At 42.5% G+C, this 115,343-nt stretch carries 112 protein-coding genes, 2 tRNA genes and 1 pseudogene (2 of these 115 cut by a window edge); 70 read left to right on the forward strand and 45 right to left on the reverse strand.

The annotated features are described in order from the left end of the window. From MSHOH_RS20780 to fdhD, 3 genes are all read left to right on the forward strand, one after another. Positions 1-763, forward strand: the 3' portion of a protein-coding gene (locus tag MSHOH_RS20780) for a DUF7289 family protein (protein WP_048142587.1). 170 nt of this gene lie to the left of the window's left edge; only the last 763 of its 933 coding nucleotides appear in the window; its start codon lies beyond the left edge, outside the window; its stop codon occupies positions 761-763. 183 nt (positions 764-946) lie between these two features. After that, complete coding sequence (locus MSHOH_RS20785; RefSeq protein ID WP_052730955.1) at positions 947-2,500, forward strand: DUF7289 family protein; 1,554 nt, start codon at positions 947-949, stop codon at positions 2,498-2,500. Positions 2,501-2,601: 101 nt separating this feature from the next. Continuing rightward, positions 2,602-3,345 carry a formate dehydrogenase accessory sulfurtransferase FdhD gene (gene fdhD / locus MSHOH_RS20790; RefSeq protein ID WP_048142589.1) on the forward strand — a complete coding sequence of 248 codons (744 nt, stop codon included), beginning with the start codon at positions 2,602-2,604 and terminating at the stop codon, positions 3,343-3,345. Positions 3,346-3,383: 38 nt separating this feature from the next. Here fdhD and hisB read toward each other — a convergent pair whose 3' ends face one another. From hisB to hisG, 3 genes are all read right to left on the reverse strand, one after another. Then, a complete protein-coding gene (hisB, locus tag MSHOH_RS20795) occupies positions 3,384-3,959 on the reverse strand; it encodes an imidazoleglycerol-phosphate dehydratase HisB (protein WP_048142591.1) in 576 nt (191 codons plus the stop codon). A gap of 155 nt (positions 3,960-4,114) precedes the next feature. Further along, positions 4,115-4,852 carry a 1-(5-phosphoribosyl)-5-[(5-phosphoribosylamino)methylideneamino]imidazole-4-carboxamide isomerase gene (gene hisA, locus MSHOH_RS20800; RefSeq protein WP_048142593.1) on the reverse strand — a complete coding sequence of 246 codons (738 nt, stop codon included), beginning with the start codon at positions 4,850-4,852 and terminating at the stop codon, positions 4,115-4,117. Positions 4,853-4,954: 102 nt separating this feature from the next. Further along, positions 4,955-5,824, reverse strand: coding sequence for an ATP phosphoribosyltransferase (hisG, locus tag MSHOH_RS20805; RefSeq protein WP_048142594.1), 870 nt, complete (start codon positions 5,822-5,824; stop codon positions 4,955-4,957). A gap of 564 nt (positions 5,825-6,388) precedes the next feature. Here hisG and MSHOH_RS20810 point away from each other — a divergent pair. Beyond that, positions 6,389-7,585, forward strand: coding sequence for a methionine adenosyltransferase (locus MSHOH_RS20810; RefSeq protein WP_048142596.1), 1,197 nt, complete (start codon positions 6,389-6,391; stop codon positions 7,583-7,585). Between the two features lie 364 nt (positions 7,586-7,949). Here MSHOH_RS20810 and MSHOH_RS20815 read toward each other — a convergent pair whose 3' ends face one another. Then, complete coding sequence (locus MSHOH_RS20815; RefSeq protein ID WP_048142598.1) at positions 7,950-8,288, reverse strand: protease inhibitor I42 family protein; 339 nt, start codon at positions 8,286-8,288, stop codon at positions 7,950-7,952. A 262-nt stretch (positions 8,289-8,550) separates the two neighbouring features. Between MSHOH_RS20815 and MSHOH_RS20820 the strand changes: the two genes are divergently transcribed. The 8 genes from MSHOH_RS20820 (at position 8,551) to MSHOH_RS20855 (ending at position 14,813) form a co-directional block, all read left to right on the forward strand. Next, a tRNA-Tyr gene (locus MSHOH_RS20820) sits at positions 8,551-8,663 on the forward strand. Positions 8,664-8,773: 110 nt separating this feature from the next. Further along, positions 8,774-8,846: transfer RNA gene (locus MSHOH_RS20825), tRNA-Asp, on the forward strand. A 238-nt stretch (positions 8,847-9,084) separates the two neighbouring features. After that, positions 9,085-9,747, forward strand: a complete 663-nt coding sequence (locus MSHOH_RS20830; protein ID WP_048142600.1) for a hypothetical protein — start codon at positions 9,085-9,087, stop codon at positions 9,745-9,747. A 168-nt stretch (positions 9,748-9,915) separates the two neighbouring features. Beyond that, positions 9,916-11,097 carry a M24 family metallopeptidase gene (locus MSHOH_RS20835; protein ID WP_048142602.1) on the forward strand — a complete coding sequence of 394 codons (1,182 nt, stop codon included), beginning with the start codon at positions 9,916-9,918 and terminating at the stop codon, positions 11,095-11,097. 201 nt (positions 11,098-11,298) lie between these two features. After that, a complete protein-coding gene (gene map / locus MSHOH_RS20840; RefSeq protein ID WP_048142604.1) occupies positions 11,299-12,189 on the forward strand; it encodes a type II methionyl aminopeptidase in 891 nt (296 codons plus the stop codon). Positions 12,190-12,269: 80 nt separating this feature from the next. After that, complete coding sequence (locus MSHOH_RS20845) at positions 12,270-13,079, forward strand: hypothetical protein (protein WP_239451086.1); 810 nt, start codon at positions 12,270-12,272, stop codon at positions 13,077-13,079. Between the two features lie 41 nt (positions 13,080-13,120). Continuing rightward, complete coding sequence (locus tag MSHOH_RS20850) at positions 13,121-13,408, forward strand: YunC family protein (RefSeq protein WP_048142606.1); 288 nt, start codon at positions 13,121-13,123, stop codon at positions 13,406-13,408. A 358-nt stretch (positions 13,409-13,766) separates the two neighbouring features. Continuing rightward, entirely contained in the window at positions 13,767-14,813 is a 1,047-nt protein-coding gene (locus tag MSHOH_RS20855) for a TRM11 family SAM-dependent methyltransferase (protein WP_048142608.1), read from the forward strand. 112 nt (positions 14,814-14,925) lie between these two features. Here MSHOH_RS20855 and truA read toward each other — a convergent pair whose 3' ends face one another. Together truA and MSHOH_RS20865 are read right to left on the reverse strand one after the other, a co-directional pair. Then, entirely contained in the window at positions 14,926-15,735 is an 810-nt protein-coding gene (gene truA / locus MSHOH_RS20860) for a tRNA pseudouridine(38-40) synthase TruA (protein ID WP_048142610.1), read from the reverse strand. An 11-nt stretch (positions 15,736-15,746) separates the two neighbouring features. Further along, positions 15,747-16,703, reverse strand: coding sequence for an ArsR/SmtB family transcription factor (locus tag MSHOH_RS20865; RefSeq protein ID WP_048142612.1), 957 nt, complete (start codon positions 16,701-16,703; stop codon positions 15,747-15,749). Positions 16,704-16,902: 199 nt separating this feature from the next. On the opposite strand from MSHOH_RS20865, the gene MSHOH_RS20870 reads away from it, so the two are divergent. After that, positions 16,903-17,973 (forward strand): formate--phosphoribosylaminoimidazolecarboxamide ligase, encoded by a 1,071-nt coding sequence (locus tag MSHOH_RS20870; protein WP_048142614.1) that lies wholly within the window; start codon positions 16,903-16,905, stop codon positions 17,971-17,973. A gap of 7 nt (positions 17,974-17,980) precedes the next feature. On the opposite strand, the gene MSHOH_RS20875 is transcribed toward MSHOH_RS20870, so the two are convergent. Further along, the gene (locus MSHOH_RS20875; protein WP_082089446.1) at positions 17,981-18,973 is read right to left on the reverse strand and encodes a helix-turn-helix transcriptional regulator; all 993 of its coding nucleotides are present in this window, start codon (positions 18,971-18,973) and stop codon (positions 17,981-17,983) included. A 698-nt stretch (positions 18,974-19,671) separates the two neighbouring features. Here MSHOH_RS20875 and MSHOH_RS20885 point away from each other — a divergent pair. Then, positions 19,672-20,604 (forward strand): tetratricopeptide repeat protein, encoded by a 933-nt coding sequence (locus MSHOH_RS20885; RefSeq protein ID WP_048142617.1) that lies wholly within the window; start codon positions 19,672-19,674, stop codon positions 20,602-20,604. A gap of 14 nt (positions 20,605-20,618) precedes the next feature. Here the strand turns inward: MSHOH_RS20885 and MSHOH_RS20890 are convergent, their stop codons facing one another. Further along, positions 20,619-21,227, reverse strand: coding sequence for an NAD(P)H-dependent oxidoreductase (locus MSHOH_RS20890; RefSeq protein WP_048142619.1), 609 nt, complete (start codon positions 21,225-21,227; stop codon positions 20,619-20,621). 276 nt (positions 21,228-21,503) lie between these two features. On the opposite strand from MSHOH_RS20890, the gene MSHOH_RS20895 reads away from it, so the two are divergent. The 6 genes from MSHOH_RS20895 to MSHOH_RS20925 all read left to right on the forward strand — a co-directional run bounded on the left by MSHOH_RS20895 (position 21,504) and on the right by MSHOH_RS20925 (position 27,976). Continuing rightward, positions 21,504-22,847, forward strand: coding sequence for an ATP-binding protein (locus tag MSHOH_RS20895; protein ID WP_048142621.1), 1,344 nt, complete (start codon positions 21,504-21,506; stop codon positions 22,845-22,847). 230 nt (positions 22,848-23,077) lie between these two features. Further along, complete coding sequence (locus tag MSHOH_RS20900) at positions 23,078-23,566, forward strand: 3-isopropylmalate dehydratase small subunit (RefSeq protein ID WP_048142623.1); 489 nt, start codon at positions 23,078-23,080, stop codon at positions 23,564-23,566. Positions 23,567-23,661: 95 nt separating this feature from the next. Further along, complete coding sequence (locus MSHOH_RS20905; protein WP_048142624.1) at positions 23,662-24,789, forward strand: isocitrate/isopropylmalate dehydrogenase family protein; 1,128 nt, start codon at positions 23,662-23,664, stop codon at positions 24,787-24,789. A gap of 309 nt (positions 24,790-25,098) precedes the next feature. Beyond that, the gene (locus tag MSHOH_RS22420) at positions 25,099-26,163 is read left to right on the forward strand and encodes a GNAT family N-acetyltransferase (protein ID WP_052730956.1); all 1,065 of its coding nucleotides are present in this window, start codon (positions 25,099-25,101) and stop codon (positions 26,161-26,163) included. A gap of 196 nt (positions 26,164-26,359) precedes the next feature. After that, positions 26,360-26,677 carry a hypothetical protein gene (locus tag MSHOH_RS20915; RefSeq protein WP_048142626.1) on the forward strand — a complete coding sequence of 106 codons (318 nt, stop codon included), beginning with the start codon at positions 26,360-26,362 and terminating at the stop codon, positions 26,675-26,677. Positions 26,678-26,935: 258 nt separating this feature from the next. Continuing rightward, on the forward strand, positions 26,936-27,976 hold the full coding sequence (locus MSHOH_RS20925) for a class I SAM-dependent methyltransferase (protein WP_048142630.1): 1,041 nt from the start codon (positions 26,936-26,938) through the stop codon (positions 27,974-27,976). A gap of 128 nt (positions 27,977-28,104) precedes the next feature. Here MSHOH_RS20925 and alaS read toward each other — a convergent pair whose 3' ends face one another. Both alaS and MSHOH_RS20935 read right to left on the reverse strand, forming a co-directional pair. Next, a complete protein-coding gene (gene alaS, locus MSHOH_RS20930) occupies positions 28,105-30,885 on the reverse strand; it encodes an alanine--tRNA ligase (RefSeq protein ID WP_048142632.1) in 2,781 nt (926 codons plus the stop codon). A gap of 1,002 nt (positions 30,886-31,887) precedes the next feature. Continuing rightward, entirely contained in the window at positions 31,888-32,148 is a 261-nt protein-coding gene (locus MSHOH_RS20935; RefSeq protein ID WP_048142633.1) for a YhbY family RNA-binding protein, read from the reverse strand. Positions 32,149-32,534: 386 nt separating this feature from the next. Between MSHOH_RS20935 and MSHOH_RS20940 the strand changes: the two genes are divergently transcribed. The 4 genes from MSHOH_RS20940 to MSHOH_RS20950 all read left to right on the forward strand — a co-directional run bounded on the left by MSHOH_RS20940 (position 32,535) and on the right by MSHOH_RS20950 (position 36,180). Continuing rightward, positions 32,535-33,332: a helix-turn-helix transcriptional regulator gene (locus MSHOH_RS20940; RefSeq protein WP_048142635.1), complete on the forward strand. Its 798-nt coding sequence runs from the start codon at positions 32,535-32,537 to the stop codon at positions 33,330-33,332. Positions 33,333-33,602: 270 nt separating this feature from the next. Then, positions 33,603-35,747 (forward strand): ferrous iron transport protein B, encoded by a 2,145-nt coding sequence (gene feoB, locus MSHOH_RS20945; protein ID WP_048142636.1) that lies wholly within the window; start codon positions 33,603-33,605, stop codon positions 35,745-35,747. Next, positions 35,744-35,908 carry a hypothetical protein gene (locus MSHOH_RS24880; RefSeq protein ID WP_204245361.1) on the forward strand — a complete coding sequence of 55 codons (165 nt, stop codon included), beginning with the start codon at positions 35,744-35,746 and terminating at the stop codon, positions 35,906-35,908. Before feoB ends, MSHOH_RS24880 begins: the two co-directional genes overlap by 4 nt. Continuing rightward, on the forward strand, positions 35,905-36,180 hold the full coding sequence (locus MSHOH_RS20950; RefSeq protein WP_048142638.1) for a FeoA family protein: 276 nt from the start codon (positions 35,905-35,907) through the stop codon (positions 36,178-36,180). The genes MSHOH_RS24880 and MSHOH_RS20950 overlap by 4 nt, the downstream gene beginning before the upstream one ends. A 37-nt stretch (positions 36,181-36,217) precedes the next feature. Here the strand turns inward: MSHOH_RS20950 and MSHOH_RS20955 are convergent, their stop codons facing one another. The 5 genes from MSHOH_RS20955 to MSHOH_RS20975 all read right to left on the reverse strand — a co-directional run bounded on the left by MSHOH_RS20955 (position 36,218) and on the right by MSHOH_RS20975 (position 43,363). After that, the gene (locus MSHOH_RS20955; RefSeq protein WP_048142641.1) at positions 36,218-37,156 is read right to left on the reverse strand and encodes an SWIM zinc finger family protein; all 939 of its coding nucleotides are present in this window, start codon (positions 37,154-37,156) and stop codon (positions 36,218-36,220) included. Position 37,157: 1 nt separating this feature from the next. Further along, positions 37,158-40,394, reverse strand: coding sequence for a DEAD/DEAH box helicase (locus MSHOH_RS20960; RefSeq protein ID WP_048142643.1), 3,237 nt, complete (start codon positions 40,392-40,394; stop codon positions 37,158-37,160). Between the two features lie 384 nt (positions 40,395-40,778). Continuing rightward, complete coding sequence (locus tag MSHOH_RS20965) at positions 40,779-41,300, reverse strand: cob(I)yrinic acid a,c-diamide adenosyltransferase (protein ID WP_048142645.1); 522 nt, start codon at positions 41,298-41,300, stop codon at positions 40,779-40,781. Positions 41,301-41,907: 607 nt separating this feature from the next. Next, the gene (locus tag MSHOH_RS20970) at positions 41,908-42,447 is read right to left on the reverse strand and encodes a MogA/MoaB family molybdenum cofactor biosynthesis protein (protein ID WP_048142647.1); all 540 of its coding nucleotides are present in this window, start codon (positions 42,445-42,447) and stop codon (positions 41,908-41,910) included. Between the two features lie 142 nt (positions 42,448-42,589). Next, positions 42,590-43,363 (reverse strand): HFX_2341 family transcriptional regulator domain-containing protein, encoded by a 774-nt coding sequence (locus MSHOH_RS20975; RefSeq protein ID WP_048142649.1) that lies wholly within the window; start codon positions 43,361-43,363, stop codon positions 42,590-42,592. A 322-nt stretch (positions 43,364-43,685) separates the two neighbouring features. Here MSHOH_RS20975 and MSHOH_RS25790 point away from each other — a divergent pair, with 322 nt between their 5' ends. From MSHOH_RS25790 to MSHOH_RS21005, 8 genes are all read left to right on the forward strand, one after another. After that, positions 43,686-44,831 carry an MFS transporter gene (locus MSHOH_RS25790; RefSeq protein WP_275425541.1) on the forward strand — a complete coding sequence of 382 codons (1,146 nt, stop codon included), beginning with the start codon at positions 43,686-43,688 and terminating at the stop codon, positions 44,829-44,831. Then, positions 44,818-45,438, forward strand: coding sequence for an MFS transporter (locus MSHOH_RS25795; protein ID WP_275425542.1), 621 nt, complete (start codon positions 44,818-44,820; stop codon positions 45,436-45,438). The genes MSHOH_RS25790 and MSHOH_RS25795 overlap by 14 nt, the downstream gene beginning before the upstream one ends. A gap of 160 nt (positions 45,439-45,598) precedes the next feature. Continuing rightward, positions 45,599-46,720, forward strand: coding sequence for a DUF1786 domain-containing protein (locus MSHOH_RS20985; RefSeq protein WP_048142651.1), 1,122 nt, complete (start codon positions 45,599-45,601; stop codon positions 46,718-46,720). A 19-nt stretch (positions 46,721-46,739) separates the two neighbouring features. Further along, the gene (locus tag MSHOH_RS24140) at positions 46,740-46,910 is read left to right on the forward strand and encodes a hypothetical protein (protein WP_158024250.1); all 171 of its coding nucleotides are present in this window, start codon (positions 46,740-46,742) and stop codon (positions 46,908-46,910) included. Positions 46,911-47,139: 229 nt separating this feature from the next. Next, on the forward strand, positions 47,140-47,352 hold the full coding sequence (locus MSHOH_RS20990; RefSeq protein WP_048142652.1) for a hypothetical protein: 213 nt from the start codon (positions 47,140-47,142) through the stop codon (positions 47,350-47,352). Beyond that, positions 47,352-47,873, forward strand: coding sequence for a 50S ribosomal protein L16 (locus MSHOH_RS20995; protein ID WP_048142654.1), 522 nt, complete (start codon positions 47,352-47,354; stop codon positions 47,871-47,873). The genes MSHOH_RS20990 and MSHOH_RS20995 overlap by 1 nt, the downstream gene beginning before the upstream one ends. Before the next feature lie 34 nt (positions 47,874-47,907). Then, on the forward strand, positions 47,908-48,516 hold the full coding sequence (locus MSHOH_RS21000; protein WP_048142656.1) for a translation initiation factor IF-2 subunit beta: 609 nt from the start codon (positions 47,908-47,910) through the stop codon (positions 48,514-48,516). Between the two features lie 431 nt (positions 48,517-48,947). Next, on the forward strand, positions 48,948-50,162 hold the full coding sequence (locus MSHOH_RS21005; protein ID WP_048142658.1) for a radical SAM protein: 1,215 nt from the start codon (positions 48,948-48,950) through the stop codon (positions 50,160-50,162). A 73-nt stretch (positions 50,163-50,235) separates the two neighbouring features. Here the strand turns inward: MSHOH_RS21005 and hepT are convergent, their stop codons facing one another. The 3 genes from hepT to MSHOH_RS21020 all read right to left on the reverse strand — a co-directional run bounded on the left by hepT (position 50,236) and on the right by MSHOH_RS21020 (position 52,133). Continuing rightward, positions 50,236-50,658, reverse strand: a complete 423-nt coding sequence (gene hepT / locus MSHOH_RS21010; protein ID WP_048142660.1) for a type VII toxin-antitoxin system HepT family RNase toxin — start codon at positions 50,656-50,658, stop codon at positions 50,236-50,238. Position 50,659: 1 nt separating this feature from the next. After that, positions 50,660-51,064: a type VII toxin-antitoxin system MntA family adenylyltransferase antitoxin gene (mntA, locus tag MSHOH_RS21015; protein WP_048142661.1), complete on the reverse strand. Its 405-nt coding sequence runs from the start codon at positions 51,062-51,064 to the stop codon at positions 50,660-50,662. A gap of 151 nt (positions 51,065-51,215) precedes the next feature. After that, positions 51,216-52,133 (reverse strand): IS481 family transposase, encoded by a 918-nt coding sequence (locus MSHOH_RS21020; RefSeq protein ID WP_082089262.1) that lies wholly within the window; start codon positions 52,131-52,133, stop codon positions 51,216-51,218. Positions 52,134-52,457: 324 nt separating this feature from the next. Here MSHOH_RS21020 and MSHOH_RS21025 point away from each other — a divergent pair, with 324 nt between their 5' ends. Further along, positions 52,458-53,771 (forward strand): tryptophan--tRNA ligase, encoded by a 1,314-nt coding sequence (locus tag MSHOH_RS21025; protein WP_204245362.1) that lies wholly within the window; start codon positions 52,458-52,460, stop codon positions 53,769-53,771. A gap of 166 nt (positions 53,772-53,937) precedes the next feature. Continuing rightward, positions 53,938-55,416: a phenylalanine--tRNA ligase subunit alpha gene (gene pheS / locus MSHOH_RS21030; protein WP_048142665.1), complete on the forward strand. Its 1,479-nt coding sequence runs from the start codon at positions 53,938-53,940 to the stop codon at positions 55,414-55,416. A 150-nt stretch (positions 55,417-55,566) separates the two neighbouring features. Here the strand turns inward: pheS and MSHOH_RS21035 are convergent, their stop codons facing one another. Next, positions 55,567-56,436 carry a class I SAM-dependent methyltransferase gene (locus MSHOH_RS21035; RefSeq protein ID WP_048142667.1) on the reverse strand — a complete coding sequence of 290 codons (870 nt, stop codon included), beginning with the start codon at positions 56,434-56,436 and terminating at the stop codon, positions 55,567-55,569. 591 nt (positions 56,437-57,027) lie between these two features. Between MSHOH_RS21035 and MSHOH_RS21040 the strand changes: the two genes are divergently transcribed. The 3 genes from MSHOH_RS21040 (at position 57,028) to MSHOH_RS21050 (ending at position 59,230) form a co-directional block, all read left to right on the forward strand. Next, entirely contained in the window at positions 57,028-58,326 is a 1,299-nt protein-coding gene (locus MSHOH_RS21040; RefSeq protein ID WP_048142668.1) for an MFS transporter, read from the forward strand. A 208-nt stretch (positions 58,327-58,534) separates the two neighbouring features. After that, positions 58,535-58,846: a hypothetical protein gene (locus tag MSHOH_RS21045; RefSeq protein WP_048142670.1), complete on the forward strand. Its 312-nt coding sequence runs from the start codon at positions 58,535-58,537 to the stop codon at positions 58,844-58,846. A 165-nt stretch (positions 58,847-59,011) separates the two neighbouring features. Then, entirely contained in the window at positions 59,012-59,230 is a 219-nt protein-coding gene (locus MSHOH_RS21050; RefSeq protein ID WP_048142672.1) for a PLDc N-terminal domain-containing protein, read from the forward strand. Between the two features lie 187 nt (positions 59,231-59,417). Here MSHOH_RS21050 and MSHOH_RS21055 read toward each other — a convergent pair whose 3' ends face one another. Both MSHOH_RS21055 and MSHOH_RS21060 read right to left on the reverse strand, forming a co-directional pair. Continuing rightward, a complete protein-coding gene (locus tag MSHOH_RS21055) occupies positions 59,418-60,065 on the reverse strand; it encodes a c-type cytochrome (RefSeq protein WP_239451088.1) in 648 nt (215 codons plus the stop codon). Between the two features lie 248 nt (positions 60,066-60,313). Next, positions 60,314-62,476 carry a heavy metal translocating P-type ATPase gene (locus MSHOH_RS21060; RefSeq protein WP_082089521.1) on the reverse strand — a complete coding sequence of 721 codons (2,163 nt, stop codon included), beginning with the start codon at positions 62,474-62,476 and terminating at the stop codon, positions 60,314-60,316. A gap of 345 nt (positions 62,477-62,821) precedes the next feature. On the opposite strand from MSHOH_RS21060, the gene MSHOH_RS21065 reads away from it, so the two are divergent. The 4 genes from MSHOH_RS21065 (at position 62,822) to MSHOH_RS24450 (ending at position 64,387) form a co-directional block, all read left to right on the forward strand. Beyond that, the gene (locus tag MSHOH_RS21065; protein ID WP_048142673.1) at positions 62,822-63,370 is read left to right on the forward strand and encodes a hypothetical protein; all 549 of its coding nucleotides are present in this window, start codon (positions 62,822-62,824) and stop codon (positions 63,368-63,370) included. 245 nt (positions 63,371-63,615) lie between these two features. Beyond that, positions 63,616-63,954 carry a cysteine hydrolase family protein gene (locus tag MSHOH_RS24885; RefSeq protein WP_204245363.1) on the forward strand — a complete coding sequence of 113 codons (339 nt, stop codon included), beginning with the start codon at positions 63,616-63,618 and terminating at the stop codon, positions 63,952-63,954. Further along, positions 63,921-64,172: an isochorismatase family protein gene (locus MSHOH_RS24890; protein WP_204245364.1), complete on the forward strand. Its 252-nt coding sequence runs from the start codon at positions 63,921-63,923 to the stop codon at positions 64,170-64,172. The genes MSHOH_RS24885 and MSHOH_RS24890 overlap by 34 nt, the downstream gene beginning before the upstream one ends. 47 nt (positions 64,173-64,219) lie before the next feature. Continuing rightward, positions 64,220-64,387 carry a hypothetical protein gene (locus tag MSHOH_RS24450; RefSeq protein WP_162197672.1) on the forward strand — a complete coding sequence of 56 codons (168 nt, stop codon included), beginning with the start codon at positions 64,220-64,222 and terminating at the stop codon, positions 64,385-64,387. Positions 64,388-64,403: 16 nt separating this feature from the next. Here the strand turns inward: MSHOH_RS24450 and MSHOH_RS23290 are convergent, their stop codons facing one another. Both MSHOH_RS23290 and MSHOH_RS21080 read right to left on the reverse strand, forming a co-directional pair. Continuing rightward, positions 64,404-64,640 (reverse strand): hypothetical protein, encoded by a 237-nt coding sequence (locus MSHOH_RS23290; protein WP_082089448.1) that lies wholly within the window; start codon positions 64,638-64,640, stop codon positions 64,404-64,406. A gap of 382 nt (positions 64,641-65,022) precedes the next feature. Next, the gene (locus MSHOH_RS21080) at positions 65,023-65,250 is read right to left on the reverse strand and encodes a YgaP family membrane protein (protein WP_048142676.1); all 228 of its coding nucleotides are present in this window, start codon (positions 65,248-65,250) and stop codon (positions 65,023-65,025) included. 204 nt (positions 65,251-65,454) lie between these two features. Between MSHOH_RS21080 and MSHOH_RS21085 the strand changes: the two genes are divergently transcribed. After that, positions 65,455-66,729: a YcaO-related McrA-glycine thioamidation protein gene (locus tag MSHOH_RS21085; protein WP_048142678.1), complete on the forward strand. Its 1,275-nt coding sequence runs from the start codon at positions 65,455-65,457 to the stop codon at positions 66,727-66,729. Between the two features lie 36 nt (positions 66,730-66,765). Next, positions 66,766-67,431 (forward strand): TfuA-related McrA-glycine thioamidation protein, encoded by a 666-nt coding sequence (locus MSHOH_RS21090; protein WP_239451090.1) that lies wholly within the window; start codon positions 66,766-66,768, stop codon positions 67,429-67,431. A gap of 111 nt (positions 67,432-67,542) precedes the next feature. On the opposite strand, the gene MSHOH_RS21095 is transcribed toward MSHOH_RS21090, so the two are convergent. Both MSHOH_RS21095 and MSHOH_RS21100 read right to left on the reverse strand, forming a co-directional pair. Beyond that, a complete protein-coding gene (locus MSHOH_RS21095) occupies positions 67,543-67,800 on the reverse strand; it encodes a hypothetical protein (protein WP_048142682.1) in 258 nt (85 codons plus the stop codon). Continuing rightward, the gene (locus tag MSHOH_RS21100; protein WP_048142683.1) at positions 67,797-68,720 is read right to left on the reverse strand and encodes a DUF7490 domain-containing protein; all 924 of its coding nucleotides are present in this window, start codon (positions 68,718-68,720) and stop codon (positions 67,797-67,799) included. The genes MSHOH_RS21095 and MSHOH_RS21100 overlap by 4 nt, the downstream gene beginning before the upstream one ends. Before the next feature lie 379 nt (positions 68,721-69,099). Between MSHOH_RS21100 and MSHOH_RS21105 the strand changes: the two genes are divergently transcribed. Beyond that, positions 69,100-69,324: a hypothetical protein gene (locus MSHOH_RS21105; RefSeq protein WP_048142685.1), complete on the forward strand. Its 225-nt coding sequence runs from the start codon at positions 69,100-69,102 to the stop codon at positions 69,322-69,324. Positions 69,325-69,389: 65 nt separating this feature from the next. Here the strand turns inward: MSHOH_RS21105 and MSHOH_RS21110 are convergent, their stop codons facing one another. Next, complete coding sequence (locus MSHOH_RS21110) at positions 69,390-69,611, reverse strand: DUF5320 domain-containing protein (protein WP_048142687.1); 222 nt, start codon at positions 69,609-69,611, stop codon at positions 69,390-69,392. Between the two features lie 130 nt (positions 69,612-69,741). On the opposite strand from MSHOH_RS21110, the gene MSHOH_RS21115 reads away from it, so the two are divergent. Then, positions 69,742-70,482 (forward strand): prenyltransferase/squalene oxidase repeat-containing protein, encoded by a 741-nt coding sequence (locus tag MSHOH_RS21115; RefSeq protein ID WP_048142690.1) that lies wholly within the window; start codon positions 69,742-69,744, stop codon positions 70,480-70,482. Between the two features lie 288 nt (positions 70,483-70,770). On the opposite strand, the gene MSHOH_RS21120 is transcribed toward MSHOH_RS21115, so the two are convergent. Then, positions 70,771-70,998: a hypothetical protein gene (locus MSHOH_RS21120; RefSeq protein ID WP_048142692.1), complete on the reverse strand. Its 228-nt coding sequence runs from the start codon at positions 70,996-70,998 to the stop codon at positions 70,771-70,773. A 78-nt stretch (positions 70,999-71,076) separates the two neighbouring features. On the opposite strand from MSHOH_RS21120, the gene pylS reads away from it, so the two are divergent. The 4 genes from pylS to pylD all read left to right on the forward strand — a co-directional run bounded on the left by pylS (position 71,077) and on the right by pylD (position 75,558). Further along, positions 71,077-72,348: a pyrrolysine--tRNA(Pyl) ligase gene (gene pylS / locus MSHOH_RS21125; protein WP_048142694.1), complete on the forward strand. Its 1,272-nt coding sequence runs from the start codon at positions 71,077-71,079 to the stop codon at positions 72,346-72,348. Positions 72,349-72,573: 225 nt separating this feature from the next. Then, the gene (gene pylB, locus MSHOH_RS21130) at positions 72,574-73,626 is read left to right on the forward strand and encodes a methylornithine synthase PylB (RefSeq protein ID WP_048142696.1); all 1,053 of its coding nucleotides are present in this window, start codon (positions 72,574-72,576) and stop codon (positions 73,624-73,626) included. After that, positions 73,604-74,719 (forward strand): 3-methylornithine--L-lysine ligase PylC, encoded by a 1,116-nt coding sequence (gene pylC, locus MSHOH_RS21135; protein ID WP_048142698.1) that lies wholly within the window; start codon positions 73,604-73,606, stop codon positions 74,717-74,719. Before pylB ends, pylC begins: the two co-directional genes overlap by 23 nt. Before the next feature lie 47 nt (positions 74,720-74,766). Further along, positions 74,767-75,558 carry a 3-methylornithyl-N6-L-lysine dehydrogenase PylD gene (gene pylD, locus MSHOH_RS21140; RefSeq protein ID WP_048142700.1) on the forward strand — a complete coding sequence of 264 codons (792 nt, stop codon included), beginning with the start codon at positions 74,767-74,769 and terminating at the stop codon, positions 75,556-75,558. Between the two features lie 155 nt (positions 75,559-75,713). Here the strand turns inward: pylD and MSHOH_RS21145 are convergent, their stop codons facing one another. From MSHOH_RS21145 to MSHOH_RS21160, 4 genes are all read right to left on the reverse strand, one after another. Further along, complete coding sequence (locus MSHOH_RS21145; protein ID WP_048142702.1) at positions 75,714-76,223, reverse strand: inorganic diphosphatase; 510 nt, start codon at positions 76,221-76,223, stop codon at positions 75,714-75,716. Between the two features lie 265 nt (positions 76,224-76,488). Then, positions 76,489-78,111 carry a methylamine methyltransferase corrinoid protein reductive activase gene (locus MSHOH_RS21150; RefSeq protein WP_048142704.1) on the reverse strand — a complete coding sequence of 541 codons (1,623 nt, stop codon included), beginning with the start codon at positions 78,109-78,111 and terminating at the stop codon, positions 76,489-76,491. 199 nt (positions 78,112-78,310) lie between these two features. After that, complete coding sequence (locus MSHOH_RS21155) at positions 78,311-79,012, reverse strand: class I SAM-dependent methyltransferase (protein WP_048142706.1); 702 nt, start codon at positions 79,010-79,012, stop codon at positions 78,311-78,313. A gap of 154 nt (positions 79,013-79,166) precedes the next feature. Next, positions 79,167-79,403, reverse strand: coding sequence for an NAD(P)H-dependent oxidoreductase (locus tag MSHOH_RS21160; protein ID WP_082089449.1), 237 nt, complete (start codon positions 79,401-79,403; stop codon positions 79,167-79,169). 427 nt (positions 79,404-79,830) lie between these two features. Here MSHOH_RS21160 and mtbA point away from each other — a divergent pair, with 427 nt between their 5' ends. The 11 genes and pseudogenes from mtbA (at position 79,831) to MSHOH_RS22425 (ending at position 91,037) form a co-directional block, all read left to right on the forward strand. After that, on the forward strand, positions 79,831-80,850 hold the full coding sequence (mtbA, locus tag MSHOH_RS21165; RefSeq protein WP_048142710.1) for a methylcobamide:CoM methyltransferase MtbA: 1,020 nt from the start codon (positions 79,831-79,833) through the stop codon (positions 80,848-80,850). Positions 80,851-81,775: 925 nt separating this feature from the next. Then, a complete protein-coding gene (locus tag MSHOH_RS21170; protein ID WP_048142712.1) occupies positions 81,776-82,432 on the forward strand; it encodes a methyltransferase cognate corrinoid protein in 657 nt (218 codons plus the stop codon). 19 nt (positions 82,433-82,451) lie between these two features. Continuing rightward, positions 82,452-83,828 (forward strand): annotated as a pseudogene (locus MSHOH_RS24145) (monomethylamine:corrinoid methyltransferase). A 295-nt stretch (positions 83,829-84,123) separates the two neighbouring features. Beyond that, the gene (locus tag MSHOH_RS21185; RefSeq protein ID WP_048142718.1) at positions 84,124-85,530 is read left to right on the forward strand and encodes an APC family permease; all 1,407 of its coding nucleotides are present in this window, start codon (positions 84,124-84,126) and stop codon (positions 85,528-85,530) included. Continuing rightward, positions 85,517-85,786 carry a hypothetical protein gene (locus tag MSHOH_RS21190; protein ID WP_048142720.1) on the forward strand — a complete coding sequence of 90 codons (270 nt, stop codon included), beginning with the start codon at positions 85,517-85,519 and terminating at the stop codon, positions 85,784-85,786. The genes MSHOH_RS21185 and MSHOH_RS21190 overlap by 14 nt, the downstream gene beginning before the upstream one ends. A 13-nt stretch (positions 85,787-85,799) precedes the next feature. Next, complete coding sequence (locus tag MSHOH_RS21195) at positions 85,800-86,036, forward strand: efflux RND transporter permease subunit (RefSeq protein ID WP_048142722.1); 237 nt, start codon at positions 85,800-85,802, stop codon at positions 86,034-86,036. Between the two features lie 57 nt (positions 86,037-86,093). Further along, positions 86,094-86,339 carry a hypothetical protein gene (locus tag MSHOH_RS21200; RefSeq protein ID WP_048142724.1) on the forward strand — a complete coding sequence of 82 codons (246 nt, stop codon included), beginning with the start codon at positions 86,094-86,096 and terminating at the stop codon, positions 86,337-86,339. A 966-nt stretch (positions 86,340-87,305) separates the two neighbouring features. Then, complete coding sequence (locus MSHOH_RS21205) at positions 87,306-87,491, forward strand: hypothetical protein (protein ID WP_048142725.1); 186 nt, start codon at positions 87,306-87,308, stop codon at positions 87,489-87,491. A gap of 361 nt (positions 87,492-87,852) precedes the next feature. Beyond that, positions 87,853-88,206 (forward strand): hypothetical protein, encoded by a 354-nt coding sequence (locus tag MSHOH_RS25445; protein ID WP_239451094.1) that lies wholly within the window; start codon positions 87,853-87,855, stop codon positions 88,204-88,206. A 44-nt stretch (positions 88,207-88,250) separates the two neighbouring features. Continuing rightward, a complete protein-coding gene (locus tag MSHOH_RS25450) occupies positions 88,251-88,745 on the forward strand; it encodes a hypothetical protein (RefSeq protein ID WP_239451096.1) in 495 nt (164 codons plus the stop codon). A gap of 378 nt (positions 88,746-89,123) precedes the next feature. After that, complete coding sequence (locus MSHOH_RS22425; RefSeq protein ID WP_162197673.1) at positions 89,124-91,037, forward strand: S8 family serine peptidase; 1,914 nt, start codon at positions 89,124-89,126, stop codon at positions 91,035-91,037. A gap of 230 nt (positions 91,038-91,267) precedes the next feature. On the opposite strand, the gene MSHOH_RS21220 is transcribed toward MSHOH_RS22425, so the two are convergent. The 3 genes from MSHOH_RS21220 to MSHOH_RS21230 all read right to left on the reverse strand — a co-directional run bounded on the left by MSHOH_RS21220 (position 91,268) and on the right by MSHOH_RS21230 (position 94,974). Then, a complete protein-coding gene (locus tag MSHOH_RS21220) occupies positions 91,268-92,290 on the reverse strand; it encodes an AAA family ATPase (RefSeq protein WP_048142727.1) in 1,023 nt (340 codons plus the stop codon). Positions 92,291-92,356: 66 nt separating this feature from the next. Next, the gene (locus MSHOH_RS21225) at positions 92,357-94,072 is read right to left on the reverse strand and encodes a preprotein translocase subunit SecD (protein ID WP_048142729.1); all 1,716 of its coding nucleotides are present in this window, start codon (positions 94,070-94,072) and stop codon (positions 92,357-92,359) included. Beyond that, positions 94,069-94,974, reverse strand: coding sequence for a protein translocase subunit SecF (locus tag MSHOH_RS21230; protein ID WP_048142730.1), 906 nt, complete (start codon positions 94,972-94,974; stop codon positions 94,069-94,071). The genes MSHOH_RS21225 and MSHOH_RS21230 overlap by 4 nt, the downstream gene beginning before the upstream one ends. A gap of 415 nt (positions 94,975-95,389) precedes the next feature. Here MSHOH_RS21230 and MSHOH_RS21235 point away from each other — a divergent pair, with 415 nt between their 5' ends. Next, positions 95,390-95,842: a deoxycytidylate deaminase gene (locus tag MSHOH_RS21235; protein WP_048142732.1), complete on the forward strand. Its 453-nt coding sequence runs from the start codon at positions 95,390-95,392 to the stop codon at positions 95,840-95,842. 137 nt (positions 95,843-95,979) lie between these two features. Here the strand turns inward: MSHOH_RS21235 and MSHOH_RS21240 are convergent, their stop codons facing one another. Beyond that, a complete protein-coding gene (locus tag MSHOH_RS21240; RefSeq protein ID WP_048142735.1) occupies positions 95,980-97,041 on the reverse strand; it encodes a transposase in 1,062 nt (353 codons plus the stop codon). Between the two features lie 146 nt (positions 97,042-97,187). Between MSHOH_RS21240 and MSHOH_RS21245 the strand changes: the two genes are divergently transcribed. Continuing rightward, the gene (locus tag MSHOH_RS21245; RefSeq protein ID WP_048142737.1) at positions 97,188-97,511 is read left to right on the forward strand and encodes a cupin domain-containing protein; all 324 of its coding nucleotides are present in this window, start codon (positions 97,188-97,190) and stop codon (positions 97,509-97,511) included. A gap of 90 nt (positions 97,512-97,601) precedes the next feature. Here the strand turns inward: MSHOH_RS21245 and MSHOH_RS21250 are convergent, their stop codons facing one another. Then, entirely contained in the window at positions 97,602-98,366 is a 765-nt protein-coding gene (locus tag MSHOH_RS21250; RefSeq protein WP_048142739.1) for a coenzyme F420-0:L-glutamate ligase, read from the reverse strand. A gap of 535 nt (positions 98,367-98,901) precedes the next feature. Here MSHOH_RS21250 and MSHOH_RS21260 point away from each other — a divergent pair. Continuing rightward, positions 98,902-99,315 (forward strand): hypothetical protein, encoded by a 414-nt coding sequence (locus tag MSHOH_RS21260; RefSeq protein ID WP_048143759.1) that lies wholly within the window; start codon positions 98,902-98,904, stop codon positions 99,313-99,315. Between the two features lie 264 nt (positions 99,316-99,579). Here MSHOH_RS21260 and MSHOH_RS21265 read toward each other — a convergent pair whose 3' ends face one another. Both MSHOH_RS21265 and MSHOH_RS21270 read right to left on the reverse strand, forming a co-directional pair. Then, complete coding sequence (locus MSHOH_RS21265) at positions 99,580-100,041, reverse strand: Hsp20/alpha crystallin family protein (protein WP_048142743.1); 462 nt, start codon at positions 100,039-100,041, stop codon at positions 99,580-99,582. A gap of 297 nt (positions 100,042-100,338) precedes the next feature. Continuing rightward, on the reverse strand, positions 100,339-101,532 hold the full coding sequence (locus MSHOH_RS21270) for a cofactor-independent phosphoglycerate mutase (protein ID WP_048143761.1): 1,194 nt from the start codon (positions 101,530-101,532) through the stop codon (positions 100,339-100,341). Between the two features lie 481 nt (positions 101,533-102,013). Between MSHOH_RS21270 and MSHOH_RS21275 the strand changes: the two genes are divergently transcribed. After that, entirely contained in the window at positions 102,014-103,432 is a 1,419-nt protein-coding gene (locus tag MSHOH_RS21275) for an aspartate kinase (protein ID WP_048142745.1), read from the forward strand. 22 nt (positions 103,433-103,454) lie between these two features. Next, on the forward strand, positions 103,455-104,456 hold the full coding sequence (gene purM / locus MSHOH_RS21280) for a phosphoribosylformylglycinamidine cyclo-ligase (protein WP_048143763.1): 1,002 nt from the start codon (positions 103,455-103,457) through the stop codon (positions 104,454-104,456). 142 nt (positions 104,457-104,598) lie between these two features. Here purM and MSHOH_RS21285 read toward each other — a convergent pair whose 3' ends face one another. Beyond that, positions 104,599-104,973 (reverse strand): DUF1894 domain-containing protein, encoded by a 375-nt coding sequence (locus tag MSHOH_RS21285; RefSeq protein WP_048142746.1) that lies wholly within the window; start codon positions 104,971-104,973, stop codon positions 104,599-104,601. Beyond that, the gene (locus MSHOH_RS21290; RefSeq protein WP_048142748.1) at positions 104,970-105,428 is read right to left on the reverse strand and encodes a DUF1890 domain-containing protein; all 459 of its coding nucleotides are present in this window, start codon (positions 105,426-105,428) and stop codon (positions 104,970-104,972) included. The genes MSHOH_RS21285 and MSHOH_RS21290 overlap by 4 nt, the downstream gene beginning before the upstream one ends. Before the next feature lie 392 nt (positions 105,429-105,820). Here MSHOH_RS21290 and MSHOH_RS21295 point away from each other — a divergent pair, with 392 nt between their 5' ends. Together MSHOH_RS21295 and MSHOH_RS21300 are read left to right on the forward strand one after the other, a co-directional pair. After that, positions 105,821-107,209 (forward strand): phytoene desaturase family protein, encoded by a 1,389-nt coding sequence (locus MSHOH_RS21295; RefSeq protein ID WP_048142750.1) that lies wholly within the window; start codon positions 105,821-105,823, stop codon positions 107,207-107,209. A gap of 269 nt (positions 107,210-107,478) precedes the next feature. Continuing rightward, entirely contained in the window at positions 107,479-107,781 is a 303-nt protein-coding gene (locus tag MSHOH_RS21300; RefSeq protein ID WP_048143764.1) for a DUF1894 domain-containing protein, read from the forward strand. Between the two features lie 34 nt (positions 107,782-107,815). On the opposite strand, the gene MSHOH_RS21305 is transcribed toward MSHOH_RS21300, so the two are convergent. The 5 genes from MSHOH_RS21305 to MSHOH_RS21320 all read right to left on the reverse strand — a co-directional run bounded on the left by MSHOH_RS21305 (position 107,816) and on the right by MSHOH_RS21320 (position 112,196). Then, complete coding sequence (locus tag MSHOH_RS21305; RefSeq protein WP_048142752.1) at positions 107,816-108,385, reverse strand: hypothetical protein; 570 nt, start codon at positions 108,383-108,385, stop codon at positions 107,816-107,818. Between the two features lie 51 nt (positions 108,386-108,436). Then, entirely contained in the window at positions 108,437-109,570 is a 1,134-nt protein-coding gene (locus MSHOH_RS21310) for a hypothetical protein (protein WP_048142754.1), read from the reverse strand. 349 nt (positions 109,571-109,919) lie between these two features. Beyond that, on the reverse strand, positions 109,920-110,543 hold the full coding sequence (locus MSHOH_RS25455) for a hypothetical protein (protein ID WP_239451097.1): 624 nt from the start codon (positions 110,541-110,543) through the stop codon (positions 109,920-109,922). A 15-nt stretch (positions 110,544-110,558) separates the two neighbouring features. Next, a complete protein-coding gene (locus MSHOH_RS25460; RefSeq protein ID WP_239451099.1) occupies positions 110,559-110,969 on the reverse strand; it encodes a hypothetical protein in 411 nt (136 codons plus the stop codon). 120 nt (positions 110,970-111,089) lie between these two features. Beyond that, entirely contained in the window at positions 111,090-112,196 is a 1,107-nt protein-coding gene (locus tag MSHOH_RS21320; protein ID WP_048143766.1) for a hypothetical protein, read from the reverse strand. 295 nt (positions 112,197-112,491) lie between these two features. Here MSHOH_RS21320 and MSHOH_RS21325 point away from each other — a divergent pair, with 295 nt between their 5' ends. From MSHOH_RS21325 to MSHOH_RS21335, 3 genes are all read left to right on the forward strand, one after another. Beyond that, positions 112,492-112,974: a PUA domain-containing protein gene (locus tag MSHOH_RS21325; RefSeq protein ID WP_048142755.1), complete on the forward strand. Its 483-nt coding sequence runs from the start codon at positions 112,492-112,494 to the stop codon at positions 112,972-112,974. A gap of 412 nt (positions 112,975-113,386) precedes the next feature. After that, entirely contained in the window at positions 113,387-114,505 is a 1,119-nt protein-coding gene (locus tag MSHOH_RS21330) for a hypothetical protein (protein WP_048142758.1), read from the forward strand. Between the two features lie 457 nt (positions 114,506-114,962). Beyond that, on the forward strand, positions 114,963-115,343 hold the 5' end (the start) of the coding sequence (locus tag MSHOH_RS21335) for an acetylornithine transaminase (protein ID WP_048142760.1). The gene runs 807 nt beyond the window's last position; only the first 381 of its 1,188 coding nucleotides appear in the window; it begins with the start codon at positions 114,963-114,965; its stop codon lies off the right edge, out of view.

A 115,343-nucleotide genomic window follows, 5' to 3' on the forward strand; every position in this document is an offset into this window, starting at 1 on the left:
CTCCCATGTGGCCGATGTATGGGAGGATGTGACAAAACTCAAATCGAAAATAGACAGGACTACAATACTCCTGATGTCAGACCAGAACTCCACAACCTCAAATATTACTATAATAATGCCCCTTCGTACCGGAAGCATGGAAATGCCTCTTACCGGTTCCTCAAGATTCAGCGGAATAGTTTCCGTAAACGCAGATGCGTGCAACATGACAATAGTAACTCCGGTAAATGGTAGTGAGAGGGTTATAAACTGCGGCACCATTTCCTACACCTCTAATAATAATTATTATGTGAACCAGATCTTCAAGTATGAAAACGGAGCTTTGATTCTTGCGCAAAAAGAACAATCGGTCATGAAACTTTATCCAATGATCCGCGTCTCCGAAGTTTCGGATAAAAACTACAGTTTTTCAATCAATGCAATCGAAATACGAGGTTTTGCAGACTCCCTTTCATCAAACTCGGACTGTTCCGTTCGCCTTAGAGACTGTTCATTTAGCTCTTTCTATGACAGTGAAGACCACGAAAACATGAGTTCTTTTGCTTTAAAAATAAACACTACCCATCCGGAAGCCTGGGAGGCCTATTTTAACGAAACGATGAAAGGAGCCGGACTGGAGAAAGATAAAGATTACACCCTTGATATTGTAGAAAATGATTACCTGTACCTTTCATTTCCGGAAAACGGAAGTGACAGCAGCCTGGACAGACTTTACGTTGGCAAAACCACAGCTAATGCAGAGCTGATTAATGGTTTGATCTGAACTTTGTAACTACTGTTGCTCATAGATAACAGACTAAATCGAACTGGAATAAAATAAGCCAAATTAAGCCGCCTTCAGTATAAGGACTAAAAAGTAGACATTAAAAGGTAGGAAATTAAAAAACGGAAATTCAAGGATTTATATTTGAAAAATATTAAATAAAAAATTATGTGATGTCTAGCTATGAAGACCAGAAAGAACGGAAGCAGGGAAAAGGCAAGAAAAAGCCTCTTTAACTCGGAATCTGCAGGAGCTACCGTAGTTGCGGCAGTTTTGCTGCTGAGCATCATATTTACTGTACTTGCAGTTGTCAGGATTGAGTATGTCCCGACGTGGAAAACTGATGCAGAACAATCACACATGAGTAAGGTTCAGAAAGATATGGCTGAACTCAAATCAACAGCAGATATGGTATCTCTCTTTACGTCTTCGGACTCAAATGCATCAGCATATGGATTCCCTGTAACTGTTTCGTTCAGTATGGGAGGAGGAGAAATTCCGATTCTGGAACCTTCAAAATCAAGCGGGACACTTTCAGTAAACACGGAACGCTATAGAATGACCATAACTCCCGAAAGGTCTGCGATCCTAGCTTCCCCTCAAGTCCTGGACTGCGGAGGTGTTACCTATTATTCGAATAATAGGGAGTACATGGACCAGGTCTTCAGGTATGAAAACGGAGCCCTTATCCTTTCTCAAAAAGACAGATCATTGATGAGGCAGTCTCCTTCATTCAATATAAAACAGACAAATGGGACTAACTATACCGTCTCAATCCACGCAATCAAAATGACAGGAGACCCTGATAGTGTTTCTTCAAACACTGATGCTTCTTTGAGGCTGACAGGGCTTTATACCGAACCTGTCTATGACAGCAATGACTCAGGAGGAATTGATTCTTTTACCTGCACAATACTCACGGGATATCCAGATGCCTGGGTATCCTACCTCAACGAAACCGCAAAAAATGCAGGCCTTGAATATGAAACGGATTATACGATAGATAAAGTAAGCTCGGATACTGTATATGTTTCTTTCCTGGATAACGGCAGTAAAAACCTTGAAAGGCTCTATGTCAGCAAATCTGTTATTCTGGCAGAACTGGGAGCTGGTGGTGTTCTGGACAATGGAGAAGTCAGCAATTCTGAGTCCGATGAAGGGACCAATGATTCCGAGTCCGACGAAGATGAGGATGAATCCGGGAGCGAACTAATTCATGGAAACCGGACTATATTAAACAAAAATGGAATTGGAGGGGTTATTCCCTCAGGAACTTACATTCAATTTAAAAATACAAAAAATAACAATTGCTGGGTTAAAATTGACGGTTTCAAAAAGGAACTTAGCAAGAATGATATTGTAAAGCTTGTAATAGATGGGGACCAGATGTCTGGAACTGCAGATATGAGCGGAAAGCAAATTACAAACTTCAATTTTAATGTTAAGATGTACATTAATGGTGAGTATGTGGATCAAGGGAAAGTTACGGGAATGCAGGTAAAAGATTATTCAGACTATGAATCAAATTTAACTTACAGGCTTCAATCGTACTTATCCGGTACCCAATTACAGGTTGACGGAAATAACTTGATTAGCTGGTGGCCACATAATAACTCAGCAATAAATCTTTACAACATAGGACCATCACCTACCAATAACGAGTTCCTAAGAATTAATTTTGATTCAGGAAGCACATACTTTGACTGCAGCGCAGATTATGAGATAATTAACAACTAAAAAGAAAGGGCAAAATTACATTTGCTTTCTAGGTGTACTAAAAATGAAAAACGATCAATGAGATAATAAGTAAGAAGGACGTATCGAATTTCAGAAAAAAGATGCCTGAAAAATACACAATCCCTTACCCTGCCAGAAGAGTCCATTCCGACGGCAGGGCTGAAAACACCGAAGTGTTGCTTGCAAAAGAATGCCCTGTTAAACTTTTTCTTGACGGCAAACCGTTTACAACTCTTTTTGCCTCCCCGCTTGAACTGAAAGAACTTGCAGTAGGCCATCTGATTACGGAAGGAGTTCTCAGTTTCACTGAGATTGCCGGAGTTGAGGTTGAAGGTAACGAGGTCCATATCCTGACAAAAAAGGAAAAGAGCTCCGTTCAATATGAACTCCCCAGGGAAGCAGCCAGAGAAGCTGGAAAACAAATATTTGTGAACTCAGACACTGTTTTTGACCCGGAAGCCCTTTTTGCAGGCAATGGGTATCTTGAGTCCGATACATACAAACTTACCAGAGGTACTCACCTCGCCGCACTTATAGACCGAGAAGGAAAGCTTGCAGTCCAGATTGTTGACGTAGGCAGACATAATGCCGTGGACAAAGTAGTAAGCACTGCTCTTCTCAGAGGGCTTGACCTCTCACAGCATTACATGCTTTCCACAGGCAGGCAGCCTGCCTACATGGTCACAAAAGCAGCTCGTGCAGGAATTCCTCTCGTTGCTACCAAAGCCATGCCATTTGACTCCGGAGTCGAAGCTGCAAAAAAAATGAATATTTGCCTTGTTGGGCAGCTAAGGCAGGAATCAATGTTAGTATTTGCAAATGAGTGGCGGGTCAATACAACATAATAAAAGATAAAAAAGAATCGAAGCATTGTTCAGCTCTATTAGAGAGTACCTTTCGTGCTTTTTACTTCCTTGCCTTCAATTTTTACAGCCCTTTTCATCGCGTAAGCAAAAGCCTTGAAAAGAGCCTCGATTTTATGGTGATCGTTATCCCCGTAGACACTCGCGTGTATGGTAATTTTCGCATTTGAGGCAAGGGTCTCGAAGAAGTGTTTCACAAGCTGGGTACTGAACTGCCCTACCTGGGGAGCAACAAAATCAGCTTTCAGAACCAGATAGCTGCGCCCGCCGACATCCAGGGCAACTTCGGCAAGAGCCTCATCCATTGGAATTCTGGCTTCCCCGAAACGGGCGATTCCTGACATATCTCCAAGGGCTTCGGCAAGAGCCTTTCCAAGGACTATTCCCGTATCCTCAATGAGGTGATGCTCGTCCACATAAAGGTCGCCTTCGGCACGAACTTTAAGGTCAAACTCGGCGTGCCTTGCAAAAGAAGTAAGCATATGATCAAAAAACCCGATCCCTGTACTGACATCCGCAATGCCCTTACCGTCAAGGTTAATCTCAAGCTGAATGTCGGTTTCCTTTGTCTTACGGGAAATTATACTTGTTCTCATACAGCATCACATTCTCTTTAAAATAATTAAATACTTTGGGTTTTGCTGCTTATTGTTCTTTGTGTTCGGTCTGCCTGGGAAAAATCAGGGAAGAGGGCTGAGTAATCGAGCAGCTTAGAAGTAAAAATAAGCTTCCCAATCAGATAACAACCAGATCAGTCTCCAAGGGCGGCTTTAATTGCCTCTTCAAGAGTGAACCTGCCTGTGTAAAGGGCACTGCCTACCACAACGCCTGAAGCTCCGGTTTTTTTCAGAATTATTATATCTGCCAGTGAGCTTACTCCCCCGGATGCGATTACAGGAATGCTGACAGACTCCACAAGCTCCTTTGTCGGAACAGGGTTTACTCCCTGCATTAAGCCTTCGGTGTCGATGTTCGTAAAGAGAAGGCTGCCGGCTCCAAGATCTTCAAACTTTCTGCCCATTTCGACAGGAGTTTGTGCGCACTCTTCGGTCCAGCCTTTAATTGAGATTTTTCCATTCTTTGCATCCAGCGCAACGTTTACACGTGGGCTTCCAAAGGTCCTGGAAAGCTGTTTTACCATTTCAGGGTTCTGGAGGGCAGCAGTTCCGAGAATTACCCTTGAAACCCCGAGCTCAAGAAGGGAGGCTGCATCTTCAAAGCTCCTTACACCTCCTCCAACCTGAATACTCACACCTTTCTCCCTGCAGGTTCTGACGATCTTTTCAATAATCGGGGCGTTTTTTCTTTCCCCTTCGATTGCTCCGTCAAGATCCACCAGATGAAGGGTTTTTGCCCCTTTACTTACCCAGTCAAGGGCAACTGCGAGAGGATCATCAAGAGATACGATCTCGCTGCCAGGCACTCCCTGTACCAGCTGGACACATTTTCCTCCTCTCATATCCACTGCAGGAATTACTTCAAAAACCATAAAAAGTTACATCTCCGGCATATATCTGTGAAAGCTATCTGTATGGAAGCGTCTTTCCGCTTTGGCATTTTTATGTCCTTATTTTGATATCTCTATCCCACTTCAGGGCATTATTCTTTCTATGGGAACAACAAGGACGTCCCGTGCACCGACGTTCCTGAGTTTGTTTACTATGCTAAAGATCAGGTCCGCGTCCACGACAGCGTGAACGGCAAGGAATGATTCTTCAGAATGCCTGCTGGACTCGACCTTCATGACTGTTGGACCTGACATTCCTGGCAGGACCTCTTTTACTGCTTGAAGGGAAGCTTCGGGAACGTTCATCATGAGATAGCGTTTTTTCTTTGCGTTAAGCACGCTTTCGAGTGCAGTTTTTATATCCAGGATTTTTTCCTTTTCCCTGAGGCTTTTTTTGTTAGCGATCAGATGGACAGTAGAAGAAAAGACTGTATCGATAGCTTTCAGGTGGTTTATCATGAGAGTTGTCCCTGAGCTTGAGATGTCTACAATGGCGTCTGCAATTCCCACATGAGGAGTCATCTCGCAGGCCCCGCTGACTTTTATAACTTCAACTTTAATTCCAAGGTTTTTGAAGTACTGGCGTGTGATCTCCGGAAATTCGGTTGCCACTTTTTTACCTTCAAGGTCCTGTGCTTTCTCGAACCCCGAGTCTTCCGGAACAGCCAGGACAAGGCTCGCTCTCCCGAATTTAAGGTCCAGAAGGGCTTCAACATCTGCCCCTCTTTCCGTAATCAGGTCCATTCCTGTAATGCCAACGTCCGCAGCTCCGTCCTGCACATACTCAGGGATATCAGCAGCCCTGGCAAAGAGAACATGAATATCAGGGTCCGTAGTTTTTGCGAATAGTATTCGGCTTTCGGCTCCTCCGCTAATGGGGAGTCCGGCATCTTTAAAAATAGACATTGTGGGTTCGTGAAGGCGCCCTTTGTTGGGTATTGCAATGCGAATCATCTGCTCTGTCCTCTAATTCCTCTAATAAGTGATCTGATGATATTCCTCTAATAAGCGATCTGATGATATAATTGACCTGACTGATCTAATAAGTGATCGAACTAATCTAATAAATGATCTTCCGGGAAGCTTACACCGGGTATGTTAATTCTGTATAAAACATTTATCCAAAATACACTTGTATAATATAGACTTCACGGTAAGGATAAGTGTAAACCTTTTTTCCTGAAACCCTGTTGATAAGGAGAATTCCATCCACAGCGAAATAATTTTTTACATAGAGGAATAGATGGATTTTTGATACTGAAATTGAAAACAGTCTTTTAAAAATGCAATATTACCCTCAGTAATGAATATGAGAAACATTATATAGCCGTAGTAATTTAATAGAAAAAGACTATTGAATCATATAAATAATATTATTAATGTTGTAATAACATAAAGAATTAATTTGAAACCTTGAGAAAAGAGGCTGATTACGGCAACAGACTAAAGATTAATAAAGCGGTAATATTAACATCTAGCAATAAAAGTACCAATAATTTTGAAAAAAAGAGGATCCAAATGGCCCGAAACATAAAAGTGGAAGAGCTCTTGCAGACCCCGATCGAAAAGCAACAGATAGAGCTTGTTGAACGTAAGGGGATAGGGCACCCTGACAGCATATCGGACGGACTTGCCGAAGCCGTCAGCCGAGCGCTATGCAGGGAATACATAACCAAATGTGGAGCTGTACTCCATCACAACACTGATGAAACCCAGATAGTAGCCGGAAGGTCCAGCCCGAAATTCGGGGGGGGAGAGGTACTGCAGCCCATATACATGCTTCTGGTAGGCAGAGCCACAAAAGAGTTCGATGGAGTCGAGCTTGCCACAGAATCCGTAGCCCTCCAGGCTGCCCGGAATTATCTGAGAAAGACTATGGTGAATATGGATCTCGAAAGAGACGTGATCATGGACTGCAAACTCGGAACAGGGTCTTCAGACCTGAGAGATGTCTTCAAAAGAGATAGAGTCCCTGTTGCAAACGACACTTCTTTCGGAGTTGGACATGCCCCATTTTCCGAACTTGAAAATATCGTATACAATACAGAGAGGCAGCTCCTTACTGACCTGAAGTCCCGCATGCCTGCAATAGGAGAAGATATGAAAGTTATGGGGCTGAGGGACGGAGAAGACATTACCCTCACCATATGCAGCGGCATGATAGGCAGATACATTGACGACCTGGACAGCTACATAAACATGACCCAGGAAATGAAGACCTACGTGGAAGAGCTTGCAACTCGATATACAGAACGAGATGTAAATGTCTATATTAACACAGGCGATAACCTGAAAACGAGCTGTGTCTTCCTTACAGTCACCGGAACTTCAGCTGAAATGGGTGATGACGGTTCGGTAGGGCGCGGAAACCGCTGCAACGGGTTAATCACACCTAACAGGCCTATGAGTATGGAGGCAACCAGCGGAAAGAACCCGATTAACCATATAGGAAAGATCTATAACCTCCTCTCGACACAGATGGCCAGGGATATAGTAAAACAGGTTCCGGACGTACAGGATGTCTATATCAGACTTCTCTCCCAGATAGGAAAGCCCATTGACCAGCCACTTGTGGCAAGCGCTCAGATCATTCCAAAAGAAGGCACTTCCTTTGCAAATGTAAAATCGGAAACTGAAGTAGTAATCGATGACTGGCTCTCCAATGTGACAAAGATTACGGAAATGGTCATCAGAGGAGAACTGAACACCTTCTAATAATATCAGAATCTGAGACTATAATATGAGACTGGAAATATCGAGAGGAACCTCAAGGTTCTTTTCATATCTTTTTTGTTACGTCTGCTTTTTATCATACCTGCCTTAACAGCCAGTATTAACAGTGCAGGATCAAAAAAATGATTTTTAAAACGGGATTCCTATTCAAAAATGATATTTTTTACTTTTCGATATCTGTTGAGTCCATTGCAGCTCAGGTACTCAATACTCTTTGTTTTGTCAATATTTCTTGGCTGACAAGCCCATTTAAGGCATGAAAATTATATCTTCGTCTATTTGAGTATGTTTTTTTAATTATTCAAGGAAAACTAAAAAAGAAAAATTATATATTATGGGAAATTTTTCAGATGACCTTGACAGTTAGTTTGAACTTCTCCTCGCCTCCAAAACGGATAATATCATAAGTACCTTCAATCTCCCAGGTGCCTGGTTTTATAGCCTCATACTCCCATTCATGAACTCCTGGAACAGTTTTCGTATCCGGGACATCCGGAATAAATTCTTCCCGAAGCAGTTTGATCCCTTCCTCAACCTGCATTTCCCATACAGTTTCGGCAACAGGCTCATCCTTGCTATACAGGTGCTCTCCGGGCTGATCCCTGAGTTTTATTACAAAAGTGTCTCCAAGGTTAATGCTGACCGTATCAAAATTGTTGGCGTTGGTAAAAATCTGGGCGACCATGTTCCCTACCCCTTCGGTATTAAGAGATATGTTGTGTTGTAAAGTATATCTAAAATACTTGTAAGATCGGTCCGTTTTCTCACTGTAATTATGCATTATGTTCTCTGTAATATACAAAAGTATTTTTGATAAATATAAAAAAGGTTATAGATGTTAACCATTATTACTTGCTTCCAGCGAAAAACATAAATACCATCACCATATATGGAGATGGTGCACTGAAGCAGTGTAGCCCTGTGCAGCACTGGATCAGTATCATTGTCCCGCCTTAACTCAGTGGTAGAGTGCGCGGCTGTAGTTCGGCTCGTGCGGGTTTCTCCCGTACATCTCTGCGCAGGCACCGCGATGTCCCCGGTTCGAGTCTGGGAGGCGGGACCTGAACTTTCACCAGAATCGAAATCAGTCAACGGGAACATTTATATACCGGAAAGACATTTAAGGTTTGCTCGCAACGCGGGCAAAACAGCAGCTAAAAAGACCGAAGTGTCCGGATAGTGTAGAGGCCTATCATGGAGCCCTGTCGAGGCTCCGACTCGGGTTCGAATCCCGGTCCGGGCGCTTCTTTTTTTTGAATTTGACAACTTTCCCAAATTAATTGCACACTTTATATCTGACCTGTTTTTTACAAAGAACTCTTTAATTCAGAATTTTCTATTTGAGTTCAGCCCTTTTAAGTCGAGTCCCATATCCTGAATCCTAACTGAATTCTGAAACCTTTCCATAAAAAACATTTACTCATAGAAAACAAGTAAAAAAGGAAGAATAGAGGAATAAAGCTGGATCAGGAGATCATAAAATGGGAACCAAGCCCTATAATCTGGATTGCTCCGGGAAAAGATCCGAAAGAGTCAGCATCCTCGGCAAAGAGATAAAAAGTACCAGAGAAAAAATGGAGAAGGAAACCCGTACATTTATTGAAGCTACCAAAAATTTCTCTCTTGAGTGGATTCAAAGGGAAATGAGTTCAAATATGTCTCAGCTGAGAAGTGAAGACTATTCTGAGAATGTTGAGATTGGCAAAGATGGATCGAAAAAACTATCGCGTCTTGAGGACTTACCCCTCCACATACAGGATATTGTCGAAGATAATCTTAACAGGGATGATTACTGGATACACAGAAACGGATTGTTCCAGGCAGACATTTCCCATGACTATGTTGAGTTTAAAAAAGAAAAAACACGGAAGGATCTGACGTCAAGCATTCGAATGATCCTTGGCTGTGCTGCAGAAATTTTCACAGACCTGAAAGATGAAAACCACGAAGTTGGAAAAGACAGAGTGTGGGTAAAAGAGAGAGGAAGACGAAAATACATATGCGTTCTCAGGTTTTCAGACGAGATGACAGCTTCCCTTGACCGATATTTCACAATGCTTGAGGAACTTTTCGTTCTTGAGTATGAAATAAAAAAGGTAGAAAAAGAAGTCAGAGACGGGGAAAAAAATCATGAAGAAATCTGAAAAAGAGACCTGAAGAAACCTGAATGCCAGCTAAAGGATGCTTAATAAGGTAAAACCCGAATTGAATTTGTTGTCAGCACCAGAATTGTGTTCCGCATTGGACCCGCTACAGGCCTGCCTGCAAAGTGACGATAACAACTTTATCTACAAACGCCAGAATTACCCTGCATGAAAGAGACAGACTTCAGCATAAAAAAAAACCTCGAAGAAGCAAAAGCAGATGCTTACCTGATGACAGGGAATATTCATAATGCCGATATTTACTATGTAACCCGCTTCCTTGCATCGGACGAATTTGTTTACCTGCAAACAGGAGCCGGGAAAGAAATCCTTTTTATTTCGGAAATGGAGCGCGGAAGAGCTGAAATAGAATCAAGAGTTTCAAACATAAAAACTACCCAGGAATTTGGCTACCGCGAGAAAATCAAAGAGAAAAAAGATACAACTATTGCTTATGCAGCCTGCATATCCGAGCTGCTTCTCGGAGAAAAGGTAAAAAGGATTGCAGTTCCCTACGATTTTCCTGTCTTTTATTCAAACTATCTTACAGAAGCAGGTTTCATCATTGTGCCCATAAAGAGCCCTTTCAGGAAAATGAGGAGCGTGAAGAGGCAGGAAGAAATTGAAGCCATAAAGTATGCCCAGATGGCAGGAGAAAAGGCAATGGAGGCAGCTATTGCCCTGATAGCAGGATCAGAAGAAAAAGAAGGCATGCTCCATTTTGAAGGAGAATTACTTACCGGGGCTAAAGTGAATTCAATCATTGACCATACCCTGCTCGATTTCGGATGCGAAGCCGAAGAAACTATCGTCTCCTGCGGAGAAGATACCGCAAATCCCCATGGGACTACGGATGGGCCACTCAGGGCAAACGCTCCAATTATAATTGATATCTTCCCGAGAAGCAAAAAGAAGCGCTATTTTGCTGATATGACTCGCACAGTGCTCAGGGGTGAAGCTTCGGAGAAACTGAAAGCAATGTACGAAACCGTGTTTGAAGCCCAGGAAAAAGCACTGAGTATGGTCAAGCCCGGAGTGCAGGCATCTGTGATACATAATGTAGTCTGCAACCTGTTTGAAGAACGGGGCTATCACACTTATAGAAGTGGGTCAAAAGCCGGATTTACACACTCCACAGGACATGGAGTGGGACTTGACATCCATGAGCTTCCCGGAGTAGGAGAAAGCAATTTTCTCCTTGAAGCAGGAAATGTGATAACTATCGAGCCAGGATTGTATTACCCTGGAATTGGAGGAATTCGGCTCGAAGATATGGTGCTGGTTACTGAAAAAGGATGCGAAAATCTTACACGACTGGAAAAGAAATTTGTATTAAAATCTTTCTTATAATTAAGTAACAGATTATTACCATAATTTACTTTAAGTGCCCGGAAATGCATTAAAAACTCAGTGAAGGGCAGGAAAAGGTATTATATTCTTTATTCATGAATAGAAACTCATAACTAGAGTTACTGGCAAAATATAGCTCAATAAAGCTTAAAAACAGGTAAATAAGGAAAATTTATCGCGAATTATCAAGGTGGGGTTAATATAACCGACAATATATGCAACAGAGAAGATATCCTCGAAAAGTATAGGGAAGCAGGCAGAATCCTGAAAATTGTAAGGGCTGAAGCTGCAGACATGATAAGATTTGGAAACAGCCTGCTTGAAGTTGCCGAATTTGTTGAAAAGAAAACCATAGAACTGGGGGGCAGGCCCGCCTTTCCGTGCAATATCTCAAGAAATGAAGAAGCTGCACATGCAACTCCGAAAGCAGGGGACAAAGATGTCTTCGGTAAAGATATGGTGAAGCTGGACCTCGGAGTCCATGTTGACGGGTACATAGCAGACTCGGCAGTGACTGTGGATCTCTCAGGTAATTCCGATATTCTGAAGGCATCCGAAGATGCCCTTGCAGCAGCTATCGACCTTATGAAGCCTGGAGTAAGCACAGGGGAGATAGGAGCTGCAATAGAAGAGAGTATTCGCAACTACGGTTTAAGCCCTATTACTAACCTTTCAGGCCACGGACTTTCTCAGTATGAAGCTCATGACGACCCCTCAGTGCCCAATAAACGCATAGAAGGAGGAGTTATACTTAGGAAAGGAGATGTGCTTGCAATCGAACCTTTTGCAACAAATGGGACAGGACTTGTACACGACGGAAGTTGGGCAGAGATATACAGCATTATAAGGAAAAAACCTGTCCGCATGCCAGCTGTCAGAAATGTCCTCAAGCAGGCAGAAGAGTACAGGGAACTTCCCTTTGCAAAGCGCTGGCTCAACTCAGATAAGCTTGACTTTTCATTACTCCAACTGGAAAAAGCCGGAATCCTCCACTCTTATCCCGTACTTATTGAAAGTGCCGGAGGGCTTGTGTCCCAGGCAGAACACACAGTAATAATAACCAGGGACGGATGTGAAGTCACAACTAAGTAAGTTATGGAAAAAAGGAAGTAATGGAAAAAGGTCATGGAAAAACAGAAAAATGAATAAACTGAAAGACAAATAAAAAAGAGTTGACAGTTTTGAAAATGCATCACCTCCTCTTAACCAGTCTTTTACTGGTTACTCTCCTTACTCCTGCCCTTCTCGCAGAACCCTGTGCTGCAGCCTTTATTCCAGGAAATAATGTCACACTGGAAAGAGATGGGATGACATGGAATTACGACGAGAAAATAACGGATAATGAAGCTGTTTTTTTCAGGAGCCTCATAGACGGAGAAACAGGCAATAACAACGGTTTCGTTAATGCCTGGGAAATTCTGAAAATGGAAATTCTTTTAAGAGATAAAATGGAGAAAACCATAGAAGAAGAATCCGATGTAAAGCTTAACTCAACTTCAGATACTGTAGAGTTAAAAGACATTGAATTCTGGATCTCTGCAGAAGCCCTTGGAAGGACTGAAAAAAGATCATCGATTACAAACCGCGCCAGTGTAATGTATGGTTTTAAAGAAGAAGCAGGTCCCGGAACAACAATATGGTTAATGGGTACTCCGGACTCGAGCGTTACAATCACTCTTCCCAAGGGTTTTGATGCAGAACTGACTGAAGGGCTTGAGAACAAAAGTATTGAGTTTGAGAATAAACGTACACTACTGAGAGGTAATTTCAGCTCTGAAAAAAATATTACTATAAAGTTTTCGGAAAATGAAAGCTTTAAAGCCGAACTGCAGGATAAGAAAATAAACATGAATAAAAGCGCAGAAAATAAGAGCTTAACAGGAGAAAACAAAACCCTGAATGCCGGAATTAACACAGAAGCCAGGCAGCCTACTAAATTTTTCAAAAATATTCTTAACGAAATTAACCGGAGTCTGATCTGAGCCCAAAAAGTTAATCTTCTTTGAAGCTTATTCAGAAAAACATGCTCATCGAACAGATTCCACTTGAAAACGGATGCGCTCTTGGTCTCCGATTTGAGATGCAGAAGTACCCTCTGCTGGTTATAAGGGCAGAGAAGGGTTTTCTGATGTGTGGCTACCTCAATGTCAGTGCCGCAGAAACCCTTGGGGATGTAGCAGTAAAAGTAAAAGGCGTACAGAGTTTCGGAGATATGCTCAAAGCCACTGTTGTCGAAGTAACAAAGTTTGCCAGGGAACTTGGAGTTGAAACCGGGATGACAGGTAGGGAAGCACTGGAAAAAATGTTCTGAAGGACAGAACTGTTTCACAGGCATCTTTGCGGTCTCTTACATGCTTCCACCAATTACACCGACCTATCACATATATCACAATTGATCTCTTACAGACTCCTTCTTGTTCAGGCAACTCTTTTCCTTACATGTAATCCTGCCTTTACTAACATGCAGCCCGTTTCTGATCTCAATATCCTGCCCAACGCTCTCTTAGCCAGTAAGTTTAGAACATGAATAAAAAATAGGCTTGGTATACTTTTAAATGTATAATACTTAGTATCTTTACTCCTTACCCCAGGAAGTTGTTTTGAATCGCATCAGGACATTTCGAATTTACTGAAGAAATTTCGAACTAAATAAATCATTTCGGATTATCATGTTATACGCTTTTGAATTATCTGGAGAACACGAAGAACTGCCAGCTGCCGAAGTTCTTGCCTGCCTCAAAATCGAGGAACTTGATTTCCGCCCCCATGTCAGGGTTGACCAGTGCCTTGTAGTGGACATAGCAGGCAAAGAAGAGGATATTGAAAGAACTCTTACAGGCGTTGTAACCGAAAGGCTGGCAATGACTCATCATATATTGAAAGTAGTCGGAATTGCTGAAAGCAGGCCTGAAACCGTCCTGAAGCTTGCGGAAGCCTTTGAACCTGCAGGATATATAAAAGAGGGAGAAAGTTTTGTTGTCAGGGCAAAGAGGATCAAACATCATGTTGATTTCCCATGCGAGTATCTGGAGCAGAAGATCGGAGGCTGCATCTACAGGAAAGGCTTCAGAGCAAACCTGAAAAGTCCTGATGTGGAATTTCGGCTAATCCTGAGTGAAAAAGCAGTACTTGGCACTCTCTTATCTTCGGTTGACAGGAGTGCATACGAAGTCAGGACTCCCCAGAACAAGCCTTTTTTCCACCCTGGGGTACTTATGCCGAGGGTTGCCCGTGCCCTTACAAACTTATCCGGAATAAAGCCCGGAGAGCTTTTTCTGGACCCTTTCTGCGGCACTGCAGGCATACTCGTAGAAGCAGGGCTCGTGGGTGCAAGGGTTATCGGAATCGATGCTCAGGAAAAACTTGTCCTCGGGGCTCACATGAACCTTGAAGCCTATAAACTGGACTACATCCTGATGGAAGGAGATGCCTGCAGGATTCCTCTAAAGGATTCTACAATCGATGCGGTGGTCACTGATCCTCCCTACGGCAGATCGGCAGCAATCCTTGCCGGATCCTTAGAAGAGCTCTATTCGGGTGCTCTTTCAGAGATCCAGCGTGTACTGAAACCCGGAGGAATTGCGGTGGTTGTCTCGGATAAGGCAGCATTTGAGTACGGGGAAAAAGCCGGGCTTAAGGTTCTTGAGATCTATGTCCAGAGAGTGCACAGGAGCCTCACAAGGATAATAACAATTTTCCAGAAGGATAAAAACTAGAATTGCCGGGAAAAAAGGGTAAAAGCGAAAAAAAGAGCCAGTAACCGGATTAAAGTAAAGAAATAGATAAAAAGTAGATAAAACAGAAAAAGAACGGGGAAATAAAAGATATTCACTCAGTGGAAATTAATTCCCCGAGCACTTCAGCCATAACCCTGTGTCTGAGAATACGTTTGTAGTTCTGGTCGCTTGCCCTTCGTATTGAGTAGTCGTCTTCAATCCATTCTATATTATCTCCATAGTTTACTCCCATAAGGGTTAACCCGTAAGCGGGAGCCGGTTCAATTCCTTCTTCATAAATCTCTGGATTTAACATCTGGATAAGCCAGTCAGTATCACGCACTCCTTTTCCGATCATTGAGAGAGCGGTTACTATTTTCCTTACCATATTCCAGAGAAAACTGTTGCCAACAACGTCAATCTTTGTAATTTCTCCGTCTACGCGGACATTAATTCTCTCCAGAGTACGAAACGTACTTTTTTCTCCGTTTGATCTGGAAAAGTTTTCGAAATCATGGGTTCCGAGCAACAGTTTTGAAGCTTCCCTCATCTTTGAAATGTCGTAATCTTCGCCACTCATTACGTAGCGGTAGTGTCTGGAAATTGCACTTCTCCTGGCATCAAAATCGAAGGGAACTTCTGCATGAGCCCATGTCCATACAGTTGGAGGGAGTTCGGAGTTAACGATTCTGGGAATTGCCATGTTCGGTTTGTCCGTATCAAAAGCAATAATCTGTCCAAGGGCATGAACCCCTGCATCAGTCCTGCCCGCACAGGTATAGTTAGCAGACTTGGGGCTTTCTATAATCCTGAGGTTCCGAAGAGCTTTGAAGATTTCTTTCTCCACTGTTTCGACATTCGGCTGAATCTGGGACCCATGAAACTCGGTGCCTATGTATGCAAGTTTTAAAGCGACTCTCATACAATCCCTGATTACTTGGTTTTTTTCTTATAATAGACTTCTCTTACAATTATCAAAAATATTACAAAGATGCAACCAAAAAGGAACCAGACCCCAGGATGAAGGGAAAGTGTGTCATAAATCCCATGTAACCCTCCCAAGTGTGTAAGTCCCTCGGGAGGAACTGTGGGCAGTCCCTGGCCCGAATCCAGCTCTTCAGGAACAGAAATTTCAGCACTCTCCGCATCCAGGGTAGTAGTTTCCGTTCCTGAAGACAGATTTTCTGCCCCTGCTCTGTCCATTGCCTGCTCTCCGGCAAAAGCCTCAGGGCTCTCGGTCATTACCTCCTCTTCCGGGACTTCCTGCTTGTCAAAAGTAGAGTCAGGACTTCCTGCTTTAGGACTCGGACTCCCATCTTCAACATTCTCCATAATTGTTGCTGCTGGATAAGTCTCATTTGCCGGTCCCGTAACCCCCATCCGCAAAGGAGCAGTGGCATCAATAATACTTTTTGCCCTCAGATAGGCTGAGAGGTACTCTATTCCTGCAGCTGCAAAGACTGCTGCACCTATTACTCCGATATATTTTTGCAGCAGACTTATAATTGAGAGTTTATCTATCGGGTTTCTGGAGGGAACAAGGACAATCAGCTTTTCGACTGATTCATAAATCTTAACTTGACGCCCTTTCTGACTCCATTTTATCTGCTTGACCTTGATAAGGTCGGATTCAACCAGAGAATCAAGATTGTATTTCACCGTGGTAAGGGGGAGATTCAGCTCTTCTGCAATGTTCGTTGCAGACATGCTTTTCTTCCCAAGGAGTTCAAGGATCTTTAATGAGGTTTCGTTGGAAAGAATCTGGGTAATTTTTCTTGAGTCTCCGTTTACAGGGAGAACAAGTACTCTGTTATCCTGCTCCCCGAGTCCAGGCCCCTGGGGAGGTTCGCCGGTTTCAGATAAACCGTCTTGATCTTCAAACCCGTTCATGCTTATTTCCTTAGTTAAAAACCTTTTTATCAGTATTTTTTGATTGTACTCTATATTGTATTTTGCACCGATCTCAATATAAAGTTTTATTTTTTGCTCGTTATTATAGATCCACTACTATATTTATATATAGAATCCTGCCCTTAAGCTTAAATATAGCATTGTGTATTCTAATCTAAATTTTCCGCTGGTAGCAATCATGATCACAAAACAGCAGGTTCTTGAATTTCTGAAAAATTACGATTTAGATAACATTACTATTGCAACAGTATGTTCTCATTCAAGCCTTCAAATCTTTGACGGAGCGCGAAAAGAAGGCTTCAGAACTCTGGGGATCTGCGTTGGCAAGCCACCCAAGTTCTATGAGGCATTTCCCAAAGCAAAACCTGATGAATATCTCATTGTCGACAGTTATGCAGACATAATGAACAAAGTTGAGGAGCTTAGAAAGAAGAATGTAATTATTATTCCGCACGGTTCATTTGTTGCGTATCTGGGTACAGAGAATTTCGCAGAAATGGCTGTACCTACCTTCGGGAACCGGGCTGTACTGGAATGGGAATCGGATAGGGATAAAGAGCGGGAATGGCTGCTCGGTGCAGGCATTCACATGCCCGGAAAAATCGATGATCCACGTGATATTAATGGACCTGTAATGGTCAAGTACAACGGAGCAAAAGGAGGAAAAGGCTTCTTCGTTGCAAAAACCTATGAAGAATTCGACGAACTCGTAGACCGCACCCAGAAGTACACAATTCAGGAATTCATTACCGGAACCCGCTACTATCTGCACTACTTCTACTCCCCGATCCGGAACGAAGGGTACACCTTAAGCGAAGGCAGCCTTGAACTCCTGAGTATGGACCGCAGGGTGGAATCCAATGCCGATGAGATCTTCAGACTTGGTTCCCCGAGAGAACTCATAGAAGCAGGAATCCGCCCGACGTATGTGGTTACAGGAAACGTGCCCCTCGTTGCAAGGGAATCACTCCTGCCTCTGATCTTCTCTCTTGGAGAAAGAGTGGTTGAAGAATCCCTTGGCCTTTTCGGCGGGATGATAGGAGCTTTCTGCCTTGAAACTGTGTTTACCGATGAGCTTGAAATTAAGGTATTCGAGATTTCTGCCCGGATTGTTGCAGGAACGAACCTTTACATCTCAGGTTCTCCTTATGCAGATCTTATCCAGGAAGATCTCTCAACCGGAAGGAGAATAGCCCAGGAAATTAAAGAGGCAGCCAGGACAAAACAGCTGGATAAAATAATATCCTGAGGTTTTGTTAAGTATTCTGAAACTGCTGAAGATCCTCAGCAGCTTTCAGGGAATTAAATTTCATTGGAATTTTAGATTTGACTCTCAGGGTGAAGCGGCTTCCTGAGATCTGATTTTCCCCTGCTTTTCTCATAACAGAGGGCTTTTCGTAAACCAGGACTTTTTCCACATTGGGATCTTTTTCAGAGATAAAATAATTAGTTTTTTCTTCAGATATTTTTTCAGAAATTCCTCTGTAGTACATAAAAAGTTCTTTACCCCATTCGATCGCCTTGATCTCTGAATTTATTAGAAGATTCTGGTCAAGTTTTCCTTTTTTATTGAGAAGCAATAGTGCCATAAACCTCTCGGTTACCGTAAGCGAGACTACGGAAGAAGTGCCGTCATAGATATGGAGATTCGAGTTCTTCGGCAATAATAAATATTCGGCTTCTCCAGGTTGGGGACTGAAAATTCGTTCAAAAAAATTTTGTGTAAAAATAAAAGTAGAAGTTGTCTTTTTCTTCAAAAAATCCTGATCAAATCCTGAGAAGCAGGGCTGAAAAAACGAAGAAAAATACATAATTTCCGTGGACTTCTTGAGAGAATTTATAAATTCTTCAGGTGGCTCAAACATTCTGTTAAGCTGGGGTTCAATCACTTTGCATCGAGCTAGCATATCAAGCTTCAAAAGCAAAAAAGAAGGAATCCCTGTAAGATCTCTCTGTACCCAGTAATCAAGATTATCTTCAAAAATCTCGAGAGTTCCCAAAAGAGGAACCATCTTTTCAGTGACAATCAATCCAACTGTAGAAAGCCTGTAATTTTTACCTTCCTGCTTAACCAGTCCCTTTTCGGTCAATCTTTTTATCTGAGGAAGAACCGCAGTACAGGAAGAGCCCAGAAACCCTGTGATTTCTTCAATATTCTTTGACCCGTCCTTGAGGAAAAGCAAAATCTTTCTTCTATTATCTGACCTGAAAAGCAAATCTATCAGCGTATCTTTATGAAGAGAATCCACATCTACCCACCACCATACTCTAACAAATCATAAGCTGTAACAGATATACAGCTATCACATACACCTATACAGCTTCGCATACACCTCAGATTGATCCATACCCAAGGCAGTAAACTTTATCCTGATCTTTTGCCCAAACAGGGCATAGTTGCCTCTATCATGAACCACGACTATGAACCACAACTCCCCTTAAACAATAGTTTGCCAGGTGTAATACTTTTCCTGTCTATTTGCCTGACAGAAAGACCTGATACAAATTGTTAGCAAATTAACAGTCATGTAGACTCAGGTATAGATTCTGCAGAGCTTATTTTTATCCCATAAATAAATAAACATTTCTATTCAGAGAAAATGTATAAAGGATTTTTCTTCATTTGTGAACATTTTATAAAGAAGATAGACATCAGAAAGAAACATATAACTAAGGGAATAAAGAAATATGACCTTAATTTGATAACATCATTAATTGATACTGAATGTATTGCTTTTTTTTGCCTGACTAAACTTCACTTGACAGGGCATGTAAATTTACGAAAAATTATTGAAAAACAAGATTAGAAAATTTTTGAGAAATGCAAGGAATAAAGAAAGAAGCAACAGAAACTATCTATCAGATTCAAAAACATTTTAAAGAATTAGATATTTATACACGATAAATAGTCCTTGATTAAGAAATACATGTTTTTGGTGTTCATAAAATGGGTTTATTTGATTCGTTTAAAAACAAAGTAAAATGTTCTCAGAATTCTCCCAAATTAAACTACTCGATAAATGATAATTTTATATCAATAGGTGATTTTACAGGGAAATATCATCAGTCACCAAACAGCAAATTCATACTGGCATGGAACAGTCTAAGTGAAAATGGGAAATATATTTTATTAGAACGTGGGAAGGTAAAACTTCAAGTTAAAATGAAACACCTTGATAATGGGATGGTTTCAAAATTGGGAGTGTTTATAATCAGCGATTTGACCTCTAAGGGCATGTATGGAGTATTCAATATAATAAATGCAGATGGAGAAACTCTGATCAGGCAAAGATGCAGGGCAAATTTAGGCTCAACAGGCATTTCAGATGATGGAAGCTTTGCTGTCTGTCAGGCACTGGAAAGCACAAGTAAGTCGGATAGCTGTAAGCTGTTTTTCTTTGATATAAAGAATAAAAAATTGTTATGGAAAAAGACTCCTGAGACGATCGGATCCGAGCTAAACTGGGCAAAAAGCTACCGTTTTGACACTAAAAAGAAAATCCTGTACCTGATACATGATAAAAACAAAGTTTACCGTTATACTTTTGAAGGGACTTTCATTGATTCCGGATTATACAGACTTCACTGCATCGATACAGGAAATGATGTCGAATTTCTTGAAGCCATAAAAGAATTAAAAGAAGAATTATCTTCAAATCCCAACCCTAAAAAATATGATGTATTTATAGATCCCCTAAATAAAAGACTAAAAAGATATTCTGACAAAGATACAAAATCAAAAATTCACAGAGCTTTAGGCGAAATCTTCCAATTACAGGGAAATGATACAGAAGCAATAAAACATTTTGAAACCGCATTAAAGCTTAACCCCAGGATTGGGGTTAAAAGGGCACTCGATAACTTAAAGAAAACAGATTAAAAATAAAATAATATTCAAACAACTGAAAAATTACGAGGGAAATACATATCTACTGTATTTTCCACCTCTTTTAACCATTTCTGGCGTTCCTCAAGTTTACTGGTAATTATCACTCCAAACATTCTCCTGTAAAAGGTTTCTACTCCGCAAAAGTCGAAAATACATTTTTTCCAGAGTACCTCAAGAGGATCACCAAAGACCTGCAGTTCCCTTTCTTCAGGTGTATCTCCTGTATTGAAAACCAGGGCTGTTTTTGCATTTAATAATCCTACTGGTACTCCTTCACCGCTGTCCCCTTCTTTAAATTCATATGCCACTCCCGGACGTAAAATTCTATCCACCCATCCTTTTAAAATCGCAGGTGGCTGACCCCACCAGTTGGGATGAACTATAACAATCCCTTCTGCTTTACTAATCTCATTACAGTGTTCTTCTATCACTCTTTCTAAAGAGGCGCCCTTACGAATTTCCTGACCTGTAGTTACTGGATCAAAGTTTTCTTTATATAGGTCGTGGAAAATTACATCGTGCCTATTATTCAACAGGGTTTCTACAACCGTGTTTGCAATCGCATGATTAAAACTGTCTTTATCTGGATGCCCGAGAATTACTGATATTTTCATCAATTCTTACCTCTCTTACTCTTATATGTCCAGTTTCTTCCGAAAAATACTTTACTAAATGGATCTTTTGATCTTCATTTCATATGAAGTTTTTAAACTCCGTCTAGATTTCAGTTAAAGTAAATCAGTTAAAGTAAATTCGGAACTGGTTGAGGTCTAATGAAATTAAATATTGGGAGAAATGATGCTAAAACCTGAGAAATTTAAATTTAGAGAATTTATTAAATTGGAACTGAATAAATTATTTTAAGTATTTTTCAGTCAAATACATTCAAAATGTCTGAAAGAGAGAATAAAGATTTCAGACCCGCTTTTGGGAGAAAATTCAACGTGACATTGCGCGTGCTCGGGAACGAAGAAAATGCTGGAGAAGGTCTTCTGTTTCTCGGAAACTACATGGCACTTGACCATTCGAGGGGGGCTGCTGTTTATCTTGATGCCCTGAAACCTCATGCCATTTTGATTTGCGGAAAAAGAGGATACGGAAAGTCCTATACAATGGGCTGTATACTGGAAGAGCTTGCTTTTCTTCCTGAACCCATTAAAGGGAATCTTGGGTCCCTTATCATTGATACCATGGGGATTTTCTGGACAATGAGGAATCCGAACATATCCGAAGCAGTAAGACTCAAAAACTGGGAACTAACCCCTTCAGGACTCGGAATTGAGGTTTTTGTTCCGGCAGGAAAGGTTGACGCTTATGAAAAGCGAAACATAGGGGTAAAGCCATTTTCCATTTCAATCAGGGAGCTCTCAGGTAGCCAGTGGTGTAGAACCCTCAGGATTGAAGAGGTTTCTCCTCTTGGAATTTTGCTTGTAAGGACTATAGAATCTCTTCGGGAGAAAGGTGATCCATATTCTTTTGAAGATGTTATCAATGAGATATTCCTGGACTCCCGTTCGGATTCAGCATCTAAAGGGGCTGCGGAAAACTATTTCAGGGCTGTCAAGTCCTGGGGGCTTTTCTCTAAAGAAGGGACATCTATATCCGAACTGATAACAGGGGGCAGGACAACAGTTCTTGATGTGAGCACCCTTGAAAACGAAAATGTCTGCGCCGCAGCAGTATCGATTCTTGCAGGCAGGCTTTATGAGGAGCGGCTTGAGGCAAGAAGAATTTATGAAAAGAAACAGATGGGGGAAAAACTGGAAGATAAAGAGTTTCCTCTTGTCTGGCTTTTCATAGATGAGGCTCATATCTTCTTACCTGCAGGGAGAGAAAGTCTCGCTTCGGAGGTGCTTATTAACCGCTGCCTCAGACAGGGCAGGCAGCCAGGGCTCTCCCTTGTACTGGCAACCCAGAGGCCTGCAAGCCTTCACCCTGACGTTGTCTCGCAGAGCGACCTTCTTATCTGCCACCGCCTTACTTCAAGTGATGATATCCTTGCCCTTGAGACCTCAAGACCTCTTTATATGCAGGAAAACCTCAGGGCATATCTGAAGAAAATGGGTAGTGAAAGAGGAGCTGCATTGATAGTGGACGATCATTCCGAATCTGTCCATATGGTGCGCATCCGTCCAAGGAGAAGCTGGCACGGAGGAGGAGAGCCAAACGCCCTCGGACCATGCAAAGAAGGAAGAGAAGAAACAAAAACTCAAGTTCCGGAGCAATTTACATAAGATAAAGCAGTTCCTCAAAGCAGAGCGTCTGTTAATCAGATTTACGGGAAAATAAGTACAAAACAGAAAGGATTGTTAACCATTTGTTAACCATTTTTAGAACCTGTCAGAAAATAATTTAAATATTACCTGTGATACTTCAACCCTGTAAGTTTAGCTGAGTTACAGGCTGTGAATATTATATCAACAATATTAACAGCATTTAATTACAGCAAATTACTGGTGATTTCATGAAAGGAAGAGCCTGGAAATTCGGAGATGACGTGGATACGGATGCGGTAATTCCCGGAAGGTACCTGATCTTCAATACCCCGGGAGAGCTGGCCAAGTACACATTTGAAGGCGTACGCCCTGATTTTGCAAAAAATGTTCATGAAAACGACATCGTAGTTGCAGGAAGCAACTTCGGCTGCGGATCCTCGCGTGAACATGCCCCTCTTGCCCTTAAAGGGTCAAAGGTATCCTGCGTGATAGCAAAGTCTTTCGCGAGGATCTTTTTCAGAAATGCAATAAACATCGGAGTTCCTGTCCTCGAATGCCCGGATACGGACAGAATCGATGACGGAGATGAGCTTGAGGTTGACCTTTCAACAGGGGTCATTCAGAATATAACAAAAGGAGAGACTTACCAGGCAACCCCACTCCCGGATTTCGTCCGCGAAATCGTGGATGAGGGAGGACTTATAGAGTATGCCCGGAAACTGGTCTCTGAGCGCTGAGAAACAGGAAGTCTGTCCTGAGACAGTCCTGGTCCACGTTTGACATCTCACACTAAAAAGGCAGTTTTGCCTGTAAATTAAAAAGGAGTATAAAGATGACGCAGTATAAGGTTCCGGTCCTCCCAGGAGATGGGATAGGACCAGAAATCATCGCCGAAGGCAGAAAAGTGATCGATGCCGCAGGCGAAAGATTCGGTTTTGATGTAGAATGGATTGAATACCCGCATGGAGCAGACCACTACCTGGAAACGGGCGAGCTGATCTCGGAAGAGACCTTAAAGGAATTATCCGGCTACCCTGCCATTTACCTTGGCTCCATCGGAGACCCGAGGATTGCCCCTGGCGTCCTTGAAAAGGGAATCTTATTAACTGCGCGCTTTTACTTTGACCAGTACGTCAACCTGCGCCCGATAAAGCTCCTTGAGGGCGTCTGGACCCCGATAAAAGACAAGACCTCAAAAGATATCGATTTTGTCGTGGTCAGGGAAAACACTGAGGATTTCTATGTAGGAATCGGCGGCAGGGCAAAAAAAGGAGAGAGCAAGGACCTCCTTGAAGTTAAAAGGACACTCTATTCCGCAAAATTCGGCCTTGACATCGAGACCGACAGCGAAGAAATAGGATACCAGATCGGTCTTATCTCCAAAGAAGGCACAAAGAGAGTTATCGAATATGCTTTTGACCTTGCCGAAAAGAGGAAAAAACACATCTCGTCTGTTGACAAGGCAAATGTCCTTTCCGATATCTACGGCTTCTGGAGAGAAGAGTTCAACGCTGTTGCCGCAGCCCACCCGGACGTTACCACTGACTTTAACTTCGTTGACGCCATCACAATGTGGTTTGTGAAAAACCCTGAGTGGTTCGATGTGGTCGTGACCCCGAACATGTTCGGAGACATCATCACCGACCTCGGAGCCATGATCCAGGGCGGCCTCGGCCTTGCCCCCGGCGGAAACATCAACCCGAACGGGACAAGCATGTTCGAACCAATCCACGGTTCAGCCCCTAAATACAAGGGTCAGAACAAAGTCAATCCAATTGCCACAATCTGGGCAGGCGCAATGCTCATAGAGCAGCTCGGAGAAAAGGAAGCCGCAGACACAATAGTCAATGCAATTCAGAAAAACATCCTGGACGGCAAAATAAAGACCTACGACATGGGCGGCAAGAACACCACCTCAGATGTCGGAGACGACATTGCAAGGATAATAAAGGGAGAATAATTCAAACCTCCCTCCATTACATTTTTTTCTGATTAAATTAAAATTTCAAGGATAATTTAGAGTAAAGTTCTGAATTTTCGGGCTTATTTTGTAAGAATTCTTTTTTAAAGGGCTATTGAGAGACTATTCTCTCCAATCCTTTCTCCCGCTCCTGAGCCCGAATTAGCCCTTACACTTTACCGGATGTAAAATTTATTATATTTTTGCTAAAAGTTAAATATGCATAATTTGCATATTTAATCGAAATGATAATAAATAAGAGTAATTAGAGAGATGGAATAAGGTGAATAGGTAAGGGGAAGTTTGACTATGGTTTCAATCAGACCTTTTAATGAGGGCGATAACCAAAGAATGCTTGAAATAGAAAGGCTCTGTCCGCAAGGCGATGAAAAATGTGCAATGGGTGTGGATAAAAAGGATATTATTGCTCGTTATGGGATGTATGATAGCTGGAATGTGCTTGTGGCAGAAGAGGATGGAAAAATTGCTGGATGGACTGGTTTGACTGTGAAAATCGCTCCTGAAAAAAAAGAAAAGTATGCATACTTTACCGAAATAATGGTTCATCCAGACTTTCGGAGATCAGGAGTTGCCACAAAGCTTGTGAAAGAAGCAGAAAAAAAGGCCAGGGAAATGGGAGCAGATTATGCTTATTGTTACATTTATGATTCAAACAAAGCCTCTCAGTTCTTATTTGAAAAGATGGGATACTTCAAGATGAGGAGTATCAAATTTCCAGCAGTGTCAACGTATAAGAAACTGGACATACCTCCAGAATATTCGATAAAACTTGTTGATAAAAAAGAGATTGGGGATGCGGCAGGTCTTATTAATGAGTATAACTCAGGGTATATACATTTCATTCCATTTACCGACCAAATTTTTGAATCGCATTTGGAATTCATTCCTGGATATGGACCGGAAAACTTCTGGGAGGTCAGAGACAAAGAAAATAAAATCGCAGCCTGTGCCGGTTTATGGGATAGCTCAGAACTGGCTCATTTATACTATGCCAGAGAGCCGACAGCAATGAAAGTGATGAAATTAGTTTTTGGAGCTTTGAGCCATATCACGAAAGTACCGAAGTTTCCAGCCGAAGGGGAGCATTTCAGAATACTTTATGTTGTGGATTATGCATTTGACGGGAGACAACCCGATGCTATGCTTGCGCTTCTCAAGCATTTGAATAATATCTCAATTGACAGGAGACAGGATTTTCTGATGGCTGTGACAGATCCTGAAGACGATCTTCTTGCAGTAGTGAAAAAGCTAAAACCACAGATCGAAACCTGGCATGTGTTTGCCAAATCTTTTGAAGGGGGTCTGCCGACTTTCAGTCCATTTTATGTAGACATTAGAGATATGATTCCCTGAAAGATAAAGAATGATGAACAAGAATTGCCAAAAAAGAGCTATTAACTCTCACTTATAGTTTTATATTATTCGCGAACAAAAACTGTCAAATATGGATCAAAGATCCAGAAAAAACAGATATATGAAGTAGAATATATAATATCGTGGCAATATTTACATCGACTGGTTTATTTTTCAGTCATCCGGGGGAGTAAGTATGGATAAGAAAGAAGATCAAAGAATGATTGGGGTCTGCCCAAACTGCGGAAAACCTTTCAGGATAGAATCAGAAGGCGGCGGAGAGGAGTGGCGTTACTGTGCAGAAGTCTGCGTAAATCCTGCAGCAGTACCAACCGGAGCGAGACTTATGGCGGACCAGGCTACATTACGCTTTGTGGATGGTAATATGAACGAATACACACGAGAGGATTATATCAAAACTCATGGTATTGATCCCCTGCCTATCTGGAAAGCGATCGAAAAATGGCGTGAGGAACAGATGGAAAAATGGAAAACGGAAGCCAGTACTTGCTAATTCTGAGCGATTTTACTCTTTTTAATTTTTATTTTCTATCTCTTCTATTTCTAATCTCTTCTATTTCTAATCTCTTCTATTTCTAATCTCTTCTATCTTTATTATGTCCAGGATCAATTGAAACAGAATAAAAAAATCAAGGATTTTGAATTCGCGAACAATCTCAACTAAATAAGGTTTGGATACCGGAAAGTTATACAACTCTCCTTTTTCAGTTGCCTTTAAATCCCATAAAATTCCTACTAATCCCTGATCGACGTGGCAAGGAGAAAACAATTTGAAAAACCCCTGCACGGGGATAAGGAAAGCGTGCGCTTTGCAACCCCTGAGCCCATTGCCCGCTACAGGGCACAGCGCCTGAGAGCCAGGACTCTTGCTGATATCAGCTGCGGGATAGGGGGACAAACCGTCTTTTTTGCGCAGCAGTGCGAGTTCGTATATGCAGTGGAAATCGACCCGAAGAAAATCGAATATGCAAAACAGAACTGCGCAATGTACGGGCTTGACAATGTGAAATTCATCTGCGGGGATGCTCTTGACCCGAAAGTTATCGAACAGATCCCGTCAGCAGATGTGGTTTTTTCAGACCCTTTCCGTCCTGCCGAAGAAGATAAGAGACAGGTCTCAAGTCTTGAGCCGGGGATTCCGAATGTGCTTTCAGCCTATGGAGAAAAAACAAAGAATTTTGCCTTCGAAGCCCCACCCCAGATGCCTCCGGAAAGAATTCCTTTTGACTGCGAAAAAGAGTATATTTCCCTTGACGGACAGCTCAACCGCCTGACACTTTACTTCGGGGGGTTAAAACAGTATGACCGGCTCGCCGTAGCATTGCCTGCCGGTGAAGGGCTTGTTTCAAAGGATGGATGGCTCCCGCAAGTAAGGGAAACGGAAAAAATGAAACTCTTTGTCTATGAACCCGAACCATCTGTTGTTGCAGCAGAATTGCTGCCCGAACTTGTTGAATCCATGATGCAGATGGCAGGACCTATTATGGGAGCTTTCGAACTTTTCAGAGTTGACAAAAAGAGACTATTATTAACCTCAGAAGCCCTGATAAAACAATCAATGATTAAAAATCATTACCTTGTCCTGAAGATATGCCCGTTTGAGCCCCGTGCGATCAACAAATTTCTGAAAGACAGAAACATTGGAAGTGTTATACTTCGGGCAGGCGTAAAGCCTGAGGATTACTGGGAAGTTCGAAACGAAGTGGAAAAAGGACTTGAAGGAAAAAAGACAGTACACCTTTTTGTAAAAGATGGTGTTGCAATCCTTTGTGAAGTGCTTTTTAAAATCTGAAAAAAAAAGATACGGACCGGGATTTAAACCCGGTATACGTTTTTTGATTTTCGGCTCAATATGTTTAATTGAGCCCTCTTGATTGATCTACTGCTCGCTTGATGATGGGCTTGGCGGGGGTTAGATTCTCAAGCCTCTTTGCAGGCTGCCGTTTTCACGAGCTCAAGCCCTCTGGCGAGAGCATCCTGAATCCTTGTGGGATCAGTTCCGCCGCCCATTGCAAGGGCAGGCTTTCCGCCTCCACCTCCACCGACGATCTTTGACATCTCGCGGACAAGGTTACCGGCGTTAATTCCACATTTTATGGCTTTTTCTCCGACAGATGCTACAATCTTTACTCCTTCAAAGTCGCTTGCAAGAAGGGTGATCACATTCTCGTTTTTCAATAGTTCAGTAGCTATCTTCTGGAGTTCGAGGGAATCGGCCCCTGAGACCTGTTCGGCAACAATCCTGAGACCTGCGACATCAGAAGCGTCTCCGAGCATCCTGTACACTCTGGAGCGAGCAAGTTCTTCCTTGAGCCTTTCGTTTTCTTTCTTGAGGTCTTTCCATTCCCCGAAGAAACGGTCCACACTTCCTGGAAGGTGTTCCGGAGGCACACTCAGGGTCTTTGCGGAATCAACCAGGAGAGATTCGATTTTTTGCATGGCGCGTACGGCTGCATCTCCGGCTGCAAATTCGATCCTCTCTACACCGTCCTGAATCCTCTCAGTCTTCAAGATTTTGATAGGCCCGATGATGCCTGTGCTCAGGCAGTGAGTTCCGGCGCAGGCTTCTACATCATCTCCTACCTTTACAATTCTGATCTTCTCTCCTGGAGGCACTCCACCCTGATAGAGCCCAAAGCCGTATATCTGCTCAGCTTCAGTTCTGGGCATCCATTCCGTAACCACACGTTTATTTTCCATAACCGTGCGGTTTGCCAGAAGCTCAATCTGTCTTATTTCCTGAGGTGAGATGTGTTTGTAATGGGACAGGTCAAGCCTTGAGTGATCCTCGAATTTCTGGGCACCAGCCTGCCAGATATGTTTTCCGAGGACCTTTCTGGCGGCATCATTTACGATATGGGTTGCTGTGTGGTGCCTTGCAAGGGACATCCTGCGTTTCTCATCTACCTTACCGGTAATAATCTCGCCTTTAGTTATTCCAAGCTCCTTGCCCGGATTGTCAATTGTGTGTACGATTACACCCTCATAGACCTGGACATCCACTACCCTATACACAGTATCGTCGGCAATGATGACTCCGATATCTGCAGGCTGACCTCCGCCTTCAGCATAGAAGAAGGTGTTGTCCAACACGATATGGTTGTCAAATACATCAAGGACGACTGCCTCAAATTCCAGACGGGTAGGCTCGTCATAGAAGCGGCGCTTGGTCTTTGGCAGGTGCTTGAGCTTTTCTGCAAAAGGAATTACCTCTTCTTCCTTTTCTTCAGCCTTGTTGTGTAGCTCGCCAATAATCGAATAGAAATTGTCAGGGAACTCTACATCTACCCCTATTTCGGCTGCAACTTCTTTTGCCATCTCGGGAGGGATTCCGTGTGAGTCGTAAAGTTCTGTTAACTGGGAAAGAGGAATTTTTTCTCCGGTCTTCTTGAAGTGGGATGCCGATTTCTGAATGATCCTGCGGCCCCTTTCCATAGTAATGTTGAACTTTTCCTCTTCGGATTCCAGAATGTCCTGAATGACAGGGAAATTTTCCCTGAACTCCGGGTATTCGGGCATGTTCTTTATGTGCATGTCCACGATTTCGGAGAGCGGAATCCTGATATCAAGATCTTTCATCATACGCAGCGTCCTTCTAAGGACAAGGCGTGCCAGATATCCTGCTTTAACGTTGGAGGGAATAATTCCGTCTCCGAGCATGAAAGTAAGGCAGCGGGTATGGTCAGTGATCGAATAAACTTTTTCTACGGGCTCCATAATAGCCGAGAGTTTGTCCACTGTCATCCCTATGCTTGAGGCAACCTTTTTCCTGAGTTCCATAAGGTTTGCCTTTTCACTGACATCCATAAACCCTGCAAGCCTGGCATTTTGCGCCAGAATGTTTGCATATTCGGAGTTGTCCAGTTCGTGTTCAAGCCCTGCAAGTCCCATGAGCTCATTTACTATACCCGGGAAAAGAGCATCATAAATTGTAGGAGAACCCTTGGAAGCCCAGACAAAACGCTCAAGACCGTATCCGGTGTCCACGATATAGTTGTCCATCTTCGAGTAGGTCTCACCTTTAATCAGGATGTCTCCTTTTTTGTCAGTCTTCAGATCCATGAAGACAAGGGTCGCAAGTTCGAGCCCGTGCACAATAACCTCCACGCAGGGTCCGGCATTGCCTCCACCTGCCCAGGGCTCTTCTTTGTAGGTTACAGCAAAGGGGTTTACCTTGAGAGAGGTTAAAAGCTCGTCACAAAGTTCCAGAGTGTGTTCTTTCCAGTAAATCTCATTGTCCCTTTTGTTGAAAGCGTGATGCGCCATCATCTCAAAGTTTGTCAGGTGGCGTCCGCTTCTGCCCACTGAGTCGAGGTCATTTAACCTGATGCAGGGCTGGGAAATCGTCAGGGGGTTTGCAGGAGGAGGTACCTGTCCTGAAGTTACAAAGGGCTGGAAGTCTGCAATTGAAGCTATGGTGAGGTAAATGTCGTCTCTCCAGCGAGCGACCACAGGATAGCGGTCAATTCTTTTATGCCCTCTTGCTTCAAAGAAGGAAAGGTAATATTCGCGCATCTCTGAGATATCGAATTCCCTGGAAAAGACAGGGTTTCCTATGAAGGAATAAGGATCGCAGGGCGCATCTCCGCACGTATTTCTTTCAGGGTCACGTGTCCAGAAGAATTTGCCGCACTTCTGGCACTGCTTCCGGACGAAACCGTTGTTTTTGAAAAAATCAAGTTGATACTCATCTTCAAGCATAATAATCTCTCCGGATGGTGGGTGCAATCTGCCCCGTTGTATCTTAAAATAAAAGGAAAGCAGAAGTATCCCAGCGCAACCGTTTCAGGGGGTTTCAGGCATTTTAGTGATATATGATGATCTTAATCGAGTTTATCCGTTATTTTTAAGTACAGCGGTATGGAAATCAACCTCAAGTAATGAGATCATCCTGTGGATTTGTTATGAATAAACCTTTACAGCTATTGTTTTCCAATATAAGTAACTTACATAATACTGATGAAATATATAATATTACAATAATGTATATTTAAAGGGGCTCACACTTACGAACCTTAACTATTAGAGGCACTTCTACAGAAAAACTTTGTTCTTCATCATAAAAGACAGGAGTGTACTGGCTCTAGGGGCAGATTTCTCGCCTGTAAAGCAACAGAAAACTAACATCTAAAGGAGAAGGTTAAAGGAAGCATGGTTTGCTACGTGAACTACCCCTCCCTGAAATCCTCGCCTTGTGGCTCGGTTTCGAGGGATGAGCTTCCTACGAGTACATTCTATCATCAGCTTTGACTCTAAGAGTCGCAATTCTTCAAGAAGCCTGTTTGTCGTAGATTTCCGATATTATTACCGAAAGCTCGTCCACAGAGCGTTTTGTGATAGAAACGATTTCCCTTGATCATACTAGAATAACAACACTCTACTTTACTTTTTATATTACCACTTGGGCGGAATGTACGATAACATCAATATGTTCTTAGTCAAGTCTCATATATCATCATTCAAACTTTTACGTATAAGCTTCCTTATACAACCTTATAGTCTGAGTTTAGAAAACAAAACCCAACAATGTTATACAAATTTGAAAGTATAAGTAATTAATCGGAATCAACAATGATAGAATGCTTTTGAAGTTGTGCAGTATATTAATTACGGTGCGAGGCTCCGCTTTTCAATCAAGACAGTGCTAGCTAAGCATTATTATTTACAGTACTGTTACTTAAGTACATCCGCTCCCAGGAACGATTACCTGTACAGAACAACCGTCCTGCCGCGTACGTCAATAAGTGTTGATCTTGTTGCTTCGGCAAGCTCATCTGCGATAGTTTTCAGGTCCTTTCCTTCTTCTGCGCTTTTGAGTACTTTGACCTTTACAAGCCTGTTAGCCTTTATCTGCTTGTTCAGTTCTTCGATCAAAGTATCTGTGACCCCATTCTTTCCGATATTAAGAATAGGACTTATTTTGTTTGCATCGGATTTCAGCTGGTATAATTTTTCTTTCTCCATTGCCCTTCCTCAAATCGCTAATGATTAAACTCGCCTGCTCATTATAAAAAGCTCACATCATCAATGTGATGAGAAACGCCAACATCGATGAAATAATTCCTTCTACCTTGAAGCCAGTTTACCCTTGAATATGATTCCACCCATTCTCACCAGCACCTATATCAAAGTTTCCCGGTAAACCCGATTTCAGGTTACAGCCTTTTTTCGGTTTCTTTATCAGTTACTTTTTTACACTTATCTCGCGGACTTTTTGCTTTGATAGCCCAGAACATTACAGGAATTTCAAATAATTTCGACATCTTTATTATAGATTTGATATTCATTACGCCATAGAGAACCAAAACGGAAAATAAAACCTCTCTTCTACTTCCGGGCGGCGACAGTAAATGAATCCTAACCTGCTTGATTTAATCCTGTTTTCAGAGAAAAGAAAGGCTTTTCTCCTGCTCCTGAAGGAGGGACCGAAGAATACCCAGGAGATTCTTGACAGACTTCAGGTTCCGAGAACCGCTCTTCTTCCCCAGATAAAAAAGCTGAAAGAACAGAACCTCGTAATACATGAAGATGGAATCTATCGCCTCAGCCTGGTAGGAGAGATTATTATAGAGAAAATGCAACCCCTTCTTGATACCCTTGAGGTTTTTGAGAAGAACGAGGAGTTCTGGGCAGACAGAAAACTCTCACCCATTCCCTTGCATCTTATGAAAAGGATCAGCGAACTTGGGGACTACCGCCTGATAGAACCGGACCTGAGCCATACGTTTGACCTTAACCCGGAATTTGTGAAGCATACTTCTAACTCAAATAATATCCTCATGTTTTTCTCCTATTTTCACCCTCAGTTCCCTTCTTTCTTCCTGAATCTTGCCAGAAAAGGTACTGAGATTTCTCTTGTTCAGAGTGAATCTGTGTATTTACGATTTTTAGAGGATTTCAGAAAAGAAGGAGAAGAGTATCTCAAAATGGAGAATGCAAGCCTTTTTATTCTGGACAAAAAAGAAGTGGAGATCCCGGCAGTTGTCGTGTCTTCTGATAAAATAATGCTTCTCGGTCTGTTTAATGAAAGCGGAAGGTTTGACCGCCAGTATATAATTAGCTTTGAACCCGGTGCAATTGAATGGGGAAAAGATCTGTTCGAGTACTTCAGAGACATGAGCAGAGAGATAAAACTTAAAGGAAAGTAAGGATTTAATAAGGCTGTGAGAAAAGCTGTGAGAAAGGACTTCAAATTAAAGGCTATTTTTGATACACCTGCTGTTTTTGATACTCATGAGTTTGAATTTTTCAAACAAATTCCTTTTAAATAAGACTCTTCAGATGAGATCTTTTTAAAAAATCCCGTTTTTACAGAGCTTTTAAAAAATCCTGAAGTACTTCATTAACTTTAAATATTAGGTAGCCCTAAACATGGCCAAAATAGAAATTTAGGGGCACCTAAAAAAGAGAGTAGAAATATGAAACTGCCACTTATCTGTCCTGAAAAGGAGTGCTGCCGTGGTAAAAGTGAATGCACGCCAGGGAAGGGGCTTCCCAAAATCGTACTCGTAGGGAGCCCTAACGTGGGGAAAAGCAGCCTTTTCAATTCACTTTCCGGAAGTTATACCGTAGTCTCCAACTATCCGGGAACCTCAGTAGAAATTAGCCGGGGAAAAGGCAGGATAGGAGAAAGAGAATACGAAATTATTGACACCCCCGGAATGTATTCCCTTCTCCCTGTAAGTGAAGAAGAGAGAGTCTCACAGTGCCTGCTCTTTGACGAAAAAACCTTTGTCTGCCTGCATGTGGTAGACGCAAAAAATCTCAGGCGCATGCTCTCTTTCACACTCCAGCTTCTCGAAGCCGAACTTCCCCTAATCCTTGTCCTGAATATGATGGACGAAGCTGAGGAAAGGGGAGTAGAAATTGATATACAGGGACTTAGCAGAGCCCTTGGGATCCCTGTGGTAGGTACGGTTTCAAGTGAAGGAAAAGGAATTGAGGAACTTAAAACTTCAATTATGGAATTCACTCACAAAAAAGAAGAGAGAATTTCTCATGAAATTGATTACGGACAGACAGTAGAGCCTTACATCTCGGAAATGGAAAGCCTGCTGGAAACTGCAGAGGAAACTGGGATATCAAAAAGAGCTCTTGCCCTCCTGCTGCTTCAGGGAGACAGGACAGCACTTAATGTTATAAGCAGTCCTGAAGAGACATACAGGGATGAAAGTGAGAAAGGTCAAAGCGAGAAAAGTAAAAGTGGAAAAAATGACTTTGAGAAATTTCAGAGACTTGCAGAAATAGCTTCGGAAAAGGCTGGAATTCCTCTGCCCTACCTGTTCACCCTCAAGAGACAGGAGCTTGTAAACGAAATTGTAGAACAGATAATGGAAATACAGGATAAGGAAAAAGAGATTAAGGAACAGAAGACCGGGCAAAAAGCAAAAACCGAAAAGAGAAAAAAGGCCAGGAAAAAAGTCCTACTCGCAGAAAATATCGACAGCGTACTAACCCACCCTTTGCTCGGCATTCCGGTGCTCTTACTTGTCCTGTACTTCGGACTCTACCGCTTCGTAGGCGTTTTTGCTGCAGGCACTCTTGTTGACTTTCTGGAAAACACAGTGTTTGGAGAGCATATAAACCCGTTCGTGACCGAGTGGTTTACATCCCTTGTACCCTATCCTGCGCTGCAGGACCTCTTTGTAGGAGAATACGGTATATTTACGCAGGCAGTAACCTATGCAATTGCACTTATCCTGCCGATAGTGGGAGCTTTCTTCCTTGTGTTCTCAATTATCGAAGATACTGGATATCTTCCGAGATTGGGCCTGCTCCTGGACAGCATGTTCAAAAAAATAGGGCTCAGCGGAAGGGCAGTAATTCCAATGGTGCTCGGCTTTGGCTGTTCCACTATGGCTACTATGGTCACACGGACCCTTGAAACTAAAAGAGAAAGGCTTATTTCAACCGTTTTGCTGGCTCTTGCAATTCCGTGCTCGGCACAGCTTGGTATCATCCTTTCCATCCTTTCCGAAAATCCTGACGGACTGCTTATCTGGGCAGGCGTTGTAGGGCTTGAGTTCATATTCATAGGATATCTGGCTGCCAGACTTCTGCCTGGAGAAGCTCCGACTTTCATACTTGAAATGCCTCCGCTCAGAATTCCGCAGCTTTCAAACATAGCCGTTAAGACCTATTCAAGGATGCACTGGTATTTCCTTGAAGTCCTGCCCCTCTTTGTGCTGGCAAGCGTGTTGATCTGGATAGGCAGGCTGACGGGCCTCTTTGCCCTTGCCCTGAAAGTTATGGAATACCCTACTGTCTGGATAGGACTGCCTTCCGATGCTGCCGACATTTTCCTCTTCGGCTTTTTCAGGAGGGACTTCGGGGCAGCAGGTCTTTACGGAATGCATGATGCAGGACTGCTGACAGGTGTTCAGCTTGTGGTTGCGGCAGTTACCCTGACCCTCTTTATGCCCTGCATTGCCCAGTTCATGATGACAGTAAAGGAAAGAGGGTTCAAAATGGCGCTTGCAATCTCAGGCTTCATTTTCCCCTCTGCCTTCCTTGCAGGCTTTATTGTAAACACCCTGCTGACAGCTCTGGGGGTGAAACTATGAACTGCCCCCTGTGCGGAAGCAAGTTCGAAAAAGCAAACGAATCGAAATGTACCGGCTGCGGGAGACTGCACAACTGCAACAGGCAGTGCTGCCCAAACTGCGGCTATGAACTTGTAAAAGAAGCAAAAGTAGTACAGTTTATAAGGAGTCTCTTTAAATGATATCAAAAAATCCACATCTAAATTCAAATCTTTCTCTGAATACCACCCTGAATACTACTACCCTTTCTTCAATGGAACCCAGGAAGAAAGGAAAAATCTCCCATCTCGAAACAAAAAACACCGGGATTTTGAAGAAACTGATAGCAATGGGCATCCTCCCCGGTATGCCTGTTACTCTGCTCAGGCGTTCCCCATCATATCTCTTTGAGGTAGATCAGACCCGTTACGCGGTGGACAGGGAGATTGCAAACCATATCTATGTTATCTACTGATTTGCCTCCAAAAAAGTCGAAAAATATGCGAAAACATTCATTTACGTTCTCCAAGAAAAACCATCATCCCTGCAGGTGAAACTTTTTTGTAGATTTCCTCCAGCATGTCAAGCAAGTCCTCTTCACTACGCCAGAAGGGAAATTTTCCAAGCCTTTTTGGAAGGGCGGCTGGAACCTGAGGGATGTGAGCCCCAAGGGAAGGGCTTTTTTCTTCTTCAGGGTTTTCAGGGAGCCTGCCCCAGAAAGTTTCCGGGTCAAAGGGTAGAGGCTCAGGAGAAACAGAAGAGATTTCAGCTTCAAGTGCAGTCCCTGTTTTATCTTCAGGCCTTTCTGTAAGGACTCCGGCTTCTGCTACCTGATCCGCAGTTTCCGGAACAAAGCCTTTTCCGAGAATGGACATAAAATCATCCATGTCCACCCCCCTTAGCTTAAAGATAAGGAAAGGGTCCCTGTCAAATTCTTCCCCGAGCAGGTAGTAAACGGCTGCAATGTGCTTACAGGGGTTTGACCAGTCAGGGCATGAGCAGTCGGTTTCAAGGTCATCGAGAGTTTCAGGAAAAAGAGAGAGTCCTGTTTCCCTGAATACAGAGTCGATATCTTCCGGCATCTCACCTGCGAGGAGCTTTGCCGCAAAAATCGGTCTCAGGGCAAGTTTTTCTGCCAGGAGTTCCCATTCGGAACTTGTCAGTGTCCGGACTTTGATCGTTACCGAATAAGGCGTGGGATCTGAGCCCTGGACTTTAGCTCTTACAAGCCCGGCCTCTATTTTAATGGAAGTTACCTGGCCTTTGCGGGCATAGCTTTTTCCGCGGCTTAACCTGGCTCCTATGTTAAAGCTTTCAAGGGTTTCTATCCAGCATTTTGCCCACCAGCTCCGGGCAAAGCCCCCACGTTTGGATTTTGCCTTGATGCCTCCTTTGACCTCAATTGGTTTTGTAGGCTCATAATTACCATATCCATCCCAGTAAGCTGCCATTTTATTCACCTACCGCTTCTTCTCGAAGAGCTAGAATATCCTTCAATTCATCATTGGAAAGTTCTGTCAGCCAATCTTCGCCTGTTCCGACGACGTTCTCTGCGACCTGAACTTTGCGCTCGATAATCTCATCGATTTTTTCTTCCAGTGTGCCGGCACAGATGAACTTATGCACCTCAACGTTCTTTGTCTGGCCTATACGGAATGCCCTGTCCGTGGCCTGATTTTCAACAGCCGGGTTCCACCAACGGTCAAAGTGAAAAACGTGGTTGGCCTCTGTAAGGTTAAGCCCCGTGCCTCCTGCTTTGAGGGAGAGGACAAAGATAGGGAGGTATTCTTTTCCCTCCTGGAAACGCTCAAGCATCCTGTCCCTCTGCTTTTTGGGGACCCCGCCGTGCAGGAAAAGGACTTCACAGCCAAAGCTTGCCTGCAGGTGTTCTTTTAGCATTTTTCCCATCTCCGCAAACTGGGTGAAAACAAGGGCTTTTTCCCCGTTTGCTAGGACTACGTCCAGCATTTCCGTAAGCCTTGCGAGTTTTCCTGACCTGCCCGGGATAGCGGAGTTATCCTTCAAAAACTGTGCCGGGTGGTTGCAGACCTGCTTGAGCCTGGAAAGAGCAGATAGGATTATACCTTTTCTCTGGATGCCTTCTTCAGCTCCTTCCATTGCCTCTTCGATATCTTCGAGGACCGCAGCATAGAGGGAGGCCTGTTCTTTTGTCAGCGTGCAATAGGTCTTCATCTCCATTTTTTCCGGCAGGTCGGAGATAATCGAAGTATCGGTCTTCAAACGGCGCAGGATGAAGGGACCTGTAATTTCTTTTAGCCTCCTTGCAGCTTCCTGATCTCTTTCAGCCTGAATGGGAATGAAGAAATTCTGCTTGAAACCTGCCTGGCTGCCGAGGAAGCCCGGGTTTAAAAACTCCATGATGGACCAGAGGTCTCCCACGTTATTTTCAACCGGAGTCCCTGTAAGGGCTATGCGATAATCGGCTTCCAGAGCCCTTGCTGCCTTTGCCTGTTTAGTTTCCGGGTTTTTTATATTCTGGGCTTCGTCGAGTACAACGCCGGTCCAGGGAACCCCCTTTAAAAACTTAACATCGCGCTGTAAAAGTCCATAGCTTGAGATAACAATAGCATGATTCATGGCTTCTTTTTTGAATTCTTCTTCTTTTTTCCGGCTGGTTCCGTGGTGGACCATTACCGAAAGTTCAGGCGTGAAGCGGGAAGCCTCTTTTTTCCAGTTGTTGATGACAGAGGTCGGACAGACCAGAAGGACCGGTTTTGGGGCTTTACGTTCATCAACCTTTTCTTCAACCTGTTCTTTAGCCGGTTTTTCAACCTGCTCTTTAGCCTGTTCCAGATCATGCTGGATAAGAGCAAGCGTCTGGACAGTTTTACCAAGCCCCATGTCATCTGCAAGGCAGGCTCCTATGCCCCACTGTCTCAGGAAAGCCAGCCAGGAATAACCTCTGAACTGGTAGGGCCGAAGTGTTCCGGAAAATCCGTTGGGGGCCGGAAGTTCTTCAAATCCGGTTTTGTCCTTCAAACGGCTGATTAATGCTCCAATCCAGCCGGTTGCATTGAGCCCTTCAACGTCCACACCATCGGCTTTTTCGGAAGTTCCCACCGCCATTTTTAGAACTTCGCGCAGGCTTGCTTCCCCGTTGGGATTTTTCTTCCAGAACTCAAGGGCAGCCCTGATTTCCGCATCGTTTACCTCGACCCACTGCCCGCGGAATTTCACAAGCGGAGCTTTGAGCTTTGCAAGAGCCTGCAGTTCTCTGACTGTAAGTGCCCTATCTCCAAGGGCAATTTGCCAGTCAAAGCCGACGATTTCATCGAGTGTAAGCCCGCTTCCGGCCTGTAACTTTTTGCCCTTAACCTTAGCCTGGGCTTTTAAGTGTGTTTTTGTACCTTTACGGGTCCACCAGCCCGGGAGAAGTATTCCGAAACCCACCTGGCTTAAGTTCACTGCACTTTCGGTCAGGAAGCGGTAAGCCTCTTTCGCATCAAGGGAATATCCGGACGGATTGGGAGCTTCAAGGCTGGAAGCAATTCCTGCACTTATGCCGGCAGCCTGTCCGAGGGAAGATAACATAAATTGGCGAATGTTTTTTACATCGTATTTTTTCAAAGGGCTGCCCTTTTTGGGCTTCCAGGCCTCTTTTACAGGGATCAGAAGGCTCGGGTCTTCGTAGGACTGAAGCAGGTAGCGGACGTACCAGAGTCCTTCGGGAACTTCTATATCAGCTATCCCTTCCCTGCCTTTTTTAGTATCTCCTATCCCACTTTCATTTTCTTCTGTTTCTTCTGTTTCTTCTTCCTCAGCCGGTTCTTCCAGCCGGAAACAGAACCTGAAAGGTGAAGTAGTAAGGATAGTAAGGGGACGCTGCCATTCACGGGTCCGGGCCGCAAGCTGCAGGAGTTCTTTTTCATCCCCATAGATCAGCCCGTCAGGGCTTTTAAGAGCAGAAATCCAGGCATCATGGACGCTATCAAAGGATTTCCTTTTGCGCGTTTCTTTTGCAAGCTCTTTTTCCCCTATCTCGGACCGGACTATCCAGTCAAGAGAATCTTCAACAAACTGCCTTGCCGCTAAAGCCGCAGGCATTTCCGGCGGCATGGAATAAGTTTCAGGAGCAAGAGCCCTTGCAGCAGGAGGCATTTGCTTTGCAAGTTTTGCCAGCTCTCCTGCATCTTCTCCGGAAAATACTGGCTCCCAGAAAGCCCTGTATTCCCCTTCCTCGACCCTGACGCCAGGAAGATATTTCTGTCCTGCTACCAGCGAACCTGCAAATTTCAGGGCATCTGCCCACCAGAGAAGGTCATTTCCCGAGATTATGCCGGGAGCAAGAACTCGTTTACCCATACAGGCGCACAGGAGAACAATAGCTTCTTCAGCTTCCAGAGGATATGCATGGATAGTCCAGGGAGCAAGTGCCGGTTCTGCTTTCGAATATGGAATTTCAGCAACGAGAGGGCTGGAAGGGACCGGATTCCCGCCTGTTGTCGGGATCCAGACGTTAATTTTCTCCGCCTCTTTCCGGCCAGCACTGCCCAGCAGCAGCTCAAGAGCAGAAGACAGGTTTTCAACGCCGGAATCATAAGGGTAAGGTTTTGAAATCGGGTTTTTAGGTTTTCTCCCGCGCCGAACAACCGGAGTTTCAATTTCAGCCGGGCTTTCACCCCATAAGAAGAACTGTTTTCCGATTCTTCCTGCATGAAGAATTATCATATATTTGTATAAAGAAGGAAGATATATTAAAAATGATATGGGGAAAGCCGTTTCAAAGCTTTGATTCTATGATTCTATAATTGATATTCAGGAAAAGGTCGTCCACTGTTACATAGTTGATATTTCCATGATTATAGGATTACGCGGTTGAACTGAAAATCGATAACATTAAACCTTTAACCGTCTAACTCGCAAGTTTGACCACAATGTCTATCAGATTTTATTTTGTCCTTCAAGTACGTAAGTCCTACTAAAGTAAAAGTTGAATTCTTCGAAGCATTAGCTCCTAACAGTAAATTTTTTTTGTACAGCCGTTCTCCCCTATCATCCTTGAATATACACATGCAGGAAACGTATATTTTGGGAAGTAAACATATTTTTGGATTAATATTCAACCCCTTCCCTTGCCGGGACGTTTTTCTCGAAGGGGTGCTTTATAAGCTTCATCTCCGTTACCAGATCTGCCCTTTTTATCAGTTCTCCAGGAGCCCTCCTCCCTGTCAGGACGACTGTGGTTTCTTCTGGGATCTCCTCCAGAAGCTTGAGGATGTCTTCGGTTTTCACAATGCCAAAGTGGGCTGCAAGATTTATTTCGTCCAGTATCAGAAGTCTGGGCTTCCTTTTTAGGGCTTTCTTTGCAAATTCGAGGCCCTTTTCCGCCAGTTCATAATCCAGAGGCATGGGATTCCTGAAGTCTATGAACTGCTCCCTTCCAAACTGGTGGATCTTGTATTCCGGCGCTAGCCTGTCCTTTATTTTGTACTCCCCTATGTACTTCCTGCCTTTCAGGAACTGAATAATTATTACACTGTACCCGTGACCTACAGCCCTGAGAGCCAGTCCAAAGGCGTTTGTGGTCTTTCCTTCTCCTTCCCCCGTGTAAAGATAAACCATGCCTTTAGCCAATTTAACCCCTCAGAAGGTGTACTTCTTCCCCAGAAAAAGAGCAGTTTGCAGGAAATGTTATTTTTGTATTAGTGCCTTCATAATCCACAAAAAATTAGTTTTTCTCCATAAAAGGGCTTTTGGTCGTCAAGTGTTACGTAATTGATATTGCCATGATTTAATATTCGGTATGACAAATGCTTGCGTTTTTGTGCAAGGAACGCAAGTCAGTTCCAGTTGCACTGGGATTTGGAACAAAAAGGACCTGGAAACTACTTTACGAGCATTTGGGAATAATATCAACCAGATAATAGAGGACGACCAAAAATTTCCGGCTTATTATTGATGGGTCTCTTTTGTTTGATTAATCTCGCAGGACTCCATTTATCGGATTAGAGAGTACAATAAAGCACTCCCACTTTATCAAAGGGCACTGGAAATAGTTAAAGAAAAGTTAGGGCAAAATCATCCCAATTCAGTAGCAATAAAAAACAATTATAATAGGCTTCTTTCAAAGATGAGTGAAAACAAAAAGAAGTGATTTTTTGGAATCTCACGATAATACTGAGATTACCTCTTCTTCAAGCTCATTTATCTCATGAGAAGCCTATCTCCAAACATATCAGAATTATTCCTTCACATGCCTTACAATGTGCCCGGCTTCAGGCATGATAATCTCAGAAAGCGCCAGCTTCACCGCGTTTGGTGACCCCGGCAGGCAGAATACAGCCTTTCCTTTCATTACGCCTGCTGAAGCCCTGGTAAGGATCACTGACGTCCCAATTTCTTCAAGGCTTTTGTATCTGAAAAGTTCCCCGAAACCAGGGATTTCCTTTTCAAAAAGAGGAACTACAGACTCGATAGTCAGGTCTTTTGGGGCAAGCCCAGTGCCTCCACTTGTTATGACGATATCCGCAGAACTATCAAGCGCGGCAGAAATGGCATCCAGAAGTGAATTTTTTTCGTCAGGCACAAGTCTGTAGAAAGAAACATTGTTGCCTGCAGCCTCAAGAAGTTCTTTCATAGCTTTTCCCGAAAGATCTTCCGCTTCTTCAGGAGAAACTGAGTCCCCATACTTTTCGTATCTTGAGGTCGAAATTGTAATTAAAGCGAAAGAAAAAGATTTTTTAGCTTCTTTTTTGTGAGTTTCTGGTGTAGATTCTTTCATGAAAATCACCTAAATTGGTTTTTATACATTCTTCAAGTCTTTAATCTTAAATCTTAGAATGTTTTTCAGTTAGCTTCGAACTCCTATAATTACTCCCCCGGAGACTGCATAGAATCTTGATTATTTGTCTTGCAGCAAGTACTCAGGCATGACCTATCAGGCATGCAGCATATTTTCCCTTATCCGTTATGACAATAACATTATTTCTACCCCTTTTTTCAATGAGTATGTACCCGTTTCGTTTTAACTCATTAAGCAAGCCTCTATTTATTCTTACCAGCATATTACTGGACGTCCTTTGTTTTCCATCCAAACTCTCGTTAAGATCTTCAAAACCCTGAAGCTTACCCTCTTTGATCATATTAATGATATCATTGGTTGTCATTTTCCCTTTCTTATAAAGTTCAGTGAGGAATATGCTTTTTGCTCCGGTAGGGATGTCAATAGTAAAATTGGTTAAAATGAAATACTTCAGCTCATTAACGATGGACAAACCATGTTCTAACAACTCTTCTTCATTTTTTGAATATCCCCCATCCGCATATACGTAGTATACTTTAACATCATGATGCATAGCTGCAAAAGTCGATGAGACAGCGGTCAATTTCCCCGACGCACTCATATTGACATAAATGAGGTTATTCTCTTTTTTCTCCTGAACTATTATGTCACTTATAGTCGATAAAAGAGGAAGCGGATCAGAGAGGTCACTTTCCACAGTAATAACCTCTATGTTCTTCTGTTCAAGGCGCTTTTTTACTTCCTGTAAAAAGTACCAGCTTCCTTTTGAACTGAACTCTTTTCTTATGTATTTGGTATGCAAGAGGTAGACTTTATTAGCCCTCATTTTGTCAAACGGCTTGACAGCCATATCGATTTCAGAGGCAAGGGGTATAATATGTACGATCTCTTCCATAATATCACCATATTAACGTTATTAACAATATTAACGTTATTAACGATATTTACGTAGAAGTTATTAAATTATTCTTGATGGATAAGAGTTGAGGTAGGAGAGAAAAAACGCATGAATAACTATACGTTCAGCCTCTGCCGGCTAAATGGAGCAGTTGCAGGACATACAATATCCCAATCATGAATTGTTGTTGTCACCCAGATAACCATGGATTAAAAATAGCTATCCTTGCCACCGCAGATCCTGCCAGTTCACTGGCCGGCAGTAAAAACGAGGTAATAATTTGAGTAAAAATAGTAATGTAACAGATAAAAAAAATATAATGATAAAAGGAAAGGGCATTGCATACAAGTGGATTGCACTGTTCAATATCACACTATCATCGCTGATGGGCACGATTAACGGCAGTATAATTCTGATTTCATTGCCCGCCATATTTAATGGAATCAAGATCAACCCTATGTCTCCAGATGCGTTCCAGTACCTTCTATGGATCCTTATGGGCTATGGTCTGGTCACTGCGACAATACTCCTCAGTATAGGAAGACTGGCTGACATGTACGGTCGAGTTAAGCTTTTCAGGCTGGGCTTTTTGATCTTTACCATTGGCTCGGTCCTGCTTTACCTGACCCCGGACACAGGCAATACCGGCGCACTGGAGCTAATTATCTTCAGGTTCATTCAAGCAGTCGGCGGCGCCTTTACAATGGCAAACGGTGCCGCAATAATTACTGATGTATTTCCTGCCGGTGAACGTGGAAAGGCTCTCGGCATCAATATGGTTGCACTTATGTCCGGCCAGTTTATCGGTCTGCTGCTGGGAGGAATACTGGCAACTTATAACTGGCGTTATGTATTCCTGGTCAACATTCCCTTTGCTCTCCTGGGAACGGTATTGTCCTACAGGGAGATGAAAGAAGTTTCTTTCAGGGCTCCAAAGACAAGTATCGATATTGTAGGGAACTTATTCTTTATTGGAGGGCTTACCTCGCTGCTTATCGGCGTAACCTATGGCCTGATGCCTTACGAACACAACGGCATTACAGATGCAATGGGCTGGAACAATCCTCTTGTGATCACAACAATTGGGATCGGCATGCTGCTCTTGATTGCTTTCCCGTTTGTAGAGAGCAGGGTAAAGAATCCCATGTTCAGACTGGAATTCTTTAAGATCCGGGCTTTTACCTATGCAAATCTTGCCAGTTTTACGGCAGCTATTGCACGCGGTGGTGTCATGTTCATGCTCATCCTGCTGCTGCAAGGTATCTGGCTCCCGCTTCATGGTTACAGCTTTGAAGATACGCCTTTCTGGGCAGGTATCTATATGCTTCCCATGACCCTCGGGTTCATTATCATGGGGCCTATTTCAGGGATACTTTCCGACAAATACGGTCCAAGATGGATAGCAACTGCGGGCATGGATTCTTGTTGCTCTTGTCTTTCTCGGACTCGCAATGCTTCCCTATAATTTCGATTACTGGGAGCTTGGCGTCCTTATTTTCCTGATGGGCATAGGCAGCGGTATGTTCAGCTCACCGAACACTTCCTCGATAATGAACTCGGTACCTCCGCAGGACCGGGGTGTTGCGTCAGGAATGATGTCTACGTTAATGAACTCAGCATCAACGCTAAGCATGGCAGTATTCTTCACCATCGTGATCGTGGGAATTCAGGAAGCATTTCCGGGTGCAATCCTGGCCTCTTTCGCCAGCTTTGGATCGATTACCCCAGATGTGCAGCAGCTTGTGGATTATCTGATCAGCATGTCGCCGACAAACGCTCTGTTCTCCGCCTTCCTGGGCTATAACCCTATGGATTCAATTCTGAGCTCAATGAATCCTGGAATCGTAAATGCAATACCGCAACAGATCGTTACCACGCTGACAGGCAATTACTGGTTCCCGCAGACACTTCAGGAAGCATTCATGCCTGCTCTTCGACTCTCGTTTATAATCGGGGCTGTACTTTCAGGTATAGCTGCGATACTTTCAGCAATGAGAGGACAGCGATATATTTACGAGGCTCATATCTCGACCAGCGATGTTGGTAAAGGCGAAGTTACACGAGGAGATTAAAGGACGCGGATCTGTTATTCATAGTTTAAGAAAAATAAGCTTGAGATGACTGATCAGCAGTAAAGAAAAACTCGGTTATCTCCCATTTTTTCGATATAATTCCTGCTTACCTCTCTCTGCCTGCCCATATTTTAATAACTTATGAGCTCAATGCTCGGTTATGCACATAATTGCGGCGGACATAGGAACAGGTACGCAGGACATCCTGCTTTTTGATTCGGAAAAAGAGGTTGAAAACAGCCTGATAATGGTCATGCCTGCTCCCACGCAGGTCACTGCGGAAAGAGTGCGGAGAGTAACAAAGGCAAGAAAAGCGCTTGTGCTTACAGGAAACATAATGGGAGGGGGACCTTCGGCATGGGCTGTCCGTTCGCACCTGAAAGCAGGACTTCCTGTGTATGCCACTGAAAAAGCCGCTCTGACTATTCATGACAACCTTGAGAGAGTGAAATCTTTTGGGGTAAGGATTGTTACGGAGGAGGAGGCAAAGAGACTTGCAGATTCGGGAGATGTCTTGGAAATTGTCATGCAGGATTTTGACCCCTATGCAGCTTCATGCGCATTTTCAAACTTTGAGGTCAGAATGCCTGAAAACTATGCAGTGGCAGTGCAGGATCATGGAAATGCTCCGGATAAAAGCAACAGGGTCTACAGGTTTGAACTTTTAAAGGAACTTATCGAGAAAGGAGGAAAACTCGAAGACTTTGTGTACCTGCCTGAAGAAATTCCCCAGGCATTTACCCGCATGAAAGCCCAGGCAGATTCGCTTCTTAAAGCCACTACAGCCCTTAATACTCGGGCAGTTTTCATGGATACAGGACCTGCGGCCGTATTTGGGGCTTTAACCGACCCAGCGGCAGTCCAGCCTTCCATTGTAGTAAATATAGGAAACGGGCACACACTTGGGGCGCTTGTGAATGAAAACAGGATCACGGCTGTTTTCGAGCATCACAGTTCCAGTATGAGCCCGGAAAAGCTTCAGGACTATATTATCAGGCTTGCCGACGGGACACTTGGTTTTGACGAAATCTTTGCAGACGGAGGACACGGGGCGTATATAAAGGAAGCTTCCGGCTTTGAACGGGTACGCTCGATAATGGTTACAGGTCCGAAAAGGGAGATGCTTGAAAAGCTCTCAGAGCCGGAACTCAGGCAGGAAATTTCAGAAAAGCTGCACTTTGCCGCTCCCTTCGGAAGTATGATGCTTTCAGGTTGCTTCGGGCTTCTTGCAGGATTCTTTGAGAAATACCCGGAAACATCAATAAAACTTATAAACCACTAAGTAGTAGGGAGTAAGTCACGTGACAGCTCCCACGAATAAATTCGCAGGCATCTATGGTATTTCAACCAATGCTATACTGCCCTGGAGCAACTATTTATTCGTGTCTCGCTTCCATCGTTTCAAGTCCATCGTTTCAAGTTTTACCTTTGAGACTACTTCAAAGAATCCTATACCTGGAGTTTCAGAGTAAAGTTAAGCAGCTTCTGTAGTGTTTACAGCTCCCAGAACAAAACTTAACAATAAAGTATAGATTTGCAAGTAGAAAGACGTTATCTGTAATCATATTTAGGAGAGGTGACGGCTGTATCCCACCATTAAAATGACGGGGATTAGCCTTAGAAGTTCCTAAGCCCGGGATATATAAAATTTAAGGGGATGCAGAATTTCAGGCATGAAATTCGCTATCGGAAAACCAGGTAATGCAGAAGTTTCCTGCCAGAGCCCGCATGGGCAGGTTTACAGATAAATGTAAATACAGGCAGGTATCTCTATATGCACATATCTCCATACTCAACGATTTGCTAAACAGTTTTTATGAACTTGAAGCAAACGCTTATAAATGGATTATAAGTGGAAAAAGCTTCCACTCAAATATTTATCAAAATCATCACTTTTCAGGAGAATCAAATTAATGGTACGAAAGCCAGGAAGTATGTATAGAAACGTGAGGCAGCGCTCATTTACCAGAAGAAAATATATGGGCGGTGTTCCCGGAAGCCAGGTTATTCACTATGATATGGGAGACAAAGCAAACACAACTTTCCCTGTAAAGATTTCTCTGGTTGCAGAAGAGAAATGCCAGATCAGGCACACAGCTCTTGAAGCAGCCCGTATCACAGCAAACAGGCACCTTGTTGCAGACACAGGAAAGATGGGCTTTTACATGAAGCTCCGTGTTTACCCCCACGAAGTACTCAGGGAAAACAAGCAGGCAACAGGCGCTGGTGCTGACCGTGTGTCCAGTGGGATGCGCAGGGCTTTTGGAAAGAACGTCGGTACCGCAGCAAGGGTAGACTCAATGCAGAAGATCTTCACAGTAGCCGTTGAGAAGCAGAACTTCCAGGCTGCAAAGAAAGCTCTCTGGCACGCAGGACAGAAACTGCCCACACCTGTCAGAATCGTTGTCGATCAAGGCGCAGAACTGGTACAGTAACCGGTCTGAATTTAAACAAAAGGAAGTATAGAAGATGTACGATTACGAAGAGCTTTTGGACCGTGCAATGGCAAAGATGCCGGACACAGAGACTACTGACGCTCGATTCGTAATCCCTGAACCCAAACTCTTTTCCGAAGGCAAAACCACAATTCTTGACAACTTCGGAAGTATTGCAGACACCCTCAACCGGGACCCTGACCACCTGATGAAATATCTCACCAGGGAACTGGGGACTGCAGGGAAGATAGAAGGCACACGTGCAGTCTTCCAGGGCAGGTTTACACGAGCTCAGATTGCAGACAACATTCAGGCATATGTTGACGAATACGTTATGTGTTCGGAATGTGAACGCCCGGATACCCAGCTTGTCAGGGTGGACAGGGTGCTTCTCCTGAAATGTTCTGCATGCGGAGCGCACAGACCTGTCAAAAAGAGAAAGGTAAGCAATGTAGCTGTCAGGGAAGCCATCGAAGAGGGCGGAACCTACGAACTCCGGATAGATGCCGTTGGGTCCAAAGGTGACGGGATAGCAAAAATAGACAAGTATACGGTCTTCGTGCCCGGAGCCGCAAAAGGCGATGTTGTCAAAGTAAAGATAAAGAAAATCAGCGGAAACCTCGCCTTCTCGGAAAGGGCTTGAGGTTAAGCTTTTTATTTTAAAGAAGCAGTCCAGGCCGACTACTAATTTTTTCAGTTTTCGTGCCCGGACAGCTAAAGTTCTCATTTTCAAAATTGATACCATTTTCATAATTCATATTCTCAATAATGTTCTCAAAGTGGGATTTTCAGAATTGATATTTTCAAATTCATGTTTTCACACTTAACATAAGATTTTGCATTCAGTGTTTATATTCGAGTACCGCCTGTTTTCAAAAAATCAGTGCTTCTCATAAGCTATTTGAACTGTGTTTCCGGAGTAATACATCGTTGTATAACTTTCGGAAAGAGCAGGTGCAGTTTAAATAAGTTGTTACCAGATATTTGAACCAGAGTCGGTTTTAAATATTTGTCAGTTAAATCAGGAACCTGTAAGAAAAGTTACCCGGTAAGAAAAATTACCTGTGAGGAAAAATGAATTCTGAAAAAAAGAATGTGCCGGACTTTCCTGCAAAAGATAGGAACATAGAAATCTTCTCCATGCCAGGGCTGTCTGTGAACCTTCAGCGGTATGAAGGGAAAAACCTGAAACTTACAGCAAAGGGAGCCCTGAAACCTGCCTGCAGCCCAATCCTGAAAAAGATAAATTCACGCCTGCAGGAAGAAAAACCAGCTCTTGTACAGGAGGACAGGGTTATTCCCTCGGCCTGGCTACCCCCAATCCCGAGCCCTGCATTTAAACGCCTTATTTTTGCAGAAGTTCAGATAGCTCTGGGAAAATACATTCCTGAAACCGTTTCCATTGAGATCACCCGCCAGAATAGTTCAAGATATCCACCGGGTACAGTTGCTGATGAACTGGATACAGATACAATTAAAAGAACAATAGACGAAGCCCTGGAACTTGGCACATTAATTATCAGCTTTACCGAGAATGACCCTCTGCTGCGTGAAGAAATCTTTGAACTTATTGAGTATGTGGACAAAAAGCGCGCTATCGTAAACTGTTCCACCTGGGGTACGGACTTTTCAAAAGAAACTGCCCTCCGTTTGAAAGAAGCAGGACTTCATTCACTCATGGTCGGCGTTTATTCTACCGACCCCAAGAAACATGATGCGGTCCGAAAATCGGAAGGGTCGTACGAGCGGGCAATCTCAACCATAAAACTGGCTCTTGAAGCAGGACTCCTTGTAGTAATGACAACTCATGCCTCCCCCTCAAACATGAAAGAACTTCCTGCTCTCTATGCACTTGCATCGGAACTCGGGGTACATGAGTTTTCTGTCTGGGAATCAATGCCAAAAAGAAGGGGCGAACCTGTGATTACTGACAGAGACCGAAGGACAATCCTTGAGATGTATCACCGGATTAACTCTGCCCCGGAAGGCCCTCGCATGTTCTCAAACACCTATTTCGAAGGACAGATGATGGGTGCAATGGCAGGCAGGCGCTGGATGCATGTGACCGTAGACGGAGATGTAAAACCAAGCCCTTACCCTCCATTCAGGTTCGGGAACGTAAAAGAAGTACCCTTAAAAGAAATCTGGCAGAGAATCAGGAGTTATCCGTATTTCCAGAGGCAGAAGAACTTGAGTCCCATGCATGATCCTGAGTTTATGGACTTCGTTGATAAAATTCCTGAAGAAGCAAAACTGCCCTATCCTTTTGAAGAGATTTGTGAGAAATAACCTCAGATAGTTTGCTGTTTGAGTTTTCATTTGAAAGCTTGTCTCGGGTATTTTTGTGCGTCTTAATCCGAATTCATTCAGCGGATGAATCCTGATCTAATAGGCCCTTAACTTCCTGCAAAAAGGATTGGAGAGTCTTAAGATCGTTTTGCAGGACACCATATACCTGATCAAGATCTAGCTGCCAGTATATATGAACCAGGACATTTCGGAATCCTGCCAGATCCGAGAGCTCTTCAGCAAGTTCCTCAGGAATTAGCCCTGCCTGGCCCAGTATTTCAAATGTCTCTCTATAAGTTGTGGGCTTTCCAAGGCCTTCTTTAGCTATTAAGCTGGTAGCTATATCTATAGCTGCCTGAATACTTACCAGCATGGCATGGAGAATCATATTCCTTTTGTCCCTATCTTTTTTCAGGTCTTCCAGAGATATGTTCTGATACCTTTGCCAGTCTTTCTGAGATTCGTCAAGCTCTCTGAGGTGGGCCAGTATTCTCATTTTAGACCCTCGCCAGGAACTCCTTATCTATAAAATCATACATATACTTCAGATCCAGGTAAGTTGAGATCACCTCAGATTCGTAATCTATCCTCCTGGACTCGTCTCTGGAGAAGATAACCTGTCCTTTTTTGATAACCTCGAACTGAAGTTCCATAGGGGAATTGTTTAGTATTTTTATGTCAAACTCAAGTCTGGGACTTATCTGTCGCTCCAGTTTACCTGCTACTCTCAGAGAGAACTTGAGACTTTCATAAGGATCCAGGCTTTCGGACAGGAGCAAAGCTATATCTATATCGTTGAAATCCTTTCTCTCAAGAAATGAACCGAAGATATAAGCTGTATCCACTTCTTTCAATCCTGCTAAAATCTTGCTTACATCTGCTAAAAATGTGCTCTTATCCATCTCACTACAATTGAGCTTTTGAATATATATTTCTGAGGGTTAGAGTCAGGTACTGAAAAAAAGCACAGTTATTAACAGAAAAAAGTGGACTACCCTCTGTTTTATCCTGAAATAATTTCGCTTTGAAACTTTTTTCCTTTTGTCCATATTTTCACAGCCCAAACAATCTCGTTCCTATTCTGAATTTTGCCTCAATTGGGAGTCTGTTCCAGAATGCATCTTGTGGTGATTCTAATTGTTCAAGTTTCAAAGCTCCATGAGGTCTCTGGTTATACAATTGAACGAATTCCTCGAACGATTGAAACTCTCCTCTAAACCTCTGATATGTATCGAACCATTTCTCTATTTTTCCGTTTGTTTGAGGATGTCTGACCCTTGCAAGTATTGGTTTAATCCCAAGTTCTCTAATTCTCGTTTTAAATTCACTTTCCCATGAACCATCCTCATTAATCCTGTGCGCTCCGAATTCACTTCCATGATCCATGATGAGCTCCCTTAAAGGGCATATATCCCAGTACTCTCTGACAAGTTCATCGATCACTTTAATGGTGTTTTCCGTGTTGCAATGAGCATACTCTCCTCCTGCAATTACCATTCTTGATGAATCATCAAGAATGGCACAGACTTGCAACCCTAATAGAGGGTTTTCATGCCAATCGATATGTGCAGCAGACATACTATGTTCACGTTCGTATCTACACCATTTTCTTCTCTGTTTCTTTTTTCGGTTTTCCTTGGCAAGGTTCATACTGAGTAGATAGTTATGGATTCTGTTATGAGATATTTTACGATTATACTTGCCTTCTATGAGAATTTCAAGATAACAGGCTCCAAACTTATAATCTGAGTAAGTTTGGTCAATTATCTCCTTATCGTCGGAGGATAACTGTTTACGTGGCCTTCCAAGATTATTACCAACTTGAGGAAGCTGATCAATGTCAACGTATTCTTTATATATCTGCTGAACTCGACGAGCTGAGATCCCCTGGATCTCAGCTATCGTCGAGGTAGATTCTCCTTTCAACTTTTGAGCAATGATCCAACGTATCTTTTTCCCGTTAAGTTTCACGATAGATAAGGGATTGCAACCAACATAGTTAGCGCGAAATAATTTCGGGATAAAACAAAGTGGACTACCCTCTAAAACCTTTATATACTGCAGTTAGACTTTTGAGAGTGAAGTTTCTTCCAGGTGACCATAAGAAAGGAAATATAAGGTAATATTTATTTCTGGAACTGAATGCCAGAAGATAAACATTTACATATGAGCAGGTATTTTTAAAGAGCAATTTAGCCGGAACAAAGTTTACACCTTATTTACATTACTCTTATTTATGTAGTAAGAAAAAGCTGCCTGCGTGCTTTCCGGAAAAGGCAGCCCATGAGGGACTTTATGACTAATAAACTTGACCCGTGGAGTTCAAGCGATATTACTGACTATTCCAAGTTATTCGAAGAATTCGGGATTTCTCCTTTTGAAAACGTACTTCCTGAAATTCCGTCCCCGCATAAGTACATGCGGAGAAAAATAGTCTTCGGACACCGTGATTATGAACAGATTGCAGAGGCCATGCGGACAGGTGCCCCTTTTTCAGTTATGGACGGTTTTATGCCTTCAGGAAAGGTCCACCTGGGACACAAAATGGTAATGGACCAGATAGTCTGGCACCAGGAAATGGGAGCTTCAGCCTTTGTCGGGATTGCAGACAGGGAAGCTTTTTCGGTGCGCGGCTTTTCCTGGCAGAAGTGCAGGGAAATAGGGGTAGAAGAATACATATTAAGCCTGATCGCCCTCGGTTTCAAACCTGAAGGCCTTATTTACTTCCAGTCAGGCTGCGGAAGTGTTAAAGACCTTGCATTCGAACTGGGAGTCAGAGTCAATTTCTCGGAATTAAGCGCAATTTACGGCTTTTCAGGAGAAACAAGCCTCTCCCATATGATCAGTGTAGCAACCCAGGCTGCAGATATCCTCCAGCCCCAGCTAGAAGAATTCGGGGGACCAAAACCGGTTGTGGTCCCTGTAGGCCCTGACCAGGACCCTCATCTCCGCCTTACAAGGGGGCTTGCAGGCAAAATGAACATGTTCAGGGTTGAGGAGAGGGAGGACGCAAAAACAGGCAGGAAATACCTGAGCATCAGGGGAAAAACCGCACAGAAAGAAGCTCTTCAGGAGCTTAAGAAACGCATTCCCGGGAAAGTAAAACTCTACGAAGAGCACATTGACGTGCTTGAATATCCCGATCTTACAGGGCTTGAAAAGATTGTAAGGGAAGTAGCAGTCGAGTTCGGTGGCTACGCTTTCATTCCTCCTGCATCCACTTACCACCGCTTCATGAGCGGGCTGCAGGGCGGGAAGATGTCGAGCAGCATCCCCGAAAGCCAGATTGCCCTGACGGACGACCCCAAAGAAGGGGCAAAAAAAGTAAAAAGGGCAAAGACCGGAGGCTGTGTAACCCTCGAAGAGCAGAAAAAGCTTGGAGGAAAGCCTGAAGAGTGCTCTGTCTTTGAACTGATGCTTTTCCACCTGCTTGACAGTGATGAAGAACTGCTGGAGATCAGACAGGAGTGTGTTTCCGGGACAAGGATGTGCGGTTCATGCAAACAGCTTGCAGCCGAGAAAATGCAGGAGTTCCTTAAAGATCATCAGGAAAAGAGGGAACTTGCAAGGGAACGGCTCGACGAGTACAGAATTGTCTACAAAAACTAAACCACTCAGGCTAAACTATTCAGACTAAATTATTCAAAATAAATCATTCAAATTAAATTATTTAAAACAAATTATTGACAGATTTATTAAATTTTCATAAACGGTCAAAACCCTATACATGATCAAATTCTTAATCGTTTCAGGAAGATCAGGACGTGGTCACAGTATGAGTACTCAGGATAACCTCACAATTAATGAGAAAAAGGTCTTGCTCGCCCTTGAGGAGCTAGGGTCGGCAACCCCCGATAAACTGGAAGAGAAAGCAGGACTGCAGGTAGATGCGGCAATGCAGGCAGCCTTCATGCTCCAGGAAAAAGAACTTGCCTCTGTTTCCGAAAAAGTGCTTGAACGCTACTCTCTTACGAAGGAAGGAGAAGAATATACGAAAACCGGACTTCCGGAGCGTCAGATAATTGATGCTCTGAAAGCCCCTACTTCCCTTGAAGAATTGAGGAGCCGTTTCTCCCCTCAAACCGTAGGAATTGCAACTGGATGGCTCGTAAAAAAGGGATGGGCAAAGGTTGAAAACGGAGTAATGGTACCTTCTGGAGAGGCTCCTGCAGGCAAAGATGAAGAGGTCCTTGCGGCTTTTGCAGAAAAAGCAAAAACTCTCGAGGAACTTGAAACCGATGAAGGAATTATAAAAGATCTTCTCAAGCGCAAACTTGTCTTAAAGCACGAAGAGAAGTTCAGGACTGTTTCAATAACAGATGCAGGAAGTTCCCTTGCTGCCGAAGGCATTGTCCTTGAAGAAGAAATTGCTCAGCTCACGCCGGACATGCTGAAAAGCGGAGCCTGGAAAGGGAAAAAATTCAGACCCTACAGGCTTGATATCACTCCGAAGCCTCTTTACGGAACCAAGATCCACCCCTACAGGCGCCTGATTGAACAGATGCGCCAGATCTTCCTGGAAATGGGCTTTACAGAGATCAAAGGCGGTATAATCCAGAGTTCTTTCTGGAACTTTGACTCTCTCTTCCAGCCTCAGGACCATCCTGCCAGAGACATGCAGGATACTTTCCACCTTGGCAGCACCTGCGAGCTTCCGGAAGAGTACTCTGATAAAGTAGCAGCAATGCACGAACGCGGAGGGGATATCGACTCCTGCGGCTGGGGCGGAATCTGGGACAAAGAACTTGCCGGACGCAATGTGCTCAGAACCCATACTACTTCAGTTACCATAAAGTACCTCGCAGACCACCCCGAACCGCCTGTGAAAGCCTTCTGCATTGACAGGGCTTACCGCAGGGAAACAATCGACCCTACCCACACCCCTGAATTCGAGCAGCTTGAAGGTGTGGTTATGGACAAGGATATGTCTTTTGCAGATCTTCTCGGCCTCCTTGCAGAGTTCTACCACAGAATGGGTTTCGAAGAAGTCCGCTTCCGCCCTGGATATTTCCCATATACCGAACCGAGTGTAGAACCCGAGGTTTATGTGGACGGCCTTGGCTGGGTTGAACTCGGAGGCGCAGGCGTCTTCAGAAAAGAAGTCACGGAGCCTTTCGGGATAAAAGAACCCGTTCTTGCCTGGGGGCTCGGGGTAAGCCGGCTCGCCATGCTGAAACTGGGGCTTAAAGACCTGAGGCTTCTCTACCAGTCCGATATTGATTGGCTCAGAAAGAGCGAGATTTGCAGGATCTGAAGAGTTAAAGTGAAAAATAAGGATCTTAAATTAGGTGACTTATGGGCTGTAAAAACTGCCTGTTTCAGCCCGCAGGCAATTTCTTTTTTCGCATTTTGATCTTCCGTTACCAGGCTGTTGAGATTTTGATGCTCAATTATGAGCAGTCGATTATGCTTTCTCCGCGTAGACTATCCGTTCAATTGGCGTAGAGGCAAGCTCCCTACCGGTCAGCCTGACATATCGCTCTGCAAGCTCTTCGTAACCGACATGCTCGACTACCTGCCAGCCGTACTCCCTGAGAAAATTCGGCCATGCTTCCGGGTCCATTCCGAAAAGCCAGATCTTATCCTCTATCACGTACTTTTTATAGCCTTTTTCCCAGCCGTACATGATCCGGCCATCGAGAAAGTCCTTGCGAATATATGTGAAAACCAGGCGGCTACCACGCTCCGCCTTAGCCAGAAAATCAAAGGTTGCCCTGATACCGGTTTCAGTCAGATACTGTGTGACCGCTTCCCAGATGAAAAACGTCTGCCTGTCTGCAGAGTAGCCGTATGATGCCAGAACAACGTCCAGCTCTTCACGATCGAAGTCTATCGGCACAAGCCTGACATGGGATGGAACCTCTCCGAATAACTTATACAGCCGGTTTTTCTTGGACAGGATGTTTTCAGGTTGATCAACCTCCCATACCGGCATGTCAGATAGAGCTGGCAGCCTGTATATCCGGGTGTCAAATCCCGCACCAAGATTCACGACAGCGTTAACCTGCTTAACCGACTCGATCAATTTCTCGTCTATGTACCGTTTTCTGCACATCATTCCGCCCCAGATTCCGGGAGTGTCTTTCTCGGCAGCTCGGACCATCCAGGCCCTGACCGAATTAAACCGCATCAGCCACACAAAAGCTCTCATGCTGAACGGTAGTATCCGAAAGGCCAGATCATCTTCAATGATGCGCTGATTTTCGGGAAAATGTTGTTCAATAGCAACCAGTACTGTTGGACCAATTCCTGTTTTAGCTGCTTCCTTTGTCATATTGTCCCTCTATTCATTTAGTGCGGCCTGTACATTTAATTTTGTTATCATACGGTTTTCATAGGAAAATAAACGTTAAGTAGCTCCCGAGCCTTATTTTTGGCATAAAAATTTGAAGCAGAGAAAGTGGAGTATGGGCAGAACATCAGTTATGAGCGCAAAAAATATGGGAAAATTACTAAAAAGGACTGGTACAGGACAGCTCTCGTGCTCTTTATATTTATTATAGTAATAGTTCTCTCCTCTATGGTTTTGCTCCCTTCGAAACTTCAACTCTGGAAAACTTTCTGAGTCCTAACGACGTAGATAAAAAGTACCTTAAATTCCCGAAGTGCGGGGAGCGAGATTGGGCCGGGATACTCAGAATTGAGAAATGAACTGCTCCAGGGAGTAAAAGTATTATCTGCATATCTCTGAAAAGATCTGTGTTTATCTAAAAAGCAGCCATTATTCGATTAGCCTGAAACTTGTTAGAGAAAGGGAGAGAGAAAGATTCCTGAAGATGCAAAGAAAAAGGCTTCCGGAAACAAACCGGAAAATATAGAAACAGGTCAGGGAGGTAGCAGTCAGGAAAATCGTCCTGACCCTCCTATAATAGAGAGCATTTCCCTTCTTCCTCTCCTTACTGTCAATTTCATAGGTACGCTCGGGTTCAGCATCGTTCTCCCTTTCCTTGTGTTTCTCGTGAACCGGCTCGGAGGCAACGCTTTCATTTACGGACTTGCAAGCTCGATGTATCCTGCTTTCCAGCTCATAGGCGCGCCTATTCTCGGCAGATGGTCTGACATTTACGGGCGTAAAAGGGTCCTGCTCTTGAGCCAGGTCGGAACTCTGATTTCGTGGATTATTTTCCTTGGAGCTCTTTTCCTTCCGGTCTCTACCTTGTTTGAAGTCGATTCCGAAGTACTGGGAGCTTTTGCCTTCACCCTGCCCCTTGCAGTTCTTTTCTTTGCCCGGGCTTTTGACGGGCTGACCGGGGGAAATGTGTCCGTAGCCAATGCCTACCTGGCAGATATTACAGAAGAAAAAGACAGAAACCAGAACTTCGGAAAAATGTCGATTTCTTCAAACTTCGGGTTCATAGTAGGCCCTGCCCTTGCAGGGATTTTAAGCGTAACAGAATACGGAGAAGCAGCTCCTGTCCTGGGAGCAGTAGTAATTTCACTTATAGGGACTGCAATTATCGTATTTTATATCCCCGAAAGCAAAGAGTGCTCTCTTGAAGGACCTGCCAGTGCTGAGGGCATGAGAAAAGTGTTTGGTTACGAGCTAAATGAATGCAGAACTATAAAAGAGAAAACAGACAAGCCTTCGTTCAGGGATGTTTTAAAATTTCCGCATATTCCTTATATGCTTGGCCTTTACTTCCTTATCTTTCTGGGTTTCAACATTTTCTATACATCGTTTCCATTGCATGCAATTGCAGCTCTTGACTGGAGTATCGTAGAAATGGGAGTCTACTTTACTGTCCTGAGCGGTCTTCTAATAGTTGTACAGGGTTCTATACTTCCAAGACTTTCAAGAAGATATTCGGATGCCTCACTTATTATGTTCGGAAGCCTGATGCTTGGCACAAATTTTCTGCTGCTCATTCCCGGAGACCTCTTTCTTACCTACCTTGCAACAGGCTTCTTCGCACTTGGGGACGGGCTTATGTGGCCTTCCTTCCTCTCTCTTTTATCAAAAGTTGCCGGGAAAAACTACCAGGGCACTGTACAGGGGTTTGCCAGCAGCTTCGGAGGGCTTGCAAGTATAACCGGGCTGATTCTGGGTGGGCTTTTATATGAAATACTTGCGGGAAGAGCCTTTTTGCTTGCAGGCATGGTAATTTATACCGTGTTTTTACTTAATTTCAGGCTCAGACGGTTTGAGGAAGAGCTAAAATATTGAGCCAGATACCTTGCCTTATTCCCGGGATCAACTATTAATAAACTTTACTGCCATTGATTTTCAGGCATCCGATTAATAACTAGGCCTTAAAGTTCAGAAATACCCTTGATTTGCATAAACTAATTGTTTTCTCAATAAAATAATCTGATATCAAAGAAAAAAAGAATGGACTTTTTATAGAAGTTACGTAAAAGCCAGAGAAAAAAGAGTGGAAAATTTGAAGGAAGAGAGCGTAGAAAAAGGGGACACAGATAGAGCTTTATTGGAGAACATTTCTAGAAATCCGAACTCCGTACAGGACTGTTATGTGAGCTATGATTTTCAGGAAAATGGAAACACGCAAGAAAATGTTGACAGAAAGTTATATGAAAATGTGTCAACTGAAAACCCTATTTCTCTTGAGTTTCCGAGAAAAAAAGATTCCAAGTACAAACTTGAAGTAAAGATAGAGAACAAAGATGAAGCCGTACTGCACAAAAGTGGAGTAGAAATTCATACCAGATCAGAGAAGACTAAGTAAGGGAAGCAAAAACCATACTGTTTAAGTAAATCGGGCATTATATTGAAAATAGGTCAGGTCTAAACGAGAACTCCAAATGTTGCTCAAAATAGAGAAAATATCAGAGTAAAGAAAAATAGAGCTGAAAAAAATCTGACTAATAAAAACTTTATAGGAAACAGTAAAATGTTTGGCAATTCCCTTATTCTTCTGATATTCGGATTTATTTTTTTTCTTTCTTTCATCCTCTGGGCGTGGACCCTTATCGACTGCCTGCGAAAAGAAACTGATAAAGGAAATACACGCCTTACCTGGGTTATAATTATTGTTTTTACATACATTGTAGGAGCTTTTCTTTACTATCTTATAAGGCAGCCTAAAAGAATCAAAGAACTCGGCAGGTAATTCAGAAAGAATTCATGAAATTCTAAAAAATAATTAAGGAAATTCCTGAAAGAACTCAGATATTGCTGAAAGGACTCAAATAATTCCTGAAAACCATTTTTAAACTCTTGAGGAGCTACATTTGAAGGATAGAGTATCAAAAATTGAAAAAGGTGAGAAATCTCCCCTTTAAATCTTTTTAAAACCCTCAAAGCGTTTTGAGATATTCGACAGTATCATTCACGTCTTCATCAGTCATCTTCCACCTGGGCATGGTCAGATCAAGAGGCTCGCCTGCAGGATCTATGCCTTCACGAATTGCTCTTTTGATAGTCTCTTCCGTGTATGGAGGATGCTCTTCTTCAGTGTGGTTTTCGGAAACAAGGCTTTCATACCTGATATCCGTAGGAATCTCAGAACTCATCATTACCGGATAGCCTCCTCTACCATCAGTCCGATGGCAGTCAACGCAGCTCCCTCCATGAACATACAGCCATCGAGGGCCGTACTCAATTTCAATAAGCTTACCGCTTTCGTTAAACCCAGTATAATAAATTAGCTCCCCGTTTGATTCAAAATCACTTATGTTATAGGAAGGAGAGATATTTCCAGGATACATTCCTCTACCGGGATACATTCCTCTACCGGGATACATTCCTCTACCGGGATACACTCCACTACCAGGATATGAGGTCCTGTTTTCCGAATCGACATCAGACTGTCCATAGAAGCCATCCCCGGTGCGGAAAGCTCCCCACATGGCTCCGAACATAAAAATAAGGACAGCTATTCCTGCAATTAATAAAAACAGCAAGATAATCAGGAACGGACTTCTTTTGCTTCCCCCATCTGCCATACTTTAACCCCCTTCAATCAGACCTGATTCAATCAGCAGACTTGGTCCTGTAAAAGTCAACGTAGTCAACATACTGACCCATATCAGCCAGCATATCTTATCCCACAGCCAAAAAATCAGGCTTTTTTATCAATTTTATTTTCTTCTTTTTCCCCTTCTATGCTTTGATATGAATCTGGCTGCTGCAGAAACCAGCGCTACCAGAGCCAGAATCTTTTTCAGACTACGAAATATTCCGAACACTTAAATCACCCCATCTTTAAAGCTCTTGCATTTATGGCTACAATTACGGTACTAAGACTCATGAGAACTGCACCTATGGCAGGGCTCAGTAAAATGCCGTATCCATAAAGTACTCCTGCTGCAAGTGGAATTGCAAACACATTATACCCTGTTGCCCATAGCAGGTTCTGGTACATCTTGGAGTAAGTCTTTCTAGAAAGTTCAATAATATACAGCACGTCTCTCGGGTCGTTTTTAACCAGTACGATATCTGCAGTTTCGATTGCAACATCCGTGCCTGCCCCGATAGCTATTCCCACATCGGCCTGGGCAAGGGCAGGAGCGTCATTGACTCCGTCTCCGACCATTCCGGTAACGTACTGCTTCTGGACTTCCATAACCTTTGCTGCCTTTTCGTGCGGAAGGACTTCTGCAAAGTAGTCATCAAGCTCCAGTTCCCGGGATACCCAGGCAGCAACATAGCGGTTATCTCCCGTAAGCATCAGGCATTTTATACCCATTCCTTTGAGTTTTGAAATTGCTTCTCTTGATTCCTTTCTGACAATATCGGCAAGGGCAAGGGCTCCAATTACTCTATCCTCTTCAAGCAGAAATACAACGGTCTTTCCCTGCGCCTTGATTTCTTCAATTTTCTCGTTTTCAGTTTTCTTATCTTTAAGGTTGATTCCGGCTTCTTCAAGGTAACCCGGACTCACTACAAGGAATTTTTTTCCTTCTATTATCCCTTCTATCCCTTTTCCAGGAATGGAACTGAACTTTTCTACCTGGACTGACTCTATCCCTTTTTCTTTCGCACTTTCCAGAATCCCTTTTGCAATCGGGTGTTCCGAACTGGCTTCAAGGGAAGCTGCAAGACTGAGAATTTTCTCGTAGTCCTCCTTCCCTGAAATAGAAACCACATCAGTTACACCAAACCTGCCTTCGGTTAAGGTACCTGTTTTATCAAAGATGACAGCTTCAAGACTGCGGGCTTTTTCAAACGCCTGCCTGTCCCGGATAAGGAGTCCAGATTTTGCTGCCATGGATGTTGAAACTGCAACCACTAGAGGAATAGCAAGCCCGAGGGCATGCGGGCAGGCGATAACCATTACAGTAACTGCTCTCTCAAGGGCAAAGACAAGCTCCTGCCCGAAAAGAGTCCAGAGGACAAAAGTGAGGGTTCCGACAGTCAGGGCTATGATTGTGAGGTACAGTGCAGCCCTGTTTGCCAGATCCTGGGTTTTTGATTTGCTTTCCTGAGCTGCCCTGACAAGTTCGACGACCTGATTGAGGTAGGTGTCCTTTCCTGTCTTTTTGACCTCCGCGACAAAAGCTGCTTCCCCATTGATAGAGCCGCCTATGACTTCACTTCCCGGATTTTTGGTTACAGGCTTTGACTCCCCTGTGAGCATTGACTCGTTTATGCTGCTTGTCCCTTCTACAACAGTCCCGTCAACAGGTACCTTTTCCCCTGGCTTGACCAGAACCTTATCCCCGATTTTCAGCTGGTCAACAGCTACGTCAACAGTTTCGCCGTTTTTTTTCAGGTGGGCAACCGAGGGCATTATCTTAACCAGCTCTTCAAGAGCTCTTGAAGCTCCCATCACAGAGCGCATCTCAAGCCAGTGCCCTAATAGCATGACATCAATAAGGGTTACCAGTTCCCAGAAGAACACTTCCCCCTGAAGCCCGAAGACCACAGCAGAACTGTAAAAGTAAGCCACACTGATAGCAACGGCTATAAGGGTCATCATTCCGGGAGACTTTTCGGCAAGTTCCTGTTTTATCCCTTTGAGAAAGGGATAGCCACCGTAGAAATAAACGACCGAAGAAATTAAGAAAACGACGAGTTCCGCACCAGGAAAAGTAAACTCAAAACCAAAAAAGTCCTGAATCGTAGGAGAGAGAAGCAAAACCGGGAAAGTCAGTATAAAAGAAACGATAAATCTTCTTCTAAAATCTTCAAGCATATGGGTATGATGGTTCCCGTGGTCTTTTCCACCGGAAGGCTTATGCCCCTCGTGTCCCATTTCTTCATGCTGTTCATGTTTCATTTCTTCATGCTGTTCGTGTTTCATTTCCCCATGCTGTTCATGAATCTCATGGTTCATTTCCTCATGTTGTCCGTAGCCAAGCGATTTCTCTTCGGTACTCATCGTTTGATCTTCCGGATATCTCTCGTGCAGCATATTTTCAGCAGGTTCATGCCTGCTCTCTTCGTGCAACTCATTGGGATTCCCTGATATTTTCCTGCCGGAGTTGCGTTTTTTGTTATAAGGAAGAGGCACATTTATTTGAGTTTCAGAAACATCCGCACTCATCCCCCTTTCTGTAACCTGCATGTCCCAATGCCCCTGATCTTAATTTTATTTAAGATATTATAGTTCCTTAATATTATTTTAAAACAAGGGAATCAAATATCCTGAGTCAAGAAAAAAGTGGAGATTTTATGTTTACTCTGGCAAATTATATAAATAACAATCAGTTAAAAATACTTAAATATGCTTCCGCCATATATCTTAAGGGGCAGCAGCATGTCTGGGCAACAAAAGGAAATTGAGTGCGAATTATTTGAAATATATAGTAAGAATCTGGATCGATTTTTTTCACTGGTAAAACTTATATTTTTAATATTTGGAGTTTATATTTTAACGCTAACTAATGTATATGGTAAACTCGACATACAGACATTCGACAGTGTGCAAACTATTTCGATTTATTCTCTGTTTGCGTGCTTACTATTCATCGGCATAGCAACTGTTTTTCCATTTTCACAGCTGGTGCTGCCAAAGGAATGTAAGTTCAAACTAACGGACAGCTCGATTGAATTTAGAGAAGAAGAGGAACTTAAAATATACAATAAAAGGCTATTTTTAGTAGTTCAGAAGCAAGAGAATTATTATATAACTTCATTTTTGCTGGTTTTGCTTTCTATTATTTTCTTCTGCGGCCACTTTGCACCGTTTGCAATTTGTATTTCCATTCCCGTTTTTATAATTTCCGTTTTTTACTATCTTACATTTTCCGAATGGATTAAAAAAGAAAATAAAGATACTAAAACTGTACAGCATCATGAAGGGTAGATTCCAAGTTTATTTCACTTCAGTAATGCACACATATAGCAGAGTTTGCCCCATGTTCCTTAACTCATCAAGCAATCTCCTCACACTGTCTTTCAATAATTAGTCGATCCGATTGCACTTAAGTATCCTCAGCGTGTATACTGCATCATGGTGTGAGCTCATGGATTCTTGTGGACTTTGAGAGCTAGCCCGAATAATATATTGATAATAAAGCCTAATGAGCAGTAACAGACAAAAATAGTTTTATGGTTCTGGTAGACTGCCAGCCTTCAATGTTTAAAATCATCGGCTCAGGAGATAAGAGCCTGATCATGAATGCTGTTGTTGGAGCGGCAAAAGCCGCAAATATCCTGGGAGTCCCTGTCGTTTTGTCGTCTATTAATCCTGAAGCGATGGGACAGTTTATTCCGGAAATTAGCAAGATGTTCCCGAATCAGGAAGTAATTGCACGGGAGGTTCCGAGTTTTGATGCTTTTGAAGACGAAAAAACCCTGAAAGCTGCTAAGAAGCTGGATAGAAAAAAATGGTTATTTCAGGCCTGTGGACCAGCATGTGTTTTGCATATACTGCTCTGCATGCCTTAAAGGAAGGGTATGAGGTTTACGGACTAATTGATGCCGCAGGTGACTCAACTCCTGATGCGCATAAATACGGAGTCAAAAGAATGTTACAGGCAGGAGTCATTCCGATTACTACCGAATTACTTGTCTCTGAATGGATGCACAACTGGAATAATCCAAAGGCAGGAGAGCTGATAAAAGAAATTTATTCAAAATACGGAGCAATGGTTGGGTTTAAATAATTTACAGGACTTACGAAACTGCACTAAACTTGGTTCTCAATGTTTGCATGAAAAAAATTAAAAAAATAGGGAAAGATGAGATATTTGCTGATTTAATTGGTTTTTCTATAAAACCAGTTAAATTAGCTTTAAGAAACCGAAATAAACAAGTAAAGATTTACCAGGTAGTTAAGTTTGAATTAATGAAGATTAATTACTCCAGAGTTCGTTTTTAAGAGATTTCTGTAGAACTTAAAAGTTATATATACACCTGGTTTCTTTAATGACTCTACCAGTACTATCTTTTTCTAAGAATCTCATGATTTCTTTATCGTGAGAAATCATTGTCTTACAGTACGGGCATGGTTCTGCGTTTTTGTACGTTATAGCGCGCTTAAATGTTTCTGCATCTTCAAATTGAGCAATTTTTGAGCTGAACCACTTTCTACAACTTGGACACCTAACTTCACAGACTTTTATCTCGCTCATTTTTCCATCATCTTTACGTTTAATTTCACATTATATGAAGTATTCTCGAACTTATATATAAAGTAACATGGCAAAAATTAGTCTTATTATGACACTAAAAGGATAGAGTCTCCCAATATTTTTTTGCAGATTCACAAAATAAATAGCTGTTCTAGAATATCGTCTAACTATCAAAGAAAAAGGAAGGTTAAATAGAGTATAGAAAAAAAATCAAAAAAATTAAAGAGAAAAGTAAAACAGAATAAAGAGAAAATCAATAGAACCTAAACATTTTCATCGGTTTAATTTTTTAATAGTTAGTTTTTAGATGAAATGTATGCTTAAAAAACAGAAGAATACACCTGTATAAAATAATTAATCAAGTAAAGTTTTTACATATTCTTTACTTTTTCTTTGCAGTGTTAATTCCAAGAATAGCATAGGGAGTGCAGTGTCTTAGAATTGAGCTGTAGAGACCCGTAAAAGCTATCAGGGCAACAATCCATTTCCAGGGTGACCTTTTCACCAGGCCTGTTGCCAGAGCAAGAGTTGCGAGTGTTCCGTACATAGTTCTGAACAGGAGATCAAAGCCTCCTACATTTTCTTCCAGAAGCAATTTTTTAAGATTCATTGGACAAAATCCCCTTATAAGCCCTCTTACATACTTATAGACCCCACAATATATAGTGTTATCCTGTTTGTATTCTATGTGTTTCCATTTGTTATTCTGTTTGTCAAATAAATCCCATATGACATATACAAAAACCCTCTGTGAAAAGATCCGTAATCCCGAAAAATCACAAAATATATAACAAGAGATGGGAGGTTTCTAACTATGCCCGAGATAAAAATTGACAGATCTCTTTCATACATCGAAGGCACGCAGCGCGTGTATGATGAAGCAGCAACCCTTGAAAACACAAAAGACCAGATAAAAAAGATAGGTGTCACCCGAATCGCAGACATTACAAACCTGGACAGGCTCGGAATTCCGATCTTTTCGGCGATCCGCCCAAGTGCCGCTCCGGGAGCGATCAGTATCTATTCAGGCAAAGGCTCAACAGAACAGAGAGCGAGAATTTCGGCAATAATGGAGAGTTTTGAACGCTGCCTGGCAGAAAGGCCAGGTTTGAACGCAAATATTGCAGGCGACATTTCTGCCCCGGCTCTTGTCGAATCTTACTTAAATGCAAGTGAAAACTACACTGCACTTGACCCCCATGACCTGCTTTTGTCCCAGCCGTATAACCCTAGCTCCCTTCTGGAATGGGTAGAAGCATACGATTTGCTGAACAGAGAAGAAGTTTTCGTGAGCGCAAATGCTGTATACCATCCCTATGACAGCCCGGGTCAGTGCCAGAAACTTTTCCTGAGCAATACAAACGGGCTGGCTTCGGGAAATGTGCTTGAGGAAGCTATCCTGCACGGGCTGCTTGAGGTCATAGAAAGAGATGCGATCAGCACGGCTCAATTCACCCGGAACCTTGGAAAAGAGATCGTGCTGACTGAAGAAGACGGATATGTGTATGAGCTTGCCCGAAAGTTCAAAGATGCCGGAATAGGTCTCAAAATCTGGCTTGTCCCGACTGACACAGGGATCCCTACAATAATTGCGGCAACTGATGATGTAAAATTGAAAGATCCGGCTCTTCTGGTCATGGGGGCAGGCTCCCACCTGAAACCTGAGATCGCGGTTGCGAGAGCAATAACCGAAGCTGCACAGTCAAGGGTTGTCCAGATTCAGGGAGCAAGGGAAGATACGGATAGGGAGGGCTTTATCCGAAGTGTAGGATATGAGCGCATGAAGCGCATGAACTGGTTCTGGTTCGAAGAAGGAGAAAAGATTTCCCTTTCCGAAGTTCAGGATCTTTCTAAAAACAGCCCTGCAGAAAACATCGGCGTGATTCTTGAAAAGTTGAAGGGCCTTGCCGAAAGAGTGCTTGTAATTGATCTCTCAAGAGAAGAAGTTGCAGTACCTGTGGTCAGAGTGATCATCTCGGGATTTGAACTTTTCACAATCGACCGCGACCGCACAGGAAAAAGAATCAAAGCCGGGAAGAAAAGGGAGATTTCCAGGGACAGAAACGATAAACCATGGAAAAGAAGATGACGTCGTAAAAAAGAAAATGAAGCCGTGGAAAAGAAAATGAAAGCAAAGGCAGTCATTTTTACAGGAAACAGCATAAGCCACGAAGATGCAAAAAAAATCCTCATGGCAGATTACCAGCCTCCTGTACGCAGATTCCAGCTTGAAAAATTTGTTCGGCAGGGGTATGAGGTCATGGGAATTATAGATGGAATTTTCTTTGACCGGGCTGCAGTAGGGCACAGGGAAATTATTTCCGCCCTGAACGCAGGAGTAAAAGTAGTTGGCGGCGCCAGCATGGGAGCTCTCAGAGCTTCTGAACTTGACACACACGGCATGATCGGTGTTGGAAAGGTCTATGAGTGGTACAGGGACGGCATGATCGAGTCTGATGATGAGGTAGCAGTAAGCACCAACCCTGATACCTTTGAGCCTATTTCCGTGCCTCTGATAAACATGCGAGAAACCCTTAAAGCAGCTCTGGCTGCCGGGCTTGTAAACGAAAAAGAGCACGAGGATCTTCTGGAGCTCTCAATCAATACTTACTACCCTGACAGGAGCTATCTCGGACTTACAAAGGAAGGGGTAAAAAAAGGGCTGATACCGGAAGAAAAAAGAAAGAGACTGCTTGATTTTTGCATTAATAGTGAAGTCGACATAAAAAGACAGGATGCGGTTCTTGTGCTTGAAACCGTAAAAAAACTCATTGAAGAAAGAAATTATTGAAGAGGCCTGTTATTTAAGGTCTCCTCAAATTAACAGCTGTTCAGGGTTTAAGACAAATTTTTAACTTTTAAGGCATAGTTTCATCTTTTGAGATAAAATCTTACATCTTTTTCAGCGCCTTATTATGTACAGTCTGATAATGTACAGGCTTACAAGAAGGACAATGAAATTGTATACAGCCGTGAAAATCGGAGTATACTGATATTCGAACCAGATATTGATTACTCGGTTAATGGAGAAATAGAGCTGGAAGGTTGCCACAAGCAGGAGCAGCATGGCAATCACAAAAACTCCTTTTTTGAAATTTTCCCCGAGATCTGGCACTTTTGCCCCTTTTGTCTCTGATCTGAACTCTTCTGTTTCACTCATCCAAACCGCCTCCTTAGAACTGCTGCGGAACATAGCAGGATTGCTGCCAGGAACAGGCTGAATCCCGGAGTACCAGTTTCTTCGGCATACTCCTCTTCAGAAGCCATTTCATTTTGATCAACAATTTCGAATTCGCTCGTCTGAATCTTTTTGGTTTCCGATGCAGTCTTATCTTTAATCTCTACTTCCGGGCTGAGCTGGATGTAGCCCTCTCCGCGCCTCACAATAGTATCATTGTTCCAGACCAGCACTTCGACAACATAGTTATACTGGTCAGGCATTGTCAGGTTAACACTCCGGATGACTGTTGCTTCGGGTTTGATTTCTCCTGTCTGGATCCAGACCTTATCTGCAAGAAGCCCTGCATCCATCTCCCGGACCTTGACAAGGGTACGAAAATCAGAGCTGGTTTTCCTGCCCTCGTTTGTCATATAAATATCACTCTCAATGAGGACTTTCCCGTCTTCTACTTTCTTTACCCTGAAATCCATTTCGGAAATTTCAAGTCCTACATCCTGCACATCGGCAGGCAGAAAATCCAGGTTGTATACATTGATTTCTCCGCTACCCTTCTGGATATTCTCTTCAAAGAGAACGGAGCGTATATTGTAACCTCCGGTCTTGGGCAGGCTCAGGCTCTGGCTTACTGCTTTTGTTTCCTCTTTTTTCAGTTTCCCGAGCTCTGTTTTCTCCTGTACTTCGAGCAGCCCGCTCTCCCTGCTGTAAACCTTCAGAAGAAGAGAGGTATTTTTCTCTGTATCTCCATAGGATTTTTCTATGTATGTCGTGACATTGAGATCTACAAAAGAAGCCCCCGCATGGTCTGCTGAAATATCCATATCCTTGATGTTGTAGTAGCTTTCCTCTTCAAAACTCCGGACGCAGCCGCTTCCTGAAGTAAAAAGGAGGATAATGAACATAAAAAATAATATTTGGGTTGGTTTTATCCTCTGTTTTACCAAAGTCGGTCCTCCTCTTTATTAACTGTATTAAGGAGTATATGCTTTTTGTCTTTATGGACGGCTTTTCCTTTATCCTGGAGTTATTGGATTAAGATTATTAATATCAACAGTCAAATATTCAGATTAAGATTAGAATTCAGAATATCGGATCATAGAAAGTAATATTTATAGAAAAATTCTGCTTGCAATCGATGGCTCCGACAGCACCAGAAAAGCTGCAGATGCTGCGATATGCGATAGAACTCGCTCACCCGAGTGAAGCAAGAATTTACGCTGTATACGTTATCATAGATCAATTTATTCTTCGGTTCCTGAAAATCTGGAGTGAGAAGAGACAATGTACGACAGGTTCAGAGAACTTTCGGAAGAAGCAGTTTCTTACGTGGAAAAAACTACAAAAAATGCTGATTTGCATGCGAAATCTATTCTTTTTGAAAATTTCCTGAAAAAGAAGTTGCTGGTTTCGCAGAAAAGAAAGGAATATGTATATGATTGCAGGCTCTCCTGGAAAAAGCCGAAATTGATCGGTTCCTGCTTGGAGGAATTACGGAGAAAGTCATAAGGCAAGCAAAAGACGAAGTTCCGATTGTGCGCGCACTCTGCCCTTAAAGAAATCTAAATTCTGGATCATTTCCTGTTCATCGGGCTTCCGCAACGCTCACACTTTACCTGGATGCATGGAACTCCTGGTTGGTGTGGAGTTTCAAACCCGCACTGCAAACAGATGCAGGATCCACCTGGACCACCGGAAGCGTTTGCGTTCCTGCTCCTGCATCGTTCTTTGTCTTCGTTTTTCCTGCTTATCCCTGGGCCCTGACCTGCAGGACCGGTACCGTCTCCTCCTGGCATTTGTAAGTGTCTCCTCAGTAAGCTGACTTTTTCATTTAAAATCTGCACATGGATTTATATACATGTATCGACTTCCGAGAGGCAACTACCTGAAAGCAGGCTAAAAACGATTCTGGTCAGGTTTTAATTCATGCAGTCTGAAAAGCACCCAAAAATGTCAAGCAATCTGGAATTCAATATCGTAAAAAAAGGCTTCGATTGGCTTTCCATCCAGAAAATTGAGTCCGTAAAAGAACTTGCAAGTACAGTATCGGCTCATGCTATATGGGGACTCCCGAATCCATATATTACTCAATTGATCCGTAAAAAAGAAGGCGATTCATGGAACTCTTCAATAAGGGACACGGCAAGAGCCTGTTCAGCCCTTTCGGCTGAAGGGATCATACTCAGGGCACCGGAAAAGTGGCTGCTTTCCAGGAAAAAAGAAGGCTCATGGAACGAAGATGTTTACGATACTGCCTATAGTCTTGGAACTCTTGCAGATATGGAAGTTTCTGACAGGGAAGGGTGTAATTGGCTATACGAAAATTATGGTCCCGCTTGGGAACAGGTCGGCACCACTTCCCTCATAATCTCAGCCCTGAAAAAACAGGACAATCTGACAGAAAGCAGGGATTTTGAAGAATTTATCCGTCAAAGGGTTGAATGGATCCTTTCAAAAAGAAGAAAGGATGGAGGCTGGGAGCATATTTCCACAAGCAACCTGGTAATCCAGGCTCTCATCATTACAGGTTTCAAAAAGGAAGTTGAAGTTTCTGTTAAATGGTTGCTCGGAAAAGCCCATGAAAGCGGGGCCTGGGGAAACAAAGAAGACGATGTAAACGCAACTGCTCTAACTCTGAGCACACTAGGGATATATGAACGGTCCTGAGCAGAAAAATCTGGTCTGGAAAGCTTGCTTTATCTCTCTATCCGTATACTTTTTATTCCGGTATTTTCGCCTATCGCTCTCCTCCGAAATTTATATCTAATTTCTTTTTTTCAGGCTTTTACCACTACCTCTTTACAGGAAATCATTTTTCCAAAAACTATAAATAAGAACCCGGATTTGATCAGGTTTTCACCAATAAACATATATATTAAATAATATTATTTTATCTTATCAATTAAGATATCTATACAAAAAAAAACAACCTAGAGAATTTTTTATTCTATTTTGTCAAGGAGGAAACCTGATCATGTAGATCGAATGGACTCTAAATCCGTTCAGCCGGGTTAGATTCCCGGGGTTTCCGCCACGTTTCTGAATCCCGGAATGGCACTTGCATAACATTCCACTGAGATCCTTTATAGAATCAGGAAAGGTTTTCCAGAGTCTGTAAACTGTTTCTGTCTCCTGGGATATCCATCTCTTTTCCGGGTAGCTGTCAGCAATTGCTGACTCCACGCTTATGTTCTGTAAGTCGGGGTTCTGAATACTGTTCTTGGAAACTATCCGGGTTTTAGTTCACCGAGGGGTAACACTATGGATAAAAAACCACTAGACACTCTGATATCTGCAACCGGGCTCTGGATGTCCAGGACCGGAACAATTCATAAAATCAAGCACCACGAAGTCTCTCGAAGCAAGATATATATTGAAATGGCATGCGGAGATAGGCTTGTTGTAAACAACTCCAGGAGCAGCAGGACCGCAAGAGCGCTCAGGCACCACAAATACAAAAAGACCTGTAAACGCTGCAGGGTTTCGGACGAGGATATCAATAATTTCCTCACAAAGGCAAACGAAGCTCAGACGAGCGTAAAAGTCAAAGTAGTATCTGCTCCCACCAGAACTAAAAAAGCCATGCCAAAATCCGTTGCAAGAGCCCTAAAGCCTCTTGAAAATACAGCACCGGCACAGACTCTATCTCCAGAGTCTCAGGTTGCACCTGCATTATCAAAGGGAATGGCAAGCCCTGAGACCTCTGCATCCCCTGTTCAGGCGAGCACTCCTCCACTTACAAAGAGTCAGATTGACAGGCTTGAAGGACTGTTAAGTCCGAAGGATGAAATTTCCCTTGATTGCGGAAAGCCTTTCAGGGAACTGGAGTCCGAATTGCTCTCCCGGAGAAAAAAAGACATGCAGCAAATCTATGCAAAAGAACGGGAGAACTACCTGGGAAAACTCGAACGCGAAATTACAAAATTTTTTGTGGACAGGGGCTTTCTGGAAATCAAGTCCCCGATTCTGATTCCTGTGGAGTACATCGAAAGGATGGGCATTGACAGCGACAAAGAGCTTTCAAAGCAGATCTTCAGGGTAGATAAGAACTTCTGCTTAAGGCCCATGCTTGCCCCGAATCTTTACAACTACCTGCGCAAGCTCGATAGAGCTCTGCCTGACCCGATAAAGATCTTCGAGATCGGTCCCTGCTACAGGAAGGAATCCGACGGCAAAGAGCACCTGGAAGAATTTACCATGCTGAACTTCTGCCAGATGGGATCGGGCTGCACGCGGGAAAACCTTGAGAGTATAATCACGGACTTCCTGAACCACCTGGGAATTGACTTTGAGATCGTGGGTGATTCCTGTATGGTCTATGGGGATACCCTTGATGTCATGCACGGCGACCTTGAACTATCCTCTGCAGTTGTGGGTCCCATACCCCTTGACAGAGAATGGGGAATTGATAAGCCCTGGATAGGGGCAGGTTTCGGGCTTGAACGCCTGCTGAAGGTTATGCACGACTTCAAGAATATCAAGCGAGCCGCAAGATCCGAATCCTATTATAACGGGATTTCCACCAACCTGTGATTCGTGGCTTCCGTAAAAAAAGCGTCGGAAAACTCCTGAAACATCAGGAAAAGGAATCAGAACAGCAAAAATGGCGATAAATGACAGATTAACTGAAGATAAATGAAGGCCGTAAACCCGGAAACTTAAAATGGCAAACGAGTCAGGGAAGGTCTGTTATGAAAGAAATCTGAAAGGAAGGCTGTAAGGATGGAAAAAACTGAAAATCTATGAGAGGGTGAAATTTTGATCCAAAAAATGGCAACCGAGGAACTTGATAAGCTCGGAGAGAAAATCATTGAAGGCTTCGAATTGTCTGACGATGACCTCAGGTCTCTTCTCTCCCTTGAATCCGAAGAAGAACTGGAAAAGCTTTACTACGTAGCTCGAAGGGTCAGAGACCACTATTTCGGCAACAAAGTATTTCTGAACTGCTTCATCTATTTTTCAACTCATTGTAAAAATCAGTGCGCGTTTTGTTACTACAACTGTAAAAATGAGATCAATCGCTATCGTCTGACCGGGGAAGAGGTCAAAGAGATGTGCAAAGCCCTGAAAGGAGCAGGCTTTCATATGATCGACCTGACAATGGGGGAGGATCCTTATTACTATGATGATCCGGACCGCTTTGTTGAGCTTATCCGGATAGTAAAGGAAGAACTCGGGCTTCCAATAATGATTTCTCCGGGAGTGATAGATAACAACACCCTTCTTAAAGCCAGGGAAGAAGGGGCAAATTTCTTCGCCCTTTACCAGGAGACCTATGACCGCGAACTTTACGAAAAACTCAGGGTAGGACAATCCTTCGAAGGACGGTTTAACGCCCGCAGGTTTGCAAAAGAACAGGGGTACTGCGTGGAAGACGGAATTCTTACCGGCGTAGGAAACAATATCGAATCAACCATTATTTCTCTCAGGGGAATGAAATCAAACAACCCCGATATGGTAAGAGTTATGACCTTCCTGCCCCAGAAAGGTACTCCACTTGAGGATTTCAGGGATAGTTCAAAGCTTTCGGAACTGAAGATTATAGCAATTATCAGGCTCATGTTCCCTAAATGCCTTATCCCGGCTTCCCTTGACCTTGAAGGTATTGACGGTATGGTGCACCGCTTAAACGCCGGAGCAAATATCGTAACCTCTATTCTCCCTTCCGATTCCCGGTTAGAAGGAGTTGCCAATTACGACCGCGGCATGGAAGAGCGGGACAGGGATATTACAAGCGTTGTCAAAAGGCTGAAGGTCATGGGAATGGAACCTGCATCACAGACTGAATTTGAGAAAATCCTGGGGTGCTAGCCTGAAAACGATATGTCTTATAGGTGGGAAACTCCAGGGCTTCGAGGCTGCATATCTCTCTAAAAAAGCCGGAATGAAAGTGCTTGTAATAGACAGAAACCCGCAGGCTCTTATCAGAAACTATGCCGATGAGTTCCGATGTTTTGATGTAATAAAAGAGCCGGAAAAACTCCTCGAGATCTCAAAAAGTGTTGATGCCGTACTGCCGGTAAACGAAAACCTTGAGTGCATCGAGTTTTTGAGTACCATAAAAGAAAAATTCTCCTGCCCGATACTCTTCGATTTCGAAGCTTACTGGATTAGCAGGGACAAGAGAAAATCAAAAGAATACTTTGCGTCCATAGGAATCCCGACCCCCCAGGACAAACCATCCGAACCGCCTTATTTTGTAAAACCTCCCTGCGAAAGCAGTAGTGTGGGAGCAAGAATCATATACGACAGGGAAGAGCTGGAAAAACTTGAGCCTGGAATGCTGATCGAAGAATATGTGGAAGGGGAAGTGGTCTCCCTTGAAGTCATAGGAGATGGAAACCATTTTGCTGTGGTAAAGGAAACCCTTGTACATATCGACGAAACTTATGACTGCCATATGGTAACCCCGCTTCCTTTTGATCCTTCCTTCAGAGAGATATCTTATTCCCTTGCATCTAACCTGCCCTTAAAAGGAATAATGGACGTAGAAGCAATTTCCGGTACCAAGGGGCTGAAGGTTATCGAAATCGACGCCCGCTTCCCGAGCCAGACCCCGACTGCAGTCTATTATTCTTCCGGGGTTAATCTCATAGAACTTCTGTTCCGCGCCTTTACAGAAGGTATCGAGGAGATCAAAACTCTTCCAGAAGACAGGTACTGCATTTACGAACATCTCATGCTTGCAGAAAATGGAAACCTGATCCCTGTAGGCGAGCAGGTACTTTCAATGGGAAATGATTACGGCAGTTATTATGAAGAGCCCGGCATCGAGATTTTCCTGTGTAAAGGAGAAGACCCTGTATTCACCCTGGTTTTCTGGGGCAAAGACAGGGAAGAAGCCGAGGCTAAAAAGAGTAAAGGGCTCTCAATTCTAAAAGAACGCTTTGGAGCTGCTGTCTAAAGCAGAAAAATTTTAAACTTTTTAAAATGGAAAATAGAGGTAAAAAAATGGCACTTTTAACCCCAGAAGATCTTGAAAACATTAACAAGCAGCTTCAAGAGGCTGATTCCTCCGTCAGGAAAGTTACAGGGCTCGATATAAAAGGAATCTGTAAAGACTTCTACGGCACAACCCCATGCTGTGAGAAAGTAGGTATCGTACCTGTGACTTCGGGAAACGGGATTATAGGTAGCTTCTCGGCTTCCCTGCATGCAATTACCGGGTATTTCGGGTTTGACAGTTTCGTTACGGATATGCCTGATGTTAGCGGGTACTACGAGGCAGTGAGAAATGGAGCCCAAATAATCCTTATGGCAGATGACAATACTTTCCTTGCCCACAACCTGAAAAACGGAAAAATAGCAAACAACCAGCCCTGCACAGGAATAATCTATGCTGAAATAGCTTCCAGACACCTGAAAGCGGACTCAAAAGATGTTCTTGCCGTTGGCCTTGGTAAAGTAGGCTTTCCGGGAGCGGCACACTTCGTACATAAAGGATTCAGAGTTTATGGATACGATGCGGATAAAGCCCTTCTCGAAAAGACTGTTTCCAGTCTTGGAATCATTCCTTTTGATCCTGACAACCACAGTGACAATTTCAGAAAATTCTCCATTATTTTCGAGGCGACTCCCTGTGCGAATACAATTCCAGAATCTGTGATTTCGGAAAATTGTGTGATCTCTACACCGGGAATCCCCTGTGCAATTTCAAAGGAGTTGCAAAAGAAATATGGGGTCGAACTGATAATGGAACCCCTTGGCATAGGGACGGCATCCATGCTGTATTCCGTACTCTGAATAGAAAAGAAAACTCTGAGTCGAATGAATCAAAGGAAACACGCAGATTATATATACATAAGGCAGGGGGCAAGCTGCCCTCCTTGCCAGAAAAATCAGCAGTGCAAAAAAGGCAGCGCGAAAAAAACATCAAATCAGGATAGAAAATTAGTTCTTCACTGATCAGATAGTTCGTCTTGTTCAATATATCTATCCTTAGCTTCCTGGATTACCCTGATTGCTACTTCGAGATCTCTCCAGCCGTGAACCACCACGTTTTTGCGTTCTAAATTTTTATAAGTTTCAAAGAAGTGTGTAATTTCCTTTAATAAATGAGGAGGAACCTGTTCGATTGTCTCAATAAAATTCCATAGCGGATCCCTTTTTGGGACACAGAGTATTTTTTCATCTCTTCCTTTATCATCTTCCATATCAAGTAATGCAACTGGATGTACATCTATTACACATCCCGGAAACGTAGGCTCCCACATCAATACCATAGCATCTAAAGGGTCACCGTCAAGCGCGAGGGTATCCGGGAAAAAACCGTAATCACAGGGGTATACAATTGAAGAAAAAAGCATTCTGTCGAATTTAATGGCTTTCTTTTCCTTATCGTACTCATACTTATTCCGACTTCCTTGAGGAATTTCAATAAGTACACATTCAACTTGTCTTTCAGTCATATCAACACTTCCTATATTGACTCATCCCAAACCGATTAACTTCGTCATTGTTGCTAAACTTTTCGTTTAAAAGATCATTAAAGATTTCCTACTCATATCTATCTACATAGACAGTGATAAAATATATAAATTGTTAATATGGAGCCACAGACTTCAGGCAAATTCACAAAATAAACTGCACATTTAATAAAAATATAAGTTAAATGAAAAAGAAATAGTGGAACGATCCTCGGATTTTGATATGAGGATGTTCCCTGAAAAAAATTTATTTTGCTTTGATTTTGAGTTTTGTAACATCAATTGCATCTTCAGGGCAGACGCTAACACACCGGCGGCAGCTTGTACCCAGGCATTTCTGGCTGTCGTATTTTGCGACCCTTCTACCATCATCAGTTTCGATAATTTCGAGAGCATCTTCAGGACATTCTTCTACACACTTCTGGCAGTAGATGCATTTCTCCACAGGGACTTCAAGGATTATGCCTATTTCTTTCAGGATGGCAAGCCCTCCGGGTCCTACTTTCTCTATGTCCTTGCTGACCCGTTTTTCTATGTCAGCGTGTTCGAGAGTTTTCGGAAGTCTGGGCAGACCATAGAGGTCAAGCATCTGGTCATACATTTCGAGCGGCATACCCTGGGTCCAGTAGGAAAGTTCGCAGAGGTAGAAGTTGTTAAAAGTCTCACTGGTTGCCATCATCAGGTGGTCGGCAGTAATCTTTTTTGCAACCTCGATTACATCATTCAGCCTGGATCTGTTCAGTACAAGTTCCCGTGCAAGGGCAAGGGAGGTGTTTCCGAACTGAACTACTTTTTTTGCATAACCCGGAGCGGCGCCGAGCCTGCGGGCGTCTTCAGCGTCCACATAAGCTCCTGAGGCTCCCGACATGTATGCGTATTCAAGTTGTTCGTATTTAATCCCGGATTCCACTATGAGAGTCAGGTGAGCAGCACGAATCGCACCTATCGCTTTTCCTGCTTCTTCGACATCTGTCTCAGTAATTTCAATTCCGGGGCCCAGAATCAGTTTTCCATTTGGGAGTTTTGGAGGCTTTTCAATCAACCCACTTCTCAGAGCAAGGGCAAAAGCCGAAATTACTCCTGTCCCTGTAATGCCTGCAGCCTCACACCCGTTTACTTCTTTCATTTCGCCGGTTACAGGGTTAATAAAGTAAGCGTCCTGCTTTTCCATCTCCCTATCGAGCACCATAATTCTCCAGTATTCGCCCGCAGACTTTACATCACAGATTGCCCCTGGGCTTGCAAGCATACCCGAACTTATGCCCTGCCCTTCGATAGCAGGACCTGCAGCAGCACTTGCCGTTATTATCCGGTCACCGACTTTGAGAGCCATTTCTGCATTTGTCCCGTAATCGGTCACAAGAGCAGGTTCTGTCTGGACAAGGAAATCGGTTTCGAGCATCATGGCAAGGGCATCAGCCCCGATCTCGTGTTTGATTGCCGGAGGTACGATTATTTCACAGTTAGGAAGGTAGTCCCCGAAAAGCTCTGAGGCTGGAAATACACGAGCATCTCTTTTTACGTTCTGGACCCCGAGCATTTTCTGCTTGTTTTCCCCGGCATATGCGAGGTCCCTTATTTCGATATTCTGGAAAAGAGAAAGCTGGATAGGGTTTCCGCAGACTGCAAGCCTTTCTACTTTCGAAAGGTCTGCATCGAATTTAAGGAACATCCTCCTGATGGTCTCGATAATTACGCCGTGAGCCACATCCTCTCCTGTCGTTATTGCAAAGTCCAGGTGGTCCATAACATTTCCTCCTGGCAGGGGGTGGCCCATGGTTATTACTGTTTTTAAGGTTTCGTTTGTTTCAAGGTCGATAAGCTGGGCTCTAAAACCGCTGGTACCCAGGTCAAGTGCAATTCCGTACATTTTTTAGATCCTCCAGAAGTATCATTATCGAGGAGTCCCGGCACCATAGACTACTATGGAAACGAGTAATATGAAGAGTTTATGTTCCAGACACGGAGAGGAGACAATATTATTAGATATGAATTATGTAAAATAGAACTTATGAATTATATAAATTATTATTGGTAGAGTATCTGGCTATTTCAATTCTTCAAGTGAATTATTTCTTACAAATGTAACTTGCCATAAATCCGTCATATTTAATATATTCGATATAAAAACCCACACCTGTGAGCAGGCCCTCCATAACCCAATCCAGTGTTGAAAATTCTTCTTTTATGTGGATTTCCGTTTCTTCAGCAATTTTATCTCCAGTAGATTTTTTCAGATCAGTTATAATTTTAGCGAAATAGCTATCATAATTCTGAATAGAAGAAGGAAATACGACATCGTGTAAATAGAATTTTCCTTCTTCCTTTAACATTCCGTAAATTCTCCTCAAAGCTATCATTTTCCAATAGTCAGGAAGGTGGTGTAAAGCTAGCTGAGTGACAATTACATCAAACAACTCATCGTGATTTTCATATGTTAGAAACCCAGCATTATAAAATTGTATATTTGTTTTATTCTGACTTTCAGCCTTACTTCTTGCAAAGTTTATCATCATTTTCGAAACATCGATAGCTATAACCTGTTTACAGTGCGCCGAGATATTAAGGGCCAGTTCTCCTGTTCCTGTCCCAATTTCAAGAACTACATCACTTCTCTTTATTTTTATGAGTTCTCGGATGCGTTCAGATTCATTTTTAATATCTCTCAAGTTCTGCATACGTAAATCATAAGTTTTTACTTCGTCGATATTTGTATAATCGATTCCAGATTGTTTGAATTCATCATAATACCATCTTGGATATTGGCGCATATAAACTCCTCCGATCGGGAAAAGAGAAAACGACAGGTATGCTGGTTACTGCTTGAACCATATGATAAATACCGGTAAAGCAGGCTGATCGAAAAATATTAATATTTAAAAAAATCTACACCCAAACTGTATGCCTTTTCAAGATTTAACCTTTTCACAGAATCCTTTGTTTACCATTCCACACAGGATAAATAAAAACCATTGCATCCGATCTATGTATCTTTTCCTGTTCCGCTTTTACATCATCTGGAACCGGAGGCAATGCTTCCCTGCTCATTTCACGAATATACTGCTCAGGATCTAACTTACACTTAAAGTTAATAGAGTAAAGGTCCCCGATTTCAAAGGTATGACCTGATTCTTTCAAATCTTTTAAAAAATGAATGTAAATTTCCGTATCTAAAAACTATATATTCAAAAAATTAGATTGAAGACAGTACAAAATAAGGAATACAATACTTAAAAGTCAGAGAATAAAGTATCATACAAAGTCTAAAGTCCGGTAGAAGTTATTTCATTGCTAATAATTAATTTTACGAATGTTAAATTGTGCACGGAATTGCTGCGGTTGCCATTGGTTCAAAGTAACTGGCTTTCTTCAACCGAAGACGTAAACCCTCAGATATTTTAAGTTTTCTGCCCCGACACCATAAATAAAACAATTTTACTTGTTTTAAGAGAATTTTCAGCCGTTTCCGACTGATTAATTAATAAATTTTTATAATAAAATCTTTAATTAAGGAATAATAATACATATTTATTTATAGTATGGGTTTTTGAATTTAGGGCTGTCTATAGAACTTAGAGAGGGATTATAGATGACAGAATACACACCAAAAGAAAGATTATACCGTGCATTGAGGAAACAGCCAGTAGACAGAATGCCTGCTGTTTGTTTCACGCAGACTGCAACTGTCGAACAGATGGAAGCCTCCGGAGCTTACTGGCCTGAAGCCCATGCAGACGCAGAAAAAATGGCAACACTTGCGGAAGCTGGACACACAGTAATTGGCTTTGAGGCAGTTAGAGTTCCTTTTGACATAACGGCTGAAGCCGAACTTTTTGGCTGCGGAATAAAGGCTGGCGACCTGAAGCAGCAGCCGTCCGTGATAAAGCACAGCGTTAAGAACCTGGAAGATATGGACAAGATCAAGAACTACAACCTGAATGAAGGTAGAGTAGGCTTAATCCTTGAAGCTGTGAAGATCCTTTCCGAGAAATACGGAAAAGAACTCCCAGTCATAGGGTCTATGATCGGCCCCTTCTCCCTTGCACAGCACATCAACGGAGATGCCTGGTTCGGGAACCTTTTCACAGGTGAAGACATTGTCCCTGCACTTCTTGATTTCTGCTCGGATTTCAACGTAGCATACGCAAAAGCAATGGTTGAGAATGGAGCAGACACAATAGCAATTATTGACCCAACAGCAAGCTATGAGCTTATCGGCGGGGAATTCTACGAGAAATATGCCCTTCCATACCAGAAAAAGATCGTTGACGCTATGAAGGAGCTCGATGTAGGCACAGTTCTCCACATATGCGGAAATACAACCAACGGACTTTCAATTATGGACAAGACAGGCGTGAACGGCATAAGTGTGGACCAGAGAGTAGACATCAAAACCGCAACAGGCAATGTGGAAAATGCGATTATTATCGGAAACCTTGACCCTGTAGCCGTACTCTGGAATGGGACACCTGAAGACGTTGAAGAAGCTTCAAAGAAAATACTCGACGCTGGCGTAGGACTGCTTTCCCCAGGATGCGGAATTGTAAGCATGACACCTAACGCCAATCTCCAGAAAATGGTTGAGTGCGCTAAGAACTACAAGTATTGAGCACTGTATTTGATAAGTGTTGCAGGTCTTAAGACCTTTGAACTGCCGGCTTGAAGCCGGTTTATTTTTTAGTTTCACCTTTTCTATAATTTGCCTTAACCCGGCCTGAAAAAAGATTATATTTTGTATTCTCAGCCATTGAGTTTTTCCGCAAAACAAAACCTGTCATGCCCCAGTTCATGGGGCCCTGGGATAGGAATAATATATAAAGTTTTCCTTTGAAGCAAAATATCATTAACTAATACTTAAAAAGCCAGAGACGCCCGATATTGAAGTCGATTCTAAAATTCGCAAATTCATCATATATATAATTTTCTCTTTCTGGTGTTGAAGTGAGTTTTTCAGGAAAGAATAGCTAGAAAAATTCAGATATCAGGCGCTACAATCTGAAAAATCATCATTGAGAATTTTTCTATTACAATATATAATAAAGAAGTATAGTGTTCGTTTATATACTATAATTTCCATCTTTATTTCAGGAATTGTGTCTGAATATTCGGGACAATTCCAGGCAGTTCCAGCAGTTATACTGTTGGGAAATTTGGGTTACGAGTGCTAGTTCGACTGGGAAATGAATTTGCAGTCTCCAGCAAAATTCCCAGGTAGAAATGTCAGGAGAAAAGAAATTATTCACAAAAAATCCGAAACTCGGATAAGAATGGCAAATGGCAGTGAATAATTTCAGTTATAGGCAAGAAGAATACTGCGAAGGCATCCTCCACGCCTAATGGCCAAATAAAAGGCGCAGGGATTGCAGCATAAGTAAAGAACCCCATGCAAACGCTTTTTTTACCTAGCGGAGCTTGGGCTTGTATCCGGTGCAACTTTGCAAGATCCTTTACCTATTGAACCCCTATACACACTCTACTGCCCAACAATACTGCACAGGAAAGCCAGTTTCGACGGAAATGGAGGTTTAATAAAAATGGCAAACCAAGAGATTTTTGATAAATTGACCAACGCGATTGTAACTCAGAATATCGCAGGATCTGCACAGTTAGCCCAGGAAGCCCTGGATGCAGGAATTCCACCTCTTGACATTATCACAAAGGGCCTTTCCCCAGGAATGAAGATTATCGGTGACAAGTTCGAAGCTGCTGAGGTTTTTCTGCCTCAGATCATGATGTCCGCAAAAGCCATGGAATCTGCAATGAAAATCCTGACTCCCGAACTTGAGAAGACCAAGGTAGAAGGAGAAGAAGGAACAGGGCTTGCAATCACCTTTGTTGCAGAAGGAGACATTCACGATATAGGACACCGCCTTGTTACAACCATGCTCGGAGCAAATGGGTTTGAGATCCTTGATCTAGGAACCGATGTCCTTAACGAAACTGTTGTAGAAGAGGCTACAAAGCACAAAGGGCAGAAGGTCATCCTTGTCGGTTCAGCCCTTATGACCACCTCCATGCTCGGTCAGAAAGACCTCATGGACAGGCTCAGGGAAGAAAACCTCAGGGACAGCGTAAAATGCATGTTCGGAGGAGCTCCGGTATCCGGCAAGTGGATTGATGAGATCGGTGCGGACGCAACCGCAGAAAACGCTGCAGAAGCTGCAAAAGTTGCACTCAATATCATGAAATAATCCTGGGAGGCAAAAGCACATGACATTCAGGAAATCATTTGACTGCTATGACTTCTACGACAGGGCAAAAGTAGGAGAGAAGTGCACCCAGGATGACTGGGACCTTATGAGAATCCCAATGAAGGCAATGGAGCTCAAGCAGAAATACGGGCTTGACTTCAAAGGAGAGTTTGTCCCAACAGACAAAGACATGATGGAGAAACTCTTCCAGGCAGGATTTGAAATGCTCCTTGAGTGCGGTATTTACTGTACTGACACCCACAGGATAGTAAAGTACACTGAAGACGAAATCTGGGATGCAATCAACAACGTGCAGAAGGAATTCACCCTCGGTACAGGCAGGGACGCAGTAAACGTAAGGAAGAGAAGCGTAGGCGACAAGAGGAAGCCAATTGTGCAGGGCGGTCCTACAGGATCCCCGATTTCCGAAGAAGTCTTCATGCCTGTTCACATGAGCTATGCTCTTGAAAGGGAAGTTGACACAATCGTAGACGGTGTAATGACTTCAGTTCGCGGAAAAGCTCCTGTGCCAGGAAGCCCCTATGAAGTTCTTGCAGCAAAGACAGAAACCCGCCTTATTAAGCAGGCATGCGCTATGGCAGGCCGCCCAGGAATGGGCATATAGGGCCCAGAGACTTCCCTGTCCGCTCAGGGAAATATATCCTCTGACTGCTATGGCGGCCAGATCTCTTCAGACAGCCACGAAGTCTCTCAACTCAACGAGCTCAAGATCGACCTTGACGCAATTGCAGTAATTGCCCATTATAAAGGGAACAGCGACATTATCATGGACGAACAGATGCCGATCTTCGGAGGTTATGCAGGCGGCATTGAAGAAACAACAATTGTCGATGTTGCAACCCACATTAACGCTTTTGTAATGAGCAGTGCAAGCTGGCACCTTGATGGGCCTGTCCACATCCGCTGGGGATCAACCAACACAAGGGAAACCCTCACTATTGCAGGCTGGGCATGTGCAACAATCTCAGAATTTACTGACATGCTCTCAGGAAACCAGTACTACCCATGTGCAGGACCATGTACAGAAATGTGTCTCCTTGAGGCTTCAGCCCAGTCCATAACTGACACGGCATCAGGAAGAGAAATTCTCTCTGGTGTTGCTTCTGCAAAGGGTGTCGTAACTGACAAGACAACAGGTATGGAAGCCAGAATGATGGGAGAAGTGGCAAGAGCAACTGCAGGTGTCGAAATCTCGGAGATTAACAGAATCCTCGACAAGCTTGTTGCACTCTATGAGAAGAACTATGCAAGTGCACCGGCAGGAAAGACTTTCCAGGAATGCTACGACGTAAAGACAATTACCCCAACTGACGAATACATGCAGGTCTATGACGGAGCAAGAAAGAAGCTCGAAGACCTTGGACTTGTATTCTAAACCGAAAATTCTGAGCCTGAAATTATATTGACGGACAGAAGCCAGCGAACTCTCGCTGGCTAATTTTTTTGAGGAATTTCAGGCGAAACGATTATAAATATATATTGCGAATTATACGGGAAATTTTTTACGAATAGGTAAACGTATACAAGAACTCGGTATTTAAAAAGAGGGGATATGAAAAATGGATATCTGGACTGTTATAAACGGACTAATATATCTTCTGGCTTTCGGGCTAATGGCTTGGGTTTTACTGGACGCCAGCAGGGTTTCAAAAAGAAGGGGTTGATATGGCGTGTCTGAAAACCATGAAGCTGCCTGCCTGGTAAAGACTCTGCGGCCCTTCCATGTATGGGCTCTCGGAGTAGGAATCGTGCTGGTCGGAGAGTACATGGGATGGAACTTTACTGTCGCAAAAGGAGGAGTTCTGGGTTCCCTGCTTGCCATGCTGGTTGCAGGAACAATGTATGTCATAATCTCCCTCTGTGCCAGTGAACTCGGGTCAGCAACCAAACTTGCGGGAGGGCCGTATGACTGGGCAAGACTTTTTGTCGGGCCCGGAGCAGCTGCCAGTGTAGGGCTTGCAGTTTATATGGAATACATAGCCCTTGAAGCGGCAGATGCTATTGTTGTTGCATTTATTGCACAGAGCATCTTCCCTGAGCTGCAGGTTTTTCCTGTGACTCTGCTTGTTATTGCTCTTCTGACCTTCATTAATTACCGTGGCGTAGTTGCGGCATTAACCCTGAACTTTGTCCTGACCATGATCGCTTTCATCGCAATAGTGATCTTCTTCTTCGCAACCGCCTTTGGAGGAGTGAACATCCACCCTGAGTACCTTTTCCAGGGGGCCCTGCCAAACGGCATGATAGGCCTCTTTGCAGCCCTGCAATTCGGGCCGTGGTTCTATTTAGGTATAGAAGGGGCTGCAATGTGCGCCGAAGAGTGCAAACACCCGTCAAGGGCAGTGCCTCTCGGACAGCAGGCCGGGATGATAACCCTGCTTATAGGAGCGGCAATGACCCTCTATCTGTGCTCAGTGCTGATTCCAGCGGACCTGCTCGGAGTTTCCGTGTATCCGCTTTTTGAAGCTGCACAGAACAGCGGGATCTTTATCTTTATTGCCCTGCTCGGATTAGGAACATTCCTGACCTGCGTTGCCAGTGCAAACGGCTGCGTCTGCGACTCTTCACGCTCGTGGTTTGCCCTTTCCAGAGACAATTATGTGTCTTCCTGGTTCTCGGCAGTGCACCCGAAGTACAATACCCCATACAGGGCAGTGATTTTTACGATGCCTGTTGCAATAGGCTTTGCATTCAGCGGTTTCCTTGACCAGGTAATTACCTTCTCCATTGTCTCGGGGCTGCTCTGTTACGTGCTGATTCCTTTCTCCCTGATTCGTTTCAGGAATCTATTCCCGCAGAGCACAAGCAGGATCAGGCCTTTTGTGGGCCCTCTTCAGCCGTATATTGCTTACTTTGCAATCGCAATCGCAATTACGATTCTTTCAACGCTGTTCTGGGGCTACAAGTATAACCTGATCTTTGCCTTTGTGTTCTACGGCATTGCATACTTCTACTTCAGCCACAGGCACAAGAGTTCAAACATAGAGAACAACTGGGCTGAAATGGGCTGGCCCTTACCCAATGGCTCGGAAAATAGAAGAATAGGAAAGGAGGCGATGGGCGTTGGAGACGAATAACCAGGCACTGGAAAGCAAATATCACAGCAAACTCAACGGGGACACGATTCTCGTTGTAGGAATGCTTGCTTTGCTTGTAGGCGTGGAAGGATTCATAATATACAAAATCCTCTCCGAAACCTGGGAGATCGCTTCCGGTTTCTTCTACCTCTACGTAATCTTTCTCGGACTGATCTTTTTGATTGAGACTATCGGGTGCCTGAGAGTAAGGGAATCCATCAAAAACCACATGTTCGAGTTCAAGTACTACGATTGAGGAGGCAGAAGACATGGCACAGAAGAACATCGTTACAGAGATCTTTGATATTGTGTTTATTTTCGTTCTTGCCTTCGCCTGTGTGGTTATTCCCACAGTACTCCAGGGAGCTGTACTCGTTTCCTGGGAAGAAGGAGGAGCAGGAATAGGCTTTGTCTGGGACCCGGTAGGTTTCTTCAGTTTCTTGCTTGTAATAATTGCTTTCTTTGTAGTGATCCTGTATCATTCGGTAAAGCATTACAGGTACTGAGAGATTGAAAAAGCTGAAAGAAACTGAAAATATTGAAAGACTGCGAAGCTAAAAATATTGAAAGAAACTTCAAGAAATGTTAAACTGGATGTCTGCCTGAAGAGAAAAATCGGGCAGACAATAATTTTTGAAATCCTTAGAATACGACAGAAGATTTCGTTTTTTAGCAGCCATAGTTCATTTCTGCCGCATGAGCATGGTCTCCCTGAAAAGAGGGAGTTATTCAGGGAGCAATGGAGGGATTTTTTTGTGGATTTTTCCAGAAAACCCGACGGCTTCTACTCGTGGGAGTACAGGCTTTGAACCTTCTTTTAGAAGTACAGTGACACCATCAGGGATGCATCCTGAAATCTCAGGTCCGTACCTCGTCTAGAAAGTATACTCAAGCCCCTTAACTCCTGAGAAGCATGAGCTTCCGGTTCGTTTACAATAAAAGATAAAAAACTAATCCTATATATAATTTGCTTTAATAATCCCAGTTAAACAAATATTGTATATATAGTTTGTTATTTGAAAAGGATAACTAATAGAAGTACTTATATAATATGCTAAAAGAAGAATTTCAAAAAGGGAAAGATATAAAAAGAAGATTCTCACGTCCAAAACAAATTGAAGTGAAAACAAAAAATTTCAATCAGGATTATAGGATTATATTTAAAGCCAATTTTAATTTCCTACAATGAAATATTCAAGATTAAACGTATTTTCATTCCTAAAATGTTGTGATCTAAATTTGGCAAGTTTTACTTTTTTCAGTTAGATTCTTCTTTTTCTCAATAAATAAGTTAGAAAAAGACTTTAATTTAAAAATTTAACTTTAGATTAGTAACATATTGTCCATAAGATATTTTTTACCATATTTCCGAATATATAAGATATAAATGTCTATATTTAAGGAAGTTTCTTCAAATATAGACGTAAAAGTTTATATATTTTTATGTGTTTCTTTTTTATTAAATATTGGAAAATTTTGCGGTATTTATGATTATATAAGTTTTACGGCCAAATCCTCTAACAATTAAAGATCAGAGAGTAGTCATTAATTTGAAAAGAGTATGCAAAGAGTATGAAAAATAATTAGTTTGAGAATTTACACAGAAAGTTTATAAAGAGTCCTCAGAAAGTGAAGTGTGGAGTTCAAAATGTGCTTTCCAATGTCATGACGAACTCCAACACTGCCCTAGGAGGCATAATTAAGTTAGCTTTGCGTATACTTAAGGCTTAGTTTGGCTTACCTGATTTTGCCTCCTGGGGACTAGAGGATGTAGAATGATTAAGAAAAAGTTTGGAATAGGAATATTAATTTTGGCAATGCTGCTGGTGAGCATAACGCTTGTGCCAGCAGCAAGTGCAAAGGCCGAAAAGACAGATGAAAACAATTCCTTTGACAGTGAGGTTGAAACGTTTGTTTGCAAGAAACAGCAAAATATAATGCAGGTCTGGCAAATTATATAGGTACGTAATTAAAAGCAGATATTGGAAACTAAAAACAAGGATTCCATCCTACTTACAGGTTGAAAAATTAGTTTCCATTCTTTCTATTTTTTTAAACGCCATTGACATTATGGAGTTATATTAATGAATCGAATATTAATAAGTGGATAGGCTGTCCAACAATAGGTCTGGCAACGTAACAGGTTCCTAGGTATAAACCTGACAAGAAGCAGTATATTATCGTCCAGTTATTTTTGAAATCGGACTCTAATGTTATTCGATCACAAAAGGCGTTCTCCTGAAGACAAAGAGTACAATATAGAACTTGTACAGTACGTGAAAATAATTCTTCAATCTTATAAATAAGCAAAGCGGGATAAAAGTGAGAAAAAGAAATCTATTGCTCATTCCTATCTTTTTTACTCTTCTAATTATGACCATATTTGTCTATACTCTTTACATGGACCAAGTAGATTGGAGGGAGCCAGGTCAAAGATATCTCTGTGGCTGCGATGTTAAAGTGACAGGTCTTTCAGGAAAGGAAGTGCAGGGAACTACCGTGATAATGGTTCCTATACCAGCATCTAAGGAAGGAAAATTTTTTACTCCCCCGCTCAGAAAGACTCTTATTTTACCCAGAAGTTATGGCATGAAATCAATAACTGGCCTGAAGAGGACCGCAAAGGTCCCTATTTTGAAAACGCAATCGAAATTTTTGATGATCAACGGGAGATAATAGGAAACTGGATACCTTTTATTGCAGAAACAGATGAAGGCTATATGCTTGGATTCAGAACAAACGAAACCAGGCTCAAAGATATTAATTATGGTGTTAGTTTCGTTGCAGACTATTTCGATATTTTTGATCCCATAAATAATGGAAGCCCGATGTTGTTCCCTGTTGAAAGTCTATCTAATATTTCTTCGGTCCCTTATGGAGAATACACTAAGTATACCTCAAATCCGACATATGATACCTACGTCTATTTAAGCGATAATCTAAAAGGAGGAGAAAATGTGTCTTTCTTTGTCTATTTGAGTGCAAATAATGATCCCAATGAGTGGCCTGAAAAATACAGAGGTAGGTACAATAATTTACTAGCAGCAAAAGTTAATGACACAGGCTATGTGAAAGTCAGGGCTATTATGGGACAGGAAGTACCATGGGGGGATCATACTCTTAATGTATTGAGTACTCAATATTTTTTAGATTTTTATGCTGATGAAACATCTGACAATGTAAACGAAACTCCCAGCTACACAGAAGTTGAATAAAGTCCTTAAATTGGCCAGGTTTCTGTGAAATTTTCATTACCTGGCTATTGTGTAGTTTCACTTAATTGCGATGATCAATCTAAAGATGAAAAAGACATTACAGAACCCGATACTTAGAATTTATACGCATATTTCTATAGACACCGAATTTTGAAATAAAAATAGTAGCTGAAGAGCTTACTTTCCGCAGATTTGTCTGAAGTTTAATATTTTCTGAATACAATTATTTGCGTTCTCTAGTGACACTAAATGACCAATTAGTGTTATTTTTAACTACTAATCTGTAACTTTGTATGTATATTTTTAGATAGAAGAGAATGCCATTTTTTGAGGATGTCTACTGAAAATCAGGTAAAGAATACCTTAAAATGGAGTGTAATGAACATGCGGAAAAAGGTCGGAAAATTTTCAAAAAAGACAAGGATGGAATTACTAAGCATAAGCTGTATAATATTGTTATCGTTGTTCCCATTTACGGCATTAGCTGAGAACACAAATATATCTGACAAAACTGGTACAGGCAGTAAGATATCAACAACGCTATCTCTAAAAATTGCTGAAACTTCAGCAACTGAGCAAATTCCTGTAATTATTCTATTGAAAAAGCAGGGTATTCCATTTAATATTGTAAAAGGGAAATCTCAAATCGAGAACGAGCAGAAAAATCTAACAAACTTTCTTAAGGATGCCGAATCTAGTAAAAAAGCACAAAAAATCAAATCCATCAAAATTGTTAACGCTGTTGCAGCTAATGTAACGCCGGATGTGATAGCTTCCCTTACTGAGAGACCCGAAGTTTCGATAATCGAGCTTGACGAAGCTGTTTCCATAGCAGAAGGCCAGGGATTCTTTGTAAAAGAAATAGAAACATCAGATGTCGTGCAAAATAATGCATGGGGAGTCGATAAGATTGGAGCGCCGGCAGTATGGCAGCAGGGTATAACTGAAAAAAGAGTTGTCGTTGCTGTTGTGGATTCCGGTATTGATGTGCAGCATCCCGATCTTGACGATCTTGATGATAATCCGGGTACAAATGATCCAAAGGTCGTGGACTGGATTGACTACATAAATGGAAATAACTCTCCTTATGATGATTATGGGCACGGCACTCATGTTGCAGGAACTATCTCAGGGACCGGTGCTAACGGGTTGCACATCGGAGTTGCGCCGGGTACAAATTTAATTGCAGCAAAAGTGCTTGATGAATCCGGTTCGGGTCGTGCGTCCAATGTCATTCTTGCGTTTGAGTGGGCAGCGAATAACGGTGCTCGTGTTATAAATTATAGTTGTGGGGGATTACGTCATTATTCTCCATTCACAGTTGCCGTAGATAACCTTGTGGCAGCAGGTGTAATTCCCGTTGTGGCTGCTGGCAACTCCGGGATGAACTCTTATACAATAGAGTGCCCAGGTGATGAAATCAATTCTACGACTGTTGGCGCAACTGATTCTTCTGATACTGTAGCGGATTTTAGCAGCCGCGGTCCTGTCGATCTTTACGGGCAGAATTACATTAAACCTGATGTTTCCGCGCCCGGAGTAGATGTCGAGTCAGCATATCCGGGCGGTTCCTATAAGGTTGCAAGCGGGACTTCAATGGCTACTCCACATGTCTCCGGTACTGTAGCTTTAATGCTGGAAAAAAATCCTGCCCTCAGGCCATCTGAGATAAAGCAGATCTTAGAAAGTACAGCTGTGGATCTCGGGCCGGCAGGAAAGGATAACGAGTATGGCTCAGGCCGGGTAGATGCATATGAAGCAGTATTCTTCAAAGAAGAGAAACCGATCCTTCCTGTAGCGAACTTCAACAGCAATGTGACCAATGGTTATGCTCCTCTTCCTGTTCAGTTTACTGACCTATCTCAAAATGCAGTTTCTTTAAGCTGGGATTTTGAGAGTGACGGTATAATAGACTCAAGCCTTCAGAACCCGATTCATTTGTATGCAGCCCCAGGAACCTATACGGTTAACCTGATTGCAACCAATGAAAACGGTGCAGATTCAAAATTTGCCACAATAACTGTTTTAGAGCAAGGATTACTTCCTGTAGCGGATTTCAGCAGCAATATAACCAACGGTTATGCTCCCCTTACCGTACAATTTACAGACCTATCAGAAAATGCAATAGAATGGAGCTGGGATTTTGGGGACAAGACATATTCAACAGATGCGAATCCTGCACACGCGTATAAGAAACCAGGAAAATACACCGTCAGCTTAACAGTAAAGAATGCAGATGGAATGGACGTGGAGGAAAAGTCCAAATATATTATAGTTTCGAAAAGAAAATAAACAATTATTGAAAAAATAATAAAAAATTAAAGCGACAGAGTAGTATGGGAGCTATTGATCAAATTCAATAACTTCTGCTACAATCATTTAAAGAATGTCAGCCAACTTTTTTGAGTTAAAGTACTGGAATACAGTATTTTTCGTGAACTACCCCTCCCTAAGTTTCTTCGCCTTATGGCTCAGACGATTGACTGATTTCTAAATTAAAGCTGGCTGATTTCTAAAATAAATCAGGAAAATGTGGAAATCAGTTCTTCGAGCTGGATCCTCTCACTGGTAGCATCTGTAAGTCTCGCATCGGTTTCTGAGATTTTCACGATAAGACGCGCAACATCCTTATCGGTTTCTCCCGAATCTATAAGAGCTTCGGTAAGCCCTTCAAGGATATCGATTCCTGAAAACCCTTTTTCAATAATCATTTCGTCTATAAGCTGGCGACCTCTCAAGAAGTCCCCTGCAAGAGCAGCCTCAAGCAGTGAATCCACAATTTCGTCCCTACCTTTCATAGTAGCTTCAAAGACGATTTCTTCCGTGATTTCAGCGCCTTCTTTCAGGGCAGCAAGCTGGAGGGTCTGAACAGCTCTTGCAACATTCCCTTTAGCGAGATAAAGAATAGCATCAACTGCCCTGCTTGAGAGATTCAGTTTTTCAGCAAGAACAATTCTCTCAAGATAGGGTTTCAGGACAGAATCCGAAACATAGGCAAAAAAGACCTGAAGGCCCCTTGAACGAAGGGGAGAAATGAGTTTCGAAGGTCTTGTAGTGGAAAGAATAAACCTGCAGGTTGAACTGTACTTTTCCATGATCCGCCTGAGAGCGTGCTGAGCATCTGAGCTCAGGGACTCTGCATTATCAATATAAATTATCTTGTAATCAGCGTCCAGGGGAGCCATTCCGGCGTACTCATTAATGATCTCCTTAAAAATATCGATCACGCTTTTATAGATTTTTTTCGGGTCATCAGTCCCGATGAAGCGGATAAAACGTCGGTCCCTTACAAGATAGCGTTTTCCCTGATCGAAAAAGTCCGAGGCATTAAAGTATGCAAAATTGTTCTTCCAGGTATCTCCGTAGAGCTGCCTGGCAAGAGCAAGAGAAGATGTTGTTTTTCCTGAATTTTCAGGGCCGTAAAAAATGAGGTGGGGAAGAGTCCTGGACTGAACCAGTTCGGAAAGTGTTTTTACGGCATGTTCGTTTCCGAGCAGTCCTTCAAGGGTATCTGCTCTGTATTTTAGAGTCCAGAGATCCTGCATTGATTCCACCTATTTTTCAGCTTTTGAATATTCAGTTGTTTTCAGGACTTTTATCTTTTTCCGGCATTACTCAGCAAAGTCGCCTGCCTGAGCCCCGTTTTCGTTTGTCTCAAGCAGTTCCTTGATAACCACACCGTAAACAGGTCTTGCAATAACCACACCAATGAAAACTCCAATAATAGTGGTGATGGCAAATCCCTTCAGGGCTCCGAAGCCCATGACCACCAGAGGAGACATGGCAATGATTGTTGTGGCGGCCGCCCCGAAGATGATTGCGAAGGCTTTCCCGATCCTTGAAAGGAAGACCTTTGTTGGCGGGAGCTTGCCTTCGTAAAGCACCTCATCTGTAATGATTACAAGGTGGTCAATACCTGTTCCAATCGCAGCAATAATACCTGCAATTGCTGCAAGATCCATCTGCCAGCCGATAGCTGCTGCAACTCCAAGAATCATGATAACTTCACTAATGGAAGTCCCGACCATTGGGACCAGGATTTCCGGTCTCCTGTACCTGCGGAAAACAACTGCAGCAACTGCTATTAAGGAAAGAAGGCCTGCGATCACGGCTTCGGACTTAAACTGTTCACCAAGAGATGCATCAACATGTCCCGAACCTACGAGCACCACGTTTACAGGTAGAGCTCCTGCCCTGAGGTGAATCTGGAGCTGCTCGGCTTCAGCCCTTGCTTCCTCGTCAGTGCCTGTAGAAGCTTCCCAGGAATAGATAGGAGTTTCTTTCAGCCTGGCAGCTGCCGAATAGCTAAGAGGAGCCCCGTAGATTTTGTTTTCATCCAGATACATGTTCAGGTAGTGGGCGTCCGGATTATCCGTAGCTCCGGTCTCAATTGCGATTTTCTGGAGAGCACGGGCTCCTTCTTCACTCAGGGTAAATGGAGCATGCCACTGGTTATCGTGGTAAGTCGGAATCCCCACACTTTCAACGGAGTCACCGTAAAGGATGTGCTGGGTCTCATTTCCTGTTGTCTGTATGCGGATCTCGAATTTTCCGGGCTTCTCAGCAATATCTTTTGCAGTTGCAAGGTCAATGCCTGCAAAATCAATAAGAATATAGTCTTCTCCAACAGTCCTGACAGGAATATCCTTCAAGCCAAGAGAGTTTAGTTTGTCATTTAGAATATCTCGAGTCAGGTCCCTTGTATCGGTACTGACTCCCTCTCTATAAGTCAAAGTTCCGTCTTCGTTTCTAAGGATTGTCCCTCCGACCTTCTCCATAAGGGTTTCAACCTCTTCTTCTGAAGCTTCAGCCCTGATCTCATAGACAACACCGTCTTCGGTACGGATGGGAAGCACTTCCGCATCAAAGGCCTGTGCAAGGTAAGCCTTGATAAGGGCTTCTTTAGTTGTAGCGATAGTCACCTGTGTTGTGTTCTGGCTCAGCTTATCAACGCTTACAGTGCCAAGCTCCAGAAGCTCAAGTTGCGATGTACTAACCGGAGCGGATGTTGTGAATGTGATTGAACTTTCGGACTGGCTCACTCCACCGACACCCAGGTTGCTATCTGTGATCTGGATAGGGGCCCCAATGACAGGTTCTACCATTTGACTGACTATCATTCCTGGATCAGCATCTACCTGGACAAGAGCTCCCTCTAATTTGATCTGAAGCCAGGAACCACCTTCAAGGTCAAGCCCGTAGTTCAGGTTAGTTGTTATCCCTTCACCGGGGGTGTAACCCGGATGGATAAGCACAATCGAAGCAAGCAGGGCAAGTATGAAGATGATAACTCTTACATTTTTAAATAGACTTTTTTTATCGCTCATCTGTTATACCTCCCCCTGAATTCGGGTTTCATCGCATACCACCGCAGAATACCGGTATTAAGAAGCCATGTATTCATAATATCCGCAACAAGTCCCACTATCAATACAATTGAAATTTGCGAAAGCAGGGTAATCTGTGTGAATGATGGAATTACCAGATAAGGGAAAGTTGAAACCACATACATGACTACAAGGGCCGCAAGAGTTGTCGTGGTCATGGTGATACCGGTCTGCATTGCCCTTGAGACCTTTTCTTCTACCAGGCCCCTTCGTTTGAGTACCCTGTTTGTTAGCAAAATGTCACTATCTACGGAATAACCGATGAGCATAAGCAGGGCTGCAACCGTTCCAAGTGAAAGTTCAATCCCTGCAACTCGCATGAAAGCAGCGGCAATTGTAATGTCCGAAAGGGCAGAGAGCACAACTGCAAAAGAAGGTACAGCGCTCCGGAAAATCAGGAAGACTACAATTGACATTCCTATAAAGGATATAAAAAGAGCCTGAAGAGCCTGAACCTGCAGTTCCTGGCCGTAAACAGGCCCTATCTGCTTGATTTCTACACTGGAATAGCGGCTCATTACATCGTCTTCAAGCTGTCGCTGTTTTTCATTGTCCATAATCCCGAACTGCATGATAACCCTGCTTCCGGCTTGCCGGGCATCAGTGATAGGGTAAGAGGAGTACATTTCTTCAAGCACAGCGGGAGAATCGGTTGTTTCTACCGAAATCTGGGTACCGCCCTGGAACTCCATTCCCAGGATTACCGGCGACCCGCTGCTTGCAAAGGAAACTAGCAGTACAGCTAAAGAGAGTGCGAGTACTGCAAGAGGGATTGCCAGCAACTGGCGATTATCGTGATTTTTCACGAAATTATCTAAAAGATCGGTCAAACCTGTTGCCATAATTAAATACTCCGGATGAATGTATCTATTTTTTTTGAACTTATCCGAGTTTTTTGTCCGGACTTACAATCCAGAAAACATTCAGACTCATAGTTTGAAAGTGTAAATGTTTACACCAGAACCACAAGGACTTCATAGTCCGTAAAGTTCCCGGTAACCTGAGATTAGAAGTTTTTTTAAGTATTTTTCGAACTCTGGTTCTGGAGAAAAAATTTCCACATTCCTTATAGTGTCAATAAGTTGATTCATTTCAGTTCTAGTTTCGGTTCTATATTCTATAGATTATATTAATTATTCCTCGAAAAACAACTCTTTCTCTATATAGCGTTAATTCACTCATTTAAAATTAATTGATAGAAGTGATACAAGTTTTAACGTTATAGCTATATATACCATTTACTGTTCATTAAAAATAATGACAGAAAGACCCTCCCTTGACGAATACTTCCTTGAAATAGCCTTTGTGGTAGGCAAACGGGCGACCTGCCTCCGGAATAACGTAGGGGCAGTGATCGTCCGGGATAAACGCATTCTTTCAACCGGATATAACGGAGCCCCAAGTGGTATGGAGCACTGCCTTGACATCGGGTGCATCCGGGACCTTGAAAAAATTCCTTCAGGCACGCGGCATGAGAAATGCAGAGCAGTACATGCTGAGCAGAACGCCATCATTCAGGCTGCAATCCACGGGGTGAGCATTGCCGGAGCAACCATTTACTGCACGCACCAGCCATGTATTCTGTGCGCAAAAATGATTATAAACTCAAATATCAAAAGGGTAGTATACTCAATACCTTATCCTGACACCGATTCCCTTGTTTTCTTCAGAAGCGCAGGCGTGGAAGTCGAATATATTCCTTTGAACTGAAATATTGAATACCCTGCCAAGCTATATGTAATTATAAGGATCTCAAATTAGCTCTTAAAATCCCTGATCTAATTTGACAATTCTTTTCTTTAAAAATATCCTCCAAATGAATTTCTATTTTGAACTTTGTTTTGTAATTATGTAAGCACCAAAAGTTGATATGCAACGAAGTTTAGGAGTGAATACATTTTTCTACTCTGCTTTCTTACTCTTCTTACATCGAATTTTACTGTATCCTTAATATGACCATGTATCTTTTCGCATTCAGCTCTCTTTTTGTATAGTTCTTTAAACGAATTATCTCTGATGTTCTGATTTCTCAGATACATCCCAACCTGTATCATTCTTCCATTCTGATACAGGAACCTAAGTTTATCTTCCGTTTTTGCGTTTATGTCTCCTCCTTTTTTCCACAACTTATTGACCCAGTGATCTATTCTTTCGATTTCTCCTTCACTATTAATAACAGCATTTGATGCGTAAGAGATGACTGGTTTTGCGCTAAGATGGAACCATATATACGCATGATTCAGGAAGGAGTCATAACCTCCATCTGCTGAATATGATTCTATATTATCATCCATTTTTTGCAAAGCTTCTATGTGTTTGATAAGTTCTGGAGAATCAGCTACAAGACCATTTGTATGGGTCATAAACACAGGGTAAGTTCCAACCATTGTAATGTGAGCCTTATCCATTTTGCATTCATAATGAGGGTTATAATCAACATGCTTATCGTATCTTGAAGCTTCAAGTGGGGTAGAATCAATCTTAGCTTCCTTTTCTGATGAGAGTTTGAGAATTTTTTCACCTAGCAACATCATGATTTCATTGATTCCCTCTTCTCCAAGCCTATACTTCACAAAATGATGAAGAGTTCCACCTGAAGGAAGTTTTATCTGACAGTTTTCATCAAAAAAAGAGAGCAAAATAGCTTCTTCTTCTGTTAAAGAAGAAATAGTTTTATCATACGAAAGTTTCCTGAAACATTTCACAATAAACAATTTTATCATAGAAGAAACACTGTATTTAAAGTGCCAGCTTTTGTTGGTATAAAAAGTACGTTCGACGTGCTTTGCAATATCGTCAAGGCAGAGAAAGTACAGGAATTGGCAAATTGAGGTACTTTCTCTGCTCAGATAGTTTTCGAAGGAGTCCTCAAAGAGGACTCCTTTATATACCATAATTTTTTTAGACATGAAAGCGGCAATTTTTATGATATTTAAAGCTGCCGCTATTGAAAAAAAGAATTATAGACCGGAGTTAGGGGAAAAAAGAATAAGTTTTTAAGGCAAAATTCTAGTTTGAGAACCTCAATTATGGAACCGAAGTAAGAGGTGGAGTGATGTCTGAAGAGTTAAGAGCCAGGACGCTGAAGGTAGAAGATCTAATTGAATATCAGAATGGGGCTGTTGTAAGCCGGGAAATTATCCGTAAAGGCACGGGAACCGTGACCATATTTGCTTTCGACAAAGGGGAAGGACTGAACGAACATACGGCACCTTTTGATGCCATGGTTCAGGTAATAGACGGGAAGGCAGAAATCACAATTTCCGGGAACAAGAATGTCCTGGAGAAAGGGGATATGATCATAATGCCTGCCAATGAGCCTCATGCTCTGCATGCCCTTGAAAGATTTAAAATGATTCTGACCATGATCCGGTCTTAATCTTACTTAACTTTTACTTTAAACCTGAATTTCGAACTTTTATTTTTAACCCATTTTCTTCTTCTCAACTCATCTCTATTTCGAAGAAACTCATCTTTTGTTTCGCAGGCATCGAAGCCCTTTTTTGAGAACATCCATATCTTCAGGGCGGTATGACTCTTTTATAGATGTGTTCCCTTCGAAGTAGTAATCAAGCCCGCGAATGATTACAACGGGAATGCCGCCTGCTCCTTCTCCCATTAAAAGGTTGGCAGCGCCTGCAAGCTCATCAGCAATTGCTTCTTCTGTAATCTCCAGGGTTTTGCCGAAGAGATCCTTTTCCCCTATCCAGCGTTTTATCGGTTTGATTTTGAAAATCCCTATAGCAACCCCGGTCTGCCCGATCTTGAAGGCTCTTCCGTTCGTGTCCGTAACAATTACACTTAACTTTTTTCCACTAATTCTTTCGAGCTCATTTCCAAGTTTTGAAGCACTGGCGTCCGAGTTTTCAGGAGGGTAGAGTAGAAATCCGTGCTCAATATTGGATTCGTCAACTCCTGCGTTAACGCAGGTGTGCCCCGCAAGTGTTGTTACAAGCATGAAAGGCGCTTCGACAAAAACTTCCCTGCTCCTTGCCAGGACAGCCTGGATAAAGCGGGCATCTTTTCCTGTCCGGGCTGCTATTTCAAGAGCCTGTTCTTCCGGGATAATGTCTTCGAGCCTGAAGATTTCCCCTTCGGTTTTTGCAACAATGGTTGAGGCAATAACAATAATGTCTCTGTCCTGAAGTTCAATTCTCTCACAGATGATAGAGGGCAGGTCATCCCCTTTATGTATAAGGGGAATCTTTTCTACGGCAATTGCTTCAAATTTCAAAGGGCTTCCTCAAAGGTTTTAAAGGTTATAAAGTATGGAACAACAAAGTTTTTAAGTTCTCGATAAGGGTTAGTAATATTGGGCTCTGGTAAGGATTATAAAAATCCGGAATCCGATCTTTTTGAATCAGGGCTTTTTTCTCATTTTAAATAACGTTGATTTTAAATAAGGTTGATTTCGCCGAATTCCGGAGACAATCCCGTAAATGAATAATTTACAGCAGTAAAGGCAGTAACCATAAATAAGACCACCGATATACTGGGCTTTGCGGCGATGATGAGAGTTACCCCAGCTGAGCAAAAGATGATGAGAACAATTTCCTGATGCCGCACTTTTTCACCTTGCACTTACTTTGTCCTGATACTTACTTTGTTTTGGTTATGAATTCTCTTTTTCCGAGTTTTTATCCATTCTACATTTCTCAAATTTACCTCTATCTGTGTCAGATTAATCTGTGTCAGGTTTCAGGTATTCCACTCATTTCAGGAGCGCATTTAAGAATTTTTATCTAGTATGCAAACCAATTTCTGAAGGGGTGTTAAGAATCAGCCAGTACGACCTGAATGAAATTATACAAAAAATCAAAGAAAAAAGTCCGTTTGATTTCAAAGAGGCACACCGGGGTAAAGCTCGAGCCTTAAGAGTTATTGTAAGTAAACTGTACTATTCTCTGGACTATAAAAATGAGCCTCAGGCAACCCGGGAAAAGATAACTCAACTCCTTCTTTACCACGGGCAGTTTAGCAGGGAGGAGATTGATGAAACCTTCAGAGCATCATCCAGGGAAACCACAGATTATTCCATAGAATTTCTAAAGCAGCATCCGGAGCTTGCAAGGTCTGAAGCCCGGAAGACCAAAGAATTCCCTGATGAAGAAGATGAAAAATTAGAAATTGAAGAACTGGAAAAGCCTAAAGATACCAAATACATTTTCCCGCACTATACCTGAAACTTGATAAGAAAATTTCTGAAATAAGGCGGAATAGGAAAAAGCAGTTAAAATGAGCCAGTGAGAAAAATACCGAATAAACCGTTAATTGATAGAAAATATGTTGACTGGAAAATATAAGTAAGCAGAAATAAGTAAGCAGAAATAAAAAAATGAAATTAAAAGACTGCGAAAAAACGTGCAGCCTCTCCTAGATCAGTTGTCTCTCCTGGTTCGTTATAATAGAGTTTACTTTCTTTTTCTGGAAGAATTACTCAATCTGTATTACTCAATCTGTATTTTTTTTGTCGGCTCTTCGATTCTCGCTTTAGGCAATGATATTGTCAGAACACCATTCTCTATTTTTGCAGTAGAGCCTTCTTCCTTGACACTGGTTGGCAGGCGGACTGCACGGTAAAATTGCGTGTATGATCTTTCCTTACGCAGGTATCCTTCTTCTTCGGACTCTTTTTCCTTGCCGGTCTTCGCACTGATCTCAAGCATATCTTCTTTGAGGTTGATTTCCACATCTTCCTTATTGATTCCTGGGAGGTCTGTGGTGACCAGAAGTTTATCTTCTTCTTCCTTTATGTCGATGGCAGGAGTGTATACTTTTCCGCCTCCCCATTCTTCCATGGGCATGAAGTCTTCAAACAGCTGGTTCAGACGTTCCTGTGTTCTTCTAATCTCTTCAAAAGGATCCCAGCGTGAGGGTCCTGAAAACGATCTTTTAGCAGGCCATCTCATTTCAATATTCCCCCTTAAATAAAAAAATGATGCAGATATAGATGTGCTATTTTGAATATATTGAGAAAGGATATATAAGTTTTCTCAGGTAATTTCACTAAAATGTACGGAAAAAAAGAACCTGAACAAAATAAGTGTATAAAAGAAAAAAATCTCTGAAAAACCCGATTAAGAGATATTTCCGGAAAAATTAAAAGACTTCAGGTTTGGAAACTGATAATAAATCTATGAAGAATTTGGTTACAGAAATCTCATAAAGAACCCGGGTACAGAAAATCTTATAAAGAACCTGAAAATTCAGTTCTTTACAAGCATTCCTATAAGATCTGAAGCTTTTACGAGCCCCATAGAGCCATTTTTAACTGATTCTTCATCAAAGGTTTCCACACTATCAAGATCGGGTTTATCAGTTCTGTAGACTGCAAAAGGAATAGGATCTCTCGTATGAGTCTTCACCGAGACCGGAGTCGGATGGTCCGGCAGTACAAGAATCGTAAACGGTTCTTCTGATGCTTCAGCATGTTTAAGGATAGGGGCAACTATCCTGCTGTCAAAGTCCTCAACTGCTTTCAGCTTTTTCTCAACACTACCTTCGTGTCCTGCCTCGTCAGGAGCTTCCACATGCACGAAAACAAGATCCCTGGTCTTCAGAGCTTCAATAGCTGCACTGGCTTTTCCTTCATAATTGGTGTCCAGATAACCGGTTGCTCCGGGGACCTCAATTACATCCAGACCTGCATAGATTCCTATGCCTTTAAGCAGGTCCACTGCGGAAATGATAGCTCCTTTTTTTCCGTAAAGTTCTTTAAAAGTCGTGAACTTTGGAGCATAACCCTGTCCCCAGACCCATATGGAATTTGCCGGGTTTTTGCCTTCCTGTACTCTTTTCAGGTTAACAGGGTGCAGTTCCAGAACAACCGTGGAAGCCTCAATCAACCCTGAAAAAAACTCCCCATCCTCTCCTCTGGGAAGATAATTATCTTTTTTCTCTCCTGTGATGTCATGCGGAGGCGTACACTCCGTTTTAGCTCCAAGGTTATTCCCGGAAACAATGAGGTGCCTGTAACTTATGCCGGGATAAAACCTGACTTTTTCTGTCCCGAGTTCGGAATCAAGCGTGTCGATAAGAATCTCTGCTTCATCGCTGCTGATATGCCCTGCACTGTAGTCTTTTATCATCCCATTTTCTATAGTAATAAGATTGCACCTGAAAGCCACATCATCAGCTGCAAGAGCCACTCCCATGCTCGCAGCTTCCAGAGGAGCCCTTCCTGAATAATAGATTGCAGGATCGTAACCGAGAATTGACATATTTGCAACATCGCTTCCGGGAGGAAAACCATCAGGTACGGTCTTTGCAAGCCCGGCTTTCCCGCGCGCTGCAATGGAGTCCATAGCAGGGGTTTGGGCTGCCTGGAGAATTGTCCTGCCTCCAAGTTCCTTTATGGGATAATCCGCCATTCCATCTCCTATAAGTACGGCATATTTCATTGCTTCACCTGTTTCCAACTGTTTTACACTTTCTCATCTTACGGATAAAATATATTACTTTCTACCAGACACCTTTAAGGTATTTTTCCGGTATCTGCCAGCAAGCTTTTTCTGCCGATCCTAACGTCTCATCCTTAATTCATTCAAATCTAATCCTTAACTCATTTTACACAAACATTATAATATAGTATCCATATCCTATACACGACAGGCTCTCAGCATAAAATATATTAAGTGGCAGAAGAGCCGGAGACGCTGTTCTTTACAGGCAGCTTATATATAAAGAGACAGACTGTAAGCGTAGCAGGATCTCTTGGATTTGATAAATGCTAATCTCAGATTGATTGATCCAGTATATAATTAGCCTGAAGAGTATAGATCAGGAAAGTCAAAATTAATTAATCCAAAATACTAAGAGCTACATATTGAAAAAAGTAAATGTGTCAGAATATCAGACTTAATCCCAAAACGTGATCCGATCATGAAAATTGTAATGAAATTTGGAGGAACTTCCGTTGGAGACGGAAAAAAAATCCGTCACGTTGCCCAGCTTCTTAAAAGATACCATGAGGAGGGCAACCAGATCGTGGTGGTAACCTCGGCACTCGGTGGAGTAACCGACAGGCTTCTGGAAAATGCTCGCCTTGCCTCAACAAAGGGCAAGGTTTCGCTTGTGAAAGAATTTAAAACAGAGCTTACAAACAAACACCACGGAGCCGTGAGGGATGCCATTGATGATCCCAATGTCGCAAAAGAAGTCCTCCAGATACTTGACATCAGGATTGAAGAGCTTGAAAAAGCACTGATCGGAATCTGCTATCTGGGCGAACTTACCTACAGGTCAATTGATTATATCTCCTCCTATGGAGAACGTCTGGCGGCTCCGATAGTTTCAGGGGCTGTCCGTTCCCTTGGAGTTTCATCAATAGAATATACAGGAGGAGAGGCAGGGATTGTAACCACATCGGATTACGGAAATGCTCGTCCCCTTGAAAAGACATACGAGCTTGTATTAAAGAGACTTGGGTGCAGGCTTGATTCCCATGTCCTTGTGGTAACAGGCTTCATAGGAGAAAACGAAGATGGAATAATTACCACCCTCGGAAGAAGCGGGTCTGACTTCTCAGCTTCCATCCTTGGGGCAGCCCTGAAAGCCGATGAGATCTGGCTCTGGAAAGAAGTCAACGGAATTATGACTACGGATCCGAGAATCGTGCCCGAAGCAAAGACCATCCCGCAGATCTCCTATGCAGAAGCTATGGAACTTTCCTATTTCGGGGCAAACGTGCTGCACCCGCGCACCATTGAACCTGCAATGCGTGAACATATTCCTGTACGTGTCAAGAACACCTTTGATCCGGAGTTCCCGGGCACACTTGTGGTGGCAGAAAAGTTTCAGTGCAGACATGTTGTAAAAGCGGTAAGCCTGATCAAAAACGTAGCCCTTATTAACATTTCGGGAGCTGAAATGGCAGGGACAGTCGGGACTGTGGCAAGGCTCTTTACAGCACTTGCAAGGGCAGGAGTGAACATCGTTATGATCAGCCAGGGTTCTTCAGAATCCAATCTCTCTTTCGTGGTCAGTGAGTCTCACGTAGAACCTGCATTAAAAGCCCTCCATTCCGAATTCAACCGGGAAATCGTAAAGGAAATTACTTCTGACAAAAACGTCTGTGTGGTTGCGGTTGTGGGTGCAGGTATGGCAGGAACTCCCGGAGTGGCAAAAAGAGTATTTGGAGCACTTGGAAATTCGATGATTAATATTATTATGATCAGCCAGGGATCTTCACAGTACAATATATCTTTCGTGGTCAGGGAAGATGACGCATTTGCCGCAGTCAAAACCCTGCATGACGAATTTGAACTTTACAACGGGAATGGAATTGAGAAAAAGTTATGAAGCAGGCAGGAAGGGTCAGAGAGTGAGCGAAAAGCACCTAACATATGCGGATTCGGGCGTGGATATTACAGAGGAAGAAAAAACCGTCAAAACCCTTATCGATAAATTAAGTTACGTTCGAAAAGGTATCGGAGCCCCTCTCACAGGGATAGGACATTACGCAGGGCTTCTGGACTTCGGAGAATACGCCCTTGCCCTGACAACGGATGGAGTGGGCTCAAAAGTCCTTATTGCAAACGAGATGCAGCGCTGGAACACCGTAGGGATAGACTGCATTGCAATGAATGTTAATGACCTTCTGGCTATCGGGGCTGAGCCTGTAGCTTTTGTGGATTATCTTGCCCTTGAAAAGCATGAAGAGGGCTTTGCCGCACAGATCGGAGAAGGGCTGCTGAAAGGAGCCGAAATATCCAGGATGTCAATTGTAGGCGGGGAGACCGCAACCCTGCCCGACATCATTAAAGGCTTTGACCTTGCAGGCACATGCCTCGGTTTTCTCAAAAAGGAGAATATTATTGAAGGAGGGAAAGTCCAGGTAGGAGACATGATTGTCGGTATTCCTAGTACAGGAGTCCACAGTAACGGTTACACTCTGGTAAGAAAGATCATGGAGAAATCCGGCTACTCTTATCATGACCCCTGCCCCTATGATGGTTCAAAAACCATAGGAGACGACCTTCTCGAACCCACCAGAATCTATATTGAAATCCTTGATGTCCTTAAAGAGTGCGAAGTCCACGGGCTTGCTCATATAACAGGCAGCGGGCTTTTGAAACTGAGAAGAGTAACTAAGCTTGGTTTTGATTTCTATGATCCTCTGGAGCCCCAGGAAATTTTCAAGTTCCTGCAGAAAGAAGGCGGAGTAGACAATCTCGAAATGTACAGAACCTTCAATATGGGAATGGGCTTTTTGATTATCCTGCCGGAAAAAGATGCCGCAAAAGCTGCAGAGATAACAGGCGGAAAAATTGTAGGAAGAATAGTGGAAAGTGGGATCAGGGTTAAAGACCTTGTAATAGAGTGAAAGTAAAAATAAAAATAATAAAACTCAATTTTGAGAGTTAACGTAGAGGAAAACTGGGGAAAACTCGTTTCCTCTAAACTCAATTTTTCTAACTTTTTTCTCAGTTCTTTTTTTTCCAAATTTTGATTTTCTAACTCTTAACTTATTTTTTCCACATATCCTGGTAACTGGTCGAGGATACTTTCGAGCTTTCAGAAGGCTTGCTCTTCTTCAATGGGGTAGTTGCCTTTTCTTTCTCCATTTCCCTGAGCCGATCAATCTCCTTTATGCTGTCCTCGTTGTCCACGGTCAGGACAAAAGTTCCATGGCAGGGCTTTGTATATGTGAAAATGAGGGCACTGCCCTTAGCTCCCATAGCAATTGGAGGGACTCCTATAATGTGGTAGTCCTTAAAGATCTTGTAACCTGGAGATACATAATAGACCTCATCCGAATTTTTTTCTATGTACTCTCTGGCATCTCTGTAAGTCGTTTTTTCCAGGAGGATTGTGTACTTCATCTGCTCAATACAGCTCATCCGATTATTCCCTCCACTACTTTATCCAGTTTGTTTTTGAGACGAAGAGGGTTGTGAACATCTTTTGCAATGATCTTTTCACCCTCGAATTCAATAGTTTCAGCCAGAGCCTCGGCGTTCCTGCCAAAGACAATTGAGTACAGCTTTGCCTGAGAAATTGCACTCATAGTTGCTGCATAAGTCATCCCGGCATCGTTATGCATAAAAGCGAAACAAATATCGAAATCATCTCTTTTCTCCATGATGTCCTCCAGGGTTTTATCGAGGCTTACAAGATTTTTTGCATAGTAGCCGTCGGAGTCAGAGACTTTCAAAAGCCTGGTTGCGGCTTCTGTCCCGGCAACGCTTACATCGAACCCTAGTTTGGTAAGCTTATGGGAAAGATACAGAGCAATGCTGGTTTGAATCGGGATCTCGGGACATCCCATCATGAGGAGAACTTTTGCGCCGGCCATAACATTTCATCTCTGAGATACTTTATCTGTAAGAGTGGGATATTGGTTAATCCTGAATTTCAATCTTTGCAATTGAGATTACAAAGCCTCTTGAAAACAAGATAACGTTTTAATCAAACAGCTTATCCATAAGTCCGTGTTTCAACTGCTGTAATATCTAATTTTGACTATATCTAATTTTGACTATATCTAATTTTGACCATGTCTAATTTGGTCATTCCGATTTTATCATTTTTAATATATAAATTATCAAGACCAGTTTTAAAATAGATCTCAGAGTTTTCCTGCCTTCCAGCCTGGACATTGAAGCTTAAAATCATATTGAATATTTGAAAATTGTTGTTCTCAGTGACAGAAAATTATTAATTAATATTACTCTATAAAGAAATATTATGAACAGTTATGATTCAATCGTAGTAGGTGGTGGAGTCAGTGGATTATTGTCTGCTCTGGTGTTGTCTAAATCCGGGAAGAATGTTCTTCTTTTAGAAAAAAATAGAAATTTGGGAAATAACTGCAATAGTTACCTCGTTAATGGCTATCGGGTTGATACAGGGCCTCATGCTATTACTCAACTCCACAATGGCGGACCGCTAAGATACTTAATGGAGAATTATTTTGATTATGTCCCTGCTCTTATTGATTATGGGGATTATTTTATTCGTGAGGAAGAAGGCCTAAAAGAGGTACCTACTACCCTTAAAGGTTACCTTACAATGGATGTGTTACCAAGAAAGGATCGTCTGATAATTGCGCAGTCATTAACTAAAATGCTGCTTTCCTGGGAGTTTGGAGCAGATATTTCTAATGTCTCAGTTTATCAGTCCCTGCCGTGGAACACACTTTCATCTGATACAAAAGAATTCATGGACACATTCAGTTATTTCTTATCCGGAAAATCTGCAAAAGAGACATCAGTTCAGAGAATGTTTGTAGGAGGGGGATTTATTGAAGAGGATATCGATAAGGATATTATTCGTGAAAATAGTGAACATCAACATAGTGATAAATTTAAAAGATTGTCTTATGTCAGCAGACTGTTAAACAATAATAAAGTAAATTATAATCAGTATTATCCACGAAATGGTTTGAAAGCGGTATTAAATTCCATTCTGTATTCTCTACCAGAAACAGTTGAGATTAAAACTAATACTGCCGTAGAGAAGATAGTCACAGAAAACGATATTGCAAAAGGCGTTTTAACAAAGGAAGGCCCCTACTTTGCAGATATAATCGTTTACTCAGCTTTTGCAAAGGATCTCCCCAAATATATTACTGATTTACCTGCACCTTATATTTCGGATTTGAATAGAATCAAGCAATCAAAATCTTTGACTATATGGCTTGGTCTGGATGAAGCATTTGAAGAGTTCAACTACATAGGAGGAGAAGTGTGGTTTAAGAAAAAGTCCTTCTGGGCAATGCCAATAAGCAATTACAATAAGAGTTTTGCTCCCAAAGGTAAAAAGCTTGTGGGATTCATGTTTTCCATAGATGAAAACAGTTCTTTAGAATCTGAAAAGCTGGAAGCGTATAATACTATTTTACGAGTTTATCCTAGTATAAATAAACATATAGATATGGTTCATTACCAGATCACTATTCCAGAGAAAGCTTCTGTGGCAATAGACGGTTTTATTGCAGATACGGTCACCCCAATAAAAAATTTATATTTAGTTGGTACAGATGCAGATGACCGAAGTATGGGGATAACCAGAGCTGCTTATTCTATAGTAAAACTCATAACTGTTCTGAGAAAGGAAAAAATCCTGGATTCGTAATGTTGTATCTTTTATTTTTTGAGCCTTCAAACATTACCAAGAAAAAAAATTATTTAAAAAAATGCTGCAGAACAATATTTTGATTAAATCAAAGAATTCTATAGAATCTTTCGTTCTTCATTTTCCACTCCTTTTTTCAAAGTGTTATCTCTATATATTATCCCTCACATAATTTTAATTTGTAAATAAATTCGCAGTCGTTTGAGGCAGTGATAGTTATCGAAGTTTTCCGGATTATTCCAGAGAAAAAACATAAAAGGTACAAAAAAATGGTGTGTCTAAGCGAATACGACTTTGAGATTCTCCTGAAGAACGCAACTCCGAAAGAATGCGAAAACTTTATTAAGGAACGTTCGGATGAAGTGTATCTGGTACCCGGAGGGTACAGTATAAAAGGTATTTTCCTTCTGGGTACAGCTATTCCTGTTGGTTTTTCAGGAAATGCCATATTATTCCAATTCATAAAGCCCTGCTTCGGTCTCTTTGTACTGAGGATGAAAGATGAAGCAGAGGAAATCAAGAAACTTAGAGAGCAGTATAAAAAGGACAAAAATGTAAAGAAGATAAAATGAGACTAAAATGAGACTTTTAGTCAGGATTCAGTTTTCAGGCTTTAACCTTTCTCGTACATGCAGCAGCCCTGCACTCAAAGAATCCGGCTGCAGGCAACTCATGGATCGTGGTCGCGACAATCATACCTTCTCCGATTTCTTTTACGACCATAATAGGCCTGCCTCTGTCATCTTCAAGAACAACTTGAGCATCTGTCTCTGAAAAATAGCCGTCACATCCTGCAGGGGGAATGATGTTTTCTACAAGTTTCTGAGCTTCGTGTTCGTCCACAGGATGGGGTGTGCAGGAATTTTCTTCCATTACGTATTTCAGAGAGAAAGGCAGCCACTCATACTCATACTCAGGCACAAGAGGACTGAAAATGAGAAGGGTTCCGCCTTTTGTCACAAATTTTTCAAGAGAACGCTTGCCGCGCTCAAGCCCGGACCCTGTTTTTGTATACTGTTTATTTGCAAAACCGGTCGGCAGGATAAGGATTTTACAGGCTGGCAGGTAAGGGGTGCCAAGGGATGTTGAGAGCGCACGGCTGCACTCAAGCCCGTACTCTACAAACAGTTTTTCAAAAAGAAGGGGACAGTCCCAGAGCAGAATTACGTCACTCATAAAAAGGGATAGTAAGCTCCCACATATGAATTTATCCATCCTGGTAAAAATTCATTGTGTAAAGGAGGATGCAGACTCCGTACTTAAGACTCTTGACTTATAGGTGCAGCTAACATCTACGTTTTTTCTGAATTCAAAAACAATCATATGAGGGCTGGAAGAGACCGTGAACGGATGACCAGTGTACTTGAAAATATTTGAATAGTATAATGCAACACGCTCGCATACCTTACTATCAGAGTAATCGTGAATTAATCTCACACACTCGCTGCCCTTCTCAGTACAGACTTCGATTTCGGTTCCTATACTGTCAGTAAGGTAAAGTGCTTTGAAAATCATTATATGTTCTGCAAGTGTGAAAGCCTCCGGGGGTTTGCCCGTAAATAACTCGAATTCTCTTGCCATATCCTCTACTGAAGGAAGACTTCCGGAAACAAAAGCTTCAAAAACTTTTTTATTCATGCTGAGCCGCTGGTAGTTTTGATCCCTGTAGATTTTGATAAGATTTTTCCAGAATTCCGGTTTTCTCTGGATCTCCTTGAAAGTGCTCTCCATTGGTCCGAAGTATTCCTCAAGTCCTTTAGGGACTTTTTCGTAGTCAAGAAATTCAAACCTTTTAAAATAAACTTTAGTCACATTTGACTTGCTGAACAGGCCCTGTATGTCAAGCTTCATATGTTTTGCCAGAAAGAGGGAAAGGCTATGGGCAATTACTCCCCTGAAGCAGGGATTGCCATTTGAAAGGGTCAGGATTAAAGATTCTGGTTCCGGGCTTCCAGCGAATTCTGCGTCTACTTTAATTTTCCAGCCCAGTCTGTCATTCAGCGCGTTTACATAATTAATAAAATCAGGAATTCTTTTAATAGTATACGGGTTTATTAATTCGTATACATTCGACTCTTCAATAAGCAGGCCAGAAGTTTTCTTAATAAACCACTCAAGCATGGTATGATGGATAAGCAGAAATTCTTCTTCTTCAATCAGTTTATTGCGAGACTCCGCATTTTTTAAAGCCTGACTTGAGTTTTTTTCTCCGTTTTCATTCTTCTTTCCTTCGATAACTTCAGAGGCAGTTTCGATAGAGTCCCTTATCGCTGCACTTAAATTTCCATTATTTTTGTCCAGAAAGGGCTTTAATTTATCTATGTAACATTGGTCAATCGAGATGTTTTTTCGAACTATCAAGTGGACATCCTCTTTTCCCTTTTTGGAATGCAGAAAAATCGAGTTTACCTCGCTCTCTGCACTTTTCTATATTTGTAAGTCAGTAATAGATTGTAGTTTCTACTTATTAATTTTTTTGCTGGAGCATAGAACAGAAGACTTATATTTAAGAATAAAAGTCTAAAAGAAAGAAAACGAAAAAAACACAAGCATAAAAAACAAAATTAACTCAAAAACAAAAGGTAAAAAGCCAGATTTACACAGACAGTTCATTTAAATTTTTTATTCTGTTAGAGGAGGAAGGAAAAGGACAATTATCATTAATGAGGTAAAAGGCAGCATACCAGTCTTAGCAGCTATGGGAAAGATATTAACATCCGTCCGTAAATTCCATAATGATAAGATTTGATACGGTCCTGACCTCAAATGTATAACCTGCTGCCTTGAATATTTTTGAAACAAAATCTATAAGTTTCGTAATCGCAGTTTCTTCAGAAAATTGATGCCGAATTTTTATATTCATCTTTCCTCCCTCAACTGTTCTTTCAATATCATTGGCAAGCTGGGTAACAAAAGCCAATTTTTTGCAAATGGCAAGCAGTTCGTAAAAAGGAATTTCCTGAATAGGCTTACCTGCAGATGCTTCAAAAAAACTTGTTACATCAGGAATCTCCCCCGAGAGAAGGGATTCAAATACATCCCTGTTAAGGTTTATCCGCTCATATCTCTGTAACCTGTATCTTTCTACTAGAGAGGTCCAGAAATCAGGCTTGCTTCTAATTTCTTTAAAAGTATAGTCAAGAGTTCCAAAGTTCTTTCTAATCCCGGGAGGAACATCCATATCGGATTTATGGTCCTTAAGAAAGATACGAATCGAATTAGATTTCCGATGGACAAAAGGAACATCAAGGTTTAGATAGCGGCCGAGGAAGATAGAGACCGCTTCAGCAAGATATGCTCTCAAACTGGGATCCCCGTTTTCGATTACTATCACCTCGGACTTATCCTCCTAGGTGCTGGCGTAAACTTCAATACCCCAGCCCATGTTCAGACTGCGCTTATTGAGATACTCAATGAGGTTTGAAACACTCCTTATTTTGTACGGATTGAAAATTTCACTTACAAGTTCATCGTCTACCAGTATTCCATCAGTGTTTTCAATAAGCCACCTGAATGATAACTGGCTGATTAATATGCATTCTCCGCTCTCGATCAGGCTATTACGAATCTCAGGATACTTTGTTGAGCCCTGTGTAAGGTATTCCATGGCGTCTTCTACGGACTCATGACCCTGAAGAGCAGCATCTGCAAGCTCTATTGCATCCCTTATTGCAGCACTCAGGTTCCCATTATTTTTGTCCAGGAAGGGCTGCAATTTCTGAAGGTATTCATCTTCCATAGAAACGTTTTTGCGAATCAAAGGCTATCCCTGCATTATAAAAGTTGTTTTTCAATAAACAGCCTGCGGCGCAGGCACATTCTAGACTTAAAATTAAAGCAGATTTAGATGATTTCATGTTTATAAAAGTTGGTGCTTTTTTTAAAAATCCAGATCCGAAGAGACTTTTACAGCATCCTGCAATGAAGTCTCAGGAAGTGAAAAATCAAAAATTATAAGCCCTGACACGTAAGTTACACTGAATCTGTGCAGGCCAGCCTCAAATAAATTGGAAAACAGCTGGATAAGTTTTAACACTACACATTCATCAGAGTAATCGTGTCTGATTTTGATGTACTCTTTCCCTTTCTCAGCGAATATCTCAACATCGCTCACAAGCTGTGAGGCAACTACAAGGTATTTAAAGAGGGGAAGCAATTCCGAAAGAGGGATTTCACGAAGAGGGCGATCAGCTTTAATTTCAAAATATTTTGTGATATCAGGTAATTTTCCTGCCAACAAAGCTTCAAAAAGATTCTTGTCCAAATTTACCCTTTGATAGTTGAATTTTGTATAGAGTTCGGCAAGCGTTACCCAGAAAGCAGGTTTTCTCTCAATTTCCCTATATAGGAGGTCTTTAGAACCAAAGTGTTTCCTGACTCCAGGAGTTATATCCTGTATGTCATGCCGGGCAGAATGCCTCAGGTATACGGTAATTGAGTTGGACTTTCTGTGAAGTGCTTCTGCGTCCAGGCCCATCCAGCATGAGAGGAAAATACAGACAGTTTTTACGAACAACTCGCGAAGGTCCCTGTCTCCCCCAATAAAATCTATAGTTGCATCCTCATTTTGAAAGCTTTCTTTAGCAGAACTCAGGACTTCAATTTTCCAGCCCATTAGTCTACTGGTGTTGTTCAGGTGCTCTTCCAGCTCAGATATGGTGGTGATCAGATAAGGGTTTATAAGTCCATGGACAATATCTTTATCAATAAGCTTACCAGCACTGCTTCTCATAAGCCACTTCATCATCTGTTGATTTATCATTACATATTCTCCGCTCCTGAGAAACTGTTCCCTTATTTCAGGCAAACTTTCCTTTCTTTTCAGGCTTTCAGCGGTCTCTTTTAGAGTTTCATGGCTTTCAGGGCAGAGGCTAAACAGGTCGATTACTTCCCTTATTGCTGCACTTAAATTTCCTCCATTCTTTTCCAGCAGAGGCTGGAGTTTCTGGAGGTGAACTTCATCTAAAGAAACGTTTTTGCGAATCAAAACAATCCCACTTCTTTGTTTTAAGATTGTAGCTGGCCCCAGAGAAATTTCCATCTGCAGAATTAAATACCTGAGGTTTGAGAATCATATTTATATCGCAGTCTCAACTCAGGTAATTATTATAGACATTATTACGAAATTTGCACTTCCAGACAGTTACTGGTTAAAAGATACAAAATATAAATAATTTATTATTTCATCTGGAAAATATAAATTTACATATTCTCCTAGCAGTCTTTTTTCCAAAGTCCCATGACCGGAACGGTTTTAAGGTCTACATATATTATTTAGCCTCATGACCTGCGACCTAGAAAGGCTTTCGAGAGTCCGTATGATTGCGGACTACCAGTTCGGGAAAGGTACAGGAGCAGAGCTCTTTCCTGACGGATCAACGTTCCAGTTGTCTCGGACAAAAAGAGTACGCCAGGTCCTTTATTCAGGCAGGAGAATTGCAACTGCAAGAGCAAAGGACGGCTTTTTCACTCTCAGTATTGAAGGTGCTTCCATAGTCCACAGTCTTCTACCGAAAAAAAAGTTCAGGGTAGTCATATCAGATGACGCTGCTCCTTTTGTGGAGGCAGGGAAAACTGCTTTTGCAAAGCATGTAATTGAGATTGACCAGGAACTTCGAGCTGGAGAAGAAGTGCTCGTTACAGATAAAGCAGACAGGCTGCTTGCAACAGGGCAGTTGCTCTTATCTCCTGTAGAGATCCTTTCTCTTGACAGTGGAGCAGCTGTAGATGTACGGGTAGGAACTGGTTCGAAAAAAGAAGAATAAATCCTTGAGATCTGGAAACCGATCAGTAAATTATAAAGTGTGAAACAGTAAGAAAAAGAAAGAATGCGGAAGATCAGATAAAGAAAATAAAGGTAGTTAAAAAATTTTAAATTTTATACAGAAGAGCAAAAGAATTTTTACTTTTTATACAAATTTTCATATAGCTAGATATAATATATAAGATGTAATCCTTACTGCTCAAAAAATGAGAATGAGCGAAAAAAATGGATAAGAATATATCATAGACAGTTATTTTTGCATGAATATGAATACTACTCACAAAATAAAGAGTTGTGTTTTCAGTATTGCTGCATAAAAAACTTTCCCTGAATCCGCACCTGAAATCTTTACACCAGATCATAAAAAAGTTTCCCCGGAGAGTGAAAATATCTCAGAGCCAGAGCAGATCCTAATGTACCTTCTGGTTCCCGACAATACCAGAATAGAAACAAACAGAATTATAGTAGAGGGAGATGTTATTGTCGGCAACCACTCCAGCGTCCAGTACTGTATATCCGGAGATACTGTCATCATGGGAGAAGGGGTTGCTGTTTCAGGGGATGTGGTAGCCTTCTCTGATGCCAGAATTGACATGTGGTCAAAAATAGGCAGTGGAGTTAAGGTCGGAAGAAACGCCTATCTGGGAGAATTTGTCACCATTGATGGAAAACTGATTGTAGAAGGGGACCTGGACGTAGGAAAGGAAGTCAAAATTAAAGGCGGATTTGAAGCCAAAGGCTGGATCATTGTCAGGAACCCTGTCCCAGTAATAATGTTTCTGCTTCTGTATATCAGAGAAATGATGCGCCTTGGAAAAGGAGAAGAAGTAGAAAAAGCTCTTGAAGAGCTTTTTGATGACTCTGAGGAGGGAGAGAAACTTGATGGAAAAGAACCTGCGGAAAAAGTACTTATCATACCCGCAGACACAAGAATATCTCCTGAAGCCATTGAGGTTGGCGGAAAAGCGGTTATCGGGAGCAACTGCTACCTTATAGGAAATCTCAGGGTACAGTCTGTCGAAACCGGAAAAAATCTGATCCTTAAAGGAAGCATCAGTTCGGAAGGAAACATAACAATAGGAGAAAACAGTACTGTCTATGGAAACCTTATTTCGAAAGGGCAGGTACATATTGGAAGGAACAGCAGAGTCTTCGGAGGAGTAAGAGCTGATGCTGTGTTCCTGCACGAAAAAGCGAGAGTGGACGGCACAATAAAAGCACCTTCAGGAGTATCTTTTTTACGAGAAGCATCAGGAGAAATGCCGCCTCTTGCAGAGGTTAACGCTTTAGGGAAAGTGCTTATGGTTGAGGCAGAGGAGCCGTTAAAGGGTGAAACTGAAGAGAACCTCATAAAAGCTGCGGACCTGGTCGAAATAGATTCTCTGATTAAAACCGGCCCGAAAGTCAAAATCGGTTTTGTGCCCGGCATGGAGAAAAAATCTGCCAGAACCAGGTCTCTTGCGAGAACCCGACATTTTGCAGGGCCCAGATCACAGAGAAAGAGACAGGAAGCCGGAGAGCACCAGAGCTAACCGGAACTCTTTAAATCCGGCTTTGAGAATGCACAGTTCTTCTGCTGAAAATTTTCAAAATGGTTACTCCCGGAATATAGAGTTTTCCTGTAGATCCTTACTTCTTTGAGCACTTATTTTGCTCTATAGCAGAAAATTTTCTTTTTCTAGAGAGAGCAGATAACCAATAGTTATTCTCAAAGGATTCCGAAGGAATTAGCAACTATCCGGTTTTTGAAAAGTAAGGGAAAAATTTAAACTGAGAAACTAGTTAATCAGGAAATCATTAAATCCAGGATATGTTCAGTAGAAATTGAAGATCCATTTAAAATTAAATCCAATTAAAACGCTCACAATTGACATATAAACTCATGAATTTTCAGTACATTGACGAAAGAAAATTTAACATCCAAGATAAATATTCACTGTTAGATCTTTAGATAAATTTATAATTACAGATTTAAGGAAAGGAATTCACTTGACAGAAAACATTATTGAATCCGGGGACCTGCAGGCAAGGTACAATTCTACTATAGAAAAAGACTCAAAGTATGTAATGCAGACTTACGGGCACCATCCCCTTGTGCTTTCAAAAGGCAAAGGAGCAGTTGTTCAGGATATTTACGGCAAAGAGTATATCGACTGCGTTGCAGGCATTGCGGTAAACAACGTGGGACACTGTCATCCGGCAGTTGTTAAAGCAATCCAGGAACAGGCTGAGAAGCTGATCCACGTTTCCAATCTCTATTATACAGAAATCCAGGCAGAATTTGCTGAAACCCTTGTATCGATTACGGGTATGGAACGTGTCTTTTTCTGCAACTCTGGAGCTGAGTCCGTAGAAGCTGCAATGAAACTG

The organism is Methanosarcina horonobensis HB-1 = JCM 15518, from assembly GCF_000970285.1.
Lineage (GTDB): Archaea > Halobacteriota > Methanosarcinia > Methanosarcinales > Methanosarcinaceae > Methanosarcina > Methanosarcina horonobensis.

Bases quoted from the DNA above. Each gene is read 5' to 3' on its own strand.
- MSHOH_RS20785 (WP_052730955.1), top strand. From the start codon at position 947: ATGAAGACCAGAAAGAACGGAAGCAGGGAAAAGGCAAGAAAAAGCCTC.
- fdhD (WP_048142589.1), top strand. From the start codon at position 2,602: ATGCCTGAAAAATACACAATCCCTTACCCTGCCAGAAGAGTCCATTCC.
- hisB (WP_048142591.1), bottom strand. From the start codon at position 3,959: ATGAGAACAAGTATAATTTCCCGTAAGACAAAGGAAACCGACATTCAG.
- hisA (WP_048142593.1), bottom strand. From the start codon at position 4,852: ATGGTTTTTGAAGTAATTCCTGCAGTGGATATGAGAGGAGGAAAATGT.
- hisG (WP_048142594.1), bottom strand. From the start codon at position 5,824: ATGATTCGCATTGCAATACCCAACAAAGGGCGCCTTCACGAACCCACA.
- MSHOH_RS20810 (WP_048142596.1), top strand. From the start codon at position 6,389: ATGGCCCGAAACATAAAAGTGGAAGAGCTCTTGCAGACCCCGATCGAA.
- MSHOH_RS20815 (WP_048142598.1), bottom strand. From the start codon at position 8,288: ATGGTCGCCCAGATTTTTACCAACGCCAACAATTTTGATACGGTCAGC.
- MSHOH_RS20830 (WP_048142600.1), top strand. From the start codon at position 9,085: ATGGGAACCAAGCCCTATAATCTGGATTGCTCCGGGAAAAGATCCGAA.
- MSHOH_RS20835 (WP_048142602.1), top strand. From the start codon at position 9,916: ATGAAAGAGACAGACTTCAGCATAAAAAAAAACCTCGAAGAAGCAAAA.
- MSHOH_RS20850 (WP_048142606.1), top strand. From the start codon at position 13,121: ATGCTCATCGAACAGATTCCACTTGAAAACGGATGCGCTCTTGGTCTC.
- MSHOH_RS20855 (WP_048142608.1), top strand. From the start codon at position 13,767: ATGTTATACGCTTTTGAATTATCTGGAGAACACGAAGAACTGCCAGCT.
- truA (WP_048142610.1), bottom strand. From the start codon at position 15,735: ATGAGAGTCGCTTTAAAACTTGCATACATAGGCACCGAGTTTCATGGG.
- MSHOH_RS20865 (WP_048142612.1), bottom strand. From the start codon at position 16,703: ATGAACGGGTTTGAAGATCAAGACGGTTTATCTGAAACCGGCGAACCT.
- MSHOH_RS20870 (WP_048142614.1), top strand. From the start codon at position 16,903: ATGATCACAAAACAGCAGGTTCTTGAATTTCTGAAAAATTACGATTTA.
- MSHOH_RS20885 (WP_048142617.1), top strand. From the start codon at position 19,672: ATGGGTTTATTTGATTCGTTTAAAAACAAAGTAAAATGTTCTCAGAAT.
- MSHOH_RS20890 (WP_048142619.1), bottom strand. From the start codon at position 21,227: ATGAAAATATCAGTAATTCTCGGGCATCCAGATAAAGACAGTTTTAAT.
- MSHOH_RS20895 (WP_048142621.1), top strand. From the start codon at position 21,504: ATGTCTGAAAGAGAGAATAAAGATTTCAGACCCGCTTTTGGGAGAAAA.
- MSHOH_RS20900 (WP_048142623.1), top strand. From the start codon at position 23,078: ATGAAAGGAAGAGCCTGGAAATTCGGAGATGACGTGGATACGGATGCG.
- MSHOH_RS20905 (WP_048142624.1), top strand. From the start codon at position 23,662: ATGACGCAGTATAAGGTTCCGGTCCTCCCAGGAGATGGGATAGGACCA.
- MSHOH_RS22420 (WP_052730956.1), top strand. From the start codon at position 25,099: ATGGTTTCAATCAGACCTTTTAATGAGGGCGATAACCAAAGAATGCTT.
- MSHOH_RS20915 (WP_048142626.1), top strand. From the start codon at position 26,360: ATGGATAAGAAAGAAGATCAAAGAATGATTGGGGTCTGCCCAAACTGC.
- alaS (WP_048142632.1), bottom strand. From the start codon at position 30,885: ATGCTTGAAGATGAGTATCAACTTGATTTTTTCAAAAACAACGGTTTC.
- MSHOH_RS20935 (WP_048142633.1), bottom strand. From the start codon at position 32,148: ATGGAGAAAGAAAAATTATACCAGCTGAAATCCGATGCAAACAAAATA.
- MSHOH_RS20940 (WP_048142635.1), top strand. From the start codon at position 32,535: ATGAATCCTAACCTGCTTGATTTAATCCTGTTTTCAGAGAAAAGAAAG.
- feoB (WP_048142636.1), top strand. From the start codon at position 33,603: ATGAAACTGCCACTTATCTGTCCTGAAAAGGAGTGCTGCCGTGGTAAA.
- MSHOH_RS24880 (WP_204245361.1), top strand. From the start codon at position 35,744: ATGAACTGCCCCCTGTGCGGAAGCAAGTTCGAAAAAGCAAACGAATCG.
- MSHOH_RS20950 (WP_048142638.1), top strand. From the start codon at position 35,905: ATGATATCAAAAAATCCACATCTAAATTCAAATCTTTCTCTGAATACC.
- MSHOH_RS20955 (WP_048142641.1), bottom strand. From the start codon at position 37,156: ATGGCAGCTTACTGGGATGGATATGGTAATTATGAGCCTACAAAACCA.
- MSHOH_RS20960 (WP_048142643.1), bottom strand. From the start codon at position 40,394: ATGATAATTCTTCATGCAGGAAGAATCGGAAAACAGTTCTTCTTATGG.
- MSHOH_RS20970 (WP_048142647.1), bottom strand. From the start codon at position 42,447: ATGAAAGAATCTACACCAGAAACTCACAAAAAAGAAGCTAAAAAATCT.
- MSHOH_RS20975 (WP_048142649.1), bottom strand. From the start codon at position 43,363: ATGGAAGAGATCGTACATATTATACCCCTTGCCTCTGAAATCGATATG.
- MSHOH_RS25790 (WP_275425541.1), top strand. From the start codon at position 43,686: ATGATAAAAGGAAAGGGCATTGCATACAAGTGGATTGCACTGTTCAAT.
- MSHOH_RS25795 (WP_275425542.1), top strand. From the start codon at position 44,818: ATGCTTCCCTATAATTTCGATTACTGGGAGCTTGGCGTCCTTATTTTC.
- MSHOH_RS20985 (WP_048142651.1), top strand. From the start codon at position 45,599: ATGCACATAATTGCGGCGGACATAGGAACAGGTACGCAGGACATCCTG.
- MSHOH_RS20990 (WP_048142652.1), top strand. From the start codon at position 47,140: ATGCAGAAGTTTCCTGCCAGAGCCCGCATGGGCAGGTTTACAGATAAA.
- MSHOH_RS20995 (WP_048142654.1), top strand. From the start codon at position 47,352: ATGGTACGAAAGCCAGGAAGTATGTATAGAAACGTGAGGCAGCGCTCA.
- MSHOH_RS21000 (WP_048142656.1), top strand. From the start codon at position 47,908: ATGTACGATTACGAAGAGCTTTTGGACCGTGCAATGGCAAAGATGCCG.
- MSHOH_RS21005 (WP_048142658.1), top strand. From the start codon at position 48,948: ATGAATTCTGAAAAAAAGAATGTGCCGGACTTTCCTGCAAAAGATAGG.
- hepT (WP_048142660.1), bottom strand. From the start codon at position 50,658: ATGAGAATACTGGCCCACCTCAGAGAGCTTGACGAATCTCAGAAAGAC.
- mntA (WP_048142661.1), bottom strand. From the start codon at position 51,064: ATGGATAAGAGCACATTTTTAGCAGATGTAAGCAAGATTTTAGCAGGA.
- MSHOH_RS21025 (WP_204245362.1), top strand. From the start codon at position 52,458: ATGACTAATAAACTTGACCCGTGGAGTTCAAGCGATATTACTGACTAT.
- pheS (WP_048142665.1), top strand. From the start codon at position 53,938: ATGAGTACTCAGGATAACCTCACAATTAATGAGAAAAAGGTCTTGCTC.
- MSHOH_RS21035 (WP_048142667.1), bottom strand. From the start codon at position 56,436: ATGACAAAGGAAGCAGCTAAAACAGGAATTGGTCCAACAGTACTGGTT.
- MSHOH_RS21050 (WP_048142672.1), top strand. From the start codon at position 59,012: ATGTTTGGCAATTCCCTTATTCTTCTGATATTCGGATTTATTTTTTTT.
- MSHOH_RS21055 (WP_239451088.1), bottom strand. From the start codon at position 60,065: ATGGCAGATGGGGGAAGCAAAAGAAGTCCGTTCCTGATTATCTTGCTG.
- MSHOH_RS21060 (WP_082089521.1), bottom strand. From the start codon at position 62,476: ATGCTGCACGAGAGATATCCGGAAGATCAAACGATGAGTACCGAAGAG.
- MSHOH_RS21065 (WP_048142673.1), top strand. From the start codon at position 62,822: ATGTCTGGGCAACAAAAGGAAATTGAGTGCGAATTATTTGAAATATAT.
- MSHOH_RS24885 (WP_204245363.1), top strand. From the start codon at position 63,616: ATGGTTCTGGTAGACTGCCAGCCTTCAATGTTTAAAATCATCGGCTCA.
- MSHOH_RS24890 (WP_204245364.1), top strand. From the start codon at position 63,921: ATGTGTTTTGCATATACTGCTCTGCATGCCTTAAAGGAAGGGTATGAG.
- MSHOH_RS24450 (WP_162197672.1), top strand. From the start codon at position 64,220: ATGAAAAAAATTAAAAAAATAGGGAAAGATGAGATATTTGCTGATTTA.
- MSHOH_RS23290 (WP_082089448.1), bottom strand. From the start codon at position 64,640: ATGAGCGAGATAAAAGTCTGTGAAGTTAGGTGTCCAAGTTGTAGAAAG.
- MSHOH_RS21080 (WP_048142676.1), bottom strand. From the start codon at position 65,250: ATGAATCTTAAAAAATTGCTTCTGGAAGAAAATGTAGGAGGCTTTGAT.
- MSHOH_RS21085 (WP_048142678.1), top strand. From the start codon at position 65,455: ATGCCCGAGATAAAAATTGACAGATCTCTTTCATACATCGAAGGCACG.
- MSHOH_RS21090 (WP_239451090.1), top strand. From the start codon at position 66,766: ATGAAAGCAAAGGCAGTCATTTTTACAGGAAACAGCATAAGCCACGAA.
- MSHOH_RS21095 (WP_048142682.1), bottom strand. From the start codon at position 67,800: ATGAGTGAAACAGAAGAGTTCAGATCAGAGACAAAAGGGGCAAAAGTG.
- MSHOH_RS21100 (WP_048142683.1), bottom strand. From the start codon at position 68,720: ATGTTCATTATCCTCCTTTTTACTTCAGGAAGCGGCTGCGTCCGGAGT.
- MSHOH_RS21105 (WP_048142685.1), top strand. From the start codon at position 69,100: ATGTACGACAGGTTCAGAGAACTTTCGGAAGAAGCAGTTTCTTACGTG.
- MSHOH_RS21110 (WP_048142687.1), bottom strand. From the start codon at position 69,611: ATGCCAGGAGGAGACGGTACCGGTCCTGCAGGTCAGGGCCCAGGGATA.
- MSHOH_RS21115 (WP_048142690.1), top strand. From the start codon at position 69,742: ATGCAGTCTGAAAAGCACCCAAAAATGTCAAGCAATCTGGAATTCAAT.
- pylS (WP_048142694.1), top strand. From the start codon at position 71,077: ATGGATAAAAAACCACTAGACACTCTGATATCTGCAACCGGGCTCTGG.
- pylD (WP_048142700.1), top strand. From the start codon at position 74,767: ATGGCACTTTTAACCCCAGAAGATCTTGAAAACATTAACAAGCAGCTT.
- MSHOH_RS21145 (WP_048142702.1), bottom strand. From the start codon at position 76,223: ATGACTGAAAGACAAGTTGAATGTGTACTTATTGAAATTCCTCAAGGA.
- MSHOH_RS21150 (WP_048142704.1), bottom strand. From the start codon at position 78,111: ATGTACGGAATTGCACTTGACCTGGGTACCAGCGGTTTTAGAGCCCAG.
- MSHOH_RS21155 (WP_048142706.1), bottom strand. From the start codon at position 79,012: ATGCGCCAATATCCAAGATGGTATTATGATGAATTCAAACAATCTGGA.
- mtbA (WP_048142710.1), top strand. From the start codon at position 79,831: ATGACAGAATACACACCAAAAGAAAGATTATACCGTGCATTGAGGAAA.
- MSHOH_RS21170 (WP_048142712.1), top strand. From the start codon at position 81,776: ATGGCAAACCAAGAGATTTTTGATAAATTGACCAACGCGATTGTAACT.
- MSHOH_RS21195 (WP_048142722.1), top strand. From the start codon at position 85,800: ATGGCACAGAAGAACATCGTTACAGAGATCTTTGATATTGTGTTTATT.
- MSHOH_RS21205 (WP_048142725.1), top strand. From the start codon at position 87,306: ATGATTAAGAAAAAGTTTGGAATAGGAATATTAATTTTGGCAATGCTG.
- MSHOH_RS25450 (WP_239451096.1), top strand. From the start codon at position 88,251: ATGCTTGGATTCAGAACAAACGAAACCAGGCTCAAAGATATTAATTAT.
- MSHOH_RS22425 (WP_162197673.1), top strand. From the start codon at position 89,124: ATGAACATGCGGAAAAAGGTCGGAAAATTTTCAAAAAAGACAAGGATG.
- MSHOH_RS21220 (WP_048142727.1), bottom strand. From the start codon at position 92,290: ATGCAGGATCTCTGGACTCTAAAATACAGAGCAGATACCCTTGAAGGA.
- MSHOH_RS21225 (WP_048142729.1), bottom strand. From the start codon at position 94,072: ATGAGCGATAAAAAAAGTCTATTTAAAAATGTAAGAGTTATCATCTTC.
- MSHOH_RS21230 (WP_048142730.1), bottom strand. From the start codon at position 94,974: ATGGCAACAGGTTTGACCGATCTTTTAGATAATTTCGTGAAAAATCAC.
- MSHOH_RS21235 (WP_048142732.1), top strand. From the start codon at position 95,390: ATGACAGAAAGACCCTCCCTTGACGAATACTTCCTTGAAATAGCCTTT.
- MSHOH_RS21240 (WP_048142735.1), bottom strand. From the start codon at position 97,041: ATGTCTAAAAAAATTATGGTATATAAAGGAGTCCTCTTTGAGGACTCC.
- MSHOH_RS21245 (WP_048142737.1), top strand. From the start codon at position 97,188: ATGTCTGAAGAGTTAAGAGCCAGGACGCTGAAGGTAGAAGATCTAATT.
- MSHOH_RS21265 (WP_048142743.1), bottom strand. From the start codon at position 100,041: ATGAGATGGCCTGCTAAAAGATCGTTTTCAGGACCCTCACGCTGGGAT.
- MSHOH_RS21270 (WP_048143761.1), bottom strand. From the start codon at position 101,532: ATGAAATATGCCGTACTTATAGGAGATGGAATGGCGGATTATCCCATA.
- MSHOH_RS21275 (WP_048142745.1), top strand. From the start codon at position 102,014: ATGAAAATTGTAATGAAATTTGGAGGAACTTCCGTTGGAGACGGAAAA.
- MSHOH_RS21285 (WP_048142746.1), bottom strand. From the start codon at position 104,973: ATGAGCTGTATTGAGCAGATGAAGTACACAATCCTCCTGGAAAAAACG.
- MSHOH_RS21290 (WP_048142748.1), bottom strand. From the start codon at position 105,428: ATGGCCGGCGCAAAAGTTCTCCTCATGATGGGATGTCCCGAGATCCCG.
- MSHOH_RS21295 (WP_048142750.1), top strand. From the start codon at position 105,821: ATGAACAGTTATGATTCAATCGTAGTAGGTGGTGGAGTCAGTGGATTA.
- MSHOH_RS21300 (WP_048143764.1), top strand. From the start codon at position 107,479: ATGGTGTGTCTAAGCGAATACGACTTTGAGATTCTCCTGAAGAACGCA.
- MSHOH_RS21305 (WP_048142752.1), bottom strand. From the start codon at position 108,385: ATGAGTGACGTAATTCTGCTCTGGGACTGTCCCCTTCTTTTTGAAAAA.
- MSHOH_RS21325 (WP_048142755.1), top strand. From the start codon at position 112,492: ATGACCTGCGACCTAGAAAGGCTTTCGAGAGTCCGTATGATTGCGGAC.
- MSHOH_RS21330 (WP_048142758.1), top strand. From the start codon at position 113,387: ATGTACCTTCTGGTTCCCGACAATACCAGAATAGAAACAAACAGAATT.